General features: G+C 69.6%; 115 protein-coding genes and 1 tRNA gene (1 of these 116 running past the window's edge). 33 read left to right on the forward strand and 83 right to left on the reverse strand.

Going from position 1 to position 109832, the window contains the following annotated elements; translation table 11 throughout:
* On the forward strand, window positions 1-522 hold a 522-nt coding region (locus tag H7F53_RS03675), incomplete at its 5' end, for a hypothetical protein (protein WP_185678143.1).
* Between the two features lie 62 nt (window positions 523-584).
* Here H7F53_RS03675 and H7F53_RS03680 read toward each other — a convergent pair.
* Both H7F53_RS03680 and H7F53_RS03685 read right to left on the reverse strand, forming a co-directional pair.
* Window positions 585-3587, reverse strand: coding sequence for a M16 family metallopeptidase (locus H7F53_RS03680; RefSeq protein WP_185678144.1), 3003 nt, complete (start codon window positions 3585-3587; stop codon window positions 585-587).
* A 79-nt stretch (window positions 3588-3666) separates the two neighbouring features.
* Window positions 3667-4299, reverse strand: coding sequence for an FKBP-type peptidyl-prolyl cis-trans isomerase (locus H7F53_RS03685; protein ID WP_185678145.1), 633 nt, complete (start codon window positions 4297-4299; stop codon window positions 3667-3669).
* 205 nt (window positions 4300-4504) lie between these two features.
* Here H7F53_RS03685 and H7F53_RS03690 point away from each other — a divergent pair, with 205 nt between their 5' ends.
* The 6 genes from H7F53_RS03690 to H7F53_RS03715 all read left to right on the forward strand — a co-directional run bounded on the left by H7F53_RS03690 (window position 4505) and on the right by H7F53_RS03715 (window position 8286).
* A complete protein-coding gene (locus tag H7F53_RS03690; RefSeq protein WP_185678146.1) occupies window positions 4505-5086 on the forward strand; it encodes a NifU family protein in 582 nt (193 codons plus the stop codon).
* A gap of 8 nt (window positions 5087-5094) precedes the next feature.
* Window positions 5095-5721, forward strand: a complete 627-nt coding sequence (gene tsaB, locus H7F53_RS03695; RefSeq protein ID WP_185678147.1) for a tRNA (adenosine(37)-N6)-threonylcarbamoyltransferase complex dimerization subunit type 1 TsaB — start codon at window positions 5095-5097, stop codon at window positions 5719-5721.
* Window positions 5722-5726: 5 nt separating this feature from the next.
* A complete protein-coding gene (locus tag H7F53_RS03700) occupies window positions 5727-6206 on the forward strand; it encodes a GNAT family N-acetyltransferase (RefSeq protein WP_185678400.1) in 480 nt (159 codons plus the stop codon).
* 172 nt (window positions 6207-6378) lie between these two features.
* A complete protein-coding gene (locus H7F53_RS03705; RefSeq protein ID WP_185678148.1) occupies window positions 6379-6819 on the forward strand; it encodes a Ros/MucR family transcriptional regulator in 441 nt (146 codons plus the stop codon).
* Between the two features lie 145 nt (window positions 6820-6964).
* Complete coding sequence (locus tag H7F53_RS03710) at window positions 6965-7420, forward strand: transcriptional repressor (protein ID WP_185678149.1); 456 nt, start codon at window positions 6965-6967, stop codon at window positions 7418-7420.
* Entirely contained in the window at window positions 7420-8286 is an 867-nt protein-coding gene (locus tag H7F53_RS03715) for a lysophospholipid acyltransferase family protein (RefSeq protein ID WP_185678150.1), read from the forward strand. The genes H7F53_RS03710 and H7F53_RS03715 overlap by 1 nt, the downstream gene beginning before the upstream one ends.
* 2 nt (window positions 8287-8288) lie before the next feature.
* Here the strand turns inward: H7F53_RS03715 and queF are convergent, their stop codons facing one another.
* A complete protein-coding gene (gene queF / locus H7F53_RS03720) occupies window positions 8289-8747 on the reverse strand; it encodes a preQ(1) synthase (protein ID WP_185678151.1) in 459 nt (152 codons plus the stop codon).
* A 179-nt stretch (window positions 8748-8926) separates the two neighbouring features.
* On the opposite strand from queF, the gene sseA reads away from it, so the two are divergent.
* The 7 genes from sseA (at window position 8927) to H7F53_RS03755 (ending at window position 15417) form a co-directional block, all read left to right on the forward strand.
* On the forward strand, window positions 8927-9793 hold the full coding sequence (gene sseA / locus H7F53_RS03725; protein ID WP_185678152.1) for a 3-mercaptopyruvate sulfurtransferase: 867 nt from the start codon (window positions 8927-8929) through the stop codon (window positions 9791-9793).
* Between the two features lie 49 nt (window positions 9794-9842).
* A complete protein-coding gene (gene metC / locus H7F53_RS03730; protein WP_185678153.1) occupies window positions 9843-11081 on the forward strand; it encodes a cystathionine beta-lyase in 1239 nt (412 codons plus the stop codon).
* A 380-nt stretch (window positions 11082-11461) separates the two neighbouring features.
* Window positions 11462-12232, forward strand: a complete 771-nt coding sequence (gene cobA, locus H7F53_RS03735; protein ID WP_185678154.1) for a uroporphyrinogen-III C-methyltransferase — start codon at window positions 11462-11464, stop codon at window positions 12230-12232.
* An 18-nt stretch (window positions 12233-12250) separates the two neighbouring features.
* Window positions 12251-12547 carry a DUF2849 domain-containing protein gene (locus tag H7F53_RS03740; RefSeq protein WP_185678155.1) on the forward strand — a complete coding sequence of 99 codons (297 nt, stop codon included), beginning with the start codon at window positions 12251-12253 and terminating at the stop codon, window positions 12545-12547.
* A 2-nt stretch (window positions 12548-12549) separates the two neighbouring features.
* Window positions 12550-14190, forward strand: a complete 1641-nt coding sequence (locus H7F53_RS03745) for a nitrite/sulfite reductase (RefSeq protein ID WP_185678156.1) — start codon at window positions 12550-12552, stop codon at window positions 14188-14190.
* Complete coding sequence (locus tag H7F53_RS03750; protein WP_185678157.1) at window positions 14190-14624, forward strand: DUF934 domain-containing protein; 435 nt, start codon at window positions 14190-14192, stop codon at window positions 14622-14624. Before H7F53_RS03745 ends, H7F53_RS03750 begins: the two co-directional genes overlap by 1 nt.
* 4 nt (window positions 14625-14628) lie before the next feature.
* The gene (locus H7F53_RS03755; RefSeq protein ID WP_343061893.1) at window positions 14629-15417 is read left to right on the forward strand and encodes a phosphoadenylyl-sulfate reductase; all 789 of its coding nucleotides are present in this window, start codon (window positions 14629-14631) and stop codon (window positions 15415-15417) included.
* 176 nt (window positions 15418-15593) lie between these two features.
* Here H7F53_RS03755 and H7F53_RS03760 read toward each other — a convergent pair whose 3' ends face one another.
* The 28 genes from H7F53_RS03760 to H7F53_RS03895 form a co-directional block, all read right to left on the reverse strand.
* Entirely contained in the window at window positions 15594-16493 is a 900-nt protein-coding gene (locus H7F53_RS03760) for an NAD-dependent epimerase/dehydratase family protein (RefSeq protein WP_246438519.1), read from the reverse strand.
* Window positions 16494-16504: 11 nt separating this feature from the next.
* A complete protein-coding gene (gene proB, locus H7F53_RS03765) occupies window positions 16505-17635 on the reverse strand; it encodes a glutamate 5-kinase (protein ID WP_185678159.1) in 1131 nt (376 codons plus the stop codon).
* Between the two features lie 305 nt (window positions 17636-17940).
* The gene (gene obgE / locus H7F53_RS03770) at window positions 17941-18996 is read right to left on the reverse strand and encodes a GTPase ObgE (protein WP_185678160.1); all 1056 of its coding nucleotides are present in this window, start codon (window positions 18994-18996) and stop codon (window positions 17941-17943) included.
* A gap of 220 nt (window positions 18997-19216) precedes the next feature.
* Window positions 19217-19292, reverse strand: a tRNA-Ala gene (locus tag H7F53_RS03775).
* A gap of 116 nt (window positions 19293-19408) precedes the next feature.
* On the reverse strand, window positions 19409-20122 hold the full coding sequence (locus tag H7F53_RS03780; RefSeq protein WP_185678161.1) for a hypothetical protein: 714 nt from the start codon (window positions 20120-20122) through the stop codon (window positions 19409-19411).
* A gap of 146 nt (window positions 20123-20268) precedes the next feature.
* Entirely contained in the window at window positions 20269-21009 is a 741-nt protein-coding gene (locus H7F53_RS03785; protein ID WP_185678162.1) for a Bax inhibitor-1/YccA family protein, read from the reverse strand.
* A 179-nt stretch (window positions 21010-21188) separates the two neighbouring features.
* Window positions 21189-21989: a pyrroline-5-carboxylate reductase gene (proC, locus tag H7F53_RS03790; RefSeq protein ID WP_185678163.1), complete on the reverse strand. Its 801-nt coding sequence runs from the start codon at window positions 21987-21989 to the stop codon at window positions 21189-21191.
* 5 nt (window positions 21990-21994) lie between these two features.
* On the reverse strand, window positions 21995-22483 hold the full coding sequence (locus H7F53_RS03795) for a type III secretion system chaperone family protein (RefSeq protein WP_185678402.1): 489 nt from the start codon (window positions 22481-22483) through the stop codon (window positions 21995-21997).
* Window positions 22484-22670: 187 nt separating this feature from the next.
* Window positions 22671-24713, reverse strand: a complete 2043-nt coding sequence (locus H7F53_RS03800) for an SPOR domain-containing protein (protein WP_221773564.1) — start codon at window positions 24711-24713, stop codon at window positions 22671-22673.
* 152 nt (window positions 24714-24865) lie between these two features.
* Complete coding sequence (gene ftsZ, locus H7F53_RS03805) at window positions 24866-26413, reverse strand: cell division protein FtsZ (protein WP_185678164.1); 1548 nt, start codon at window positions 26411-26413, stop codon at window positions 24866-24868.
* Window positions 26414-26556: 143 nt separating this feature from the next.
* Window positions 26557-27837: a cell division protein FtsA gene (ftsA, locus tag H7F53_RS03810; protein WP_185678165.1), complete on the reverse strand. Its 1281-nt coding sequence runs from the start codon at window positions 27835-27837 to the stop codon at window positions 26557-26559.
* The gene (locus H7F53_RS03815; RefSeq protein WP_185678166.1) at window positions 27837-28847 is read right to left on the reverse strand and encodes a cell division protein FtsQ/DivIB; all 1011 of its coding nucleotides are present in this window, start codon (window positions 28845-28847) and stop codon (window positions 27837-27839) included. The genes ftsA and H7F53_RS03815 overlap by 1 nt, the downstream gene beginning before the upstream one ends.
* Window positions 28844-29812 carry a D-alanine--D-alanine ligase gene (locus H7F53_RS03820; RefSeq protein WP_185678167.1) on the reverse strand — a complete coding sequence of 323 codons (969 nt, stop codon included), beginning with the start codon at window positions 29810-29812 and terminating at the stop codon, window positions 28844-28846. The genes H7F53_RS03815 and H7F53_RS03820 overlap by 4 nt, the downstream gene beginning before the upstream one ends.
* A 139-nt stretch (window positions 29813-29951) precedes the next feature.
* Window positions 29952-30848, reverse strand: a complete 897-nt coding sequence (murB, locus tag H7F53_RS03825; protein ID WP_185678404.1) for a UDP-N-acetylmuramate dehydrogenase — start codon at window positions 30846-30848, stop codon at window positions 29952-29954.
* Entirely contained in the window at window positions 30842-31072 is a 231-nt protein-coding gene (locus tag H7F53_RS03830) for a hypothetical protein (protein WP_185678168.1), read from the reverse strand. The genes murB and H7F53_RS03830 overlap by 7 nt, the downstream gene beginning before the upstream one ends.
* Window positions 31069-32493 carry a UDP-N-acetylmuramate--L-alanine ligase gene (gene murC, locus H7F53_RS03835; protein WP_185678169.1) on the reverse strand — a complete coding sequence of 475 codons (1425 nt, stop codon included), beginning with the start codon at window positions 32491-32493 and terminating at the stop codon, window positions 31069-31071. The genes H7F53_RS03830 and murC overlap by 4 nt, the downstream gene beginning before the upstream one ends.
* 184 nt (window positions 32494-32677) lie before the next feature.
* Entirely contained in the window at window positions 32678-33847 is a 1170-nt protein-coding gene (gene murG / locus H7F53_RS03840; RefSeq protein WP_185678170.1) for an undecaprenyldiphospho-muramoylpentapeptide beta-N-acetylglucosaminyltransferase, read from the reverse strand.
* The gene (locus H7F53_RS03845; protein WP_379542781.1) at window positions 33844-35085 is read right to left on the reverse strand and encodes an FtsW/RodA/SpoVE family cell cycle protein; all 1242 of its coding nucleotides are present in this window, start codon (window positions 35083-35085) and stop codon (window positions 33844-33846) included. The genes murG and H7F53_RS03845 overlap by 4 nt, the downstream gene beginning before the upstream one ends.
* Entirely contained in the window at window positions 35082-36434 is a 1353-nt protein-coding gene (murD, locus tag H7F53_RS03850; RefSeq protein ID WP_185678171.1) for a UDP-N-acetylmuramoyl-L-alanine--D-glutamate ligase, read from the reverse strand. The genes H7F53_RS03845 and murD overlap by 4 nt, the downstream gene beginning before the upstream one ends.
* A gap of 13 nt (window positions 36435-36447) precedes the next feature.
* The gene (gene mraY, locus H7F53_RS03855) at window positions 36448-37518 is read right to left on the reverse strand and encodes a phospho-N-acetylmuramoyl-pentapeptide-transferase (RefSeq protein ID WP_185678172.1); all 1071 of its coding nucleotides are present in this window, start codon (window positions 37516-37518) and stop codon (window positions 36448-36450) included.
* A gap of 12 nt (window positions 37519-37530) precedes the next feature.
* Complete coding sequence (locus tag H7F53_RS03860) at window positions 37531-38997, reverse strand: UDP-N-acetylmuramoyl-tripeptide--D-alanyl-D-alanine ligase (RefSeq protein WP_185678173.1); 1467 nt, start codon at window positions 38995-38997, stop codon at window positions 37531-37533.
* Complete coding sequence (locus H7F53_RS03865) at window positions 38994-40445, reverse strand: UDP-N-acetylmuramoyl-L-alanyl-D-glutamate--2,6-diaminopimelate ligase (protein WP_185678174.1); 1452 nt, start codon at window positions 40443-40445, stop codon at window positions 38994-38996. Before H7F53_RS03865 ends, H7F53_RS03860 begins: the two co-directional genes overlap by 4 nt.
* On the reverse strand, window positions 40442-42172 hold the full coding sequence (locus H7F53_RS03870) for a peptidoglycan D,D-transpeptidase FtsI family protein (RefSeq protein WP_185678175.1): 1731 nt from the start codon (window positions 42170-42172) through the stop codon (window positions 40442-40444). The genes H7F53_RS03865 and H7F53_RS03870 overlap by 4 nt, the downstream gene beginning before the upstream one ends.
* Window positions 42169-42753, reverse strand: a complete 585-nt coding sequence (locus H7F53_RS03875; protein WP_185678176.1) for a hypothetical protein — start codon at window positions 42751-42753, stop codon at window positions 42169-42171. Before H7F53_RS03875 ends, H7F53_RS03870 begins: the two co-directional genes overlap by 4 nt.
* Complete coding sequence (gene rsmH, locus H7F53_RS03880) at window positions 42750-43700, reverse strand: 16S rRNA (cytosine(1402)-N(4))-methyltransferase RsmH (RefSeq protein WP_185678177.1); 951 nt, start codon at window positions 43698-43700, stop codon at window positions 42750-42752. The genes H7F53_RS03875 and rsmH overlap by 4 nt, the downstream gene beginning before the upstream one ends.
* Complete coding sequence (locus H7F53_RS03885; RefSeq protein ID WP_343061896.1) at window positions 43697-44197, reverse strand: division/cell wall cluster transcriptional repressor MraZ; 501 nt, start codon at window positions 44195-44197, stop codon at window positions 43697-43699. Before H7F53_RS03885 ends, rsmH begins: the two co-directional genes overlap by 4 nt.
* Window positions 44198-44598: 401 nt before the next feature.
* A complete protein-coding gene (locus tag H7F53_RS03890; protein ID WP_246438479.1) occupies window positions 44599-44934 on the reverse strand; it encodes a hypothetical protein in 336 nt (111 codons plus the stop codon).
* A gap of 54 nt (window positions 44935-44988) precedes the next feature.
* Window positions 44989-45993 carry a cysteine synthase A gene (locus tag H7F53_RS03895; protein WP_185678178.1) on the reverse strand — a complete coding sequence of 335 codons (1005 nt, stop codon included), beginning with the start codon at window positions 45991-45993 and terminating at the stop codon, window positions 44989-44991.
* Window positions 45994-46113: 120 nt separating this feature from the next.
* Here H7F53_RS03895 and H7F53_RS03900 point away from each other — a divergent pair, with 120 nt between their 5' ends.
* From H7F53_RS03900 to H7F53_RS03915, 4 genes are all read left to right on the forward strand, one after another.
* A complete protein-coding gene (locus H7F53_RS03900) occupies window positions 46114-46731 on the forward strand; it encodes a DNA-3-methyladenine glycosylase 2 family protein (RefSeq protein ID WP_185678179.1) in 618 nt (205 codons plus the stop codon).
* A gap of 521 nt (window positions 46732-47252) precedes the next feature.
* Window positions 47253-48431, forward strand: coding sequence for a formate-dependent phosphoribosylglycinamide formyltransferase (gene purT / locus H7F53_RS03905; protein WP_185678180.1), 1179 nt, complete (start codon window positions 47253-47255; stop codon window positions 48429-48431).
* 53 nt (window positions 48432-48484) lie between these two features.
* Window positions 48485-49063, forward strand: a complete 579-nt coding sequence (gene ccmA, locus H7F53_RS03910) for a heme ABC exporter ATP-binding protein CcmA (RefSeq protein ID WP_185678181.1) — start codon at window positions 48485-48487, stop codon at window positions 49061-49063.
* Window positions 49060-49722, forward strand: coding sequence for a heme exporter protein CcmB (locus tag H7F53_RS03915; protein WP_185678182.1), 663 nt, complete (start codon window positions 49060-49062; stop codon window positions 49720-49722). The genes ccmA and H7F53_RS03915 overlap by 4 nt, the downstream gene beginning before the upstream one ends.
* Window positions 49723-49765: 43 nt before the next feature.
* Here the strand turns inward: H7F53_RS03915 and map are convergent, their stop codons facing one another.
* Window positions 49766-50590: a type I methionyl aminopeptidase gene (gene map / locus H7F53_RS03920; RefSeq protein ID WP_185678183.1), complete on the reverse strand. Its 825-nt coding sequence runs from the start codon at window positions 50588-50590 to the stop codon at window positions 49766-49768.
* A gap of 106 nt (window positions 50591-50696) precedes the next feature.
* On the opposite strand from map, the gene H7F53_RS03925 reads away from it, so the two are divergent.
* The 7 genes from H7F53_RS03925 (at window position 50697) to H7F53_RS03955 (ending at window position 57284) form a co-directional block, all read left to right on the forward strand.
* Window positions 50697-52082: a leucyl aminopeptidase family protein gene (locus tag H7F53_RS03925; protein ID WP_185678184.1), complete on the forward strand. Its 1386-nt coding sequence runs from the start codon at window positions 50697-50699 to the stop codon at window positions 52080-52082.
* Between the two features lie 130 nt (window positions 52083-52212).
* The gene (locus tag H7F53_RS03930) at window positions 52213-52566 is read left to right on the forward strand and encodes an SH3 domain-containing protein (protein WP_185678185.1); all 354 of its coding nucleotides are present in this window, start codon (window positions 52213-52215) and stop codon (window positions 52564-52566) included.
* Window positions 52563-53486 carry an N-acetyl-gamma-glutamyl-phosphate reductase gene (gene argC, locus H7F53_RS03935; protein WP_185678186.1) on the forward strand — a complete coding sequence of 308 codons (924 nt, stop codon included), beginning with the start codon at window positions 52563-52565 and terminating at the stop codon, window positions 53484-53486. Before H7F53_RS03930 ends, argC begins: the two co-directional genes overlap by 4 nt.
* Before the next feature lie 269 nt (window positions 53487-53755).
* Complete coding sequence (locus H7F53_RS03940) at window positions 53756-54094, forward strand: P-II family nitrogen regulator (RefSeq protein WP_185678187.1); 339 nt, start codon at window positions 53756-53758, stop codon at window positions 54092-54094.
* Window positions 54095-54197: 103 nt separating this feature from the next.
* Window positions 54198-55607 carry a type I glutamate--ammonia ligase gene (gene glnA, locus H7F53_RS03945; RefSeq protein WP_185678188.1) on the forward strand — a complete coding sequence of 470 codons (1410 nt, stop codon included), beginning with the start codon at window positions 54198-54200 and terminating at the stop codon, window positions 55605-55607.
* 290 nt (window positions 55608-55897) lie between these two features.
* Complete coding sequence (locus H7F53_RS03950; protein WP_185678189.1) at window positions 55898-56650, forward strand: hypothetical protein; 753 nt, start codon at window positions 55898-55900, stop codon at window positions 56648-56650.
* Between the two features lie 133 nt (window positions 56651-56783).
* Entirely contained in the window at window positions 56784-57284 is a 501-nt protein-coding gene (locus H7F53_RS03955) for a CHAP domain-containing protein (RefSeq protein WP_185678190.1), read from the forward strand.
* A 19-nt stretch (window positions 57285-57303) separates the two neighbouring features.
* Here H7F53_RS03955 and H7F53_RS03960 read toward each other — a convergent pair whose 3' ends face one another.
* From H7F53_RS03960 to H7F53_RS03985, 6 genes are all read right to left on the reverse strand, one after another.
* Window positions 57304-59589 carry a putative bifunctional diguanylate cyclase/phosphodiesterase gene (locus tag H7F53_RS03960; protein ID WP_185678191.1) on the reverse strand — a complete coding sequence of 762 codons (2286 nt, stop codon included), beginning with the start codon at window positions 59587-59589 and terminating at the stop codon, window positions 57304-57306.
* Window positions 59590-59730: 141 nt separating this feature from the next.
* Window positions 59731-63933, reverse strand: a complete 4203-nt coding sequence (locus tag H7F53_RS03965; protein WP_185678192.1) for a translocation/assembly module TamB domain-containing protein — start codon at window positions 63931-63933, stop codon at window positions 59731-59733.
* A complete protein-coding gene (locus H7F53_RS03970; protein ID WP_185678193.1) occupies window positions 63933-66140 on the reverse strand; it encodes an autotransporter assembly complex protein TamA in 2208 nt (735 codons plus the stop codon). The genes H7F53_RS03965 and H7F53_RS03970 overlap by 1 nt, the downstream gene beginning before the upstream one ends.
* A gap of 19 nt (window positions 66141-66159) precedes the next feature.
* A complete protein-coding gene (locus H7F53_RS03975) occupies window positions 66160-66993 on the reverse strand; it encodes an arginyltransferase (RefSeq protein WP_185678194.1) in 834 nt (277 codons plus the stop codon).
* 187 nt (window positions 66994-67180) lie between these two features.
* Entirely contained in the window at window positions 67181-68434 is a 1254-nt protein-coding gene (locus H7F53_RS03980; protein WP_185678195.1) for a threonine ammonia-lyase, read from the reverse strand.
* 43 nt (window positions 68435-68477) lie between these two features.
* Window positions 68478-68855, reverse strand: coding sequence for a hypothetical protein (locus tag H7F53_RS03985; protein WP_185678196.1), 378 nt, complete (start codon window positions 68853-68855; stop codon window positions 68478-68480).
* Between the two features lie 161 nt (window positions 68856-69016).
* On the opposite strand from H7F53_RS03985, the gene H7F53_RS03990 reads away from it, so the two are divergent.
* The gene (locus H7F53_RS03990; protein ID WP_185678197.1) at window positions 69017-69916 is read left to right on the forward strand and encodes an NAD(P)-dependent oxidoreductase; all 900 of its coding nucleotides are present in this window, start codon (window positions 69017-69019) and stop codon (window positions 69914-69916) included.
* A gap of 89 nt (window positions 69917-70005) precedes the next feature.
* Window positions 70006-71703 carry an amidohydrolase gene (locus H7F53_RS03995; RefSeq protein WP_185678198.1) on the forward strand — a complete coding sequence of 566 codons (1698 nt, stop codon included), beginning with the start codon at window positions 70006-70008 and terminating at the stop codon, window positions 71701-71703.
* 77 nt (window positions 71704-71780) lie between these two features.
* Here H7F53_RS03995 and tatC read toward each other — a convergent pair whose 3' ends face one another.
* The 9 genes from tatC to H7F53_RS04040 all read right to left on the reverse strand — a co-directional run bounded on the left by tatC (window position 71781) and on the right by H7F53_RS04040 (window position 79155).
* Entirely contained in the window at window positions 71781-72608 is an 828-nt protein-coding gene (gene tatC / locus H7F53_RS04000; protein WP_185678199.1) for a twin-arginine translocase subunit TatC, read from the reverse strand.
* The gene (tatB, locus tag H7F53_RS04005) at window positions 72605-73033 is read right to left on the reverse strand and encodes a Sec-independent protein translocase protein TatB (RefSeq protein WP_185678200.1); all 429 of its coding nucleotides are present in this window, start codon (window positions 73031-73033) and stop codon (window positions 72605-72607) included. Before tatB ends, tatC begins: the two co-directional genes overlap by 4 nt.
* Before the next feature lie 21 nt (window positions 73034-73054).
* Window positions 73055-73288, reverse strand: coding sequence for a twin-arginine translocase TatA/TatE family subunit (locus H7F53_RS04010; RefSeq protein ID WP_379542782.1), 234 nt, complete (start codon window positions 73286-73288; stop codon window positions 73055-73057).
* Window positions 73289-73354: 66 nt separating this feature from the next.
* On the reverse strand, window positions 73355-73963 hold the full coding sequence (gene scpB / locus H7F53_RS04015) for an SMC-Scp complex subunit ScpB (RefSeq protein WP_185678202.1): 609 nt from the start codon (window positions 73961-73963) through the stop codon (window positions 73355-73357).
* Window positions 73960-74727 carry a segregation and condensation protein A gene (locus tag H7F53_RS04020; protein WP_185678203.1) on the reverse strand — a complete coding sequence of 256 codons (768 nt, stop codon included), beginning with the start codon at window positions 74725-74727 and terminating at the stop codon, window positions 73960-73962. The genes scpB and H7F53_RS04020 overlap by 4 nt, the downstream gene beginning before the upstream one ends.
* Entirely contained in the window at window positions 74727-75749 is a 1023-nt protein-coding gene (gene nagZ / locus H7F53_RS04025) for a beta-N-acetylhexosaminidase (protein ID WP_185678204.1), read from the reverse strand. The genes H7F53_RS04020 and nagZ overlap by 1 nt, the downstream gene beginning before the upstream one ends.
* A gap of 87 nt (window positions 75750-75836) precedes the next feature.
* Window positions 75837-76634: an SPOR domain-containing protein gene (locus H7F53_RS04030; RefSeq protein WP_185678205.1), complete on the reverse strand. Its 798-nt coding sequence runs from the start codon at window positions 76632-76634 to the stop codon at window positions 75837-75839.
* A 43-nt stretch (window positions 76635-76677) separates the two neighbouring features.
* Window positions 76678-78423, reverse strand: a complete 1746-nt coding sequence (argS, locus tag H7F53_RS04035; RefSeq protein ID WP_185678206.1) for an arginine--tRNA ligase — start codon at window positions 78421-78423, stop codon at window positions 76678-76680.
* A 66-nt stretch (window positions 78424-78489) separates the two neighbouring features.
* Window positions 78490-79155, reverse strand: a complete 666-nt coding sequence (locus H7F53_RS04040) for a hypothetical protein (protein ID WP_185678207.1) — start codon at window positions 79153-79155, stop codon at window positions 78490-78492.
* A 66-nt stretch (window positions 79156-79221) separates the two neighbouring features.
* Here H7F53_RS04040 and ispH point away from each other — a divergent pair, with 66 nt between their 5' ends.
* The 3 genes from ispH to rnhA are packed head-to-tail and all read left to right on the forward strand — an operon-like array spanning window position 79222 to window position 81644.
* The gene (ispH, locus tag H7F53_RS04045; RefSeq protein ID WP_185678208.1) at window positions 79222-80211 is read left to right on the forward strand and encodes a 4-hydroxy-3-methylbut-2-enyl diphosphate reductase; all 990 of its coding nucleotides are present in this window, start codon (window positions 79222-79224) and stop codon (window positions 80209-80211) included.
* 24 nt (window positions 80212-80235) lie between these two features.
* The gene (gene thrB, locus H7F53_RS04050) at window positions 80236-81207 is read left to right on the forward strand and encodes a homoserine kinase (RefSeq protein WP_185678209.1); all 972 of its coding nucleotides are present in this window, start codon (window positions 80236-80238) and stop codon (window positions 81205-81207) included.
* Entirely contained in the window at window positions 81204-81644 is a 441-nt protein-coding gene (gene rnhA, locus H7F53_RS04055; protein WP_185678210.1) for a ribonuclease HI, read from the forward strand. Before thrB ends, rnhA begins: the two co-directional genes overlap by 4 nt.
* 153 nt (window positions 81645-81797) lie before the next feature.
* Here rnhA and H7F53_RS04060 read toward each other — a convergent pair whose 3' ends face one another.
* Window positions 81798-82064 (reverse strand): hypothetical protein, encoded by a 267-nt coding sequence (locus H7F53_RS04060; RefSeq protein WP_185678211.1) that lies wholly within the window; start codon window positions 82062-82064, stop codon window positions 81798-81800.
* A gap of 416 nt (window positions 82065-82480) precedes the next feature.
* Between H7F53_RS04060 and H7F53_RS04065 the strand changes: the two genes are divergently transcribed.
* Window positions 82481-83236, forward strand: coding sequence for a sterol desaturase family protein (locus H7F53_RS04065; protein WP_185678212.1), 756 nt, complete (start codon window positions 82481-82483; stop codon window positions 83234-83236).
* Between the two features lie 347 nt (window positions 83237-83583).
* Here H7F53_RS04065 and H7F53_RS04070 read toward each other — a convergent pair whose 3' ends face one another.
* From H7F53_RS04070 to rplO, 8 genes are all read right to left on the reverse strand, one after another.
* Window positions 83584-85794 carry a prolyl oligopeptidase family serine peptidase gene (locus H7F53_RS04070; protein WP_185678213.1) on the reverse strand — a complete coding sequence of 737 codons (2211 nt, stop codon included), beginning with the start codon at window positions 85792-85794 and terminating at the stop codon, window positions 83584-83586.
* 187 nt (window positions 85795-85981) lie between these two features.
* On the reverse strand, window positions 85982-86401 hold the full coding sequence (gene rplQ, locus H7F53_RS04075) for a 50S ribosomal protein L17 (RefSeq protein WP_185678214.1): 420 nt from the start codon (window positions 86399-86401) through the stop codon (window positions 85982-85984).
* 179 nt (window positions 86402-86580) lie between these two features.
* The gene (locus H7F53_RS04080) at window positions 86581-87639 is read right to left on the reverse strand and encodes a DNA-directed RNA polymerase subunit alpha (RefSeq protein ID WP_185678215.1); all 1059 of its coding nucleotides are present in this window, start codon (window positions 87637-87639) and stop codon (window positions 86581-86583) included.
* Window positions 87640-87741: 102 nt separating this feature from the next.
* Window positions 87742-88131, reverse strand: a complete 390-nt coding sequence (rpsK, locus tag H7F53_RS04085; protein ID WP_007011846.1) for a 30S ribosomal protein S11 — start codon at window positions 88129-88131, stop codon at window positions 87742-87744.
* Window positions 88132-88194: 63 nt separating this feature from the next.
* Window positions 88195-88563, reverse strand: coding sequence for a 30S ribosomal protein S13 (rpsM, locus tag H7F53_RS04090; protein ID WP_185678216.1), 369 nt, complete (start codon window positions 88561-88563; stop codon window positions 88195-88197).
* 291 nt (window positions 88564-88854) lie between these two features.
* The gene (locus H7F53_RS04095; RefSeq protein ID WP_185678217.1) at window positions 88855-89502 is read right to left on the reverse strand and encodes an adenylate kinase; all 648 of its coding nucleotides are present in this window, start codon (window positions 89500-89502) and stop codon (window positions 88855-88857) included.
* Window positions 89503-89581: 79 nt separating this feature from the next.
* Entirely contained in the window at window positions 89582-90949 is a 1368-nt protein-coding gene (gene secY / locus H7F53_RS04100; protein ID WP_185678218.1) for a preprotein translocase subunit SecY, read from the reverse strand.
* 132 nt (window positions 90950-91081) lie between these two features.
* Entirely contained in the window at window positions 91082-91555 is a 474-nt protein-coding gene (gene rplO, locus H7F53_RS04105; RefSeq protein ID WP_185678219.1) for a 50S ribosomal protein L15, read from the reverse strand.
* A 115-nt stretch (window positions 91556-91670) separates the two neighbouring features.
* Between rplO and H7F53_RS04110 the strand changes: the two genes are divergently transcribed.
* Window positions 91671-93194, forward strand: coding sequence for a hypothetical protein (locus tag H7F53_RS04110; protein ID WP_343061899.1), 1524 nt, complete (start codon window positions 91671-91673; stop codon window positions 93192-93194).
* A gap of 185 nt (window positions 93195-93379) precedes the next feature.
* Here H7F53_RS04110 and H7F53_RS04115 read toward each other — a convergent pair whose 3' ends face one another.
* From H7F53_RS04115 to rpsL, 25 genes are all read right to left on the reverse strand, one after another.
* Entirely contained in the window at window positions 93380-93766 is a 387-nt protein-coding gene (locus tag H7F53_RS04115) for an Ig-like domain-containing domain (RefSeq protein WP_185678220.1), read from the reverse strand.
* 133 nt (window positions 93767-93899) lie between these two features.
* Entirely contained in the window at window positions 93900-94076 is a 177-nt protein-coding gene (gene rpmD / locus H7F53_RS04120; RefSeq protein WP_185678221.1) for a 50S ribosomal protein L30, read from the reverse strand.
* 5 nt (window positions 94077-94081) lie between these two features.
* Window positions 94082-94804 (reverse strand): 30S ribosomal protein S5, encoded by a 723-nt coding sequence (gene rpsE / locus H7F53_RS04125; RefSeq protein ID WP_185678222.1) that lies wholly within the window; start codon window positions 94802-94804, stop codon window positions 94082-94084.
* A 1-nt stretch (window position 94805) separates the two neighbouring features.
* Window positions 94806-95156 (reverse strand): 50S ribosomal protein L18, encoded by a 351-nt coding sequence (gene rplR, locus H7F53_RS04130; protein WP_185678223.1) that lies wholly within the window; start codon window positions 95154-95156, stop codon window positions 94806-94808.
* Window positions 95156-95689 carry a 50S ribosomal protein L6 gene (gene rplF, locus H7F53_RS04135; protein WP_185678224.1) on the reverse strand — a complete coding sequence of 178 codons (534 nt, stop codon included), beginning with the start codon at window positions 95687-95689 and terminating at the stop codon, window positions 95156-95158. The genes rplR and rplF overlap by 1 nt, the downstream gene beginning before the upstream one ends.
* Entirely contained in the window at window positions 95689-96084 is a 396-nt protein-coding gene (rpsH, locus tag H7F53_RS04140; RefSeq protein ID WP_185678225.1) for a 30S ribosomal protein S8, read from the reverse strand. Before rpsH ends, rplF begins: the two co-directional genes overlap by 1 nt.
* Before the next feature lie 10 nt (window positions 96085-96094).
* The gene (gene rpsN / locus H7F53_RS04145) at window positions 96095-96400 is read right to left on the reverse strand and encodes a 30S ribosomal protein S14 (RefSeq protein ID WP_185678226.1); all 306 of its coding nucleotides are present in this window, start codon (window positions 96398-96400) and stop codon (window positions 96095-96097) included.
* Window positions 96401-96445: 45 nt separating this feature from the next.
* Entirely contained in the window at window positions 96446-97024 is a 579-nt protein-coding gene (gene rplE, locus H7F53_RS04150) for a 50S ribosomal protein L5 (RefSeq protein WP_185678227.1), read from the reverse strand.
* On the reverse strand, window positions 97017-97334 hold the full coding sequence (gene rplX / locus H7F53_RS04155) for a 50S ribosomal protein L24 (RefSeq protein WP_185678228.1): 318 nt from the start codon (window positions 97332-97334) through the stop codon (window positions 97017-97019). The genes rplE and rplX overlap by 8 nt, the downstream gene beginning before the upstream one ends.
* Complete coding sequence (gene rplN / locus H7F53_RS04160) at window positions 97334-97702, reverse strand: 50S ribosomal protein L14 (RefSeq protein WP_185678229.1); 369 nt, start codon at window positions 97700-97702, stop codon at window positions 97334-97336. Before rplN ends, rplX begins: the two co-directional genes overlap by 1 nt.
* Before the next feature lie 61 nt (window positions 97703-97763).
* On the reverse strand, window positions 97764-98033 hold the full coding sequence (gene rpsQ / locus H7F53_RS04165) for a 30S ribosomal protein S17 (protein WP_185678230.1): 270 nt from the start codon (window positions 98031-98033) through the stop codon (window positions 97764-97766).
* A 10-nt stretch (window positions 98034-98043) separates the two neighbouring features.
* A complete protein-coding gene (gene rpmC, locus H7F53_RS04170; protein WP_185678231.1) occupies window positions 98044-98247 on the reverse strand; it encodes a 50S ribosomal protein L29 in 204 nt (67 codons plus the stop codon).
* Window positions 98247-98681, reverse strand: coding sequence for a 50S ribosomal protein L16 (gene rplP, locus H7F53_RS04175; protein WP_185678232.1), 435 nt, complete (start codon window positions 98679-98681; stop codon window positions 98247-98249). Before rplP ends, rpmC begins: the two co-directional genes overlap by 1 nt.
* Window positions 98682-98686: 5 nt before the next feature.
* Window positions 98687-99397: a 30S ribosomal protein S3 gene (gene rpsC / locus H7F53_RS04180; protein WP_185678233.1), complete on the reverse strand. Its 711-nt coding sequence runs from the start codon at window positions 99395-99397 to the stop codon at window positions 98687-98689.
* Window positions 99398-99400: 3 nt separating this feature from the next.
* On the reverse strand, window positions 99401-99778 hold the full coding sequence (gene rplV / locus H7F53_RS04185) for a 50S ribosomal protein L22 (RefSeq protein ID WP_185678234.1): 378 nt from the start codon (window positions 99776-99778) through the stop codon (window positions 99401-99403).
* On the reverse strand, window positions 99778-100056 hold the full coding sequence (gene rpsS / locus H7F53_RS04190; protein WP_185678235.1) for a 30S ribosomal protein S19: 279 nt from the start codon (window positions 100054-100056) through the stop codon (window positions 99778-99780). The genes rplV and rpsS overlap by 1 nt, the downstream gene beginning before the upstream one ends.
* A gap of 6 nt (window positions 100057-100062) precedes the next feature.
* A complete protein-coding gene (gene rplB / locus H7F53_RS04195; protein WP_185678236.1) occupies window positions 100063-100899 on the reverse strand; it encodes a 50S ribosomal protein L2 in 837 nt (278 codons plus the stop codon).
* Between the two features lie 13 nt (window positions 100900-100912).
* Window positions 100913-101218, reverse strand: coding sequence for a 50S ribosomal protein L23 (locus H7F53_RS04200; protein WP_185678237.1), 306 nt, complete (start codon window positions 101216-101218; stop codon window positions 100913-100915).
* On the reverse strand, window positions 101211-101831 hold the full coding sequence (gene rplD, locus H7F53_RS04205; protein ID WP_185678238.1) for a 50S ribosomal protein L4: 621 nt from the start codon (window positions 101829-101831) through the stop codon (window positions 101211-101213). The genes H7F53_RS04200 and rplD overlap by 8 nt, the downstream gene beginning before the upstream one ends.
* 3 nt (window positions 101832-101834) lie before the next feature.
* Window positions 101835-102590: a 50S ribosomal protein L3 gene (gene rplC / locus H7F53_RS04210; protein ID WP_185678239.1), complete on the reverse strand. Its 756-nt coding sequence runs from the start codon at window positions 102588-102590 to the stop codon at window positions 101835-101837.
* Window positions 102591-102854: 264 nt separating this feature from the next.
* Window positions 102855-103166 (reverse strand): 30S ribosomal protein S10, encoded by a 312-nt coding sequence (gene rpsJ / locus H7F53_RS04215; protein ID WP_011444906.1) that lies wholly within the window; start codon window positions 103164-103166, stop codon window positions 102855-102857.
* A gap of 208 nt (window positions 103167-103374) precedes the next feature.
* Complete coding sequence (gene tuf, locus H7F53_RS04220; protein WP_185678240.1) at window positions 103375-104565, reverse strand: elongation factor Tu; 1191 nt, start codon at window positions 104563-104565, stop codon at window positions 103375-103377.
* Window positions 104566-104658: 93 nt separating this feature from the next.
* On the reverse strand, window positions 104659-106731 hold the full coding sequence (gene fusA / locus H7F53_RS04225) for an elongation factor G (protein WP_185678241.1): 2073 nt from the start codon (window positions 106729-106731) through the stop codon (window positions 104659-104661).
* 114 nt (window positions 106732-106845) lie between these two features.
* Window positions 106846-107316 carry a 30S ribosomal protein S7 gene (rpsG, locus tag H7F53_RS04230; RefSeq protein WP_185678242.1) on the reverse strand — a complete coding sequence of 157 codons (471 nt, stop codon included), beginning with the start codon at window positions 107314-107316 and terminating at the stop codon, window positions 106846-106848.
* A 174-nt stretch (window positions 107317-107490) separates the two neighbouring features.
* Window positions 107491-107862: a 30S ribosomal protein S12 gene (rpsL, locus tag H7F53_RS04235; RefSeq protein WP_169492430.1), complete on the reverse strand. Its 372-nt coding sequence runs from the start codon at window positions 107860-107862 to the stop codon at window positions 107491-107493.
* A 429-nt stretch (window positions 107863-108291) separates the two neighbouring features.
* On the opposite strand from rpsL, the gene H7F53_RS04240 reads away from it, so the two are divergent.
* Entirely contained in the window at window positions 108292-108567 is a 276-nt protein-coding gene (locus H7F53_RS04240; RefSeq protein WP_246438481.1) for a hypothetical protein, read from the forward strand.
* 6 nt (window positions 108568-108573) lie between these two features.
* Here the strand turns inward: H7F53_RS04240 and H7F53_RS04245 are convergent, their stop codons facing one another.
* Window positions 108574-109395, reverse strand: coding sequence for a LysR family transcriptional regulator (locus H7F53_RS04245; protein WP_185678243.1), 822 nt, complete (start codon window positions 109393-109395; stop codon window positions 108574-108576).
* 87 nt (window positions 109396-109482) lie between these two features.
* Window positions 109483-109832 carry the 3' portion of a Co2+/Mg2+ efflux protein ApaG gene (apaG, locus tag H7F53_RS04250; protein WP_185678244.1) on the reverse strand. The gene runs 49 nt beyond the window's last position, so 350 of the gene's 399 nt are visible here — the last part of the coding sequence; its start codon lies off the right edge, out of view — the gene reads right to left on this strand; it ends in the stop codon at window positions 109483-109485.

The raw sequence follows: 109832 nt of genomic DNA on the forward strand, positions 1-109832 counted from the left end.
GCCACCGCGCTGGCCGGCTGCGCCGCGCCCGAGCCCCAGCGCGCCCGCTTCGTGGCCGCCCTGGCCGCGCAGGACAGCGCGACCGCGGCGCTCGAGGGCTGGTGCGCCGCCAACCGGCTGGCCATGCCCGCCACGGTCAGCGCGGCCGTGCTCGACCAGCCGCCACCGCCCGAGCCCGCCGACGCGCGCCGGCTGCTGGGGGTGAGCGCAGAGGCCGCGCTGGGCTATCGCCATGTCCGCCTCAGCTGCGGCGCCAAGGTCCTGTCGGTCGCGCGGAACTGGTACGTGCCCGCGCGCCTGACCCCGGAGATGAACGCCGCGCTCGCCACCAGCCGCGTGCCCTTCGGCAAGGTGGCCGCGCCGCTCGGCTTCCGCCGCGAGCGGCTCGACACGCTCCCGCGCCGCAGCCGGGACTGTCCGGCCGGGACGATCCTCGGCCACCGCGCCCTGCTGCGCCTGCCCGACGGCCGCCCGCTGGCCCTGCTGGTGGAATGCTACACCCGCGCCAACCTCAGGCGCTGAGGCGCTGAGGCGGGGGGCAGCGGGCCGGCCCCACCACCGTTTCAGCGCAACCGAGCCCGGCCCTAGCGCCCCGCCGCTGCCGCCGGACGCGCGGCCGGCACGATCTGCGCCCGCCAGCTGCGCTCGCGGCTGAGGAACTGCTTCGCCAGGCCCTGCATGATCGCCGGGGTGGTCACCGTATAGTCGGGCATGATCGTGCGGATCGCGGCGAAGCGGCTCGGATCGGTGGTCGCGCCTTCCAGCTGGTACATGAAGAAGGCACTGCTGGTCGCGGCTCGGGTGATCTGCTGCTTGAGCGGTTCGATCACCCGGGCCAGCTCATCGGCGGTCGGCGGGTTGGCGACGAGGTCGGCAGCGATCTCGTCGGCGGTCTGGAAGAACACCGGCACGTCGCGCGGCTGGAGCTGGGCGATCGCGGTGATCGCCCCACCGCTGTCGAGATCGAGTGGCCAAGACGAGAACACCTGCGGGGCATAGCTGGCCCCGAGCTTTTCGCGCATGCGGTCGAGCAGGCGGTTGGTGAACAGGTTGGTGAGGATCTCGAGCTGACGTGACACGCGGACCCCCGCCATGCCGCCCCCGGTCGGCCAGGCAACCAGCGCCGCAGCCTGGTTGGCATCGCCGTGATGGGTCAGCACGGCCGGCGCGCCCCCGCCCGGCGGCACCTGCGCCGCGGTCGAGGCCATGGCCTCGGCCGCCGGTGCGCGCGGCGCCAGCGCGCCGAAAGTGCGGGTCAGCGCCTCGACCGTGCTGTCGCGGTTGATATCGCCGAACACCTGCACCTCGATCGGGCCCGAGGCGAGCACCGGCTCCCACACCTTGCGGAACCCGGCCGGGCTGGCCGCCTCGATCTCGCCCGGCGTGGGCGTGCGGTAGCGCGGATCGCGGTTGTGCTGCAGCCACTTGAGATCGCGCTGGAGCACGCCCTGGGGCGAGGCCGCGAGGCCATCGTACTGGAGCCGGCTGGCGGCGCGGGCGCGCAGCACCGGCGCCTCGTCCCAGCGCGGCATCGCCAGCTTGGCGGCGAACAGGTAGAGCTGGTCGGCCAGGTCGGCCTGACGCGTGTCGGCGCTGAAGGTGAAGTCGGCGTCGTCGATCTTGAAGTCGAAGCCCATCTTGCGCCCGGTCGAGATGCGGTCGAGCTCCTCCTGCCCGAGGGTCGCCTCGCCCGAGCCGACCAGAGCCATCTGGCCGAGCTGGATGTAGGGGGCGTCGTCAGGCCCGAAGGCGCGGTAGCCCGCCCCGAAACGGACCTTGACCGTGACCCGGCCGGGTTCGTCGTTGCTCGGCCAGATCAGCGCCTTGACGCCGTTGGCCAGCTCGATCTGCTCGATCTGGCCGATCCCGGTCGGGACTGCCGCGGCCACCCGGCCCGGCGTGCCGATCGGGGGCAGCTGGTCGAACGAGATCGGCTTGTTGGCGAGGCGCGCCTTGCCATCGGCCACCACCGGCGCGGCCAGGGCCTGGCGCAGCAGCGCCGCAGTGCCATCGGCCGCGCGCGGAGTGACCAGCACGCCGCGCGTCACGGTTCCGGCAAACAGCTGGCGCGTGTGCTGCAGCACCGCTTGCGGCGTGATCAGCGGGACCGATTCGCGGAAGATGCGCAGGACCGCGTCAGGATTGGCCACGGTCTCACGGATGTCGACGGCCTGGACGATATCGTCAGCCAGCCGCGAGCCGGGCTGCAGCGCCTGCTGCTCCTGCGCACTGGCGAAGGCCACGTCGAGTTCGGCGACCTCGCGGGCGATCTCCTCGGCGGTCGGCGGGCTGGCCATGGCGTCGGCGATCACCGCGCGCACGTCCTTCACCGCCGCGCGCCAGTCCTCGCCCAGCGGGGTCACGCTGACAAAGGTCGCATCGGTCGAGCGCGAGACGTCCTGCTGGTTGACCTGGGCGACCAGAAAGCTGCCGCCGCCCCGCGCGCGCGCCTCGAGCCGGCGGTTGATCACGGCCTGGGCGATCTGGTCGATCATCAGGCCCTGGTTGTAGGCGACCGTATCGTTCACCGGCCGCCACGGGCGCAGCGTGGCCCAGGTGATGTTGCGCGGCAGGTCGGGCTCGACCAGCACCCGGGTCTGGCCGATCACGCTGCCCCCGCCGGGGGCCTTGACCGCGCCCGGGGGGGCAACCGGATCGCCGAAACTGGGCGCCGGCGTGTGCGGGCCCGGCGGGCTCCATCCGGCGAACCACTTCTGCACCAGCGCCTCGAGCTCGGCGGTGGGACGGTCCCCCGCCAGCACGACCACCGTGTTCTCGGGCCGGTACCAGCGGGCGTGGAACGCGCGGACAGTGGTCTGGTTGGCGGCGGTCAGGGTCGCCTCGGTGCCGATCGGCGAGCGGGTAGCCAGCGGCTGCCCGGCGTAGAGCACCTCGCGCAGGGCATCCTGCACGCGGGCGGCCGCGCCGCCGCGCTCGCGCTTTTCGGCCAGCACGATCGGCAGGTCGGTCTGGATGTTCTTGTCGCTCAGGGTCGGGGCGATGACCATGCCCGAGAGATACTTCATCGATTCGTCGAGCCCGGCCGGGGTGGCGTCGGGCAGGTCGATCGAGAAGGTCGTCCCGGTCGGCGTGGTCTCGGCATTGGTGTCGCTGCCGAACGAGGCGCCCAGCCGCTGCCAGGCGTGGATCGCCTCGCCCTCGCCCAGGTATTGCGACTGGCGGAACACCAGATGCTCGAGGAAGTGGGCATAGCCGCGCTCGTGCTCGCGCTCGAACAGCGAGCCGACGTCAACGCGGACGCGGATCGAGACCTGTCCCGGCGGGACGCCGTTGCTCCGCACCGCATAGCGCAGCCCGTTGGGCAGCTCGCCGAAGACCCATTCCTTGTCCTGCGGCACGTCGCTGCCACGGTACAGCCACGGACCGGGCGCCGGCTTGGCGGCAGGCGCGGCCGTGGGGCTGGTCGGAGCGGGTTTGGCCAGAGCGGGTTTGGCCGGAGCGGTCGCCGCCCGCGGAGCGGGCCGGGTGCGCGGGGCGGCCGCATCGGCCGGAGGCAGGACCAGCGCCAGGGCCAGCAACGGGAGAGTGAGAAGGGCGGTGCGGGCGGCGCGGGCAGACTGGCTCATCGCCCCCGGTATAGGGGGGCGATTGCTGAAGGACCAGTGAATAGGCCTGCCCGAACGCACAGGCCCGTGCCGGTCGGGATCAGGGTCGTGCGGCGCCCGGAGCCGGGGCCGGTGCCCCTGGCGCCGGGGCCGCGGCGGGCGGCGGCGGGGCGCCCGCGGCAGCACCCTGGCGCATCGCCTCGACCTCGGCCGCGGTGCGCGAATCGAGCAGTTCGACCTGGAACACCAGGCTGGCGTCGGCCGGGATCGGACCGGCACCCTCCTTGCCGTAGCCGAGCGCTGCGGGGATGCAGAAGCGCCAGACCGCGCCGCGCGCCATCAGCTGGAGACCCTCGCCGAAGCCGGGGATCACCCCGTCGACTTTCATCGGCGTGCGGGTGTTCTGGTCGAACACCTTTCCGTCGGCGGCCAGATAGCCGATGTAGTCGATCAGCACATAGTCGGTGGCGCCGGCCTTGGGCCCGGTGCCGGGGCGCAGCTCGGCATAGCCCAGCCCCGAGGGGGTGGCGCGATCACAGCTGCGCTGCGCCGCCGGGACGATCGGCTGGAGCGGCAACGGAATGATCGCCGCGGCGCCCGGGGCAAGCGGCGCGGCCGCCGGCTTCGCCGCGGCGGCCGGGGAAGATGCGGGGGCGGCGGGGGCGGCGGCCGACAGGCTGGCGGAGGCGCCGAGCAAGGCGATTGCGGCAAGGGCCGGGGCGGTCTTGGTCATCGGCGGGTGTCTCCGTGCAGCGACCGGCCGGTCGACCCCGGACGGCAGAACCGCGGCCTTAGGCGCGCACGGAACAGGCGGCAAGCCATCGCACCGTCCCTCTGCCGCCCCCGTCCTGCCGGGCCCGTCCAGCAGGCCTGTCCTGCTCCGCCTGTCCTGCTGGACCCTTGACCGCCGGCCAAGCGCGCCTACATCAACTGGGATCATGTACATCGAAACCGAACTCACGCCGAACCCGGCCACGCTCAAGTTCCTGCCCGGCCAGCCGGTGATGGCCGCGGGCACCCGCGAATTCACCACCCCGGAAGAGGCGGCCAGCTCGCCCCTGGCCGAGGCGCTGTTCGAACTGGGCGACGTGACCGGCGTGTTCTTCGGTCGCGATTTCGTCTCGGTCACCGCGGCGCCCGGGGCCAACTGGGCCGATCTCAAGCCGCAGGTCGTGGCGATCCTGCTCGATCACTTCGTCTCGGGCGCACCGCTGTTCGCCGGCGGCGATGCGGGCGGCATCGCGGTGCCCGCCGGGGCGGACGACGAGACCTTCGGCGACGATCCGGCCGACGCCGACGTGGTCGCCCAGATCAAGGACCTGCTGGAAACCCGGGTGCGCCCGGCGGTCGCCAACGATGGCGGCGACATCATCTACCGGGGCTTCCGCGAGGGGGTGGTCTACCTGACCATGCAGGGCGCCTGCGCCGGCTGCCCATCCTCCTCGGCCACGCTCAAGCACGGCATCGAATCCCTGCTCAAGCACTACGTGCCTGAGGTCAGCGAAGTTCGCGCGGCCTGACCCGCGCGGTGGCCGCAACGCTCGTCATCGACAGCGCGACCGAGGCCTGTTCGGTCGCGCTGCTGCGAAGCGGGCAGGTGATCGCGGGATCGTGGCACATGCTGGGGCGCGGCCATGCCGAGCAGCTGGTGCCTCTGATCGCAGCCCTGCCCGACCGCGGCCGCGCTCCGCGCATCGCCGTGGCCCGGGGGCCCGGCAGCTTCACCGGCCTGCGCGTCGGCCTGGCAGCGGCCCGGGCCCTGGCGCTCGCCTGGCAGGCCGAGCTGGTCGGCTATCCCACTCTCGCGCTGCTTGCCGCCCAGGCGCGGGCGACGCATGGCGCCGTGCCGGTTGGCGTGGCGATCACCGGCGGGCATGGCGAATGGTTCGTCCAGAGCTTCGCCGCTGATGGCCTGCCCGTCTCGGACCTCGCCGCCCTGCCCCCCGCCGCGGCGGCCGCGGCGCTCGGCTGCGCGCTGGTCACCGGCAGCCAGGCCGAGGCGCTGGTATCGCTGCGCGGACACGGTACGGCCTTGCCCGCCTGGCCGGACGCGCGCGCCTTCGCGCAGCTGCCCGAGGCCCTGGTGACGGCCGAAACCGCGCCGCTCTATGGCCGCGCACCCGATGCCCGCCTGCCCGGCACGGTCGCGGCATGACCGCGATGCTGGCCGAGGCCGACGACGTCGACCGGATCATGGCCGTGATGGCCTGCGCCTTCGATCCCGAATTCGGCGAGGCCTGGACCCGGCGGCAGGTGGAGGATGCCCTGATCCTGGGCAATTGCCATTACTTGCTGGCCGGCGTGGACGGCGTGACGACCGGGGCGATGCAACCGGCCGGCCCCACCGCGGGCTTCGCGCTCAGCCGCACCAGTTGCGATGAAGAAGAACTGCTGCTCTTCGCCGTGGCACCGGAGTACCGGGGCTGCGGCATCGGCGAAGGATTGCTGGCCGGATTTGCCGAAGCCGCACGGCATCGCGGCGCGGTGCGACTGTTGCTGGAAATGCGCCGGGGCAATCCGGCCGAATCACTCTATCGACGTCACGGCTTTGTTCCGGTCGGGGTCCGCAAGAATTATTACCGGACACTAAGTGGACCAAGGCTGGATGCGATCACTTTCGTCAGAACGATGGATGCTTGAACCAGTTTGAGTGCAAAAACCGGTCAAATTGCGCCATTTTGCAGCGCAGCATCACGTTTTTCATCTTGTATTCGAATAAACGCAGGTTCAGGAGAAACTATCTCCGAACTTGATCCTTTTCAGGCTGGCAGGCCGGAGCAAACATAAGGTCGTACACTTCAAGGATTTCACCATGGACAGTCCGCAAAGCGATATCAGTGAAACGCTGATCACTCTCACGTCCGACATCGTGGCTGCGCATGTCAGCAACAACAGCGTTTCGGTCGGTGATCTTCCGACGCTCATCAGCAATGTCTACAATGCTCTGTCCGGCCTGGGCCAGACCGCCCCGGTGGAGGAAACCCCGCCGGAACCGGCCGTGTCGATCCGCGCTTCGGTCAAGCCCGATCACATCGTCTGCCTGGAAGACGGCAAGAAGCTGAAGATGCTGAAGCGTCACCTGATGACGCACTACAACATGACCCCGGAACAGTATCGCGCGCGCTGGAACCTGCCCGCCGACTATCCGATGGTCGCGCCGGACTATGCGGAGAAGCGCCGCGAACTGGCGAAGAAGATCGGCCTCGGCCGCAAGCCCGGCGCCAAGCCGGCGCGCGGCCGCGCCAAGGCCTGACCGCGCGGGTCACCGCCCGCGCCGCACCTGTGGGTAGCGGCGCGCGGCGGCGGGCCGCGCCGGTTGCGAAAATGCCTCGTCCGGTGCATATCGGACGAGGCATTTTTCGTCGGGGCCCGCCCCGCACGATGGAAGTGGACCCAAGGTGCACCAACAGATCGATATCGAGGCGCTCTGCAACGAGCGCGGCTTGCGGATCACCGAGCAGCGCCGGGTGATCGCCCGCGTCCTCTCCGAGTCCGAAGACCACCCCGACGTGGACAAGCTCTATGAGCGCGCCTCGGCGCTGGACCCGGGCATCTCGATCGCGACGGTCTACCGCACGGTGCGCCTGTTCGAGGAAGCCGGCATCCTCGACCGACACGATTTCGGCGATGGCCGCGCCCGCTATGAGGCCGCCCCCGAGGCCCATCACGACCACATGATCGACGTCGAGACCGGCAAGGTGATCGAGTTCGTCGATCCCGAGCTTGAGGCCCTGCAGCGCCAGATCGCCGAGCGCCTCGGCTACCGCCTGGTCGATCACCGCATGGAACTCTACGGCGTGCGGCTCGATCGCGAAGGGGCTGCCACCCCGCCGCCGGGCCTGCGCCGGCGCTGATGCCGCCAGCCGGGCCGGTCAGCCCGCCGTCAGCCGCACCTCCGGCCTGGGAACTCACCGTGCCGGGCCGGCTGCGCATCGCGCTGCGCCTGACGCTGATCGTGCTGGCCCTGCTGGTCTGCGTGCCGCTGCACTACCTCTATCGCGCCTTCGCCTACGGCTCGCCGCTGCCCAAGCTGTTCCTCTACCTGACCACCCGCATCGTCGGCGCACGGCTGCGGGTGATCGGCACGCCGCTGCGGCGCGATGCCTTCGTGCTCGCCAACCACGTCTCGTGGATCGACATTCCCGCGCTCGCCGGCACCAGCGGCACGGCCTTCGTCGCCAAGGCCGAGGTGGCCGGCGTGCCGGTGATCGGCTGGCTGTGCCGGCTCAACCGCACGGTCTTCGTCCAGCGCGAGGCCCGGCTCAACGTCGCCGAGCAGATCAATGCCGTGCGCGAGGCGCTGGCCGACAACTGGTCGATCACGGTCTTTCCTGAGGGCACGACCACCGACGGCTGGTCACTGCTGCCGTTCAAGTCCTCGATCCTCAAGGCGCTCGATCCGGCGCCGGCCGGGATCCTGGTCCAGCCGGTCGTGATCGACTACGGCGCCGCCTCGGCCGAGATCGCCTGGGTCGGCGACGAGCCGGGGCTGACCAATGCCCTGCGGGTGCTGGCGCGGCGCGGCGGCTTCGACCTGGCGGTCCACTACCTCGATCCCTTCACCCCCGCCGAGGCGGGCGATCGCAAGGCGATCGCGGCCGAGGCGCGGCGGCGCATCGAGGCCCGGCTGGAGGCGCTGCGCGGGGGACCGCTCCGCCCCTTTGGCCTCCCGGTCGAGGCCGTGGGTTACAGCGCCAGGGTCGCGCCGACCGAGGGCTGACCTCAGCCCCGGCCGCGGTAGGAGGCGACGCCCTGGTCGGGCACCCACAGCCCCTCGGGCGCGGCGCCGCTCTGCCAGAACACGTCGATCGGAATGCCGCCGCGCGGATACCAGTAGCCGCCGATCCGCAGCCAGCGCGGGGCCATCTCGCTGAACAGGCGCTGGCCGATCCCCACGGTGACATCCTCGTGGAACCCGGCGTGATTGCGGAAGGCGCCGAGGAACAGCTTGAGCGACTTGGATTCGACGATCGTCGCGCCGGGGGCGTAGTCGATCACCAGATGGGCGAAATCGGGCTGGCCGGTGACCGGGCAGAGCGAGGTGAATTCGGGCGCGGCGAAGCGGATGCAATAGAGCGCGCCGGGGCGCGGATTGGGGACATAGTCCAGCACGGCCTCGCCGGGCGAGGCGGGCAGCGCGCTCTGGCGGCCAAGGTGCAGCGGTTGCGGAGATTCGGTCATGCCCGCGCCATGCCCGCGCCGCGCCGGAGGCACAAGCCGCCTCTGTGGTCAGGCGGGCTGCGGCGCGGGTGCAACAACCCAGTGCAATCGAACGCGAATTCGTTGCATTAGCCCTCGACGCCGCCGATCGGGACGCGTAGTCCTGTTCGCATTCGCAGCGCAGGAGGAGGGCGCGCGGGATGGAAAGCCTGGTTTCGACCGATTGGCTGGCCAACGAGATGGGCGCCAGCGACCTCAGGATCGTCGATGCGAGCAAGCACCTGCCCGAGGCGGGGCGCGATGCCGCGGCCGAATATGCCGCCGGCCATATCCCGGGCGCGGTGTTCCTCAACCTCGACGGGCTGGTCGACCAGACCGCCGCCATCGAGAACACGCTCCCCACCGCCGAGAAGTTCGCCAGCCGCATGCAGTCGCTCGGGCTGGGCGATGGCAGCCGGATCGTGCTCTACGACGATTCGGCGATCCGCACCGCGGCCCGCGCCTGGTTCATGCTGCGCATGTTCGGCGCCACCAACGTGGCCATCCTCGACGGGGGCATCGCCAAGTGGCGTGCCGAGGGCCGCGCGCTCGACACCGGCCAGCGCAACCTCCGGCACCGCCACTACACCCCCTGGCGCGACGCCGCGCAGGTGCGCGACAAGGCGCAGATGCTGGCCAATATCGCCAGCGAAGCCGAGCAGGTGATCGATGCCCGCGGCGCCGGGCGGTTCACCGGCGAGGTGCCGGAAACCCGGCCGGGCCTGGCCAGCGGCCACATTCCGGGATCGCTGAACGTCCCCTACACGGCGCTGTTCCAGGTCGACGGCACCTTCAAGGATCGCGCCAGCCTGCGCCGCGTGTTCCTTGACGCGGGGATCGACCTGTCGCGGCCGGTGGTGACCAGCTGCGGCAGCGGGGTCACCGCCTGCGTCGTGGCCTTCGCGCTCCACCTGATCGGCAAGGACGACGTGGCGCTCTACGATGGCAGCTGGACCGAGTGGGGCGCCGATCCGACCACCCCCAAGGCCCAGGGCCCGGCCACGCCCCGCTCGCGCGTCGGCGCCTAACGCCACCTGCCAGCTTGCCGCCACGGCGCGGGCTGGCTAGCACCCGGACATGGCCAAGACCCCGTCCCGTCCGCTCCATCCCGCCACCCGTCTGGTCACCGGAGGACGGCGGAGCGAGTGGACCGGAACCGCCGCGCAGCCCGGCGCCGTGGTCAACCCGCCGGTCTACCGTGCCAGCACCCACCTCTATCCCGATACCGCCGCGCTCAAGACCGGCCCCGCGAAAAACGAGGACGGCCGCTTCTACTATGGCCGCCGCGGCGCTCCCACCCAGTGGGCCCTGGCCGAGGCGCTGACCGAGATGGAACCCGGCGCGGCCGGGACCATGCTCTACCCCTCGGGCGTCGCTGCGATCTTCGGCGCGCTGCTGGCCGCGCTGCGGCCCGGCGACGTGCTGCTGATGACCGACAACGCCTATGAGCCCAGCCGCGCGCTCGGCCGGGCCTGGCTGCACGAATTCGGCGTCGAGACGCGCTGGTTCGACCCGCAGGATCCCGCCGCCTTCGCCGCGGCGCTGTGCCCGCGCAGCAAGGTCGTGCTGCTGGAAAGCCCGGGCAGCCTGACCATGGAGGTGCAGGATATCCCCGCGCTCGCCGAGGTTGCCCATGCGCAGGGACTCTGCGTGATTGTCGACAACACCTGGGCCGGCCCGCTCGGCTTTCCAGCGCTGACCATGGGCGCCGACATCACGGTGATGAGCCTGACCAAGCATGTCGGCGGCCATAGCGACCTGATGATGGGCAGTGCCGCCGCCGGACCGGAATGGTACGCAAAACTGCGCCGGATGGCCCAGCTCACCGGGCAGGTGGTCTCGCCCGACGATGCCGCGCTGGCGCTGCGCGGGCTGCGCACGATGGGGCTGCGGCTGCAGCAGGAAACGGCCGCCGCCCTGGCCCTCGCCGAATGGCTGGCCGGGCGCGACGAGGTGGCGCGGGTGCTCTGCCCGATGCTGCCGGGCTCGCCGGGCCATGCCCTGTGGCAGCGCGATTTCACCGGTGGCTGCGGGCTGTTCAGCGTGGTGCTGCGCGGCAAGGATGCCGCCGCGCGCAATGCCCTGATCGACGCGTTGGAGCTGTTCGGGATCGGCTATTCGTGGGGCGGGTTCGAAAGTCTGGTCACCCCGCTGGACCCCGCCGGCACCCGCAGCGCGACCCCCTGGCCCCTGCCCGACATGGACCCGGCCGACCGCTTCGGGGTGCGCCTGTCGATCGGGCTCGAGGCGGTGGAGGACCTCAAGGCCGATCTGGAGCGCGGACTGGCGGCCTGGCGGGGGGCGGAGGGAGCCTAAGTCCGGGCGACCCATTGCGTCCGAGGTCGGACTTGAAATCACGCTCTGGTTCCGCACCCAGGCCCGCTCAGGCTGAGCCTGTCGAAGCCCACGCGGGGCGGATGAGCGTGGTGTTCGCAGCCTTTCCACCACGAGGCACGGTCGCAGGAGTGTGGGGCCGCTGACAGCGCGTGGGCTTCGACAGGCTCAGCCTGAGCGGGGTTTGGGGATGTTCGATCTATTGCCATGCAGCCCAAGTCCGACCTCCGCCCCACCTTGCCCGGCCGTTTGGCCCTTCCCCACCCCGCCTGCTCACCAAGGCCCCCGCCCCAAGCTTTCCTTCACCCCCCGCAACCCATTCTCGCTGGCAAGTCAGTCCGTTCGCGACCATCTGCGCCCCCATGAGCGAAACTGCCCCCCGTGTCGGAAAGGTCTGGCTGGTCGGCGCCGGCCCCGGTGATCCCGACCTGCTGACGCTGCGCGCCGCGCGGCTGCTGATGAACGCGCGGGTGATCGTCCACGACGGGCTGGTCGAACCCGCGATCCTCGAACTGGCGCCCAAGGGTGCGCGGTTCGTCTCGGTGGCCAAGAGCCGGTCGCGCCACACGCTGCAGCAGGACGAGATCAATGCCCTGCTGGTGCGCGAGGCGCTGGCCGGGCATGAGGTGATCCGGCTGAAGGGCGGCGATCCCTTCGTGTTCGGCCGCGGCGGGGAAGAGGCCGAGGCCTGCCGGGCCGCCGGGGTGCCGGTGGACGTGGTCCCCGGGATCAGCGCCGCGATGGGCGCGGCCGCCGCAGCCCAGATCCCGCTGACCCATCGCGAGGCCGCGAGCATGGTGACCTTCGTGGCGGGCCAGTGCAAGGGGCTGACCGAGCAGGACTGGTCGGGACTGGCCGGCGCGGGCCGGACCCTGGTGATCTACATGGGCGTGGCCACGGCCGAACAGATCGCCGAGAAGCTGATGGCCGACGGGCTGGCGCCGGAAACCCCGGTGGCGGTGATCGAAAACGCCACGCGCCCGACCATGCGGGTGCTGCGCGGACCGGTCGCCGGCCTGGCCGACCTGGTCGAACGGCAGCGGGTGAAGAGCCCGGCGCTGATCGTGATCGGCGCGGTGACCGCGCGCGACGAAACCGAGCTGCGCGCCCTGGCGCTGGCGCATGCCCACTGAGGGGGTGGACAAGGACCGATGAAGATACTGACAGGCAATGATCTGAAGACCGGCGCAGTGACCTGGTGGACCGGCGAAGGCTGGTCGCTCCACGTGGCCGAGGCGGTCGACGTGGGGGACCAGGGCGACGCGATCGCCGCGCGCGAGAACGCCGCGCGGCGGGTGGTGTCGCCCTATGTGATCGATGGCGAGACCGCCGCCGATGGCCCCCGCCCCGCCCACATCAAGGAGCGCATCCGCGCGCTGGGCCCCACCGTGCGCCTCGACCTGTCTCTCAAGCCGGCTGATCCCGCCGCCGGAAACTGGGTGATCTGACCATGTACCAGTACGATTCCCATGACCAGGCCATGGTCGATGCCCGCGTCGCCGAGTTCCGCGACCAGGTCCGCCGCCGGCTCGACGGCAGCCTGGCCGAGGAGCAGTTCCGTCCGCTGCGGCTGATGAACGGGCTGTACCTCCAGCTGCACGCCTACATGCTGCGCGTGGCCGTGCCCTATGGCACGCTGAGCTCGGCGCAGATGACCATGCTGGGCGACATCGCCGACAAGTATGATCGCGGCTATGGCCACTTCACCACCCGGCAGAACATCCAGTACAACTGGATCAAGCTGGAAGAGGCCCCCGACATCCTGGCCGATCTCGCCAAGGTCGAGATGCATGCGATCCAGACCAGCGGAAACTGCATCCGCAACACCACCAGCGACCAGTACGCCGGCGCGATCGCCGACGAGGTGGTCGACCCGCGGCCCTATGCCGAGCTGATCCGCCAGTGGTCCACCTTCCACCCGGAATTCAGCTTCCTGCCGCGCAAGTTCAAGATGGCGGTGATCGCCAGCGAGACCGACCGCGCCGCGATGCGGCTGCACGACATCGGCATCCAGATCCTGCGCAACGACAAGGGCCAGCTGGGCGCGGCGTTCTATGTCGGGGGCGGCATGGGCCGGACGCCGATGATCGCGCCCTGCATCAACCCGTTCGTGCCGATCGACCAGATGATCACCTACTCGGAGGCCTGCCTGCGGGTCTACAACCGCTATGGCCGGCGCGACAACAAGTACAAGGCGCGGATCAAGATCCTGGTCCACGAGCTGGGCAAGGACGAATACACCCGCCAGGTCGAGGCGGAATTCGCCCATCTCCTGACCCAGGGGATCGAACCTCCGCTGGCCGAGCTCGAGCGGATCAAGGCGCAGTTCACCGATCCGGCCTTCGCCACCGGCCTGAGCGATGCGGTCGACCGCAGCGATCCCGATTTCGCGGTGTGGCTCGACAACAACGTGCAGGTCCACAAGCAGCCCGGCTATGCGATCGTCACGATCAGCCTCAAGCCGGTGGGCGGCATCCCGGGCGACGCCTCGGGCGACCAGATGCGGCTGATGGCGCAGCTGGCCCGGGCGTACAGCTTCGACGAGCTGCGCGTCACCCATGCCCAGAACATCGTCCTGCCGCACGTGCGCAAGGCCGATCTCTACACGGTCTGGCAGCAGCTCGAGGAGGCCGGCCTCGGCACGCCCAACCTCGACAAGATCGGCGACATCATCGCCTGCCCCGGGCTCGACTACTGCTCGCTCGCCAATGCCCGCTCGATCCCGGTGGCGCAGAAGATCAGCGAGCGCTTCGCCGGGCGCGAGCAGGAGATCGGTGAGCTCAAGCTCAAGATCTCGGGCTGCATCAATGCCTGCGGGCACCACCATGCCGGCCACATCGGCATCCTTGGAGTCGATCGCAAGGGGGTCGAAAACTACCAGCTGCTGCTCGGCGGCAGCGAAGGCGCCGACACCTCGCTGGGCACGATCACCGGCCCGGGCTTCAACGAGGAGGGCATCGTCGACGCGGTCGAGAAGGCCACTTCGGTCTATCTCGCCAACCGCCATGCCGGCGAGCGCTTCCTCGACACCTATCGCCGGATCGGCATGGCCCCGTTCAAGGACGCCATCTACGCAAAGGACGCCGTGTAATGGTCGAGACCCAGCTGCGCTTCCGCGATGACGAGCCGGCCGGCGATCCGGCGGTGACGGTCGATTCCTTCGGCGAGCAGACCAATGCCGCCGCCGTACGGATCGAGCCGGGCGACGATGCCCGCGTGCTGCTGCCGCATCTTGACCGGATCACGCTGGTCGAGGTGAACTTCCCGGTGTTCGGCGACGGCCGGGGCTATTCGGCGGCGCGGATCCTGCGCGAGGCAGGCTATGCCGGCGAGCTGCGGGCGGTGGGCGACGTGCTGATCGACCAGCTCGCCTTCCTGCGGCGCTGCGGCTTCGACAGCTTCGCCCCGGACCAGCCGCTGAACGCGGCCGACGCCGAAGCGGCGCTGGCGCGCTACCCCGAGGTCTATTCGCCCACGGTCGACGGCCGCGCGCCGATCTGGGCCAAGCGGCACGGGCTGGCCTGAGCGCGTGACCGCCCCGATCCGCAAGATCGACCTGCTCGACACCGGCCCCCGCTTCGGCGAGGCCGATGCCGCGCAGCTCAATGCCCGGTTCGACGGGGCGGCGGCGGGCGACTGGCTGGGGCAGGTGCTGCGCGAGGGGCTGGCCGGCCGGGCCGCGGTGGTCTCGAGCTTCGGCGCCGAGAGCGCGGTCCTGCTCCACCTGGTGGCGCAGATCGATCCCGGCACGGCCGTCCTGTTCCTCGATACCGGCAAGCATTTCGCCGAGACCCTGGCCTATCGCGACGCGCTGGTGGCGCGGCTGGGGCTGACCAACCTGCAGGTGCTCACCCCCGATCCGGAACGGCTGGCGGCGCGCGACGGCAACGGGCTGCGCTGGTCCTACGATCCCGACGGCTGCTGCGAGATCCGCAAGGTGGCCCCCCTTGCCCGTGCGCTGGCCGGGTTCGATGCCTCGATCACCGGGCGCAAGGCCTTTCAGGCGGCCACCCGCGCGAACTTGCCGCGGATCGAGCTCGACCGCTCGGACGCGCAGGGGCGGCTCAAGCTCAACCCGCTGATCGACTGGACCGCCCAGGACATCGCCGCCTATTTCGCCGCGCATGACCTGCCGCCGCACCCGCTGGTGGCCCAGGGCTATCCCTCGATCGGCTGCTCGCCCTGCACCAGCAAGGTCGCCCCCGGCGAGGATCCGCGCTCGGGCCGGTGGAAGGGCTGGGACAAGACCGAATGCGGCATCCACGTGCCCGGCGCCGACGAGGGCGAACTGCCGCCGGGGTTCGATCCGGTGTTCTGATCCGTTTCCGTCAGCTCCGGCTTGACGGGGATGTTCGCGCTGAGGCGCAGCGCGCTCGCTCCTTGCGGCGAAGCCGCATGGTTCGTGATGACTGCAGCCGGGCAATCCGGTGGTCAGGCCCGCTGCGCGGTATCCCGCGCGACCTCTCTGCGGCTGAAAACCCGGCGCGCCAGCCGCTAGAGCCAGCCCTGCGCGCGGTACCAGTCCGCCGTGGTGCACAGCCCCTGGCGGGTTTCGATCCGGGCGGTCCACAGGCGCTTGGGCGGGCGGGCGCGCTCGCGCACGACCCAGTCGGGATGGACCATGTAGCCGACCCGGTCCGCGGTGAGCTTGGCCTTGTCCTTGCGCAGCGCGACATCCAGCCGCGAGGCCAGCGCCAGCACCCGAGGTGCCAGGTGCAGCACCCAGGGGCGGCGCCCGACCGCCCAGCCGATCGCGCGGGCCATCTCGTAGTGGCTCCAGCCGCCCGGCCGGCCATCGTCCGGTTCGACGGTCTTGCGGACCACCGCGGCGAGCGGCGGAACCAGCGCCAGCAGCAGACGCGCCAGATCGTCGACATGGATCACCGAGGTGCGCCCCACCTTGGGCGGCATCGGCACGACGCGCCACTTCGCCGCCTTGAACATGTCGAGCGTCTCGCGGTCGCCCGGGCCATAGATCCAGGCGGGGCGGACGATGGTCCAGTCGAGCCCGCTGGCCTTGACCAGTTTTTCCGCCTTGGCCTTGGAGGCGCCATAGGCCGACAGCGCCGGCTCGCGCGCGGAGAGCGAGGACACGGCGATGAAGCGCCGCACGCCGCTCTGCTTGGCGGCCTCGACCATGCCCAGCGTCCCGGCCACGTTGCCCGCCTCGAACCCGGCGGGATCGGGCGCATTGACCACACCCGCCACATGGATCACCGCCTCGGTCCCGCGCACCAGCCGGGCCAGCGCCGCCGGGTCGGAGAGATCGCCGTGGATCCAGGTCAGGTTCGGCCGCGGCGGCTGTTCGCGCCGGGTCAGCGCGCGCACGGCATAGCCCTCGCTCAGCGCCCGCTCGAGCAGGGCCTGACCGACAAAGCCGGTCGCCCCCGTCATCGCGATCAGGGTCACAGCAGGACGAGCTGGTCGCGGTGGACCACGGCCGAGCGCGGGGCATAGCCGAGCAGCGCGGCCTGCGCGCTGGTGTGCGTGCCGATCAGGCGCGCGCATTCGGCGGCGTCGTATTCGGACAGGCCGTGGGCAAGGACCGCCCCGTCCGGGCCGGCAATCGCCACGGCATCGCCGCGGGCGAAGTCGCCGGCGACGGCCACGACCCCCTTGGCGAGCAGGCTGGCCCCGCCAGCCAGCGCCCGCGCCGCGCCGGCATCGACCGTCAGGCTGCCCTTGAGGCGCAGCCGCCCCCCCAGCCAGGCCTTGCGCGCGCCGGCCTTGCGGCGCGGCAGGAACAGCGTGCCGATCCCCTCGGTGACGACCCGCGCGACCGGCGCCGGGTGGGTGCCATTGCCGATCACCAGCGCGATCCCGGCACGCTCGGCGATCTCGGCGGCCTGGAGCTTCGAGGTCATCCCGCCCGAGCCCAGCCCCGAGGCCGAGCCCCCATCGGCCATCGCGCGGATGTCCGGGGTCACGCCATGCACCACTGGCAGGCGCACTGCAGCGGGATCGGCCGGGTTGCGATCGTAGAGCCCGTCGACATCGGACAGCAGCAGCACTGCGCTCGCCCGCGCCGCCTGCGCCACCCGCGCGGCGAGACGGTCGTTGTCGCCAAAGCGGATCTCCTCGGTGGCGACCGAATCGTTCTCGTTGATCACCGGCACCGCGCCGGCGTCGAGCAGGCGGCCCAGCGTCGCGGTGGCGTTGAGGTAGCGGCGGCGATCCTCGAGGTCCTCGAGCGTCAGCAGCAGCTGCGCCGCGGTCAGGCCGTGCGCGCCGAGCAGGTCGGCCCACAGCCCGGACAGCGCGATCTGCCCCACCGCGGCGGCGGCCTGGGCATCGGCCAGGCTGCCCCGCCCGCCCTTGTCGAGCCCCAGCGTGCGCGCGCCCAGCGCGATCGCACCCGAGCTGACCACGATCACGTCCTGCCCGCGCGCGCGCGCCGCGGCGAGTTCACCGACCAGACCTTCCATCCAGGCCCGGCGCGGACCGTCCGGCGCGACCAGCAGCGCCGAGCCGACCTTGACGACAAGGCGGGGGCAGCGGGCCGGATCGGCGAGGTCAGGGAGCGCGTTGATCTGCATCGGCCCCGGCGCTTAGCGGGTGCGGCGCGGCATGGCAAAGGGGGGTTGAGACGGGCGTTGGGAATTCCGGGTCGGTCGATGGCGGAATGCGTCCGCTGCGGCATCGACGCATCGGGTGCACGCCGTTGCGCCAACACCCCCTCCCCCGCTCAGCCTGAGCCTGTCGAAGGCCATGCGCGGCGGAGGGTCTTGGCGCCTGACGCCAGCGCGCAGGGCTGAGGCATCGCGTGGGCTTCGACCAGCTCAGCCTGAGCGGGCCTGGGTAGCAGGTCGGCGATTCGGCCGGACCGGCGCCGCCGCTCGCCTCAGATCGGCGACCAGGGCGTCTCGTCGGTCTCCTCGCGCTCACCGGCGGGACGTTCGGTCGCGGTTGCGGCTGGCAGGTAGGCGCTTACCGCATCGAGCAGCGCATCGATTCCCTTGCCGGTCGCGCCCGAAATCGGGAAGACCTCGGCGGCCCCGGCCGCGATCAGCTCGGCGCTGAACGCCCGGACCAGTTCGGCATCGACCAGATCGATCTTGTTCAGCGCGATCAGCCGCGGCTTGTCGTCGAGCCCGGCGCCATAGGCGGCGAGCTCTTCCTCGACGATCTCCATCGCCTCGACCGGATCGGTGCCCTGCACGTCGATCAGGTGAATCAGCACCCGGCAACGCTCGATATGGCCAAGGAAGCGGTCCCCCACCCCGGCACCATCGGCCGCGCCGGCGATCAGGCCCGGGATGTCGGCCAGCACGAACTCGCGGTCGCGGTGGCGCACCACGCCCAGCTGCGGGCGCAGCGTGGTGAAGGCATAGTCGCCCACCTTGGCCTTGGTGTTGGTGATCTGGTTGATGAAGGTCGACTTGCCGGCATTGGGCAGGCCGACCAGGCCGGTATCGGCCAGCAGCTTGAGCCGCAGCCAGACCCACAGCTCCTCACCGGGGATGCCCGGCTGGTGCTGGCGCGGGGCACGGTTGGTGCTGGTCTTGTAGCTGGCATTGCCGCGCCCGCCCATTCCGCCCTCGAGCAGCACCACGCGCTGCCCGGCTTCGGTCAGGTCGGCCAGAACGGTCTCGCGGTCCTCGTCCGAGATGATCTGCGTGCCCACCGGAACCCGGATCACCAGATCCTCGCCGGCCGCGCCGGTGCGGTTCTGGCCCTGCCCGTGGCCACCCCGGGGGGCCTTGAAATGCTGGGTGTAGCGGAAGTCGATCAGCGTGTTGAGCCCGGCCACCGCCTCGAACACGATATCGCCGCCCTTGCCGCCGTTGCCGCCGTTGGGCCCGCCATACTGCACGTACTTCTCGCGCCGGAACGCCACGGCTCCGGGACCACCGGAACCCGCGCGAATGTAGATCTTGGCCTGGTCTAGAAAATGCATGGGAGCGTCGTTAGCCGTTTGTGGTGCGAATGTCGCGCGTGGCCTTCGACAAGCTCAGGCTGAGCGGGGGTGGGACGAGCCAGTGCGCTGGAAACTGGCTCAGCCCGGAGCGAGAATGGTGCCGATCGAGAACCGGAGCGGAGCGGCCATCGAGGCCGTGAGCACCGGAAGCGCAGAGCGGTGCCGTTCGCAGCCCGGGATGGGGCAGTTTACAGTGCACTGGTGGAGCCGAGGGGGATCGAACCCCTGACCTCGTCATTGCGAACGACGCGCTCTCCCAGCTGAGCTACGGCCCCGTTCCAGTGCGAGTGCGAACCGGTGGACAAGCCCCCGGTACGCGGGAGCGGCCCCCTTAGCGAAGCGGGCCACGGAAGAAAAGGCCAAAGTTGCCCGGCCCGCCGGCCAGTACCGCCTACTGCGCGGCCGGCCCGGAGGTGCTGGCCGCGGCAGCCGAGGCCGTGGCGCCATACTTCGTGGTCCAGCCCGCCAGCTCGGTGCGATAGGCGTCGTAACGGCGGAAGAAATCGTCGAACACCACCTCGATCGCGGGCAGGCTGCGCTGGGCGAAGCCCTCCAGCTCGGCCGGCTTGATCAGCAAGGCGTCGCGGCTGACCGCCAGCACCGCGGTGCAGAAATCGGCCATCGTCGGCGGCAGGGCGAAGTGGTTGTAGACCTCGGTCATGTAGCGCTCGCGCGGGACGACGAAGCCGGACCCGTACTTGCCCTTGAACTCGGCATCGATCGTCTTGTTGGCCTTGGCCAGACCCTTGTCGTGGGCCTTCAGGAAGGCGCGATAGTTCGGCACGATCTCGGCATGATCGGCGGCCCGGCAGTTGAGCGCGGCGACGTTGTAGGCCGAGCGCAGGTTCCACACGGTCTGCGCCGGGGTGATGTTGCGATTGACGCTGTAGCGCAGTCCCGCGGCGTCGACCGGCGGGACCACCAGGTTGGGGGAAGCGCCGTTGGGCGGAGTCGGCCGCGGCGGGATGACCACGGCCACCGGAGGCGGCGGCGGAGGGGGCAGCGGCGCGGGCGGCGGGGCCTCGGGTCCGCAGCCGGCCAGCAGCAACAGCCCAACCAGCGTGGCGGCAGCAAGGCCGCGGCCCCGTGTGCGTTCGTGAATCATGTCCCCAACTCTTTCCTGCTCGTGCCGCGACAGCCGCGCTGCCGGGATCTCGGGTCAACGCTTATCCCGCGAACCGGCAAAATAAAATGCCCGGCGAGCGGGTTGCGCGCGCCGGGCAGTTCGGTTGGTCGTACGTACAGGTGCGATCAGCGGCGATCGCCGAGCAGCTGCAGCAGGAAGGTGAACATGTTGATGAAGTCGAGGTAGAGGCTCAGCGCCCCCATGACCGCTGCCTTGCCGGCGAAATCGGTCCCCGCGACATACTGGTACATGCCCTTGATCCGCTGGGTGTCATAGGCGGTCAGGCCGGCGAAGATCAGCACGCCGAGCAGCGAGATCGCCAGACCCAGACCCTGCGACGGCCAGATCATGTTGATGATCATCGCGGCCAGCAGGCCCCACACGCCCATGATCAGGAAGCTGCCGAAGCCCGACAGGTCCTTCTTGGTGGTGTAGCCGACCAGGCTCAGCCCGGCGAAACCCGCCGCGGTGGCGAAGAAGGTCGAGGCGATCGAGGGGCCGGTGTAGACGAAGAAGATCGACGACAGCGACAGGCCCATGGCCACGCTGAAGGCCCAGAACAGGCTCTTGATCGTGCTGGTGCTCATCCGGTTGAGACCGAAGTTCATTGCCAGCACGAAACCCAGCGGGGCCAGTGCGATCAGCCAGCGCAGCGGGGTCGCGAAAACCGCCGCGGCCGCGCCCGATGAGGCGAAGACCAGCGCGACGATGCCCGAGAGCAGCACGCCCGAGGCCATGTAGTTGTAGATCGACAGCATGTACCGGCGCAGACCCATGTCATAGGTCGCCGTCCGGTTCGCCGGGTTCAGGCTCGGGGACGCGCCGAAGCCCGTCCGGGTGGGCTGAGGGTCGTTCCAGTTTGCCATTGTCAGCTCTTGCTCCAAGTCAGGTCCGGAAGTGGACCGATGATGGGAATATCGCCCTTCACCCCTAACGATTCAAGAACAACCGGCGAAGCCATTTGTGACAAAATGTGTCGGAGCATCGCGGGCCGTGGTGGCGACCGCTAGGGATGCGCCGCGCAACAGCCGCGGCCAAGGTCGTCCTACCCCGCCGTCCGCGCTTCCTCGCTCATTTCCACGCTGCGATCGTGCGCGGCGCGCAGGGTGTCGGTCATCAGCGCAAGCAGCCGGTCCTCCGCATCGAGCACGTTCATGCCCGCGCGGGTGGTGCCGCCGGGGCTGGCAACGCGGTCGGCGAGGTTGCCGGGCGAATGCTCGGAGGCGGCGGCAAGTGCGGCGGCACCCTCCACCATCGCCAGTGCCAGCCGATCGGCCTGATCGCGCGGCAGGCCCAAGGCGGCCGCGCCGCCCGCCAGCGCATCGATGACACGGTAGACGAAGGCCGGGCCGGAGCCGGCGAGCGCGGTGACGAGATGCATCGTCTGTTCGTCGACCAGCCATTCGGCCTGGCCGAGCGGGGCCATCAGGCGATCGACCGCGGCGCGGTCGGCCGCGCTCACCTCGCCCACCAGTCCGATCGGCGACTTGCCCAGCGCCACAGCCAGATTGGGCATCACCCGAACAATGCCGCGGGCACGCGGGAAGCGCGCGCGCAGGGTCGCCAGCTCGACCCCGGCGAGGATCGAGAGCACCACCGTGCCCTCGCCTGCCAGCGGCTCGAGCCCCGGAGCGATCGCGGCGAACTGCTGCGGCTTGAAGCCCAGCAGCAGCATGTCGAACGGGGCCTCATCGGCGGGCGCGCTGCGCAGCAGGCGAACCCCGTCGGGCGCCGCGGCGAGCTGGGGATCGACCACCGTGAAGCTGGTCGCGGGCATCCCGCCGGCAAGCCAGCCAGCCAGCATCGCCCCGCCCATGTTGCCACAGCCCAGCTGGAGCAGGCGCATGCCGCTCAGGCCTCGCCCGCGGCGTCGACCAGCGCGCTGGCGAGGGCTTCGGCCGGGGTCTTGTCGCCCCACAGGATGAACTGGAAGGCGGGATAGAACCGGTCGCACTCGTCCACCGCGGCCTCGACCGCGGTCTGCGCCTGGGCGATCGAGAGCAGGCCCTCGTCGCCAAGCATCAGCGCATGGCGATACAGCAGGACCATGCCGTTCGACCACACGTCGAAGTGGCCCAGCCACATCTGCTCATTGACCAGCGCCAGCACCTCGAACATCGCGGCGCGCTTGTCCTCGGGCACGCGGATGTCCGGCAGGCACAGCAGCTGCAGCACGTGATCCTCGCGCCGCCAGATCCCGCGCACCTGGTACTTGGCCCAGGAGCCCTGGACCTCGCCGGTCAGCTCGTCGTCGCCCACGTACTCGTAGGGCCAGCCCCGGGCCTCGAAGAGCGAGGCCAGCATGTCGACAGGGGCAGCATCGTCGTCGTCGCGTTCCATGTCGTTCTGAACGGTCCTCACATCTACTCCTGTCGGCTCCCGGCGCGAGCGGTTCGGAACCGGGCCACGGATGGATGCTTCCACACGGCACTCAGCGACAATCCACCCTGGTCGCTTGCCTGCGCAAAACTCGACAAGCCTGTTTACAAGGTGTGGAAAAGCTGGGGGTTCCGCCGGAGCCGGCCGGTCACAGGTCGTCAACCACCTGCCCGGCCGGGCTGGTCCACTGGAAGGCGTCAAGACCGGCTTTTTTTACTTTGGAAAGAAAGGCTTGCGCCTGGGCCTCGGAGCCGAAGGGGCCGGTCAGCAGGCGGTTGGTGCGGCCCCAGTCGGAGGTCAGCCCGGACTTGCCGCGGAACAGGTCGGGGTGTTCGCGCACCAGCTCCTTCCAGGTGAAGGCGAGCGCCCCCGGGTTCCGCCCGGTGCCGACCTGCACCCAGATGCGGCTGGGATGGACCGGCTTGGGCGGCTCGACCGGCTTGGGCTTGGCCGCCGGCAGCTTGCGGACATCGACCGCGCCGGGCGCCGGAGCGACCGGACCCTGCGGCACCGCCAGATCGGCGAAGGCATCGGCCAGCGCGCGCCGGGCGGGCTGTGGCCGCGCCGCCGGAGCGGGCACCGACGCGGGCGCCGACGCGGGCGTCGAAGGAAGGGGTGTGGCATTCGCGGCCGCCGCGGGCGGCGCCACGGCCACGCGGGGACCTTCGCCCAGCGTGGTCGGCGGCGGCGCTGCCGGGACCGGGGCCGGGGCAGCGGTCACGACCGGCGCCGCCGGGACCGGGGCCGGCGTGGGAGCCTGGGTAGCCGGCGCCGACGCGACCGGAGCCGGCTCGGGCGGACGAGCGGGATCGAGTCGCGCAAGGTCGAAGCCGCCGCCAGCGGCGAGCACGGGGCGGGTGCCTGCCGCCGCAGGGGGCGCTGCCGGAGCGCGTGCGGCCGGTGCGGTTGCCGAGGGCACGGGCGCGGAGGGGGCCGGTGCGGTCGCGCGCGGCGGGGCAGCCGCGATGGTCACCGCCGGACGGCCCGACTGCACCACTTCGGTCGCGGGCGGTGGCGGGGTCCGCGCAGCCGGGATGGCCGGCGCGGCGGCCAGCGCCGGTGCAGGCCGCGCGGGGGACGGTGCGGCGGGAACCGGCGCGGCTGAAGCGGGCGTCACCGGTGCCAGTTCGCGCGCGCCCGACTGGGCCGGGGCCGGCTGCGACCGCGGCGCAGGCTGCACGACGGTTGCCACAGCCAGCGGCGGCGCGGGATCAACCTGCCGGGTGGGCATGGGTTCCGGCGGCGCACTGCGCGGAGTGGCGGCGGCCAGGCTGGGCGCCGGTTCGCTGCCGCGGCGGCGATCATCGCGGCGGTTGTCCTGACGGGTGCGGCCCAGCGGCTTGCCGGCCGGGACCATCGCCGTCTCGGCCACGGCCACGCGCTTGGGCGGGGCATAGAGCGCGACGCGGGGATCATCGCGGCCGATCTCGGCGGCCCGGGGAAAGCGGCCGAAATTGGCGGCGGCAGCCTGTTGCGCCGCCGTCAGCCGCGGCATGTAGCGCAGATAGGGGGCGATGCTCTGCGCCATCTCGTCAGGCATCGTCTGATCGGCGATCGCGATCGCCTCCTCGGGCTTCTGCAGAATCGCGAGGGCGAAGGCGCGGGTGCGCCACGCCGCCTTGTCCTGGCGCTGCAGCAGAGGGGCGAGGGTCAGCTCCATTCCCGCCCGGTCACCGGCGATCGCCTGGCTGAGCGCGAGCCGCCGCAGCGTCTCGTCCTCGGGCTGGGCAGCCAGGGCCTCGCGATAGTAGCGCTGGGCCGTGGCATTGTCGCCGACCAGATCGTAGGCGAGGCCGCGGTCCGACAGCAGCAGGGGATCGAGCGAGCCGGCCTTGTCGGCCTCGGCAAACAGCGGAATCGCATCGTAGGGGTTTTCGCTGCGCACCATGGCCCCGGCCAGCCCGGCCTTGACCCGCATGTTGTTGGGCGAAAGCTGGTCGGCGCGCGCGAAGAACCCGATCGCGGCATCGATGTCGCCCATGCCCAGCGCGGCCTTGCCCGCATCGATCAGCGCATCGAGGTCCTTGGGATCGCGACCCAGCCGGGCCAGCGCGGTATTCAGCGCCTGGCTGGCCGAGACCCGCGGAAGCGGCTGGACCACCGGCTGGGCCAGGCCCGGCACCACCGCCAGGAGGGCGGCGGCCCCGCCCAGCACCACGGCCAGGCGCCGCAGTCCACTGCCACGTTGCATCTGCACTTCCCACCGTCTCCGTGCGACCGGCATCGCCTGCTCTTTCAGGGCCATGTTCTGTCAGGCCATCAGCGGCGACAACCGATGGACGCTATGGCCTGAACCCGACTGGAATGGCCAGCCCCACAGGGGGCCGGCCCGCTCCGTTCGGCTTACTGGTTGTTCTGGCGGCCGAGAAAACGCGGGATCGAGATCGACTGGCCATCGCCAGGCTCTTCCGGCTCGTCCTCTTCCGTCGGGCGCGAGGACCCGCGGCTGAGGTTGGCCATGCGCTCGAACAGGGTGCTGCCCCCGCTCGACAGGCGTGGCGTGCGCTCCTCCGGATCGGAGACCAGCGGACGGCGGCGCTGCACCAGCGGCGAGGCCGGCTCCTCGTCGCCGGCGGCATGTTCGACGCCGAGCACCAGTTCGTCCGAACTGTCGTGCGGCGCGGCGAACGGGGGGGCGGGCTGGAAGGCGGCCGGCTCGACCGGTTCGGCCGGAACCGGATCGGCCACGCTGTCGAGCTGCAGCTCGAGCGGCTCGGCCGAGATCTGCTCGGGGGCAAGGTCCAGCGGCTCGTCCACCGCGGGCGCGGGCGCCGGGATCACCGGCTCGGCGGCCACCGGCTCGGGTGCGGGAGGCGGCGCGAAGGGGGCGGGAGCCGGTTCGGCCTGCAGTCCCGGGCGGGCGATCCCGCCACGGCCGCCGCCGAGCGAGAACCCGCCGCGGCTCAGCTCCTGCTGCTGCAGTTCGGTCTGCTCGATCCCGGTGGCCACCACCGAGACGCGGATCTTGCCCTGGAGATCGGGGTTGAAAGCCGAGCCCCAGATGATGTTGGCATTGGGATCGACCAGGTCGCGGATGTGGTTCGCGGCCTCGTCGACCTCGAGCAGCTTCATGTCGTCGCCGCCGATGATCGAGATGATGACGCCCTTGGCGCCCTGCATCGACACGCCGTCGAGCAGCGGGTTCGAGATCGCCTGCTCGGCCGCCTCGAGCGCGCGGTTGGCGCCCGAGCTTTCGCCGGTACCCATCATCGCCTTGCCCATCTCGCCCATGACCGAGCGGACGTCGGCGAAGTCGAGGTTGATCAGGCCGGGCATGACCATCAGGTCGGTGATCGAGCGGACGCCCTGCTGCAGCACCTCGTCGGCGAGCATGAAGGCTTCCTTGAACGTCGTTTCCGCCTTGGCGACCAGGAACAGGTTCTGGTTGGGGATGACGATCAGGGTGTCGACGTGCTTCTGCAGCTCCTCGATCCCGGCCTCGGCCGAGCGCATGCGCCGGGTGCCCTCGAACAGGAACGGCTTGGTCACCACCCCAACGGTCAGCACGCCCTTGTCGCGCGCGATCTTGGCGATGACCGGGGCGGCGCCGGTGCCGGTGCCGCCACCCATGCCGGCAGCAATGAACACCATGTGCACGCCGTCTAGCGCGCGCTCGATCTCGGCCAGGGTCTCTTCGGCCGCGGCGCGGCCCACTTCGGGGCGCGATCCGGCGCCAAGGCCCTGGGTGATGTCAGGCCCGAGCTGGATGCGGTGCTCGGCGATCGAATTGTTCAGCGCCTGGGCATCGGTATTGGCGACGATGAAGTCGACACCCTCGATCTGGGCCTCGATCATGTTCGCGATCGCGTTGCCACCGGCCCCGCCGACGCCAATCACGGTGATCCGCGGACGGAGTTCCTCGACAGCCGGCGGTCCGATATTGATGCTCATTGTGCTCTCCACGCAGGGCCTGTCAGACACAGGCTGCCGATCATTCGCCAATTACAGACAATTGCACGCTTCGAATCGGCCGTCCAAGGGGTTTGGCGGCGTTGTCCACAATCGCAAGGCCCCTCCCGACGGGGCTGCGACGGTCAGAAATACTCCACAACGGCGCGATAGATCCGGCCGAACAGTCCGGGCCATCCCGCCCCGCCCCCGACCGTTCCCGGCGGGCCGACCTGGCGGATGTCGACCGGCTCGCTGGCGGCGTGCAGGATCAGCCCGACCAGCGTGGCGAAGCCTGGCTTGGCGTGGGTCTCGGGCAGACCGCGCAGCGCCGGCGGACGCCCCACCCGCACCGGCTTGCCCAGCGCCGACTGGGCAAAATCGGCCAGCCCGACCAGTTCCGCGCCGCCTCCGGTGAAGACCACCTGTTGACCGCGCTGGCCGGTGAAGCCCAGCGCCTTCAACGCCCGGTTGATCTCCTCCATGATCCGCCCAAGCTGCGCGGTGATCACCGAAACCAGCTCGGCGCGGGGGATGCGCCCGGCATCGTCGGCATGGCGCGCTGGCGGTCCGGAGGGCTCCTCGCCCGGGCCGTGGACCGGGATCATCTCGCGATGGTCGGCCGGGCTGGCCAGGGCCGAGCCGTTGACGCACTTGAGCCGCTCGGCCTGGAAGCGGCGGATACCGAAGGCCGAGGCGATCGCATCGGTGATGTCGCCCGAACCGAGCGGGATCGAGGCCAGTCCGAGCAGCATCCCCCCGGCATGGACCGAGACATTGGTGACATCGCCGCCGAACTCGACCAGCGCCACCCCCAGGTCACGCTCCTCCGCGGTCAGACAGGCGTGGCCGGCGGCGATCGGCGAGCCGACCACCGCCTCGACCTTGAGATGCGCGTTCTGCACGGCCTCGGTAAGATTGCGCACCGGGGCACCCTCGGCCAGCATGATATGGATGTCCACGCCCAGCCGCTCGGCGTGGAGCCCGCGCGGATTGGCCACGCCGTGCGCGCCATCGAGCGTGTAATGGGTCGGCTGGGCATGGAGCACCAGGCGGCCGTCGGGCCGGATCACGTCACGCCCGGCCAACATCAGCTGGTCGATGTCGTCCTGTTCGATGCGCCGCCCGGCGACGTCGATCTCGACATGGGCAACCTGGCTGGCAAGCCCGGCCCCGGCGGTTCCGATCAGCACCGTATCGACATTGGTCTGGGCGATCTTCTCGGCGCGTTCGATCGCGTCGCGCACGGCATAGGTCGCCGCCGTCATGTCGGTGACGAAGCCGCGCTTCAGGCCCTGCGCCGCGCGATGCGCCGAGCCGAGCACGATCAGCTCGCCGCTGTCGGCGATCCCGGCGATCATCGCCGAGACGCGGAACGACCCCAGATTCACCGCGCCAATGACGCGTTCGATACGAGGACCGCTCATCAGGTGTTGTCCCGCGCCCCCTGCCGGCCCGGGGTCTCGCCGGGTGCCTCGCCGCTGGCGGCAGCCTCGGCGCGGTCGGCGGCGGCAGCGGCCTTGGCGGCGGCAGCAGCGGCAGCCGCGCGGGCCTCCTCTTCGGTTCGGCCAGGGACCCGGAAATAGATCCGGTCGGGCGCGCGCATGTCGAAGGCGGCGACCCGCCCGCCGAGCAGGCGGTTCACCCCGTCAAGCCGGGCGAAGGCGATCAGCGCGTTGGCCGAGGCCTTCTCGCCCTCGGGCAAGGCCAGCACCTGGCCGGTGCCGAACTTGAGGTTCCAGCGGCGGTTGCCGACCCATTCGGCCTCGGCCACCTGCGGCTTGAGCGCGGGAGCAGCCTCGAGCAGGGTGGCGAGATCGGCCACCCGGGTGCCGGCCCCCGGCCCGGAGATCACCAGGCGGCCGCGCGCCGCCGCAGCGGTGACCGGCTCCAGCTCGTGTCCGCCGGCGTCGATCAGCACCAGCCGGTCGGGCTTGCGCAGGACCGCGTGCGGCTTGCGCTCGACGATGTCGATCACCAGCGTATCGGGCAGCTGGCGCGAGACCCGCGCATCCTCGACCCACGACAGCTGCAGCAGCTCGGCACGCAGCCGTTCCAGATCGACCCGCGGCATGGCGGCATCCCGCTCGGCCAGGGCGCGTTCGTAGACCTTCAGCTCATTGAGGTGGTTGACCCCGCGCACATCGACCCGGTGCACCGCGAAACCGGCATCGGCGGCAATCGCGGCAAGCTTCTCGCCGGCCAGGGTGGGCACCCCGGCCATGGTGGCGACGCCCCAGGCCGCCGCCGCGGCCAGGGCCAGGATGGTGATCACGAAGATCCGGTGAAGCTGCTCGTCGGTGAACGGCAGCGCGTCCATCACCGCATCGAACAGCGAGCCGGTGCGGGCGCGCGCCGCCTTGACCTTGCGCGCCTGGCCCTGCCGCGCCGCGACCTTGCGCGCGCCCGCGGCCTTGCGGCGGATCGTCTGGCTCATGCCGGCACCTCGGCGCTGACGGGGGCCCCCGTTGCCGCGTCTGCGAGGGCCTCGGCCACGATCGTCTCGACCAGGTCTTCGTAGCTCATCCCGCAATGCCGCGCCTGTTCGGGCACGAGGCTGAGCGGGGTCATGCCCGGCTGGGTATTGACCTCGAGCAGGAACAGCCCTTCCACCCCGCGCTGGTCGTCCCAGCGGAAGTCCGACCGGCTGGTGCCCTTGCAGCCGAGCAGGCGGTGGGCGCGCAGCGCGATGTCCTTGCAGGCCTCGGCGATCTCGTCGGGGATCTCGGCGGGGCAGATGTGGTCGGTCATCCCGTCGGTGTACTTCGCGTCGAAATCGTAGAAGCCCGACTTCGGGCGCAGCTCGGTGACCATCAAGGCGCGGTCGCCGATCACCGCGGTGGTCAGCTCGAGCCCGCGGATGAACGGCTCGGCCAGCAGCCGGTCGAACTCCTGCCACGGCCCCCTGGCATTGCGGCTGATCGGCTGGCCCATGTTGCCATCGTCGGTGACGATCGCCACGCCGACCGACGAGCCCTCGTTGACCGGCTTGAGCACATAGGGGCGCGGCAGAGGGTCGCGCGCGTAGAGCTCGGCGCTGTCGACGATCCGCCCGCCCGGCATCGGGATGCCGTGGGGCACCAGCGCCTGCTTGGTCAGTTCCTTGTCGATCGCGATCACCGAGGTGGCCAGTCCCGAATGGGTGTAGGTCAGCCCCATCAGATCCATCAGCCCCTGCACGGTGCCGTCCTCACCCGGCGTGCCGTGCAGCGCGTTGAACACGACGTCGGGCGCCGCCTCGGCCAGCTTCAGCGCGACATCGCGGCCCATGTCGATCCGCGTCACCCGGTGCCCGCGCGCCTCGAGCGCCCTGGCCACGCCCTCGCCGCTCATCAGCGAGACCGGCCGTTCGGACGACCAGCCGCCCATCAGGACCGCGACATGAAGCTTGGGCAGGGTCATGCCATCCTCCCCGGCACGGCGAGGGGGACCAGCGAAGCTGGTGGAGGGGCACTGTCCTCCGCGCGCAAGGGGCTGTGCCCCTCCACCATGCTGCGCATGGTCCCCCTCCCCGTGCCGGGGAGGATTTGAATGCCCATCATCACTTCGTACCCACCCTCTGAATTTCCCACTCCAGCTCCACGCCCGACTGGTCCCTCACCCGCCGCCGCACCTCCTCGCCCAGCGCCTCGATCTCGGCGCTGGTCGCGTCGCCGGTGTTGATCAGGAAGTTGGTGTGCTTCTCGCTCACCTGCGCGCCGCCCAGGGTCAGCCCGCGGCAGCCGGCGCGGTCGACCAGTTCCCAGGCCTTGTGGCCGGGCGGATTCTTGAAGGTGGAGCCACCGGTCTTGCTGCGCAGCGGCTGGCTGGCCTCGCGGCTGGCGGAGATGCGGTCCATCTCGGCCTGGATCGCGGCCGGTTCGCCGGGGCGGCCGCGGAAGCGCGCGCCGATCACGATCGCGCCCTGCGGCAGTTCGGAATGGCGGTAGGTGTAGTGCAGATCGCCGACCGGCAAGGTCACCCGCTCGCCCGAGCGCAGGACCACATCGCAATCGACGAGGATGTCCTTGACCTCGCCGCCATAGGCGCCGCCGTTCATCCGGACGAAGCCGCCGACCGTGCCGGGGATCGAGCGGAGGAACTCGAGCCCGGCAATCCCGGCATCGCGCGCGGTCGAGGAGACGAGGATGCCGCTGGCGCCGCCGCCACAGTCGAGCGTGAGCGGATCGACCGCCGTGACCCTGGCAAAGGCCTTGCCCAGCCGCACCACCACGCCCGGCACCCCGCCATCGCGCACGATCAGGTTGGAGCCCAGCCCCAGCGCCATGACCGGCACGGCCGGATCGAGCCCGCGCAGAAAGGCGGACAGATCATCGGCGTCCTGCGGCTCGAACAGCCACTGCGCCGCACCGCCCGCCTTGAACCAGACGAGCGGGGCCAGGGGCGCTTCGGCGGTCAGCTTGCCGCGGACGGAGGGAAGGGAAACGGCGGTCAACATCGCCAGTGCTTGAGCCATTCGATCTGCGCGCGCGCCAGCGCCTCGGCCGCGTCGAGCGCCTGCTTGCCCGCCTCCTCGAGCCGGCGCCCGGCCTCCTCGGCCTTGCCCGGATCGAGCATCGCGGTGCCGGCGTCGACCATCGACCGGGTCACGTCGATCTGCGCCTTCTGCGCATCGACCAGCCATCGCATCCATTCCAGCGGGTTGGGGAACACGCCTGTCATGCAGCCTGCCTCCTCTCACGGATCGCATCGGCCAGGCCGGCCGCCCACTTGGTGATGTCGCCGGCGCCGAGGCACACGACCATATCACCTTCCTGCAGGGAATGCGCGAGATTGTCGGCGAGCGCCGCGGGCCCGTCGATGACATAGGCGGCGCGATGGCCACGCGCCTTGACCCCTTCGATCATCGCGGCGGAATCGATCCCCGCGATCGGCGCCTCGCCGGCCGGATAGACCGGGGCGGCATAGACCACGTCGGCATCGTTGAAGGCGCCCTGGAAATCCTCCAGATGATCGCGCAGGCGGGTGAAGCGGTGCGGCTGGACCACCGCGATGACCCGGCCGCGGGCGCCCTCGCGCGCGGCCGAGAGCACGGCGCGGATTTCCACCGGGTGGTGGCCGTAATCGTCGATCACCACGGCGCTGCCCGCGCCGAGCGCCACCTCGCCCACCTTGGTGAAGCGGCGCTTGACCCCGCCGAACTTGCCGAAGCCGGTGCGGATCAGCTCGTCCGAGACACCCATCTCCACCGCCACGGCCACCGCCGCCAGCGCGTTCTGGACATTGTGCCGGCCGGGCATCGGCAGCGCGATGTCCTCGATCCGGCGGAACGATCCGTCGCGCTGGCGCAGCACGGCGGTGAAGCGGTTGCCGCCCGGATAAGGCGTGACGCCCTCGCCGCGCACGTCGGCCTGGGCCGAGAAGCCGTAGGTGATGACCCGCCGGTCGCGCACCTTGGGGATGATCGCCTGAACCTCGGGATGATCGATGCACAGCACCGCCGCGCCGTAGAAGGGGACGTTCTCGATGAACTCGACGAAGCATTCCTTGACCCGGTCGAACGAGCCGTAGTGGTCGAGGTGCTCGGGATCGATGTTGGTGACCACCGCGATGGTGCCGTCAAGCCGGAGGAACGACCCGTCGCTCTCGTCGGCCTCCACCACCATCCATTCGGACGCCCCGAGCCGGGCGTTCGAGCCATAGGAGTTGATGATCCCGCCATTGATCACCGTGGGATCGACCCCGCCGGCATCGAGCAGGCAGGCGACCATCGAGGTGGTGGTGGTCTTGCCGTGGGTGCCGGCGACGGCCACGGTGTTCTTCAGGCGCATCAGCTCGGCCAGCATCTCGGCGCGGCGCACCACCGGGATGCGGTTCTCGAGCGCGGCCACGACCTCGGGATTGTCGCGCCTGACCGCGGTCGAGGTGACCACCACCGCGGCCTCGCCGATGTTCTCGGCGGCGTGGCCGATCATCACCTTGATCCCGCGCTGGCGCAGGCCCTCGACCACGTAGCCCTCGGCGATGTCCGAGCCTTGCACGGTATAGCCGAGGTTGTTCATCACCTCGGCGATGCCGGACATGCCGATCCCGCCGATCCCGACGAAGTGGATCGTCCCGATCTCGGTGCCAACGCCTTTCACTGGGGGAACTCCTGGGTTGTTGTGCGGCGTTGGCGCGTGGCCCCTTCGGCGAAGCTCAGGACATGCTTCGACAGGCTCAGGCTGAGCGGGTGTGGTGTGCGGTTCAGGGAAGCACACTTGCTCAGGCCCCAACCCCGCTCAGGCTGAGCCTGTCGAAGCCCACGCGCCGCCATCAGCCCCACAGTCACGCCAGCGCCTCCCGCCCGGAGGTCTCCGCCGCCGCGCCGCCCATCCGGATCACGTCCATCATCGGCGCTGCGCCGAAGCTCTCGACCAGGTCGGCCAGGTCGGTGGTGGCGTTGGGATAGCCGCAGTTCCACGCCGCATGCGCCGCGTTGCCCAGGCTGGGCGGATGCTGCGCCATGGCCTGGATCTGCTTGGCCAGCTCGACCGCGGTGAACTTCTCCTGGCGGATCGCCCGCGCGCCGCCCGCCTCGACCATCTCGCGGGTATTGGCGGCCTGGTGATCGTCGGTGGCGATCGGCAGCGGGATCAGGATCGCCGGGCGGCCCACCGCGGTCAGCTCGGCGATGGTCGAAGCGCCGGAGCGGCCGATGAACAGGTGGGCATCGGCGAGGCGCTCGGCCATGTCCTCGAAATAGGTGGCGAGCTCGGCGGGAATGCCATGGCTGGCATAGCGCTGGCGCACCGCGTCGAGATCCTCGGCGCGGCACTGCTGGATCACCTGGAGGCGGCTGCGCAGCGCCGGCTGGAGCATGGCGAGGCCATCGGGGACCACCTCGGACAGGACCCGCGCGCCCTGGCTCCCGCCGGTCACCAGCACGCGCAGCAGCCCGTCCTCGGTGAACGGCGGATAGGGCTGCTCGCGCAGCGCCAGCACGTCCTCACGCACCGGATTGCCGACCAGGTGGACCTTGCCCAGATGCTTGTCCTCGAGCCGCTCGACCACGCGATAGGCCGTGGCGATCGCGTTGACCCGGCTGGCGAGGAGGCGGTTGACCCGGCCAAGCACGGCGTTCTGCTCATGGATGATCGTGGGGATCTGCGCCGCCGTCGCCGCGATCACCGCGGGAAAGGCCGGATAGCCGCCGAAGCCGATCACCGCGCTGGGCTGGAAGCTTTCAAACAGGCGCAGCGCCATGCGCCGGCCTTCCAGGATCGCGCGTAGCCCGCGCAGCCAGCCCAGCGGGTTCTTGCCGCCCAGCCGCCCGGCCGGGATCACGTGGGCGGGGAGGAAATCGGGCTTGCCCGGGATCGCCGCGCCGCGGCTGTCGGTGACCAGCGCGACGTGGTGGCCGCGCCGGACCAGTTCGGCGGCGAGCGCGAAGGCCGGGATGAGGTGTCCACCGGTCCCCCCGGCCGCGAGGACATAGTGACGGCTGACAGCGGTCATCGGGGCAGGACTCCGGCATCGCGCAGGGTCAGACGCTCGCGCTGGATGAAGGGATTGCGGCGCGTGATCGCCAGCAGGAACCCGACCCCCAGGCACAGGGCGATGGTCGATGAGCCGCCGTAGGAGATCAGTGGCAGGGTCATCCCCTTCGACGGGAACAGCTGCAGGTTGACGAGGATGTTGATGAAGGCCTGCCCGCCGAGCTGGGCGGTCAGACCGGTCGCCGCGAGCACGGTGAACAGGTCTTCCTCATCCGTCAGGCGCAGCAGCACCCGCACCACCAGCGCCATGTAGAGCAGCACGATCAGGCCGCAGATCAACAGCCCGAACTCCTCGCCGATGACCGAGAAGATGTAGTCGGTGTGCGCTTCGGGCAGGGCCAGCTTGCGCGTGCCGAGCCACAGCCCGGAGCCGGTCCAGCCCCCGGCATTGAGCGTGCGCGAGGCGAGGTCGACCTGGTCGTAGGCCGTCCCGCCGCCGAGGAAGCTGTCGATCCGGTGCCGGGCGTTGTCGTAGAGGAAATAGGTGGCGATGACCCCGACGATGCCCAGGCCGATGACGATGGCGATGCGCTGCAGCGGCAAGCCCGACAGCAGGACCAGCACGAACCACACGCCCACGAACAGCACGGTCGAGCCGAAATCGGGCTGGAGCATGAGCAGCACGGCGACCAGCGCGGTCACCGCCCCGGTGATCAGCACCACCGGCAGCTTGGGATCGCGCAGCCGCCACGACAGCACCCAGGCCATGGCGATGGCATAGGCCGGCTTGAGGAATTCGGACGGCTGCAGCGAAACCCCGAGGTTGAGCCAGCGCTTGGCCCCGTTGACGTTGGTGCCGATCAGCGGGACCAGCATCAGCGCGAAGATCATCCCGAAGCCGAGCAGGATCCCGGCGCGCCGCGCGGTCTCGCGCGGGAGGGTCGAAGCGGCGAACATCGCCACCAGGCCGACCAGCTGCCAGCGCAGGTGGATCACGAAGAAGTGCAGGTCGTCCAGCCGGGTCGCGGCGGTCGACAGGCGCCGGGCGCTGGCCGGGGACGAGGCCGCCACGGCGGCGGCGCCGATCGCCATCAGCGAGAGCACCAGCATCAGCAGGACACGATCGATCTCGCGCCACCAGACCCCGAAGTCGTGGCGGCGGTTGCGGCGCCGGCGCAGCCCGATCACTCCGCCGGCGCGGGGGATGTAGGGCGTCTGCACGGGCGCGACGGACGAGGCCGATGCGGGCGGGGTCACGGCCGGGGCTCCCCTTCGAGCAGGGCGGCGACGATCTGGCGGAAGGCGTCGCCGCGCGCCTCATAGTCGCGGAACTGGTCGAACGAGGCGCAGGCCGGCGACAGCAGCACCACATCGCCCGGCACCGCGGCGGCGATGGCGTGGCGGATCGCCTCGGCCATCATCTCGGCCCGGTGCACCGGCATGTGCGGTTCGAGCAGCTCGGCGAAGCGCGGGCCGGCATCGCCGATGGTATAGGCCGCAGCGATGTGCCCGAACCACGGGGCGCATTCGTCCAGATCGTCACCCTTCGGCAGGCCGCCGAGGATCCAGTGGATGCGGCGGTGCTCGGGCGCCGCCGGGAGCGGCGGAAAGGCGGCCAGCGCCGGCGCGGCCGAGGCCGGGTTGGTCGCCTTGCTGTCGTTGATGAACAGGACCCCGCCAGACTCGGCAACCCGCTCCATGCGGTGCGGCAGGCCGCGGAACCCGGCCAGCCCGGCGCGCCACTGCGCCTCGGTCAGCCCCAGCGCGGTGACGATCGCCACCGCCGCGGCCGCGTTCTGCAGATTGTGCGGGCCCTGCAGCGCCGGCCACTCGCCCTGGAACGCGGCGATGTCGGCGCCATCGACCCGCTGCACCATGTCTTTGCCGCGGCGCAGCTCCTCGCGCAGCGCCACGTCGAGCGTCTCGGTATCGCTGATCCCGAAGACCGCGGGGTGGTCGGCGCCCTGCATCGCGAACAGCCGTGCCTTGGCTGCGGCATAGGCCGCGAAGGTGCCATAGCGATCGAGGTGATCGGGGGTGATGTTGAGCAACGCGGCCACATCGCAATCGAGACTGTGGGTCAGGTCGATCTGGTAGGACGACAGCTCGAGCACATAGACGCCGCCCTCGGGCAGCGGCGCCTCGCCGAGGATCGGCAGGCCGATGTTGCCGCCCATCAGGGTGGTTACCCCGGCGCTGTGGAGCAGGTGGTGGACCAGCGCGGTCGTGGTCGACTTGCCGTTGGTCCCGGTGATCCCGACCACGCGATGCGGCGGCAGGCTGGCGCGCGCCTGGGCGAACAGCTCGATGTCGCCGATCAGCGGCACGCCGTGGCGCAGCGCCGCGTCGCCGATCGGATGGCGGTTGATCGGCACGCCGGGGGACACCACGATCCCGTCAAAGCCGGTCAGGTCGGCCAGCACCGGATCGGCCAGTTCGACCCGGTCGCCGAAGGCATTGGCCAGGGTCTGGCGCGGCTCGTCGCGGCTGTCCCAGGCCATCACCCGTGCCCCGCTCGCCAGCAACGCCCGCACCACGGCCAGACCCGTACGGGCCAGCCCGAGCACCGCATAGCGCCGTCCGGCGAAGTGGGGCGAAGTGATCATCGCGCCGCCCGGGTCACCGCAGCTTCAAGGTCGAGAGACCGATGATCGCGAGGATGATCGAAACGATCCAGAAGCGGATCACCACGGTCGATTCCGCCCAGCCCAGCTTCTCGAAGTGGTGGTGGATCGGCGCCATCAGGAACACCCGCTTGCCGGTGCGCTTGTAGACGAACACCTGGATGATCACCGAGACGGCCTCCATCACGAACAGCCCGCCGACGATGGCCAGCACGATCTCGTGGTGGGCCGCCACGGCAATGGCGCCCAGCGCGCCGCCCAGCGCAAGGCTGCCGGTATCGCCCATGAACACCGCCGCGGGCGGGGCGTTGAACCAGAGGAACGCCAGACCCGCCCCCATGATCCCGGCGCAGAGGATCGCCAGTTCACCGGCGCGCGGCACATAGGGAATGCCGAGATAGTGGGCATAGTCGATGCGGCCGGCCAGGTAGGCGATGATCGCGAAGGTGCCCGCGGCGATGATCACCGGCATGATGGCCAGCCCGTCGAGCCCGTCGGTCAGGTTCACCGCATTGCCCGCGCCGACGATCACCACGGCGGCGAACACGTAGTACAGCGGGCCCAGCGGAATGTAGCGGCCCGACAGGAACGGGATATAGAGGTTGGTGCTGATCTGGCTGACGATGATCCAGGCGGCGACGCCGGCGACGGCAAATTCCATCATCAGCCGCACCCGCCCGGGCACGCCCTTGTGGCTGTACTTCGTCACCTTGTCGAAATCGTCCATGAAGCCGATCGCGCCGAACCCCACCGTAACCGCCAGGCAGGCCCAGACGAAGGGATTGGTCAGGTCCATCCACAGCAGCATCGAGACGACCAGCGCGATCAGGATCATCAGCCCGCCCATCGTCGGAGTGCCGCGCTTGGCGAGGTGGCTCTGCGGGCCATCATCGCGGATCGGCTGGCCCTTGCCCTGGCGCACGCGCAGCATGTTGATGAAGCGCGGACCGATGATCATGCCGATGACCAGGGCGGTGATCAGCGTGGCCCCGGCGCGAAAGGACTGGTAGCGGATAAGGTTCACGATGCCGGGGAAATGCATCCATTCGGCGATGAGGTAGAGCATCGGTGCGCGAACCTAACCTTGTTGTTGCGTGGTGAGCGCCTCGACGACCCGGCCCAGTCCCACCGAATTCGATCCCTTGACGAGGATGACGTCACCGTCCGCCACGCCCAGCGCCGCGAGGGCAGCCAGCGCCTCAGCAGCGTTCTGGCAATGGGCGAAGGGGATGGCTTTGCCAAGCGCGGCGCCGGCCGATTTCCCCAGTTCGTCGGCCAGCGCGGCCATTTCGGCGCCAACCAGGATGGCGTGGTCGACTCCTGCTGCGGCGAGCGGCGCGGCCAGCTCGGCATGGAACCGGGGGCCGTGTTCGCCCAGCTCCTTCATCGCCCCCAGCACGGCGATGCGGCGGCGCGCCGGGGCACTGCCGAGCTGGGCCAGGGTGGCCTCCATCGAGGCCGGGTTGGCGTTGTAGCTCTCATCGATCACCAGCGCGGTGCCGCCCGCCGCCGGCACGGTGTGCCGCGCGCCGCGGCCCTTGAGCCCCTCAAGCTCGGCCAGGGCCAGCCCGGCCGCGCCGAGATCGCCCCCGGCCGCGCGCACCGCGGCCATCACCGCCAGCGAATTGATCACCCAGTGCTCGCCCGGGCTGGCGACAGTGTAGCAGAGCCGGCGATCGCCCAGATCGGCCGTGACCAGCGAACCGCCACCCGGCGCCGCGACTGCATCGAGCAGCCGCACGTCGGCATGGTCGGCCCGTCCGAACGACACCACCTGCGCGCGGACCAGCAGCGCCGCCGCGCGCAGCCGCGGATAGTGCGGACTGTCCGCCGGGATGATCGCCACCCCGCCCGGCTCGAGCCCCCGGAAAATCTCGGCCTTGGCATCGGCGATCGCCTCAAGGCTGCCAAGGTTCTCGATGTGGGCGGGGGCGATCGCAGTGATCAGCGCCACGTGGGGCCGCACCTGCGCGGTCAGGGCGGCGATCTCGCCGGCATGGTTCATCCCCATCTCGAACACGCCGAAGCGGCTGCCAGCAGGGGTCCGGGCGAGGCTGAGCGGAACTCCGACGTGGTTGTTGTAGCTCTTGACCGAGCGATGGGCGCGGCCGTGGCAGGCGCGATCCAGCGCGGCGAACAGCGCCTCCTTGACCCCGGTCTTGCCCACCGAGCCGGTCACCCCGAGGACGCAGGCCTCGGGCGCCAGACGCGCGCGGGCCGCGGCCCCGAGCCGCTCGAGCGCGCGCGCGGTGTCGGCCACCAGCACGTGCGGCCAGGGCACCGGCCGATCGACCACGGCGGCGGCAGCGCCCTTGGCGAAGGCCGCCTCGAGAAAGCGGTGGCCATCGGTGCTTTCGCCCTTGAGCGCGAAGAACAGATCCCCTTCGCGCACGTCGCGGCTGTCGATCTCGACCCCCGAGACCTGGAACGCGCCGCTGGCCGTGCCGCCGGTCGCCGCGGCGATCTCCGCGGCGGACCACAGCGCGAGCGGATAGGCGTCGAACGGGTCGACCGGCCAGTCGATCAGGGCGGCATGGGCGTTCATGGCTGCGCGCACTCCCGGGCTACGGTTACGTCATCGAAGGGCAGGACCCGCATGGCCTCACCCCGTCCCACGATCTGTCCCTGTTCATGCCCCTTCCCGGCGATCAGGACGATATCGTCCCGGCCCGCCGCCGCCACGGCCGCGGCGATCGCTTCGCGCCGGCCGCCGATCTCCCGCGCGCCGGGCGCGCCGGCCAGCACCTGGGCACGGATCGCCGCCGGGTCCTCGCCGCGCGGATTATCATCGGTGACGATCGCGACGTCGGCCTGCGCGGCGACGACCCGGCCCATCTCGGGACGCTTGCCGGTATCGCGATCGCCGCCGGCGCCGAACACCACGATCAGGCGGCCGCGCACGTGGGGCCGCAGCGCGGCGATCGCCGCCTCCAGCCCGTCGGGGGTATGGGCATAGTCGACGTAGATCGGCGCCCCGGTGGCGGTGATCGCGGCCCGCTCAAGCCGGCCGCGCACCGGTTGCAACCGCGCCAGACCATCAAAAGTGCGCGCCGCATCGCCGCCGGTGGCCAGCACCAGCCCGGCGGCGACCAGCACGTTGGCAGCCTGGTAGGCGCCGATCAGCGGCAGCTCGACCTTGTGGGTCGTGCCTTGCCAGACGATCTGAAGAGTCTGGCCGAGGTGCCCGGGAACACGCGACAACAGACGCAGGTCCTCGCCCTGCTCGCCCACCGCAAGCACGCGCAGTCCGCGCGCCCGCGCCGCCGCCAGGGCTGGCTGCGACCACGCATCGTCGGCCCAGATCACGGCCGTGCCGTCGCCATCGACCACCTCGGCGAACAGGCGCATCTTGGCGGCGAAATAGGCCTCCATCGTGCCGTGGTAGTCGAGATGATCGCGGCTGAGGTTGGTGAAGGCCGCGGCCCGCACCCGCAGGCCCTCGTTGCGGTACTGCGACAGCCCATGGCTCGAGGCCTCGTAGGCGACATGGGTCACGCCCTCGCGGGCGAGGCCCGCCATGTTGGCGAGGAAGGTGACGATGTCCGGGGTGGTGAGCCCGGTCGAGACGCTCTCGTCAGGGGTGGTCACGCCCAGCGTGCCGATCGAGGCGGCCCGGTGCCCGGCCATGCGCCAGAGCTGCCGGGTCATTTCGACCGTCGAGGTCTTGCCATTGGTTCCGGTGACCGCGACGACGGTCTCGGGGACGGGGGTGAAGAACCCGGCGGCCAGCCGGGCGAAAGCCTGGCGGGGCTGCTGGGCGGCGATGTGGACCGCGCCGGCAACCTGCGCCTCGGGGCGGGCGACGATCGCCACGGCCCCGGCGGCGATCGCGGCCGGGATGAAGTCCTCACCGTTGACCGCGCTGCCCGGGAAAGCCCCGAACACTGTCCCGGGGGCGACCTTGCGGTGGTCGATGGCGAAACCGGTGACTTTCGCCTCCGCGCCTGCGGCCAGCGTGATCCCCGCCTGTGCAGCCAGGGCGCCGAGTTTCATTCGCCATCTCCGTTCGCGACCAGGGGTGACAGGTCGGAGATGTCGATATCACGGGTCGCGTCGGGCATCACCCCCAGCAGGGGCCCGATCCGCGGCACCACGCGGCCGACGATCGGCGCAGCGTTCCAGGCGGCGGTGCGCTGGCCCGAAGTGGCCTGGGTGCCCTGCGGCTCGTCCAGCATCGCGATCACCACGTAGCGCGGGCGGTCCATCGGGAAGGCGGCGGCGAAGGTGGCGATCAGCGAGGTCTTGCGATAGCCGCCGGCGCCAGGCTTTTCGGCCGACCCGGTCTTGCCGCCGACGCGATAGCCCACCGCATCGGCCTTCTTGCCGGTGCCATCGGCCACGATCATGCGCAGCAGTTGGCGCATGCGGGCGCTGGTGCTGGCCTTGAACACGCGGCGACCGGCGGGAATCTGCCCCGGAGCAAGGCGGCGCAGCGTGGCCGGACGCCAGATCCCGCCGTTGACCAGCGCGGCATAGGCCGAGGCGAGGTGCAGCGGGGTCACCGCAAGGCCGTGGCCATAAGACACGGTCATCGTCGTGATCCGCGCCCACTGCCCCTTTTCCCCGCGGGGCCACAGCGGGAAGCCCTTGGCCGGCAGTTCGATCTGCGGACGGGCGTTCATCCCCAGCGATTCCATCACCCGCTTGAGCCGCACGCCGCCAAGCTGATCGGCGACCTGGGCGGTGACGATGTTGGACGAGTGGATCAGCGCTTCGGGAATGTTGAGCGAAGCGCCGAAATTGTGGCTGTCATGGATCTCGAAGCCACCGATGTGCAGCGGGGCGCCCGAAGGATAGCGCCGCGACATGTCGGTCACCACACCGGCATCGATAGCCGCCGCGATCGAGATCGGCTTGAAGGTGGAGCCGAGCTCGTAGACCTGGTTCGAGACCCGGTTGAAGATGTTGCTGACGTTCTCCTGGTCGATCAGGTTGGGGTTGAACGAGGGCAGCGAGGCCAGCGCGACGATCTCGCCGCTGTCGACGTCAAGCACGATCCCGGCAGCGCCCTTGGCGGCCGACATCTGGATGCCGCGCATCAGCTCGTCCTCGAGCGCGCCCTGGACGCGGGTGTCGAGCGAGAGCATGGCCGGGGTGCCGCGGGTCGCCGGGTCGGTCAGCTGCTTGTCGTAGACCTGCTCCATGCCGACGTGCCCGCGGCCATCGGCCGACACATAGCCAAGGACATGCGCGGCCATCGAGCCTTGCGGGTAATAGCGCTCGTTCTCGCGCGGGAACTCCAGCGCGGGCTCGCCCAGCGCGTGGATGCGGTTGGCGTCCTCGGGCATGATCCGGCGGCGCAGATACTGCGGCTTGCCCGAGGCCAGCTTGGCGGTCAGCCTGGCCAGATCCTCATCGGGAAAGATCCGGAGCAGCGCAGCGGCCACCTCGGCCGGCGACTTGACCAGCGCCGGTCCATCGCCCAGCGCGCGCGGGTTGAACCACAGCGAATAGGCCGGAAATGCGCGCGCCAGCGGCACCCCGTTGCGATCGACGATCTCGCCGCGCGGCGCCTGGCCATCGCCTGCGGCGGCATGCTCCGAGCCATCGCCCGCCACGCCCAGCCAGGCGATCCGGCACAGCGAGACCACGCCGATGAAGGTGAACAGGGCGGCCACCAGGTAAACGCGCAGCTTGGCCACCAGCAGCGAGCGCTGGCGGACATTGACCAGCTGGACCCGGCCGCTCGCCAGGGCGGTGGAGGCCGTGATCGAGGTCATTCTTCGAGCGCCACGCGGGTGGTCTTGACCGCGGCCCGGCCGGGCTTCGCGGACTTTTCGACATGCGACAGCCGCTGGACCAGCCCGGCCGGCCCGGCGATCGGGGTGACCCGCGCGACCCGCTGCGGCCCCTCACCGCGGCGCGGCTCGGCGGCCGTGTCGCGCGGCGTCTCGGCCGCCATCGCCTTGCCGGTCAGCGGGTTGACCATGGCCGGGAAAGCGGACTCGTCGGCCGGCGCTTCGGCCGCCGCCACCCGGATCATGTCCGGCGCACCGGGCCCACGCGGCTTGCCCAGCGCGGCCAGATCACGCTCGGTCTCGAGGTACTGCCCGGCGGTGGGCGCCTGATAGCCGAACTCGACCGCATTGAGCGCGGTCAGCTGCTGCTGGTTGGCGCGGGTCTCGAACTCGGTCTCGAGCATGGTCTTCTCGGCGCGCAGCTGGACCAGGCGCCGCTCGGTCAGCCGCACCTGGCTTTTCACCGCATTGACCTTGAAGGTCAGGGCCAGGGTCAGCGCGAAGCACACGGCAAGGATCATGGCCCAGCCGATCGAACGGGCGCGGGAACGGGTCAGCCTCATGCGGCCCTCCTGGCAGGTGCAGCGGTACGGGTCGCCGCGCGCAGCGTGGCGGAACGGGAGCGGGGGTTGGCGGCAAGCTCGCGCTCGGACGGACGGATGCCCTTCGAGACGGCGGCGAAGGTCGGGGCGAAGGCGGCCTGGGTGGCGGGCATGTGCCGCGAGGCTCCGGCTACCGCACCGCTGGCCTCGCGCAGGAACTGCTTGACGATGCGGTCTTCCAGGCTGTGGAAGCTGACCACCGCGAGCCGCCCGCCCTCGCCCAGCAGGGTCTCGGCCGCGGCCAGCCCGGCGCGCAGCTCGTCCAGCTCGGCGTTGATGTGGATCCGGATCGCCTGGAACGAACGGGTCGCCGGGTCCTTCGGTGCCCCCGGCTTGTGGCCCAGCGCGCGGCGGACCACAGCGGCGAGTTCGCCGGTGGTGCTGAGCGGGCGCGCCGCCACGATCGCCCGCGCGACCCGGCGCGACTGGCGCTCCTCCCCATACTGGTAGAGCACGTCGGCGATCGTGCTCTCGGCCGCGGTGTTGAGGAAGTCGGCGGCGCTCTCGCCGGTCTGGCCCATCCGCATGTCGAGCGGACCATCGACCGCGAAGGCGAAGCCGCGCTCGGCCTGGTCGAGCTGCATCGAGGAGACCCCGATGTCCATCACCACCCCGTCGACGCGGGCGATGCCGAGGTCGGCCAGACTGGCGACCATCTCGGAGAAGCGGCGCGGATGGAGCACCAGGCGCGGCGGCTCGGCCTGGTCCGCGGCCCAGCGCTGCCCGGCGGCGATCGCGTCGGGATCGCGGTCGAAGGCGTGGACCGTCGCCCCGGTGGCGAGCAGGCGACGGGTGTAGCCCCCGGCGCCGAAGGTGGCGTCGACGATCACGTCGCCCGGCGCGGGGTGCAGCGCGGCCGCCACCTCGTCGAGCAACACGGGAATGTGGGGCACCCCGACCCCGCTCATCGACGGGCCTTCGCCAAGGCGTCTTCGGCCAGATCCTCGCAGGCCAGCTGGGCATGACGCCAGTCGGCGGGATCGAGCGTCATCAGCTCGTCGGGATTGAAGATCAGGAACTCGGGGCCGGCGCCCTGGAAGTAGAGCCGGTCGGCGATCCGCGCGCCCTTCACGAACCGGGCGGGGAGCACGAAGCGGCCGCTGTCATCGAACGGAACCTTGAGGAAACCGAACAGCTGCGAGGAGCGCAACTGGCGGTTGAACGGCTCGCCGCGGCGCAGCGCGTTCTCCTCTTCGCGGTCGAGCTGGAGGTCGAGTTCGGCCTCGCGGCTGAGACCGAAGGCCACGAGGCAGGTCAGCGTGGGGTGAAGCTGGAGGCACAGCTCCTTGCGGCCGTCGCCCGAATCCTTGAGCGCCTTGCGGAAGTCCGGCGGCAGCACGAAGCGGTCCTTCTCGCCCTTCAGCGAGAAGCCCTGCCCGTTGTACCTGACGCGCCTAGTCTCCACCAGCCCCTGCCCCCACCCAGGGTTGATCCGATTACCGGCATCAAAAGGAGCCGCACTCCGGCCTGCGCTGGGACGCAGCCGGTCGAGCCGCCCGCCGAAACGGGCTCCTTCCTGTCCGATGGACCATATCCATAACTCGCAAGTTCGGGGGTGGGAAGGTCTTTTTGCGGGAAAACGCGGGAAAAGGCGTCCGGTGCATTATGAATCAAGGTATTAAGGACCGAATTCCTTGTTTGGGCCGGCGCCATGGCGCACCCTGCCACTTGAGACTTATTTCATTTATTCAATAGCTTAATGGACCGCGGACATCTAGTTCCCGCAGTTTCCCCAGATCGCCCGGAGCGCAGGCGTACCCGCCCCGGCGACGCCGGGAGCGGGTGTTGCCGGACCTTTGCGGGGAATCAGCGGGCGGGAATCGCCGTGGGGGATTCGGCCGGCCGCGCCGCCTCGGGCGAGGGCACGACGCCGATGTCGGCAAGCGGATCGCTTTTGGACGCAGGACTGGCAGCGCTGCCGGCGGGCGCGGTGGCATCCGACAGGCGGGCGCGGTCCATGATGATGTTGGCGAGGCCCACCAGCATGAGCATCAGACACAGGCCGAGCAGGCCGACCTGCAGACGATGCAAAGCCTGCGCCCGCAGTTCACGCGCGCTGGGCGGCATGAACATCTGCGGACCCGTGCTGCCTGGCGACGACCCCTGGGGATCGTGCGGGAGGCTGTGGGGCTTGCTGGCCATCACTGCTGATTTAGTCTCAAGCGTGACGAACTGCAACCGATGATGGCGGCGGCGCTATGCGCCCTCGCGCGCCAGCCAGGGAAACACCGGCAGGCCCTTCGCGCGCAGCCAGTCGGGGTTGTAGAGGCTGGAGAGATAGCGGAAGCCGGTGTCGCACAGGATCGTCGCGATCCGGCTGCCCTTGCCCAGCTGGCGCCCGAGCGCGACCGCTCCGGCCACATTGATCCCCGAGGACAGGCCAAGGCAGAGCCCCTCCTCCTGCAGCAGCCGCGCCACCCATTCGATCCCTTCCTCGTCCGAGATGCGGAACTGGGTGTCGATGGGCGCGCCCTCGAGGTTGGCGGTGATCCGCCCCTGACCGATCCCCTCGGCCACCGAGTTGCCCTCGGCGCGCAGCTCGCCATGGGCAAAGTAATTGTAGAGTGCGGCGCCGTGCGGATCGGTCAGGGCGATGGTCACCCGGGGGTCGAAGGCCTTCAGCCCCATGCCCACCCCGGCCAGCGTGCCGCCGGTGCCCGCCGCGCAGGTGAACCCGTCGATCCGCCCTTCGAGCTGCTCCCACAGCTCGGGCGCGGTGCCTTCGATGTGCGCCTTGCGGTTGGCGGTATTGTCGAACTGGTTGGCCCAGACCGCGCCCTCGGTCTCGTCGGCGAGCCGGCGCGAGGTATGGACGAAGTGCCCGGGATTGGAGAACGGTGCGGCCGGAACCAGCACCAGCTCCGCACCCAGCGCGCGCAGCGTGTCCATTTTCTCGCGCGACTGGGTTTCGGGCATGACGATGATCGTGCGATAGCCGCGCGCATTGGCGACCAGCGCCAGGCCGATCCCGGTATTGCCCGCCGTGCCCTCGACGATCGTCCCGCCCGGCTGCAGCAGCCCGCGCTCCTCGGCGTCGCGCACGATCCACAGGGCGGCACGGTCCTTGACCGAGGCGCCGGGGTTGGCGAACTCGCACTTGCCCCAGATCTCGCACCCGGCGGCCTCGCTCGGGCCGCGCAGCAGGACGAGCGGCGTGTTGCCGATGAGATCGAGGGTCGAGGGCGCGGTGCGGTTGGTCATGCTGCGTGACCTAGGAGGCCCGGCGGCAAATCTCAATCCTCGGTTGCAGCGCCCCGGGTATCGCCCGCGCCCGCGCCGCCTTATGCTGGCCCCGCGAACGACCAGCACGGAGCACGACCAGTGGGATTGACGGCCGACCAATTGCGCAGCGGGCTCGACACGATCGCCACCGCCGAACCGCGGCTGGCGGCCGCTCTCACCCGCGCCGGCTACCCCGAGCCGCGGATCCGCTCACGCGGCTGGCAGACCATGCTGCGCACCATCGTCGGCCAGCAGGTCAGTGTCGCGGCGGCCGCCTCGATGTGGCGCAAGCTGGAAGGCGAGCTGGGCGAGACCTTCACCCCCGATGCGCTGCTGGCGCGCGATTTCGACGCGCTGCGCGCCTGCGGGCTGTCGCGCCAGAAGCAGTCTTACGCACGGAGCCTGTGCGAGCTGGTCAGCAGCGGTGCCCTGACCTTCGACGCCCTTCCCGCCGACGACGAGGCGGCGATCGCCGAGCTGACCCGGATCAAGGGCATCGGCAGGTGGTCGGCCGAGATCTACCTGCTCTTCGCCGAGGGCCGCCCCGATATCTGGCCAGCCGGTGACCTGGCCGTCCAGGCGGGACTGCACCGCATTCTGGGGCTGGACGCGCGCCCTTCCGAGAAGGACACGCGCCGGCTCGCCGAGGCCTGGCGGCCGCATCGCGGGGCGGCGGCGATCTTCACCTGGCACTGCTACAACAACCCGGCGCTGTAGGCCTGGTGGATGAATGGCTGGACCGGGTGGGGAGCGGACGCGGGTGGCTGGGGTGGACGGGGCTGTCGCTCACTGTCTGACCAGAGCCAAACCCAGCGTCATGCCAGCGCAGGCTGGCATCTTCCACGGCGAGGCGAGAGATCCCGGCCTTCGCCGGGATGACGGGTATCGGGCGCAAGCTGCCGAGCCCATGTCGGCCTGACCCTCCACCCCGTCATGCCAGCGCAGGCTGGCATCTTCCGCGGCGAGGCTGGAGATCCCAGCCTTCGCTGGGATGACGGATATTCGGCGCAACCCGCCGAGCCCATGTCGGCCTGACCCTCCACCCCGTCATGCCAGCGCAGGCTGGCATCTTCCGCGGCGAGGCTGGAGATCCCAGCCTTCGCTGGGATGACGGATATCGGACGCAAACCGCCATTCCCGTGTGTCCACCCGACCCTACCCCCCTGCGCCCCGTTGACCCGTTCCGCAAGGCACCCCATCGCTCCTCCGTTCGCATCCCGCGAATCGAGGGCATCCCCATGACCACTCCCGCCGGCTATATCGCCACGATCCTGCTGCTTGGCTCGGGCGAGCTGGGCCGCGAGTTCGTTATCGCGGCCAAGCGGCTCGGCGCGCGGGTGATCGCCTGCGACGCCTATGCCAATGCCCCGGCGATGCAGGTGGCCGACGCCTGCGAGGTCTTCTCGATGCTCGACGGCGCGGCCCTGGCCGAGGCGATCCGCAAACACCAGCCCGACTATGTCGTGCCCGAGGTCGAGGCGATCCGCACCGAGGTGCTGGCCGAGTTCGAGGCGGCCGGGACCAACGTGGTGCCCTCCGCCCGTGCCACGATCATGACGATGAACCGCGACCGCATCCGCGAAGTTGCCGCGGTCGAGCTGGGCCTGCGCACCTCGCGCTACCGCTATGCCGAGAGCCTGGCCGAGGTGGAGGAGGCCGTCAGCTTCACCGGCCTGCCCTGCGTGATCAAGCCGGTGATGAGCTCGTCGGGCAAGGGCCAGTCGACCGTGCGCGAGGCCGGGGCCGTCGCGGCCGCCTGGGACTATGCCGTGGCCAACATGCGGGGTGACCGCGCCCGGGTGATCGTCGAGGAATTCATCGCCTTCGATTACGAGATCACCCTGCTGACCGTGCGCAGCCGCGAAGGCATCACCTTCTGCCCGCCGATCGGCCACCGCCAGGAGCGCGGCGACTACCAGGAATCGTGGCAGCCCGCCGCCATGTCGGCGCAGGCCCTGGCCGATGCGCAGGACATGGCGCGCAAGGTGGTGGACGATCTGGGCGGCTATGGCCTCTTCGGGGTGGAGTTCTTCGTGCGCGGCGAGGAGGTGATCTTCTCCGAGCTCTCACCGCGCCCGCACGATACCGGCATGGTCACCCTGATCTCGCAAAACCTCAGCGAGTTCGACCTGCATGCTCGCGCCGTGCTGGGGCTGCCCGTACCCGAGGTGGAGCTGTATGGCCCGGCTGCCTCGGCAGTGATCCTGGCCGACCGCGACAGCGCCCGGTTCACCTTTGCCGGACTGGCCGAGGCGCTTGCCACGCCCGGCGGCGGGGTCGACCTCAGGATCTTCGCCAAGCCCACCACCCGGCCCTGGCGCCGCATGGGCGTAGCCCTGGCCCGCGCGGAGGACACCGACACGGCCCGGCGCATCGCGGCCGAGGCGGCCGGCAAGGTGCGGATCGCCTACGACTGAGCCGGCCGGGCGCGCCTTGGCAGTCCCGGACTGATCGCCTACAGCCGCCAGCGATGGAATCCTGCCGCCTTTCCGCCACCGAGCTGGCCTGCCGCCGCGGCGACCGGGTCCTGTTCCGCGGCCTGACCCTCGCGCTTGGCGGCGGCGAGGCCTGCCAGATCGCCGGGGCCAACGGGATCGGCAAGTCCAGCCTGATGCGGCTACTGGCCGGGCTGGGTGAGCCTTTCGCCGGAACGATCGCCCGCGACGGCGAGGTGGGCCTGATCGACGAACGTCCCGCGCTCGACCCGCACCTCCCGCTCGGCCGCGCCCTTGCCTTCTGGGAGCGCTTCGACGGGCGTGCGGCCGAGGCGGTCGGCCGGCTCGGGCTGGCCGCGCTGGCCGAGGTGCCGGTGCGGTTCCTGTCGACCGGGCAGAAGAAGCGCGCGGCGCTGGCGCGGCTGATCGCCCAGGCCGCGCCGATCTGGCTGCTCGACGAGCCGCTCAACGGGCTCGACACCGATGCGGTCGCGCTGGTCGAGACGATCGTGGCCGAGCATTGCGCAGCCGGCGGGCTGGCGGTGGTCGCCTCGCACCAGGCGATCGCCCTGCCCGGCGCGCAGCGGATCGCGCTGCGGGACTACGCCGCATGACCGGGCGGCGGCTGCTGGCCCTGCTGCGCCGCGATCTGGCGCTGCTGCTGCTGGGCGGACGGCGGGGCGGGGCCATGCTGCCGCTGCTGTTCTTCGTCGCCGTGGCCATGCTGTTCCCCTTCGCGGTCGGGCCGGACGCACCGCTCCTGGCGCGCACCGGCGGCGGAGTGATCTGGGTTGCGGCGCTGCTCGCGGCGATCCTCCCGCTCGACCGGCTGGTGGAACCCGATCTCGAGCTGGGCATGTTCGACCAGTGGGCCTTGCGCGGCCTGGCCGAGGAATGGGTGATCGCAATCCGGGTGGTGGCGCACTGGCTCAGCTTCGGCCCGCCGCTGATGCTCGCCGCCCTGCCCGCCTCGGCGCTGCTCGGGATCGCGGCCGAGACCCTGCGCACGGTCGAGCTCGGCCTGCTGGTGGGCACGCCGGGGCTGGCCGCAATCGGGGTGATGGTCGCCGCGCTCACGGCCGGACTGCGCGGCGGCGCGGCGCTGGCGGGCCTGCTGGTGGTCCCGCTGGCCGTGCCGCTGCTGGTGTTCGGCGCGGGCAGTCTGGCGCCGGGCGGTGAGACCGGGCTTGCGCTGACCGCGGCGGTCAGCCTGGTGCTGCTGGCGATTGCGCCCTTCGCCGGGGGGGCCGCAGTGCGGGCGGCACGCGGCTAGCGGGGGGTTAGCGGGGCGGACGGCGCGCGTTGGCCCCACCCCCTCAATACGGCGGCTTGTGCAATCCTGCCGGGCTGAGCGTGAAGATCTCGCAGCCGTCCTCGGTGATCCCGATCGAATGCTCGAACTGGGCCGACAGCGAACGGTCGCGGGTCACCGCGGTCCAGCCGTCGTCGAGCATCTTCACCCCCGCCTTGCCGAGGTTGATCATCGGCTCGATCGTGAAGAACATGCCCGGGCGCAGCTCGGGCCCGGTGCCGGCCCGCGCGGCGTGAACCACTTCCGGCGCATCATGGAACAGGCGGCCGAGGCCGTGCCCACAGAACTCGCGGACCACGCCGTAGCGATGCGCCTCGGCGTGCCGCTGGATCACCGCGCCGATATCGCCCAGCCGCTTCCCGGGCCGGGCCTGCTCGATCCCCAGCATCAGGCATTCGTAGGTCACGTCGATCAGCCGGCGCGCCTTCAGCGGCACGTCGCCGACCAGGTACATCCGGCTCGAATCGCCATGCCAGCCGTCGAGCAGCGGGGTGACGTCGATATTGATGATGTCGCCGTCGCGCAGCACCTTGTCGCCCGGAATGCCGTGGCAGATCACGTTGTTGAGCGAGGTGCAGCACGAATGGGCAAAGCCCCGGTAGCCCAGCGTCGCCGGCACGGCGCCGCCATCGAGCGTCATCTGGCGGACCAGATCGTCGATCTGCCCGGTGGTCACGCCCGGCTGGACGAAGGGCACCAGCGCGTCGAGGATCTCGGCCGCCAGCCGGCCGGCGCGGCGCATGCCGGCGAAGCCCTCGGGGCCATGGAGCTTGATCGTGCCGTCGCGCAGGACGGTGTCTTCAGCCGTGACGGTCTGGTACTGGTTCATCCGCGCCATGTAGCGCCGCCCGCCCGGTTTTGCGAGATGTTCGCGCGGGCGCGGGCACGATTTTCCGCTCGCATCGCCGCGCCCTCTGCGCCAAGACGGGCCCGGCATGACTGACAAGAACGCGCTGCTCCAGCCTGATCGCGGCCAGAAGGCCACGTCGTTGCACCTCGTGACCAAGGACGGCTTCGCCGAATGGTCGAAGCGGCTCAGCGCCGGCCAGCGCGCCGCGCTGGCGGCGCAGCGGTTTGAAGGCGCCGCCGGCGAGACCGCGATCGTCCCGGAGGGCGACGGCTGGTTTGCCCTGGGCGGTGTGGCCGACGCAGCCGACCTGACGAGCTGGTGCCTGGCCCGGCTGGCCGAGGTCCTTCCGGCCGGCACCTACCGCCTCGAAGACCCCGCGCCCGGCCGGGCGCTGCTCGGCTGGGTCACCGCACAGTACCGCTTCGACCGCTATCGCAGCGAACCCGCCGCCGAGGGGCCGCGCGTGCTGCTCACCCGCGAGGTCCGCGGAATCGAGGCCGCCCTGGCCGAGGCCGCGGCGGTCGAGCTGGTCCGTGACCTGGTCAACACCCCGGCCGAGGACATGGGCCCGGCCGAGCTCGAGGCGGCGGCCACCGCGCTGGCCCGGGCCCACCGGGCCGAGCTGCAGGTGACCAAGGGCGATCTGCTCGAGCGCGCTTTTCCGATGGTCCACATGGTCGGACGCGCGGCCGGGCGGGCCCATGCGCCGCGGATGATCGAGCTCGAATGGGGCGATCCGGCCCACCCCCGGGTGGCGGTGATCGGCAAGGGGGTGTGCTTCGATTCGGGCGGGCTCGACCTCAAGCCCAGTTCGGCCATGCTGCTGATGAAAAAGGACATGGGCGGCGCGGCGCATGCCCTCGCCCTCGCCCAGCTGATCATGCAGAGCGCGCTGCCGGTGCGGCTGCACCTGCTGATCCCGGCGGTGGAGAACGCCGTGGCGGGCAATGCCTTCCGCCCCGGCGACGTGCTGCGCAGCCGCGCCGGCCTGTCGGTCGAGATCGGCAACACCGATGCCGAGGGCCGGCTGGTGCTGGGCGACGCGCTGACCCGCGCGGGCGAGCTCAAGCCGGCGCTGGTGATCGACTTCGCCACCCTGACCGGCGCCGCGCGGGTCGCGCTGGGGCCCGACCTGCCGGCGCTGTTCGCCCGCCACGACGCCACCGCCGAGGCCCTGCTGGCCGCCGGGACGGCGTGCGACGATCCGTGCTGGCGGCTGCCGCTGTGGGGCGGCTACCGCGACTATCTCAAGTCCGACCTGGCCGATCTCAACAACTCGCCGAGCAACGGTTTCGCCGGGACCATCGCCGCTGCGCTGTTCCTCGACCGGTTCGTGCCCGAGGGGGTGGACTGGGCCCACTTCGACACCTTCGCCTGGCGCCCGGTGGCCAAGCCCGGCCGGCCCAAGGGCGGCGAGGCGCTCGGGCTGCGGGCGGCCTGGCTGATGCTGCAGCGGCGCTATGGCGGATGAGCACACGGCGCCGGGCGGCGCGGCTCCGTTCATGCTGCGCAACATCGGGACGGAGCCGGGCGTTGCCTTGCCTGTGCGCTCACGATTGTATAAGCGCGCCGCTTCGCATGCGAGAGGGGTCTCGGAAGGTTTGACCGATATTGCCGCCATCACCACGCCCGGGGTCAGCTTCGGCTTGGCCGGGCCGAGCGAGAAGCTCGACCCCGCGCACCTCCCGGTTCGCGGCGATCTGGCGCACATCCGACTCGCCGGCAAGGTTTTCGTGCCGCACTATGTCGTGCCGATGCCGCATCGTGTGAATGGCGCCGGAACCCAGGTGTTCAGCGCAGCGCGGACCGATGCCGAGGTGCTGGCCGACCTGCCCACCGGCACCCCCTTCCAGGTACTCGACCTCGCCGGCAGTTGGGCCTGGGGCCAGGTCGGCACCGACGAGGGTGGTGTGGTCGGCTATGTCCCCGCAGCGGCGCTCCACGCCGAGCCATGACCCGCTCCGTATTCATCGACGGCGCGGTCGGCACGACCGGGCTGGAGATCGCCGAGCGGCTGGCGAGCCGCCCCGAGTTCAGCCTGATCACCCTCCCCGAGGCGCGGCGCAAGGACGACGCCGCCCGGGCCGAGGCGCTCAACGCCGCAGATTTCGTCATCCTCTGCCTCCCCGACGACGCGGCCCGCGCAGCGGTGGCAATGATCGCCAATGACACCACCAGGGTGATCGACGCCTCCACCGCACACCGCATTGCGCCGGGCTGGACTTACGGCTTTCCCGAGGTGGTCGGCCGCGAGGCCATCGCCGCGGCGGCGCGGGTCGCCAACCCGGGCTGCTACCCCAGCGGCTTCATCGCCCTGCTCGCCCCGCTGGTCCGCTCCGGGCTGCTTCCGGCCGACTGGCCCTACACGGTCAACGCGGTCTCCGGCTATTCGGGCGGCGGCAAGGCCCTGATCGAGCGCTTCGAAGCCGATCCCGACATCGCCTTCCGCAGCTATGGCCTCGCGCTCGGGCACAAGCATATCGGCGAGATGCAGCGGCTGTGCGGGCTGGCCCATCCGCCCGTGTTCGCGCCGATGGTGATCCCCGCGCACCGCGGCATGGTCGTCGAGATCCCGCTGCCGCTTGCCGCCATGCCCGGCGCCGCGGCGCCGGACGCGCTGCGCGCGGCGCTGGCCGCGTTCTACGCCGACAGTCCGCTGGTGAGCGTCGCCGCTGCTCCGGTCGACGAACTGCTGCTACGGCGCTCGGCCGCGGCCTGGGATGGCATGGTCCTGCACGTGTTCGGCGCCGCGGACGGCAGCCAGGCGCGGCTGGTGGCGGTGCTCGACAACCTCGGCAAGGGGGCCAGCGGCGCGGCGGTACAGAACCTCAACCTGATGGCCGGCCTGCCGGCGACTGCCGGGCTCCACGCCTGACACTGCCTATTTTGCAGGCAGTGTCCGCACAATTTCTGGGCAGTCCAAGCCCGCCGTTTCCGGCAGGTCCTTTCGCGTCAACCGGCACGATCGACACGAATCTTACGAATCCGCTCTTTTCGATCCGCCGCCCTTGGCCTAGGCAGTCTGCACGGTCTCTGGCACGATTCTTGATACCAAGTCGGTCGAGACAAGGGACATCCGGTCCGGTCAGGACAGCTGCCGTGCGGCACGTCGGGAACCGGGCCCTGCGCAGGGGTCTACAAGACGTGAAAAAGATCGAAGCGATCATCAAGCCGTTCAAGCTCGACGAGGTGAAGGAGGCGCTGCACGAGATCGGCGTGTCCGGCATCACAGTGACCGAGGCCAAGGGTTTCGGCCGCCAGAAGGGTCACACCGAGCTGTACCGCGGCGCGGAATATGTCGTCGACTTCCTGCCCAAGGTGAAGCTGGAGGTAGTGGTGCCCGACGAGCTGGCCGAGCGCACTGTAGAGGCGATTGCCGCTGCGGCGCAGACCGGCCGGATCGGCGACGGCAAGATCTTCGTCATCCCGATCGAAAGCGCGCTGCGCATCCGTACGGGTGAACGGGACGACGCGGCGATCTGATCCGGCCGGATCGGGCCTCCGCGTCACAGGGGCAGTCAATCACAGGTTTCCCCTTGCCCGGCCCGCCCGGGCAATCGGAAAGAATGCAACAAAGGGATCACGAATGACCAAGGCTAGCGACATCCTCCAGCGCATCAAGGATGAGGAAATCCAGTGGGTTGATCTGCGCTTCACCGACCCCAAGGGCAAGTGGCAGCACCTCACCATGGTGGCCGGGATTCTCGGCGAGGGTGAGCTTGAGGACGGCCTGATGTTCGACGGTTCGTCGATCGAGGGCTGGAAGGCCATCAACGAGTCGGACATGATCCTCAAGCCCGACCTCGACTCGGTCTATGTCGATCCGTTCTCGGCCACGCCGATGCTGATCATCAACTGCGACATCGTCGAGCCGTCGACCGGTGACCTCTATGCCCGTGACCCGCGCTCGACCGCGAAGCGCGCCGAGGCCTATGTCAAGGCGACCGGGATCGGCGACACCGTCTACGTTGGCCCCGAAGCCGAATTCTTCGTGTTCGACGACGTCCGCTTCTACGACGGCTACAACGGCAACGGCTTCTCGATCGACGACATCGAGCTGCCGACCAACTCGAACAAGGAATACGAGGGCGGCAACCTCGCCCACCGTCCGCGCGCCAAGGGCGGCTACTTCCCGGTTGCCCCGGTCGACAGCCTCGTCGACATCCGTGGCGAGATGGTCTCGACCATGATCGAGATGGGCCTGCCCTGCGACAAGCACCACCATGAAGTCGCCTCGGCGCAGCACGAGCTGGGCCTGACCTTCGGCACCCTGGTGCAGACCGCCGACCGCATGCAGGTCTACAAGTACGTCGTGCATCAGGTCGCCCAGGCCTATGGCAAGACCGCCACGTTCATGCCGAAGCCGATCATGAAGGACAACGGCTCGGGCATGCACACCCACATCTCGATCTGGAAGGAAGGCAACCCGCTGTTCGCCGGCAACGGCTACGCTGGCCTGTCGGACATGTGCCTGTACTTCATCGGCGGCGTCATCAAGCACGCCAAGGCGCTGAACGCCTTCACCAACCCGACCACCAACAGCTACAAGCGCCTGGTGCCGGGCTATGAAGCCCCGGTGCTGCTCGCCTATTCGGCCCGCAACCGTTCGGCCTCGTGCCGCATCCCCTATGGCGCCGGCGCCAAGGCGAAGCGCGTGGAGTTCCGCTTCCCCGACGCGATGGCCAACCCCTATCTCGCCTATTCGGCGCTGCTGATGGCCGGCCTCGACGGGATCAAGAACAAGATCCACCCGGGCGAAGCCATGGACAAGAACCTCTACGATCTGCCCCCGGCCGAACTGGCCGAAGTGCCGACCGTCTGCGGTTCGCTGCGCGAGGCGCTGGAATCGCTCGAGGCCGATCACGACTTCCTGTTGGAAGGCGGCGTGTTCACCAAGGACCAGATCGAAGCCTACATCGAACTGAAGTGGCCGGAAGTGCTCCGCTGGGAGACCACCCCGTCGGCCGTCGAGTTCGACATGTACTACTCGGCCTGATCGCTTCGGATCTGGGAAACAGGAAAGGCGCTCCGGGCAACCGGGGCGCCTTTTGCTTTGCTCAGTCTGGATACCGGCCGCGGAAGGAGACGGTCCGCGCCCTGGAATCGGCGGTGCGCGGCGGGTCGCCGAGATAAAGACCTGATGGCCGCTGGATGGCCCTTGAACGGACTTAGGGACGCTTGAAATCGGCCCTTGCCCTACCAACTCAGGCGCGCGGCCAGTCCTGCGGGAGCCTGGTCGCCAGGATATCGGGTCGCCTCTCCTTAACCAGTTCACAGGACAGCCCCATGCGTTCAGACATCCGGTTCATCATCGGGCAGTTTGCGGCGTTCATCCTTCTGATCGTGGCCAGCCCGGTGATGGCACAGCAAACGATCATCAACGCGCCGAGCGTTGACCAGACCAAGCAGGGCCGGTTCTTCTTCCTGCACGAAAGCCAGCTGCGATCGTGGGATGACAACAGCTACTGGCTGACCACCAATTTCCTGACCTATGGCGTGACCGACCGGTTCGAGTTGGCCTTGACCACTTACAACATCGGCTCCCCGACCAAGCCCAACCAGGCCATTGCGCCCGGATGGAAAACCGCACAGCCAGTGTGGTCGCGACGTCTGCCGGAGTGGGAGATCAAGCTGGGTGCAGGCCAGATGATGCCGATCAACCTGCAGGGCCAGGGGGTCGGGCTCTGGAGCTTCGGCCAGGTCAGCTTTCGGCTCCCGCCCACCGGGACCCGGCTCACGGGGGGCGTGTCGCACGGACCGAACCAGCTGTTCGGCCGCGACACCACGCATTTTGTCGGCAGCATCGAACAACCCCTTGACGGCCTTGGCGCCCGGATCGGTGGAGCGTTGGGCGATGTGGTGGGCGACATGGCCATCGTCGGGGAATGGTTCGCCGGCAAGCACGAGTTCGGGGATTTCGTTCCGGGGCTCAACTGGCACAACGATGACGGCTGGGTGGTCATCATGGGCTACAAGTTCAGCAACAAGCCCGGGCGGAAGGATGATGGCATCATCTTCGAGATCGGGAAGACCTTCTGACCCGACCACAGGAGGTGGGGTCGGCAGACTTGTCCACACCCCAGAAGGACTCGGGACCAACCGTTTGCCGCGCCCGACGAACCGTCGCCGCGGCGGTTCCCGAATCCCTTCGCATCCGCAACAAGACCGATTCATGACGGGACGGTTTCTTGGTGCGGCCTGCGCGGCCCTGGTCTTGCTCGGCACGCCGGTGCAGGCACAGGCGCGGATTCAGTGCGTGACTTTCGCCCGCGCCCATTCGCTGGTCCAGCTGGCGGGCAACGCCCGTGACTGGTGGGCCCGCGCGCTTGGCCTGTACCAGCGCGGCCAGGCGCCGCAGCCCGGCTCGGTGCTGGCCTTCCGCGCCACCGGCAGCATGCCGATGGGTCACGTTGCCGTCGTCAGCAAGGTGATTGACGCCCGCCACGTGCTGCTCGACCACGCCAACTGGTCGCGTCCTGGCATGGTTGAGCGCGGCGTCATGGCGGTCGATGTCTCCGCGGCTGGCGACTGGAGCGCGGTGCGCGTCTGGCATTCGCCCTCGCGCACGCTCGGGCTGCGTGTGAGCCCGGCCTTCGGGTTCATCTACCCTGCCGCCGAAGCCGCGATGGCTACCGCGCGCACGGCCGGAGCCGCGCTCGGCCTCAAGCGCTAGGTTGCGGCTTGGCCAGCGGTCACACGGCCAGCCGGTAGGTCTGGACCCGGTCGGTCGCGAGCAGGCTGACCACCTGCTCGGGCGTCAGCGCCCGCCAATAGAGGAAACCCTGAACGTACTGGCAGCCGGCGGCATGGACCAGCTGCTGCTGAAGCAGCGTCTCGACCCCCTCGGCCACCACTTTCATCCGCAGCGTCCGGCCCAGCGCCACGATGGCGCGCAGGATCGACTGGGCATCGACATCGCTTTCGATCCCCTGGACGAAGCTGCGGTCGACCTTGATGCGGTCGAACTGGAAGGTGCGCAGGTAGGCGAGCGACGAATAGCCGGTCCCGAAATCGTCGAGCGCGATGCGGAAACCCATGTCCTGAAGCTCGCCGAGCAGGCCCAGCACCCGGTCGGACCGGTCGAGCAGGACGCCCTCGGTGATCTCGAAGGTGAACCGGCTGGGATCGACGCGTTCCTCGGCCAGCAGGCGCCGCAACGTGGCGATGAAGTCGCGTGCGACGATTTGCAGCGGCGAGAGGTTGATCGAGATCTCGGCCGTGCCGAAATCGTGGCTGTCGGCAAACACCCGGCGCAGGACCCAGTCGCCCAGTTCGGGCATCAGCCCGGCCTGTTCGGCCAGCGGCACGAAGGTCCCCGGACTGATTTCGCCGCGCTCGGGGTGGGTCCAGCGGACCAGGGCCTCGAAGCTGGCGATCGAGCCGTCGGCGAGGTTGACGATCGGCTGGTAGGCCATGGCGAGATGGTTGCAGGCAATCGCCCGGCGCAGCTCGGCTTCCATGTCGCGGCGCCAGCGGATCGTGGCGTCCATCTCGGCAGTGAAACGGCGATAGCGCGCGCGGCCCTTGGCCTTGGCCTCGAACAGCGCGATGTCGGCGTTGCGCAGCACGGTCTTGGCGTCGGGTGCCTGTTCGGGCGCCCACGACAGCCCGCACGAGGCGGTGACATTGACGGTCTGGCCGAACACGCGGAACGGCTCGGTGAACAGCTGCATCAGCGCGCGGCCAAGCTCGTCGGCGGTAGCCCGCCCGTCGCCCATGCGGACGACCACGAATTCGTCGCTGGCCAGCCGGCCGAGCACGTCGCCCGGGCGCAGGGTCTGGCGCAGGCGATCGACCACCTGGACCAGAATGTCGTCGCCGACGTGATGGCCGACGGTTTCGTTGATCGCCTTGAAGCGGTCGAGGTCGAAGAAGGCCAGCACCACCTGCTCACCATCGTCGCGGCGCTGGGCGAGCATGGAGGTGAGCCGCTGCATGACGTGGGTGCGGTTGGGCAGGCCGAGCAACGGATCGTGCAAGGCGTTGTGCTGGGCCCGCGCTTCGCTGGCGGCAAGCTCGCGCGAGACATGGATGGCCTCGCGGATGGCCAGCAGGCCGATTGCCAGGACCAGGCAATAGAACACCAGATAGCCGGCCAGCAGCGGGGTCGTGCGGGCCAGCAGCAGCGGACCGACGACGTGCGGTCGCCAGGTCAGCCAGGCCAGCTCGCGATGGGTGCTGTCGACCAGTGCCAGGCCATTGCGGGTCCGTCCGGACGGAGGGGCGGCGTCGAGCCGCAGGTCCTGGAGCAAGGTCGCCTCGCCGATCCGGGCGAGCAGCGCCGGATCAAGCTTGCGGATGGTCACCAGCAGGTTGGGCGCCTGTCGCAGCAGACGGTAATCATGGTCGGGGAGCAGCGCGATCACGGTCATCAGCGCCGGGTGGCCGTCGTGCTGGACGATGCGACCCTGCCAGCGGCGCAGCGGGCGGCCGTCGCCACCGAAGGCCCAGCGCAGCGCGCCGCTCTGGCGGTAGGTCCGCACCGGGCCGCTCAGCCCGGCGGGAGTATCGAGCAGAGGCACAACACGGCGAACCTCGGCGGCGAGCGCCTGGTAATGCGCGGCTGGTGCCGGGCGCCGCTGTGCCCAGGCGCGCAGGAGACGGCCGTCCGGGTCGACCAGATACATGGCGCTGGCATCGACGGTGTCGCCCAGAAACCCGCCGAGATTGGCATCGGCCCAGGCCGCGTCGATCGCCGGGCCCTGTCCGACCTTGCGCAGGCCCTCATCCCCGCTCAGCTGGATCGCCTGGGTTTCGAGCAGCCCGCGCAGGGTGACGTCGAGGTGGTTCTCGAGCAGCTGGCGTTCGCTGTCGCGAATGGCCTCGTCGGCGGTGCGGGTGGCATGTAGGAAGGCGCCGACCAGGGCCGCGGTGAACGTGGCCAGCGCAACGACGATGACCAGCACGGCGCGCCGCATGCCGACCTCCGCCCGCACCAGGCCGCGGAATTTCTGCGCTAACCGATCGACGATGAACATGCCCCGCCTATGGCCGGGCCCGGCCCAAGATCTGGTTAACCACGTGCTTACAAATCAGCGCAGAATCCCGGATGGCGGTGGGAGCCTTTGGCTAGGACCCGCACTCCGGACCTGTGGATTCCGATGGCCCTGCCGCGTGGCTCAATAGTCCTTGGAGACCTTGGCATCGACGCCCTGCCGGCCCAGGCTGGAGACGCTGGCCAGGAGCGAGAGCCAGCGGGTCACACGGAACTCCAGCTGGGTCGCGTTGTAGCCGCGCCCGTCGGTGACGATCTCGGCGTAGAAGCGCCGGCCGAGGTTCTTGCCGACCGCCACCGAAGTGCCGCGCCCGGTGGCCGTATCGGCCCCCATGATGCGCAACCGGTCAAGCCCGATCGCCGTGCGCAGCGAATTGATCGGGTCGAGCCCACCCCCGCCGCGCAGCGAGGCCAGCGCAGCGCCAATCTGCACCGCCTCGGGCGTCGACAGCTGGGTGATCGAGCTGCCGAACAGCAAGCGCGAAAGCAGTTCCTCCTCGGGCAGCGAGGGTACCGAGCTGAAGCGGATCTCGGGCTTCGCCGCCGTGCCTTGCACCGCCACGGTCGCGGTCAGATTGGTTACCTCGGCGGTCGCCGCGATGTCGAGCCGCGGATCGGGCGGGCTGTTGCCATCGAAGCGGATCACCCCCTTGGTCAGCTCGAAGCGCTTTCCGGCAAAGTCGTAACCGCCGCGCACGAGCAGCGCCTCACCGAAGATCGCCGGAGCCAGCGTCGTGCCGCGCAAGCGGATGGTGGCGCCCCACTCGCTGTCGAGGCCGAGCCCGCGCACGTCGATCCGGCCGTCCCCGCGGGCATCGATCAGATAGCGCCATGGCGCGGCGGGTGCACGCGTCGGGGCCACGTCGGCGCGCGGGTTGATCTCGCGGGTCCTGACCTGGGGCAGTTCGGCCGCGACCGAGGTGCGCCCCAGGTTCCAGCGCGCCGCAGCGATGGTGACGCGCCCGGCGATGGTCCCGCCCACCCCGTTTGACACGATCCGCAACGGACCGGTGACGGTTGCGGCCATGTCGTCGCGCGCGATCAGTTCGGCATCGCGCGCAGCCAGCTTCAGATCCAGCGCCGGGCCGTGGCCAACCCCGAGACCGGACAGGTCGACCATGCCGCTCCCGCTCAACCGCCCGCCGTTCCGGGTTGCTCCGGTGAAGGTGGCAAGCTGCAGGCGCGACCCGGCGAAGGTGCCCCGCGCGGTCACGTTGCGCACATCGGTACCGGTGAGCGCCGACTGGAGCCGCAGGCCGCTGCTGGCGAGCGAGCCGTTGATCACCGGATCGCGCAGGCTGCCGGTCACGTCGGCCGCGACATCGAGCGGACCATTGAGGTCGAAGGTCTCGAGCGCGGCGAGCCGCCACAGGGCATCGGCGGGGCCGGAATAGCGCAACTGGCCGAACAGGGTGCCGGCATTGAGCCGCTCGGCCAGGCTGCCCTCACCCGGGAGCCGGTCGATCCGGCCCTGTAGCCGCCCGCGCACGGCCCCGGCCTCGCGCACCACGGCACGGGTCTCCAGGCTGGTCTCGGCCAGCCGCGCGACCAGCGAGAGGTCGATCGGGCGCGAGGTCAGGACCAGTCCCGAGCGGGTCAATCCGCGCACCTCGAGCCGCGCCTCGGCAGTGGGCGCACCGCCAAGGTTGCGGCGCCAGGCGACCGTGCCCGAGGCCTTGCCGCCCAGCCCGAGATCGGCCGCGACGATGTCGATCAGCGCCAACGGCATGTCGGCCATGGCCAGGTCGAGCCGGGTCTCCTCGCCCAGCCGTCCCGAGGCGATCAGGCGGCCGCCGGCGAAGTCGATCTGGCTGGGGGCCAGTTCCCAACCATCGGTCGTGCGGGTCAGCACTGCCCGCCGCGGCATGGCGAGGCTTTGCCCGGCATAGTCGCCTTGCGCGAGCAGCCGGTACTGGTCGGGGCTGACGTCGGCGACAAGTTGCAGCTCGAAACGCCCGCCGCGTCGTCCCGACAGCGCGGCGTTGATCTGGCCGACGCCGTCCTTCAGCGCGGCATTGGCGGCAAGCCGGCCGATGAACAGGCTGCCCTGCTGCAGACCCTCGGCGAACACCGTGCCGCTCAGCGTGGAATGGCCATTGACCAGGGTGCCGGCGGCGCTGATCCGCGCCAGCGCAATGCCAATCGGCGTGGTGCCGCCGAAACGGGCGTTCTCGGCGGTGAGAGCCAGATTGAACCCCTGGCCGCCGTCACGGGGCGCCAGCCGCAATGTCCCGTCGAGACCGCCCCCGGCCAGGTCGAGCGCGCCGGTCACTCCGTCGGCGCCGAGTGTCATGGCGCCGGTCATCGCGGTCTGCCACACCGAAAACTGCTCAACCGCCACCCGCGTCGGCCCGCCCGGCGGGGAGAACAGGCCGAGCCGGCCCGCGAACGGCCCCAGCGCCGATTGTCCGGCGGTCTCTATGCGGAAGCCCTCGGCGATCGGGGCCAGCGCCACGCGCACGTCGCGCAAGCCAGCGGCCGGGAGCGGGTTGGCCAGCACCAGGACCGCGTGGGGGCCGTCCTTCTCCACTGCCGCCTCGAGCGTGAAGCGGCCATAGTCGCGGTGGCGCCCGGTGCCGGCCAGGGTGGTGACTCCGCCCGGCCGGTTGCGGCCGTTGAGCTGGACCGCCAGCTTGCTGCCATCGATGGTGAAGCGTTGGAGCAACAGCGGCTGCGCCCCGCCGATCCGCACCCCGCCGGCAAAGCGGATGCCGGTCCCGGCAAGCGTGGTGAGCGTGGCATTGCGCACCTGGGTCATTCGCCCGCGCACCCCGGCATCGACCAGCCACGGCTGCCGCCCGAAGCGGGCGTCGAGCCGCAGGTCGGCATTGGCGAGGCCGAGGTTCGCCAGGGCAACATCGCGCGCCGCGATCGGACCGGTCAGGCGATAGTCCCCGCGCCGGGTGTCTCCGTTGAGCTGAAGCGAGGCGCCCAGACCCGGCGCGCCGACGACAAGGTCTGTCGCCGAGAGCCGGGTACCGTCGAGCACGATGGTTCCGCGCGCGCGCCCGGTGGCCAGCCGCGGATCGACCAGCGCATTGCCCGTGACGATCCGCCCGGTGGTGAGATCCACGGGCAGGGTCCAGCGATTGTCGATGCGGGTCAGGCGCCCCTGTTGGACGATCCGGTCGGCCGAAAGCCCGCTCCATGCGATCCGCGTCGCAGTCAGGCGGTGCTGAACCACCAGATCGCGCAGTTCACCGTCAAGCGTCGCCTCGAGCCGGGCCGCCTCGATCCGGCTGCCGGGCCCCAGCAGCCCGGGATCGCGCGTGCGTGCGACGAGCTTGACCTGCCGCAGCGCGTTGCGGGCGAGATCCGCCGTACCGCGCAGGGTGACATCCACCCCGCGGCCCTGCGCGGCCAGATCGCCGGCCAGCACCGAATCGACCAGCGTGCCGGCACCGCGCAGCTGCACCGTATCTCCCGTCACCCGGGACAGTGCTGCAGGGACCCAGGCTCCAGGATGGAGCGACCCCGAAAAACTGTAGCGCCCCGCCCGATTGACCAGCGCGAGATCGGCCAGCGCCTTGTCGCCCTGCTTCGCCAGTGCCCGGCCCTGCCAGGCGGTGTAGCGGCCTGCACCGTGAACCTGCAGGGTCATGCCGTCGCGCGCGCCGACCAGCGCGGCCAGCACGCCGCCGCGCGGCGCGTTGTAGTCCAGCCGGGCCACGAAACGGTCGGCCTTGGGCTCGCTGTCGAGATAGGCGTGGAGCCGGTCCGAACCGCCCAGCTGCGCATCCGTCAGCAGGTAGGCGCGGCCTTGGCGGATGGTCGTCCGGGCGACCAGGTCGATCCGCCGCGGCGTGCCCATCACCCCCCGGCCCAGGGTCAGCCGGTCCAGCTCGAACCGATCGATACGGATATCGAAATCGGGCAGGATCGGTGCATCGGGATCGCCCGGGTTGAGCCGCGGGGCGCGGTGCAGCAGCCCACGGCGCAGGATCAGCTTGCGCACGTCCAGCCCGGCGCTGAACCAGCGCAGCGGGCGCCAGTCGAGCTCGATCTCGGGCACCTCGAGGAACAGGCCCTGCGGATCGGAGAAGCGCACGTCGCGCAGCGTTGCCGCACCCGTCAGCGTTCCGTCGATCCGCCCGACCTCAACCCGCATGCCGGAGGCCGGGGCATAGCGCGCGATGCGATCGACCACGAAGCGGTGCCCGATCGGGCTTTCCAGCACGACCAGCCCGATCGCCACCAGCCCGACCAGCGCCAGCAGCACCGCCAGCAGCCCGCTTTGCCAGCCGCGCCGCCGCCCGACAGGGTCCGGCGCGACGGGCAGCGGAGGAGGTGCCGCAAAGGCGGCGGCAGGTGGTTCGGCCCCGTCCATCAGAAGGCCTGGCCCAGTGCGACGCTCACGGTCACCCGGCTGTCCCCCGGACGCGGGTTGAGCGGCGTGCCGAGATCCAGTCGGATCGGCCCGAACCCGCTCTTGTAGCGCAGTCCCAACCCGGCGCCGTAGCGCAGCCCGGTGAGCGTCGGACGGATCGATTCGGCCACGGTCCCGGCATCGAGGAACGGCACCACCTCGACCGCGCCGTCGAGCAGCCCGGTGCCGATGCGCGCCTCGACGCTCAGCTCGACCAGTGAACGCCCGCCCGAGGGATCACCGGCATTGTTGCGCGGACCGATTTCCTGGAAGCCATAGCCGCGCACCGATCCGCCACCGCCGGCGTAGAACCGCCGCGACGGCGCGATATTGGCCAGCGGCGTGCCAGGGATGCTGCCCACCCGCCCGCGCGCGGCCAGTACCAGCCGGCTGCCCACGGCCTTGTAGCCTGACAGGTCGAACTGGATGCGGGCGTAATTGACGGTCGGACCGTTCTGCTGCTTCGAGATTTCCGGAGAGATGCGCAGTGCGCCGCGCCAGCCGCGGGTCGGATCGAGCAGGTTGTCCGAATAGTCGAGCGCGCCGCGCACGGGCAGTGCGGCGATAAAGAAGGTGTTGCGCGGCACCGACTGGCCGCCGACCGCGCTCTCGCGCTCCTGCGTCGCCAGGATCTCGACCCCGGCCGACCAGATCCACGGCTTCTGGAACAGCAGTGTGGTCAGCTTCTCGAAGCTGCCGGTGAAGGCCAGGGTCCGCGCGGTATAGGCGTCGCGCTGGACGGTATTGGCATAGACATCCAGCGTCAGGACCTGATCGCGGCCGTGCCAGTTGTTCCAGCGCACGGTCGTGCCGGCCAGCTGCTCGAGCGTACCCGCCACCCCGCGCAACCGCAGCATGCCCTCGGGCGGGAAGAAGTTACGGTGTTCCCAGCTGCCCTCGAGGCGGAAGCCGTTGCCGGTCTCGTAACCGACCAGCCCCGCGATGGTGCGCTGCGGGCCCGGCACCATCGCCACGTCCATCGCCACCTCGCCGGTCTGTCCCGGGGCTGCCGGGGCGCTCGATTCGCGCGGGGTGACCGTGACGCTGGCGACCAGACCGGTGGCGAGGATCGCGCGGCGCAAGTCCTCCTGGCGGGTGCGCTGATAGAGCTCCCCCGGCTTGAACCGCGCGATGTCGGCAATGTGCTGCGACGAGAGGAACCGCGGCTGCTGGCTGATCAGCGGCCCGAACCGATACTTGCCGCCAGGATCGACCGGCACGGTCAGATCGCCCTCGCGCCGCTTGTGATCAACCAGCAGGTCGGGCTCGCCGACCTTGGCAAAGGCGTAGCCTGTCTCGCCGAGCGCGGTGTCGAGCGCGCTGCGCTGCGCCACGATTCGGTCGTTGTCGAGCGGATCGCCGGAGGCGATGGCGAAGGTCTGGCGGAACCCGACGGCATCAGGCCCGGCCCGGTCGAGCTGGCCCAGCGCGATCGCCCCGAAGCGGAAGCGCGGCCCCGGCTCGACGTCGAAGCGCACCATCACGTCGGTCCCGACCTCGGCCGCGGTGAGATCGCCCTTGCCAACGGTCTGGGTGACCAGCGCGTCATAATAGCCGTAGATCCGCAGCAGCTGGGCGATCAGTTCGCGGTCGGCGCGGGCGCGGGCAGCGACCTGGGCGAAGGTCGCCTCCTTGTTGTCGTACTTGAGCAGTGTGGAGAGTGCCGAAAACCGGTCGATGAAAGTCGCCCGTTCGGGGAAGGTCTGCAGGCGCGGGGGAAACACCAGGGTCAGGTGCCCGGAAACCTTGATCTCCTCGCCCGAGGCGACCGTGCTCTCCGGCAGGGTGACGGCCGTTGTCCCCTCGGCCGCCAGATCCGGATCGGGCGGCAGCGCGGCGAGGACCGGGACCGGCTCGGTCGCGTCGGGCCAGGGCAGGGTCATGCCAGGCAGCTCGGCCAGCGGGGCGGTGGGATCGACCCGGCCCGCTGGCGTCTCGGCCACGGACGCATCGCCCGAGGCACCGGCCCAGGCTTCGGGATCGGCCACCGCATTATCGGGAATCAGCTCGCGCAGATCGGCATCGGGGGAGATCGTCCCTGGTAGCGCCGGGCTGTCCGGCGGGGGCGGCGACGTCGGAACCGGGACAGGCGATGCCGGAGCAGGCGCTGCCGCCTGTGCCCGCAGCGGGGCAGGCTGGCTGGCAGCCGCGCCGGCCGCCAGCAGCATCAGTCCGAAACGGCTCAGGCTAGCGGGGATCGGGGTAGGCAGCGGGAAACTTGGAGGCTTGCCCCGCACCGCCGCTCGCCGGGACGGCGACCACGGACTGGATGAGGTGGTCCTGCTCGGCATCGCTCAGTCGTTCCCAACCGTCGCGACCAAGCCGCTCGAGCGGCCGATAGCGGACCTTGTACTGCATCCGCTCCGAGCCCTGCACCCAATAGCCAAGATAGACATAGGGCAGACCGAGGCGGGCGGCGCGGCGGATGTGATCGAGAATGATGAAATTGCCAAGCCCTGCACGCGCCTCATGAGCGGGATCGTAGAAGCTGTAGATCATCGACAGGCCGTCGCCCTGGCGGTCGGTCAGGCAAGCTCCGACGAGGCGGCCCGGAGTGATCCCGTCGCCAGGCTCCCGGTACTCCATGACAAAACTCGTCACCGGGGTATGTTCCACCATGTCGGCGAAATCGACCTCGTCCATCTGCGCCATGCCGCCGTCGGGATGGCGCGTGCCGAGATAGCGGCGCAGCAGCTCGAACTGCTCGTTGGTCGCCCAGGGCTTGCACTCGGTCACCACCAGATCCTGGTTGCGCTTGAGATTGCGCCGCTGGGTGGCCGAGGGATTGAACTCGGTCGCCACGACGCGAACCGATACGCAGGCGCTGCAATCACCGCAGGACGGACGATAGGCCACGGTCTGGCTGCGGCGGAAGCCGATGCGGCTGAGCGCATCGTTGAGCGCATCGGCGTGGGGCCCCTTGAGCTCGGTGAAGACCTTGCGCTCCATTCGCCCGGCCAGATAGGGACAGGGCGCCGGGCTGGTGACGAAAAACCTGGGGAAACGGACAGGTGCGGTCACGGTGCCGGCAATCCTCGATCCACAAGCGACCCTAGCGAGGGGCGGGGCACACGAAGGGGTCGTGCGCTTCGATATGACTATGCTGCGAGGCGCGGCGCGAGGAAAGTGCTTTAACCAACTTTAACACGCCATCAGGGATGCCCCGGAGGGCAATCACCGGGAAAGCCCTGTCAACAGCGCGGCGGGGTCAGTTCACGTCGACCTGGCTCACATCGTAACCCTTGGCCCGCAGCGCGGCGACCAGCGCCTCGAGCTGCTCGCGGTCGCGCGCCTCGCACTCGATATCGGTGATCAGGCCCTTGGCCGGCAGGTGGGTGAAGATCCGCTGGTGCCAGATCTCGATGATGTTGATGTTGTGCGCGTTGAACTCCTCCATCACCTTGAACAGGGCCCCGGGGCGGTCCTGCAGGGTGAGCCGCAGCCGGGCCAGCCGGCCCGAGCGGGCGAGATCGCGCAGCAGCACGTTGGCGAGCAGACGGGTGTCGATGTTGCCACCCGTCAGGACAATGCCAACCTTGCGGCCGGCAAAGCGGTCGCGATTGGCAAGCACCGCGGCCAGCCCGGCAGCGCCGGCGCCCTCGACCACGGTCTTCTCGATCTGCAGCAGCAGCGCCAGCGCGCTTTCCATTTCGGATTCGCGCACCAGCAGGAAATCGTCGAGCAGCTCGGCCAGGATGCGGCTGGTGAACCGCCCCGGCTCCTGCACGGCGATGCCCTCGGCCAGGGTGTCGCCACCGAGCGGGTACTGCGTGCCCTTGAGCAGGTTGTACATCGAGGGGAACAGCTCGGCCTCGACCCCGATCAGGCCGATCCCGGGCTTGAGCCCGCGCGCCGCCGTGCTCATGCCGGTCGCCAGCCCGCCGCCACCGACCGGGATGACCAGCATGTCGAGCTCGGGCGCGTCCTCGAGCATTTCGAGCGCCACGGTGCCCTGCCCGGCGGCGACGGCCGGCTCGTCGAAGGGATGGACGAAGGCCAGCCCGAGCTCCTGTTCGAGCCGGCGGGCATGGGCATAGGCCTCGTCGAAGGTCTCGCCCTCGAGCACCACGGTGCCACCGACCGCCTCGGTCTGCATCACCTTCACGGTCGGTGTGGTGCGCGGCATGACGATCGTGACCGGCAGGCCCAGCCGGGTGCCGTGGTAGCTGAGGCCCTGGGCATGGTTGCCGGCCGAGGCCGCGATCACGCCGCGGCGGCGCTGGTCGTCGGTCAACTGGAGCAGCGCGTTGAGCGCGCCGCGTTCCTTGTAGGCGGCAGTGAACTGGAGGTTCTCGAACTTGAGCCAGATGTCGCACCCGGCAATGGCGCTCAGCGTGCGGCTGTGCAGCGTCGGCGTACGCACCACCTTGCCCGCAATCCGCGCGGCCGCGGCCTGGACATCGGCAAGCGTGAGCAGCGCCGAAGCGGGCGCCGTGGTGGCAAGGGGAACGGACGTGGCCATGACCTCGCGGCCCCTAAGATATTCCGGGCGCTTTGTCGAACCGCTATTGCGGCCGCGCGCCCCCGCCGCGGCGGGCGAACAGCGCGGCCAGCCCGGTCACGACCAGGATCGCCGCGGTGTCGGCGATCCAGTCGCGGATGTCGCAATCGCGCTGCAGCGCCGGGATCGACTGGACCACCTCGATCACCGCGCCGAGGAATGACAGCCGCTCGACCGTGCGCCAGCGCGGCGCCCGGGGCCAGCCGATGGCGGCCAGCGCGGCCAGGGTGGCGAAGGCGAGGATGTGATTGACCTTGTCGCCGAGCCGGTCGGTCGGCACCTGCGGCGGATGCGGCAGGCAGGCCATGACCACCGCAAAGGCCAGCGCGGCCCAGAACAGCAGGCGGGCGGGAAGCTCGAACCGGGTGGCGGCAGGGGTCATCGCCCTGCCCTTAGCGGCCCGCCCGGGCCGTTCCAAGCCGGCTTGTCCCTCCGCCCCGGACCGCGCGCGCACCGACGCCCCGACCGGCGCGCGGGAAATCGCGGCTCGCAGCGCATGCGAGGGCTGGCAGGGCGCGCAATTGCGGGTAAACAGTCGCGGCCATGAGCACACCACGCAATGTCAGTTTCATCGGTCTCGGCGTGATGGGCGGCCCCCTCGCCCGCCACCTCGGCGCGGCCGGCCATCGCCTGACCGTGTTCAACCGCTCGCCCGCGCGCCGCGACGCCTGGCTCGCGGCCAATCCCGGACTGGCGGTGCGCGTCGCCACCAGCCCCGCCGATGCCGCGGACGGGGCGGACGTGATCCTGACCTGCGTCGGCAACGATGATGACCTGTCGGACGTGGTGCTCGGCCCCAACGGGGTCTTCACCACGTTGCGCCGCGGCGGCCTGTTCATCGATCACACCACCGCCTCGGCGCGGATCGCCCGGCAGATCGCGGTCGAGGCGCGCGACAAGGAGATCCTCTGCGTCGATGCGCCGATGACCGGCAGCCAGATCGGCGCCGAGAAGGGCACCCTCACCCTGATGTGCGGCGGGCGGCCCGAGGCGATCGCCGCGGCCCAGCCGATCTTCGCCGCCTATACCCAGCGCGTTGTCCATATTGGCAAGTCCGGCTACGGTCAGCTCGCCAAGATGGTTAATCAGATCTGCATCGCCGGTATCGTCTCGGGCCTGTCCGAGGCGATGCGCTTCGCCCAGGCGAGCCGCCTCGATACCGACAAGGTCTACGAGGCGATTTCGGGCGGGGCCGCGCAATCGTGGCAGATGGACAACCGCTGGAAGACCATGGCCGCCGACGAGTTCGATTTCGGCTTCGCGGTCGACTGGATGCGCAAGGATCTGGGCCTGGCCATGGACGAGGGCCGCGCGCTGGGGGTATCGCTGCCGATCACCGCGCTGGTCAACCAGTTCTATGCCGAGGTCCAGGCCCTGGGCGGCGGCCGCGAGGACACGAGCGCGCTGGTGCGGCGCCTGCCGTTGCCGGGGCGGAAACGGTAGCTGCCGCCGGTCCATACCGGGGTCCCGGGCGGGGGCTGGCGCGGCGGACGCAACGGATCTCCGATGGAACAGGATTGTGTAGAACCCTCATGACCACGCTTGCGCTTCGCCCCGGCCGCCCCATCATCGCCGTCCTGCTGGCTTGCGCTGGCCTCGGGCTGTCGTCCCCGGCCGCGGCCGATACGCTGATCGACAATGTCGACGGCTTCACCCTGACCGAGGACGGCCGGATCGAGCGCCTCGACGGCCTGCTGATCGGCAGCGACGGCCGCGTGCTGCGCGTCCTCCACAAGGGCGACAAGCGGCCCGCCAGGGTCGACTATCTGCTCGACGGCAAGGGCCGCGTGCTGATGCCGGGGCTGATTGATGCCCACGTCCACGTGATGGAGGTGGGGCTCGGGGCGCTGACGCTTGACCTTTCCACCACCCGGACGCTGGCCGAAGCCCAGGCGCGGATCGCCGCCTATGCCGCGGCGCATCCCGATCACCCTTGGATCATCGGACGCGGCTGGAACCAGGAGGTCTGGGGGCTGGGCCGCTTCCCCACCGCGGCGGAGCTGGATGCCGTGGTCAAGGACCGCCCGGTCTGGCTGTCGCGCGCCGATGGCCATGCCGGCTGGGCCAACTCGGCCGCCCTCGCCGCCGCCGGAGTGACCGCGGCCACCAAGGCCCCGCCGGGCGGGCGGATCGAGCGCGCGGGCGCCACCCAGCAACCCGCCGGTGTGCTGGTCGATGCCGCGCAAGAGCTGGTCGGCCGGGTCGTCCCGCAGCCGCGCCCGGAGGATCGCGATCTGGCCTTCGCCAAGGCGCAGGAGCTGTTCCTGCGGCGCGGGTTGACCGGCGTGGCCGACATGGGCACCAGCATCGAGGACTGGCAGGCCTTCCGCCGCGCCGGGGATCTGGGCACGCTGCGGCTGCGCGTGATGGCCTATGCCGCAGGCACCGAGGCGATGACCCTGATCGCCGGGTCCCAGCCGACCCCTTGGCTCTATGACGACCGGCTGCGGCTGGGTGGGGTCAAGCTCTACATGGACGGCGCGCTCGGCTCGCGCGGGGCGCTGCTGAAGGCGCCCTATGCCGATGCTCCCGGGCAGAGCGGGCTGTCGCTGCTGGACGGGGTGCAGCTGCGCAACCTGATGAGCCGCGCCGCGATCGACAAGTTCCAGGTCGCGGTCCACGCCATCGGCGACAAGGCCAATGCTGACGTGCTCGACGCGATCGGCGAACTGTCCGAAACCTACAAGGGCGACCGGCGCTGGCGGATCGAGCATGCCCAGGTGATCGATCCGGTCGACATCCCGCGGCTGGCGCGGTTCGGCACGATTGCCTCGATGCAGCCGGTGCACCAGACCTCCGACCGGCTGATGGCCGAGGCGCGGCTCGGTCCTGGCCGCCTTGCCGGGGCCTATGCCTGGGCTTCGGTGCTCAAGGTCGGCGGACGGCTGGCCTTCGGCTCGGACGCGCCGGTCGAACTGCCCGACCCCTGGGCCGGCTGGGCCGCGGCCTTCACCCGCACCGACGAGAACGGCCAGCCCTATGGCGGCTGGCAGCCGCAGGAGCGCGTCACCCGCGAGCAGGCCCTGGCGGCCTACACCACCGACGCGGCCTTCGCCGGTTTCGCCGAGACGAAGTTCGGCCGCCTCGCCCCCGGCCTGCGCGCCGACTTCATCCTGATCGACCGCGACCCGTTGCTGGCGAGCGCCACCGAACTGCGCGCGACACGGGTGCTCGAGACCTGGGTCGGTGGGCAAAAGGTCTGGGCAGCAGCGAGCGCGACGACGCCCTGAGGGTCGGCCGGTTAACCCGAACGCGGCGGTCTGGCCCGGGGATCGTTACCGCGGGTCCGGCCTGACCCGGCTCGGGCTCAGCTGTCTGAACCGGTCGCCGCGGGCAGCCCCGGCTCCGCCGCCTGCTCATCCGCCTTCTCCTTGGCCTCGCGGCGTTCGGTGAACAGCATGAACAGCAGCGAGCCCTCGAACAGCAGCAGCAAAGGGATGGCCAGCATCAGCTGCGAGACCACGTCGGGCGGGGTGATCACCGCGGCCACGGCGGTGATCGCCACGATCACGTAGCGCCGCGCGGCGGTGAGCTGCTGGCGCGTGACGATCCCGGCGCGGTTGAGCAGCAGCAGCAGCACCGGCAGCAGGAAACTGATCCCGAAGGCGAGGATGAACTGCATCACCATCGACAGGTATTCGCCGATCGCCGGGGTGGCATCGAGCTTGAGCCCGCCGCGCATGCCCTGGAAGCCGATCATCCAGCGGAAGGCGGTGGGCATGACCACATAATAGGCCAGCGCCGCGCCGCCGGTGAACAGCACCGGGGTGGCGATCAGGAAGGGCAGGAAGGCCTTCTTCTCCCGCGCATAGAGCCCGGGGGCGATGAAGGCCCAGAGCTGGTTGGAGATGATCGGGAACGACACGAAGAAGGCGGCGAACAGGGCCACCTTCAGCTCGACGAAGAACGCCTCGTAGAGCTTGGTGTAGATCAGGTGGCCCTGCCCCGGCGGAAAGGCCGCGGTGAGCGGGCGGACGAGGAAGCCGAAGATGTCCTCAGCGAAATAGAGGCAGACCGCGAAGGTGATGGCCAGCGCGATGATGCAGCGGATCAGCCGGGTCCGCAGCTCGAGCAGGTGATCGAGCAGCGGCGCCTGCGTCTCGTCGATGTCGTCGATGCGGAAGGGCACGGTCATGCGCCTTCCCGCGCGGTCGGCTCGGCCGGGATGACGGCCGGCGCCGGCGCGGCGGAGGAAGCCGTGGCCACGCTGTCCTGCGCCGCCGCGCCCGGTTCGGCCGGGGCCGCCCAGTGCTCGATCGCCAGCGGCTGCCCCTCGGCGGCGGCGGCGGCGGCGGCCGCATCACCGTCGGGGTCGACCACCACGGTGGGATGCGCGGCCATGATCGCGGCGTTGCGCTCCTTCCACTCGCGCTCCATCTCCTCGAGCTCGGCCTCGCGCACCATGTTCTCGAAGCCCGACCGGAAAGCGTTGGACATGCGCCGCATCTTGGCCACCCACTTGCCCGCCACGCGCATCGCCCGCGGCAGATCCTTGGGGCCGATCACCACGATGGCGACGACCGCCGTGAGCAGCAGTTCATCGGCGCCGATATCGAACATGCGGGTGCGGCCGGCGTCGGATCAGCGCGGCAGCTGGTCGCTCGACTGCTGGGCCACCGGCTCGGCCGGCGCGGCGGCCGGCGGGATCTGGGCGGGCGGCGGCGCCGGACGAGCGCTGTCGTCATCGGCCATGCCCTGCTTGAAGCTCTTGATGCCCTTGCCGAAGTCACCCATCATCTCGGAGATCCGGCCGCGGCCGAAGAGCACGAGCACGACCAGCGCCACGATCAGCAGGTGGGGAAGCGAAAGACCCATCAAATCAACTCCTGAGACAACGGCGAAGCCTCTGCCAGACTCTCGCCCATAGGCCCCGTTATCCGGCTAATCTAGGGCGTTTTCCTGCGTATTGCCAGTGGCAGTGCCGTCGGGCCCGGTTTCCAGTGCCGCCAGCAGCGCGACATCGACCGGATCGAGCAGGCCTGCGGCCCGCAACTCGTCGATCCCCGGCAGGTCGCGGCGCGACTGCAGGCCGAAGTGCGAGAGGAAGGCGGGCGTCGTAGCATAGATCACCGGCCGCCCCGGCACCTCGCGCCGGCCCACCGCACGGACCCAACCGGCCTCGAGCAGAACGTCGAGCGTGCCCCGCGCGGTCTGCACCCCGCGAATCGATTCGATCTCGGCGCGGCTGACCGGCTCATGATAGGCGACGATCGCCAGCACCTCGGTGGCCGCGCGCGACAGGCGCCGCACCTCCTCGCGATCGCGCCGCAGGAGGTGGGCGAGATCGGGGGCGGTCTGGAAATGCCAGCGCTCGCCGCGCACGACCAGCTCGATGCCGCGCCCGGCATAGTGCTCTGCCAGCGCCGCCAGCGCCGGCTCGACCACGGCCCCGCCCAGATGCGCCGAAATCGCCGCCGCGGTCAGCGGTTCTGTCGCGGCGAACAGCGTGGCCTCGACCGCGCGGACCAGATCGTCGGGTGGCGCGTTCATCCCGGCACCCCGCGCAGGCGGAGCGGTCCGAACGGCTCGGCCTGGGCCAGCTCGGCCTTGCCCAGCCGGGCCAGCTCGAGCGCGGCGACGAAGCTCGAGGCGAGCGCCGAGCGGCGCAGCTGCGGATCGGGCTGGTCGGGCAGGAGGTCGCGCAGCTCGACCCAGTCTAGGCTGACCCCCAGCATCGCCGAGACCCGCGCCAGCGCGGTCTCGAGCGTCATCACCATGCGATCACGCACCATGTGCACCACCGGCGCCGTGCGCGCCTTCACCTGGCCATAGGCCTGGACCAGGTCGAACCAGTCACAGGTCCACTGCTGGTGCCGGTCGACCGCGAGGCCCTCAGGGTTTCCTCGAGGAAACACGTCGCGCCCCAAGCGGTCGCGCGCCAGCAGCCGCGCCGCCGCCTCGCGCATCGCCGCCAGCCGCTGCAGCCGCAGCTGCAGCCGCAGCGCCAGCTCCTCGGGGCTGGGCTCCTCCTGCGCTTCGCGCGGGAGCAGCAGCCCGCTCTTGAGATAGGCCAGCCAGGCAGCCATCACCAGATAGTCCGCCGCCAGCTCGAGCCGCAGGGCGCGCGCGCGTTCGATATGATCGAGATACTGGTCGACCAGCGCGAGGATCGAGATCCGCCGCAGGTCCACCTTCTGCCGCCGGGCGAGATCGAGCAGCAGGTCGAGCGGCCCTTCCCAGCCGTCGAGCGACAGGACCAGCGCGGCCTCGTCATCCGGCGGCGACCCGGGCGGCGAGTCGGCCGGCAGCGGCATCAGGCCGGGGTGCCGGCCAGCGCCAGCAGGCTGTTGCGCTGCGCCACCAGCGCCGCGCCGCGCGCCGGATCGGCGACCAGCGGACCGATCCCGGCCAGCGCGGCGGCGAGCCGGGCGGCGCTGTCCTCGCGCAGCACCGGACAGGCGCGGGCGATGCCGATCATGTCGTCCAGCCGGGCCCAGCAATTGAGCGCCACGTCGCAGCCCGCCGCCAGCGCGCGCGCGGCCCGCTCTGGCACGGGTCCCTGCAGCGCCGCCATGTCGAGATCGTCGGTCAGCAGCAACCCGCCAAAGCCGATCCGCCCGCGGATGATCTCGGCAATGATGCGGGGCGACAGCGTGGCCGGCCGCTCGGCGTCCCAGGCGGGAAACAGGATGTGCCCGGTCATGCCGATCGGCGCCCCGGCAAGGCTGCGGAACGGGGCCAGGTCGCGCTCCAGCGCGGCCGCGTCAGCGGTGACGGTGGGCAGCTCGTGGTGGCTGTCGGCCAGTGCGCGGCCATGCCCGGGCATGTGCTTGACCACCCCGACCACCCCGGCGCGGGCCAGCCCATCCAGGATCGCCCGGCCCAGCGCCGCCACCCGCAGCGGTTCGGCGCCCAGCGCGCGATCCCCGATCACGTCATGGGCCCCCGGTTCGCGCACGTCGAGCACCGGCCAGCAGTCCGACGAGATCCCCGCCTCGGCCAGCTCCAGCCCGAGCGCCTCGGCATTGCACCGCGCCGCCTCGATCGCGCTGGCTGGGGCCAGATCATAGAGCCGGTCGAACGCCTCGCCGGTCGGGAAGGCCGGCCAGACCGGCGGCTTCATCCGGGCCACCCGGCCGCCTTCCTGATCGATCGTCACCAGCAGGCGCTCACGCCCGTGGATCGCGCGCAGATCGTCGGTCAGCGCGCGCAGCTGGTCGCGGCTCTCGATGTTGCGGCCGAACAGGATGTAGCCCGCCGGGTCGGCGTCGGCGAAGAAGGCACGCTCGTCGGCGGTGAGCCGGGGGCCGGACAGGCCGAAGATCGCGGGAACCATGGCCCGGGAATCGCAGCAAAGCCCCGCGATCGCAAGATCGCAGGGCCCTGCCGGTGTGGATAGGCGGTCTGGCCGGGCCGGGCGGCCCTAGCGCTTGACCTGGCAGGCCACGCCCGCCGCCTTGAGGCTGCCGCACAGCGCATTGGCCGCGGCCAGATCAGCGGCCACCGCCTGCAGGCGATAGACCGTGCCGATATCGGCCGACCCCTCGAGCACGCGGTGCCGGAGCCCCTTGAGCACCTCGTGGCTGGTGCTCAGCCGCGACCAGCCGGCCTCGGCCGCCGCCTGCGAGGAATAGGCCCCGACCTGGACCCCGACGCCGCCACTGGCCGGCTCTGCCGCGGCCGCACCCTTGCCGGCAGCCGGGGAGGCGGGCGCCGCCGCCGCCGCCGCCGCCGGAGCGGCCGACGCCACCGGGGTTTCGGTGCCGCCCAGCTTGGCGGCGGGGTTCTTGCCCTCCGACACGGCAAAGGCGGAATCGCCGGTGCCGGCGAAGGTCTTGCCGCCCTTGTCGGCCGGCTCGCTCTTGTAGGGTTCGCTTGGCGCAGGGATCACCCCGCCCTCGGCGACCTGCGCCGGACCCGTGGAGCGGTGGTTGAGCATCCAGATGCCCCCGACCAGCAGCGCCAGCAGCGCCACCCCGAAGGCGACAAAGCGCGCGACCCGCGCGGTATCGATCGCGCCCTCCTCGTCCTCGTCATCGGCGGATTCGAGCCAGGGCAGCCGCTCGTCGTCATCCAACGCGAGCGCCGGTTGCGGCGCGCCCACGCCCAGCGCCTCGCCCACAGCGAAGGCGGTTTCGGGCGCATCGCCGATCCCATCCTGGCCGATCCCATCCTGGCCGATCCCACCCTGGTTGTCGGTCTGGTCGTTGTTGTCGTTCATCGAGCCCCCTGCCCTCTTCTGGCGACCGCACGCTGGCCTTGCGCTACAGCTCCTCGACCGCCTCGACGCCGAGTAGCGCCAAGCCGTTACGAACCAGTTGCCCGATTTGCGCAGCGAGGAAAAGCCTCGCGCCGGTCAGCGCGGCGTCCTCGGCCACGATGAAGCGCTTGTCGGGCCGGTCATTGCCGATGTTCCAGTAGGCATGGAACGCCGCGGCCAGATCGCCCAGGAAAAAGGCCACGCGGTGCGGCTCGCGCGCCACCGCCGCCGCCTCGACCAGCCGCGGGAACTGGGCCGCCAGCTTGACCAACGCCAGCTCCTCATCGCCCAGCCGGTCCAGCGCCGCGGCATCCGGCGCGAAGCCCTCGGCCGCCGCCTTGCGCAGGGTCGAGCAGATCCGCGCATGGGCATACTGGACGTAGAACACCGGGTTGTCCTTCGAGGCCTCGACCACCTTGGCGAAGTCGAAGTCCATCTGCGCCTCGGGCTTGCGGGTCAGCATGGTGAAGCGCACCACGTCCTTGCCGACCTCGCGCACCACGTCGGCCAGGGTGACGAAGGTTCCGGCGCGCTTCGACATCTTCACCGGCTCGCCATCGCGCAGCAACTGGACCATCTGCACCAGCTTGACCTCGAACGGCGTCGCCGTGCCCTTGGCCCCGGTCATCGCGGCGACCGCGGCCTTGATCCGCTTGACCGTCCCGGCATGGTCGGCGCCCCAAATGTCGACCAGCGCATCGGCGCCCTGGGCCTTCTGGAAGTGATAGGCGAGATCGGCGCCGAAATAGGTCCAGGTCCCGTCGGACTTACGGATCGGCCGGTCCTGATCGTCGCCGAAGCGGGTCGAGCGGAACAGCGGCAGGGCCACCGGCTCCCAGTCCTCCAGGGTCTTGCCCTTGGGCGCCTCGAGCACGCCGTCGTAGACCAGATCCTGCGCGCGCAGCCAGGCCTCGGCCTCGGCCGGCTTGCCCGCCGCCTGCAGCTCGGCCTCGGAGGAGAACAGGTCGTGGTGGATGCCAAGCAGGGCAAGATCGTCCTTGATCATCACCAGCATCGCGGCGACCGCGCGGGTGCGGAACAGGTCGAGCCATTCGCTTTCCGGCGCGGCGGCATAGCGATCGCCGAATTCGGCGGCCAGCGCCTGACCGACCGGGATCAGATAGTCGCCAGGATAGAGCCCCTCGGGGATCGCGCCCACGTCCTCGCCTAGCGCCTCGCGGTAGCGCACGTGGACCGAGCGGCCCAGCACCTGAACCTGCGCCCCGGCGTCGTTGACATAGTATTCGCGCACCACCCGGTGCCCGGCGAACTCGAGCAGGGCTGCCAGCGCATCGCCGACCACCGCGCCACGGCAGTGGCCCATGTGCATCGGCCCGGTCGGGTTGGCCGAGACATATTCGACGTTCACCGTGCTGCCCGCGCCGAGCGTCGAGCGGCCATAGTCTGGCCCCAGCGCGGCGATCGCGCGCAGCTCGGCCAGCCAGGCGGCGGTGTCGACACGCAGGTTGATGAAGCCCGGCCCGGCGATCTCGGCCGCGCTGACCAGCGGCAGCTTCGCCAGCTCGGCGACCAGCGCCTCGGCCAGCACGCGCGGGTTGGTGCCGGCCGGCTTGGCCAGGACCATCGCGGCATTGGTGGCCAGATCGCCATGCGCCGGATCGCGCGGCGGCTCGACCGCCACGGCGGCTCGGTTCAGCCCGGCGGGCAGGGTGCCAGCCCGTTCCAGCGCGTCGAGCGCAGCGGCGATGTGGCCGACGAAAGCGGCGTGAAGCGTGAGTTCAGCAGACATGGCACGGGCGGTTAGCCCGTTTGCGCCGGCTTGGGAACACCCACCGCGCCGCGCGCGGCGATTGCCTCAGCGGGTCGCGTTGTAAGCCAGCTGGCTCTGGTCGAGCTGGAACCCGACCAGCACCTCAAAGGTGGCGCGCGCCACGGCGGCGCGCACGTCGGGCTGGGCCAGCGGATCGATCGCCGCATCGGCATCGCCGGCCTTGCGCTTGCGGGTCAGGCGGTTGCGCACCTCGGGCGGGAGGGTGGCCTCGGCCCGGTCGACATAGGCGCTGCCGGTGCCATGGGCCTGGGCCCGGTCCTGCCCGTCGGCGAAGGTCAGGCTGATTGTGCCGAGCCGCTTGGCGATCACCGCCCGGCCACCGCGCAGCACGGTCACGAAGTAGGGCAGCTGCACGGTCCGCGCGCCGCGGGTGTCGGTGCGGCGGGCCAGCACGTCGAAGCCGACCTGGGTGAGCACCTTGTCGCCGGCGCCGGCATCGTTGCATGAAGGGCGCAGGTTGGTCAGCACCGCGGTCACGTCGATCGCGCCGGCGTCGGTCGCTCCGGGGGAGCGGAACAGCGTGATGTCGCCGGTATAGTCGGGCACGCCCACCGCCGGGCAGACACCGCGGACCGAGGCGATGCCAACGCCATCGTCCACCACGATATCGCCCTTGGTCTTGCACCCGGCCAGCGCAAGCAGGGCGCCGGCCAGGCCAGCCGCGGCGAAAAGACGGGTGCGAAAGGTCATCCTGCGGTCCTCGGTTTGAGCTTGCTGCCCTAGCGGCGCGCGCCGGGAAGCGCTAGGGGCGAGTACATGAACGCGCCATTTCCGGAATCGCCCAGTGCCGCAACCAGTCTCGCCCCCGCCGGCGAGACGCTCCGCCTGCTGATCGCGGCCCCGCGTGGCTTCTGCGCCGGGGTCGACCGGGCGATCGAGATCGTCGAGCGCGCACTCGCCCGCTACGGCGCGCCGGTCTATGTCCGCCATGAAATTGTGCATAACAGGTACGTGGTCGACGGGCTGCGCGCCAAGGGCGCGGTCTTCGTCGAGGAGCTCGACGAGGTGCCCGACGGCGCCCCGGTGATCTTCAGCGCGCATGGCGTGCCCAAGGCGGTCCCGGCCGAGGCGACCGCGCGCGGGCTCGACTGGCTCGATGCGACCTGCCCGCTGGTCAGCAAGGTCCACCGCCAGGCGGAACGCCAGATCGAGGCCGGCCGGCACATCCTGTTCATCGGCCACCGCGGCCACCCCGAGGTGATCGGCACGCTCGGCCAGGTGCCGGAGGGCTCGGTCACGCTGGTCGAGACCGAGGAGGACGTGGCCGGGCTCGATTTCCCCGCAGGGACCGCGCTGGCCTTCCTCACCCAGACCACGCTGTCGGTCGACGATACCGCCGGGATCATCGCCGCGCTCAAGGCCCGCTACCCCCAGATCAACGCGCCCCGCGCCGAGGACATCTGCTACGCCACGTCGAACCGCCAGGCGGCGGTCAAGGCGATCGCCAGCGATTGCGACATGGTGCTGGTGATCGGCGCGCCCAACAGCTCGAACTCGCTGCGCCTGGTCGAGGTCGCCCAGCGCTGCGGCGCGCGGGCCCAGCTGATCCAGCGCGCCGACGAGATCGATCCCGCCTGGCTGGCCGAGATCGGCACCCTCGGCCTGACTGCCGGTGCCTCCGCACCCGAGGAGCTGGTGCGCGAGGTGGTGGCGCGGATTGCCACGATCCGGCCGATCGAGGAGGAAACCGTCATCACCGCCGAGGAAAAGATGGTGTTCAAGCTGCCCCGCCAGCTGATCGACTGAGCGCCCCTCAGCAGGATTGTCCCCATGGCCGTCTACACCCACCTCGGCGCGGAACAGCTGGCCGCGCTGATCGCCGAATTCGATGTGGGCGCGCTGCGCAGCGCCAAGGGCATCGCCGAGGGCGTGCAGAACAGCAACTGGCTGATCGAGACCGCCGGCCGCGATGGCAGCGGCGCGCGCTTCATCTTGACCATGTACGAGGAGCGCACCGAGGTGCGCGAGCTGCCTTTCTTCCTGGGCCTGATGGACCACCTCTCGGCCCGCGGCTGCCCGGTGCCGGCCACGATCCACGACCGCGCCGGCGCCTCCTTCCGCCAGCTCGACGGCAAGGCCGTGGCCCTGATCGAGTTCCTCTCGGGCGTGTCGGTGAGCGAGCCCACGGTCGGCCAGGCCCGCGCGGTGGGTGAGGCGCTGGCGCGGCTGCACCTCGCCAGCCTCGACTTCCCGATGGTCCGCACCAACGATCTCGGCCCGGCCGGATGGCGCCGGCTGGTCGACGGCTGCGGCGCCGACGGGCTCGACCGGATCGACCCCGCGCTGGGCGCGCTGGTCACCCGCGAGCTCGACGACCTCGAGGCGCACTGGCCCGCGGACCTGCCCCGTTCGGTGATCCACGCCGATCTGTTCCCCGACAACGTGCTGATGCTGGGCGACCGGGTCTGCGGCCTGATCGACTTCTACTTCGCTTGCATCGACCTGACCGCCTACGATCTGGCGGTAACCCATGCCGCCTGGTGCTTCGACGCGACCGGCCGGCATTTTGCCCCGGAGCTGTCGGCCGCGCTGATCGGCGGCTACGAGACCGTCCGGCCCCTGTCAGCCGCCGAGCGGGCGGCCCTGCCGCTGCTGGCCCGCGGCGCGGCGATGCGCTTCCTCTCGAGCCGCGCCTACGACTGGCTGCACACCCCGGCCGATGCCTTCGTCACCCGCAAGGACCCGCTGGCCTTCGCCCGGCGGCTGACCTTCTACCGCGACCAGCCCGGCGTCTTCGCTTGAAGGCGGTCACGATTTTCACCGACGGGGCCTGCAAGGGCAATCCCGGCCCGGGCGGCTGGGGCGCGATCCTGCGGATGGGCGAACACGAGAAGGAGCTGTCCGGCGGCGCGCCCGAGACGACCAACAACCGCATGGAGCTGATGGGTGCGATCATGGCGCTGCGCGCGCTGCGCCAGCCCTGCCAGGTCACGCTCCACACCGACAGCAAGTATGTGATCGACGGAATCACCAGCTGGGTGTTCGGCTGGCAGCGCAATGGCTGGAAGAACGCGGCGAAGAAGCCGGTCGCCAATGCCGACCTGTGGCAGGACCTGATTGCCGCCGCGCGGCCGCACCAGATCGACTGGGTCTGGGTCAAGGGTCATGCCGGCCACGTCGACAACGAACGCGCCGACCGCCTCGCCAGCGCCGCGGCCGAGGCGGCGCGGACCGCCTAGGGCAGACGCCGATCGGGTGACCTCGGCTCGGCTGCTGCAGGTTTTTCTTCTTGCCGTGTTTGCCGGGTCAGCAGGCGCTTCCATCTGCTGCGATAACGCACCGGCAGCGCGGCGCCGGACGGCCTTGCCGCGAGGGGCGACACGCCGCGATGGTCACGGGGTCTGGACTGTCCGTATCAATACCAGGGCAAGGACCACTCCGTTCGCGCCGAAGAGCAGCCCGATGCCGAAGATCCGGCGGCGCGCCCAGTGGGCATCCGCGACCCGGGTGGGACGCGCCTGGCGCCGGATCCGATCGACAGACCAGGCCACCGCAAGCACCAGCAGCGCATAGGCGCCGTAGCGCGGCGCTGACCGACCGATCGTGCCGAAAAGATCGAGGCCGACGAGCGCCGTGGACAGCAGCAGGCCCATCAGCATGACCATTTCCGAGCCTCGCCAGAACAGAAGACGCCTGCCCTGAACAAAGCGAGGCCGAAGATCATGTCCATTGATCACACTTTTCCCCCCAGCATGATGCGACCCTTCTGTTATCTTCGATGTCACACCCATAGGCAATCTCTATCACAGCAATCAGCAGGCAATGATTTGGGTCTGTCCCTTCAAGGTTTGGTTTTACTTATCTCACGCTCAATCAATTGATTAAAATCAATTTGGAGAAATCTACTCTCCAGAACCGGTCCCATTCAACGTTGTCTGGACAACGCCGGGTCGGGATCGCCCGCCCTCATTTCAGGGCGGCAACTGACGCCCCACCTTGATCTGGGCCTCTGCCTCCACCCAGACGTGCAGCCGGGAACCGAACCTTAACCCGGCCCGCGCTAAGCCCCGGGACCATGTCGACGATCCTGTTCTTCGCCGCCACCGGGCTGGTCATGCTCGGCCTCACCCTGCTCGAGCGGAGGTTCAACCCCGGCCGCACCGACTGGTGGCGCAACCTCCAGGCCTGGGCGCTGCAGATGGGGGTCGGCATGCTGGCCATGCGAGTGTGGCCCGACTGGCACGGCGGGGCACTGATCGACCTGCGCACCATGCCGCTGTGGCTGGCCCTGCCGATCTTCGTGCTGGTGCGCGATTTCCTCGAGTTTCTCTACCACTATGCCTCGCACCGCATCCCGGCGCTGTGGGCGATGCACTCGCTCCACCACTCCGATCCCGAGATGACCGCGCTCACCACCAACCGCCATTTCTGGGGCGATCAGCTGGTCAAGGCGGTGACGATCTGGTCGGCCGCCTCGATGATCACCACCTCGACCTACACCCTGATGGTCAGCTATGCGGTGATGAGCCTCTACAACTACTTCATCCATGCCAACCTGCGGATCGATTTCGGCCGCTGGTCATGGGTGCTCAATGCGCCGGCCTATCACCGGCGCCACCATTCGCGGCTGCCCGAGCATTACGACACCAACTTCGCCGCGCTCTTCCCGATCTGGGACGTGCTGTTCCGCACCTATCGCCGGCCGGACGGGTGGCCGCCGTGCGGGCTCGACGAGGGCGCCCCGCAGTCGCTGGGCGATCTGGTCCGCTGGCCGCTGCGCTGGCTCCCGCAGCGCGCCCCGGCCACTCCGGCCGTGCCCAGCGAGGCCTAGCGCCTGTCCTGAAGAGGTTCACCCACCTCTTGTCCGTCTGCGTCGAGCGGCGTCGACAGTCATCGCACGGTGTTTCTCGACTTCGGCCTAAGGGGGCGAACGTTGGGCCCAAACGCGCTGAGGCAGCCCAAAACGCATTCGCAGACCCGCAAATTAGCCTACCCCCAAGGCCATCGTCGTCCCGGGCTTGACCCGGGAAAGGGCGGTTCTTCCCCAGCCATGGCCGCGCAAGCCCTGCCCCGGCTCAAGGCCGGGGCGACAATTAGAGGGTGGTCCGTGTTCTGTGCCGAGAGGACCTCCATGCCTGGTTCCAGGCGGAAACTGCCCCTCGAATTTGTCCACGCCACCTAAGGCGCTGCGGCGTCCGCGGGCACCTGCAGCCCGGTCCATTCGGCGAGGAAGGCGAGCACGTCGGCATTCTCCTCGATCGCCTTGTCGGTGGGCTTGCCCGACCCGTGCCCGGCGCGGGTCTCGATCCGGATCAGGTGCGGGCGCGGGCCGATCTCGGCGGCCTGCAGCGCGGCGGCATACTTGAAGCTGTGCCCCGGCACGACCCGGTCGTCGGTATCGGCCGTGGTCACCAGGATCGCAGGATAGTCGCGGCCTGGACGGATGTTGTGGTAGGGGGAATAGGCCCGCAGCACGCGGAAGTCCGGCTCGCGGTCGGGATAGCCGTAATCGTCGACCCAGTAGCGCCCGGCGGTGAAGCGGTCGAAGCGCAGCATGTCCATCACCCCAACCGCGGGATTGGCCGCGGCGAACAGGTCGGGGCGCTGGTTGACCACCGCGCCGACCAGCAGACCGCCGTTGGACCCGCCCTGGATCGCAAGCCGCCCCTTGGCGGTGATCCCCTCGGCGATCAGGAACTCGCCAGCGGCGATGAAGTCGTCGAAGCTGTTCTGCTTATTGCCGAGCCGGCCGGCATCGTGCCAGGCCTTGCCGTACTCTCCGCCGCCGCGGATGTTGGCGAGGGCAAAGGCGCCCCCCGCCTCGAGCCAGGCCATCCGCGAGGCGGCGAAGCCGGGTGTCAGCGACACGTCGAACCCGCCATAGCCGTAGAGCAGCGTCGGCACCGGCTTGCCCGCTGCGGCCACGGCGCGGCTGCGCACCAGGAACAGCGGCACGCGGGTGCCGTCTTTCGACGCGAAGAAGCGCTGTTCGACCAGGTAGCGCGCGGGATCGAAGGTCAGCGCCGGCTGGGCGAAGGGCTTGGCCTGGCCGGTCGCCATGTCCAGCCGGTAGATCGTCGCGGGGCGGTTGAAGCTGCTGAAGGTGTAGAACGTCTCGGCATCCCCGGGACGGCCGGTGAAGCCGCTTGCCGTCCCGATATCGTCGATCATCAGCTCCTGCGCGGGGCGACCGGCCAGATCGACCACCACGGCCCGGCTATTGGCGTCCTGCAGATAGTTGAGCACCAGCTTGCGACCGATGATGGTCGCCCGCTCGAGCTTGTTCGCCCCCTCGGGGACGACCTCGCGCCAGTCGGCCCCCGGGCGCTCGAGATCGAGCGAGACCAGGCGGTAGCGCGGCGCATCACGGTTGGTGACGAACCACACCCGGCTACCCAGCGCCTCGACCAGCTGCCAGTCGTGGTCCAGCCCGCCGACCAGCGCACGGGGCTGCCAGCGCTGCGGGCCGCGGCGGCGCAAGTCCACCACGTGGATCGCATGGCGCGCATCGGTGCCCGCCGACGAGGTGATCACCGCCCAGCGGCCGTTGGCCGTGACCTCGGCGACATGGCCCAGCTCGGGCCGGTCCGGCGTGGCATAGACCAGCTCGTCCGCTTCCTGGGGGGTGCCGATACGGTGGAACCACAAGGACTGGTTGTAGGACAGCTGCTGGAAGGCCTGACCCTTGGCCGGGGCCGGGAAGCGTGAATAGAGAAAGCCCTCGTTGCCCACCCAGGCCAGCGCGGTGAACTTGGCCCAGCGCACCGTGTCCGGCAGGGCCTGCCCGGTGCGCACGTCAAGCACCCGCAGCACCCGCCAGTCGCTGCCGCCATCCTGCACGCTGTAGAGCAGGAAGCGCCCATCGCCCGACGGCTTCCATGCGTCGAGCGCGGTCGCCCCGTCCTCGGCCCAGCGGTTGGGGTCGAGCAGCAGCCGCGGGGTGCCGTCAAGCCCCTGGCGCACCCACAGCTGCGGCTGGTTCTGCAGGCCGGCGTTGCGCAGGTAGAAGTAGCGCCGGCCTGCCTTCACCGGCAGGCCGAAGCGCTCGTAGTCGGTCAGCTCGCGGATCCGCCGCGCGAACCACCCGCGCGCCGGCAGCCGGGCCAGGTAATCGGAGGTGACCCTGTTCTGCCGCGCCACCCAGTCGGCCACGGCGGCATCGTTGCGCACGTCCGCCTCGAGCCAGCGATAGGGATCGGGCACGGCTTCGCCGAACCGGGTTTCGACCAGCGGATCGCGCCGGGTCTGCGGATAAGGCGCCACCAGCTGCGCGGCAACGCGCGGCGCGGCGGCCGGATCGGAACGGGTCATGGCATCTCCGGCCTGCGCCGGGTGCGGCACAAGCGACAACAGCAGCGCCGCCAGCGCGGCAGGGGGGCGAAACGGCATCCTCACGTGTCCGGGTTCAGACCTCTGTGGCCCTTTATGGGCGACGGGCCGGGCGCAAGGCAACAGCCCGCGCGCCCTACCAGTGCGCCATCGCCCCTTGAGGCAGGCCGCGGCGGGCGGCAACGCAAAAGGGCGGCCGCGTCGCCGCGACCGCCCTGTACGGATGGCTGGGCCGAGGCCCGAGCGATCAGGCCTCTTCGAGCTCGTCCTCGCTCAGCACCGGACCCGAATCCTGGCCCTTGGCCGCAACGTCGCGGTCAACCAGCTCGATCACCGCCAGCGGGGCGGCGTCCGAGGCGCGGATGCCGGCCTTGATGACGCGGCTGTAGCCGCCGTTGCGATCGGCGTAGCGCGCGGCCAGCACGTCGAACAGCTTCACCAGCTGGGCGTCGTCGAGCAGGCGGGCGTGGGCCAGACGACGGTTCGACAGGCCGCCACGCTTGGCCAGCGTGATCAGCTTCTCGACGTAGGGCCGCAGCTCCTTCGCCTTGGGCAGGGTGGTGGTGATCTGCTCGTGCTTGATCAGCGAGGCCGCCATGTTGCGCAGCATCGCGATGCGGTGCGACGAGGTGCGGTTCAGTTTGCGACCGCCAAGCTTGTGACGCATGGGTAATCTCCGTTCGTAAGGGGGCCGTGCAAGGTACCCCGGTCCTGGCTCGCGCTAAGGGGGCGGGCCGTTTCCCTTGGTCGTCGCCCCGGGCTTGCCCCGGGAGCGCGGGCCGGACCAAACCGACGCCGCGGCGAACTTGGACAGCAGTCCCGGGAGCAAGCCCGGGACCACGCCGATCAGCCCAGCAGCTCCTGTTCGAGCTTCTTGGCCATTTCCTCGATGTTCTCCGGCGGCCAGCCGGGGATGTCCATGCCCAGGCGCAGGCCCATCGACGAGAGCACTTCCTTGATCTCGTTGAGCGACTTGCGGCCAAAGTTCGGGGTGCGGAGCATCTCGGCCTCGGTCTTCTGGACCAGGTCGCCGATGTAGATGATGTTGTCGTTCTTGAGGCAGTTGGCCGAACGCACCGACAGCTCGAGCTCGTCCACCTTCTTGAGCAGGTAGCGGTTGAGCTGGTTGGTGTCACCCTCGTCGGCCGGAGCCGCCGAAACGCCGATCATCGGCGAGGCGCCGACCGGGGCGACGTCCTCGAAGTGGACGAACAGCGAGAGCTGGTCCTGCAGGATTCGCGCGGCATAGGCCACGGCATCCTCGGGGGTGACAGTGCCGTCGGTATCGACCGTCAGGCTGAGCTTGTCATAGTCAAGCTCCTGGCCGATGCGGGCATTGTCGACCTTGTAGCTGACCTGGCGGACCGGCGAGTAGAGCGAGTCGACCGGGATCAGCCCGATCGGCGCGTCGACCGGACGGTTCGACACGGCCGGGACGTAGCCCTTGCCGGTGTCGGCGGTCAGTTCCATGTTCAGCGTCGCGCCCTCGTCGAGGTGACAGATCACGAGATCCTTGTTCATGATCTCGATGTCGCCGGTCACCGCGATGTCACCCGCCTTGACCTCGGCCGGGCCAGTGGCGGAGAGCTGGAGCCGCTTCGGCCCCTCGCCCTGCATGCGGATCGCGATCTGCTTGACGTTGAGCACGATGTCGGTGACGTCCTCGCGGACGCCGGCCAGGCTCGAGAACTCGTGCAGCACGTTCTCGATCTTGATCGAGGTGATCGCGGCACCCTGCAGCGACGACAGCAGCACGCGCCGCAGCGCGTTGCCGAGCGTCAGGCCAAAGCCCCGCTCGAGCGGCTCGGCGACGAAGGTCGCACGGCGCTTGGGATCGGTCCCGGCCTTGATCTCGAGGGTGTTGGGCTTCTTCAGTTCCTGCCAGTTCTTGATATTGACAGTCATGGACTTCCCCTAGGGTATGTTCTGGCGGGAAAAGCCGCAGGCCCCTGAGGGACCGCGGCTTCTCGAAACTGCGGCGACCCGGGGGCCGCCGCGAAAGCACGATCAGACGCGGCGACGCTTGGACGGGCGCACGCCGTTGTGCGGGATCGGGGTCACGTCGCGGATCGAGGTGATGGTGAAGCCCACCGCCTGCAGCGCGCGCAGCGCGCTCTCGCGACCCGAACCCGGGCCCTTGACCTCGACCTCGAGGGTGCGGACGCCATGCTCGGCGGCCTTCTTGCCGGCATCGTCGGCGGCAACCTGGGCGGCATAGGGAGTCGACTTGCGGCTGCCCTTGAAGCCCATCATGCCGGCCGACGACCACGAGATGGCGTTGCCCTGGGCATCGGTGATGGTGACCATCGTATTGTTGAAGCTGGCATTCACGTGGGCGATGCCGCTGGTGATGTTCTTGCGCTCGCGGCGCTTAATGCGCTGGGGTTCGCGTGCCATGTGCTGAATTCCTGTCGAATAGCGGGAAAGAAGGGAAAAGCCGTGCCCGGGCGGGCGACGGGCTTACTTCTTCTTGCCGGCGATGGGCTTGGCCTTGCCCTTGCGGGTGCGGGCGTTGGTGTGGGTGCGCTGGCCGCGGACCGGCAGGCCCTTGCGGTGACGCAGGCCGCGGTAGCAGGCCAGGTCCATCAGACGCTTGATGTTCATCGCGGTGTTGCGACGAAGATCGCCCTCGACGGTGTATTCGGCGTCGATCGTCTCGCGGATGTGCAGGACTTCCTGGTCGGACAGGTCCTGGACGCGGCGGGTGTGATCGATCCCCAGCTTGTCGGCGATGTCCTTGGCGGACTTCGGACCGATCCCGTGGATGTAGGTGAGCGCGATGATCACGCGCTTGTTGGTGGGGATGTTGACCCCGGCAATACGAGCCACTTAATTCTCCATGCTCCACAGGGGCCGGCGATCCGCCAGGGGGCCGCCCCTATCTCAACGCGGTTTCACCGGATCAAAACGGCAAAAGCCCGGACGGTGTCGCACAAGCGGCGCTCACCTTCCGGACATCCGGTTCGATCGAGTGAAGGGCGCGCTTAGGCCGATTCGCGGCACGTGTCAACGCCGGGCGGAGGCCTGGTCAACCGGGCGTCCTAGGGAGCTTTCACGAGGGCCGGGACACTCCCGGATTAACCCTGATCGTCACCCGGCGAATCGCCGCCGCAAGAGGGATCAACCGGCGATGACCGCCTCGATTGCGGCGGTGACGGCGTCCATTTCGGCCATGCCGTCGACCCGGCTGACGATGCCGCGCGTTTCGTAGATCGGCAGGATCGGCGCGGTCTTGGCCCGGTACTCGGCCATGCGGGTGCGCACCGTGTCCTCGTTGTCGTCGGGCCGGCGCTTGAACTCGGTCCCGCCGCACTTGTCGCAGACCCCGGCCTGCCGCGGCTGCTCGAAGGTGTCGTGATAGCCCTTGCCGCAGCTCGCGCAGGTGAAGCGGCCGGTAATCCGCTCGACCAGCGCATCCTCGTTGACCTCGAGCTCGATCACGCGGTCAAGGTTGCGGCCACGGCTGGCCAGGATCGCGTCAAGCGCCTCGGCCTGGGGCGCGGTGCGGGGATAGCCGTCGAAAATCGCGCCCTGCCCGGGCTGCAGCGCATCCAGCTCTTCACCGATCAGCGCCGAAACGATCGCGTCGGAGACCAGCTCGCCACGCTCCATCACCGCCTTGGCCTCGAGACCCACCGGGGTCCCGGCCTTGACCGCAGCGCGCAGCATGTCGCCGGTGGACAGCTGCCGCATCCCGTGGCGCTCGACCAGACGCTGTGCCTGGGTGCCCTTCCCCGCTCCCGGCGGGCCCAGCAGGATGATGTTCACTTCGGCAGCTCCCCTGATTGTCGCGCCACCCTTGCCCGGGAGACCGCGGCCGGACAAGTCCGACTTTGGTCCCGCCCCCTCAGCGCATGCGGCCCTTCAGCTTGGCCTTCTTGATAAGGTCACCGTACTGATGCGCCAACAGGTGCGACTGGATCTGCGTGATCGTATCCACCGTTACGTTGACGACGATCAGCAGCGAGGTGCCGCCGGCGAAGAACAGGCTGACGCCGGTCTGGGCGATCACCCATTCGGGCACGACGCAGACCACGGTGATGTAGGCCGCGCCGATCACGGTGATCCGGGTCAGCACATAGTCAAGATAGGTCGCGGTGTTCTTGCCCGGACGGATGCCCGGGATGAAGCCGCCGTTCTTCTTGAGGTTCTCGGCCGTTTCCTCGGGGTTGAAGACCACCGCGGTGTAGAAGAACGAGAAGAAGATGATGCCCAGGGCATAAAGCAGCATGTAGACCGGCTTGCCGTGCGCCAGATACTGGTTCAGCCCGATCACGAAGGCGCCCAGCGTGGTATCGGCCGAGACCGAATTGCCGGCGAACTGGGTAATCGTCAGCGGCAGCAGCAGCAGCGAGCTGGCGAAGATCGGCGGGATCACGCCGGCGGTGTTGAGCTTGAGCGGCAGGTGGCTGCGATCGGCCTGCATCATGCCGCGCTGGGTCGCGCGCTTGGGATACTGGATCAGCAGCCGCCGGGTGGCGCGCTCGAAGAAGCAGATGCCGAGGATCAGGCCGACCAGCAGAGCGACCAGCCCGACGATGGTGAAGCCGCTGATCGAACCCGATCGGCCGCCCTCGAACAGGTTGGCGATGAAGGTCGGCATCTGGGCGACAATGCCGGCCATGATGATCAGCGAGGTGCCGTTGCCGATCCCGCGCGAGGTGATCTGCTCACCCAGCCAGAGCAGAAACATCGTCCCGCCGATCAGCGAGATCACCGCGCTGAGCCGGAACACCAGCCCGGGCATGACCACCGCCTGGAGGCCGCTCGAGGCGCCGTAGGCCTCGAGCCCCGAGGCGACGAACCAGCCCTGCACCGCGGTCAGCAGCACGGCGCCGTAGCGGGTGTACTGGTTGAGCCGCTTGCGGCCGCTTTCGCCTTCCTTCTTGAGGCTGGCGAGCGCGGGGTGAAGCGAGGCGGCAAGCTGCACCACGATCGAGGCGGTGATATAGGGCATCACGCCGAGCGCGATCAGGCTCATTCGCTGCAGACCACCACCCGAGAAGGTGTTGAACAGATCGAGGATGCCGCCCTGGGTCTTGCTGTAGAGCGTCTCGAGGATCAGCGGGTTGACCCCGGGCAGCGGCACGAAGCTGAGGAAGCGGAACACGATCAGCGCGCCGATCGTGAACCAGATCCGCGTCTTGAGCTCGGTCGCCTTGGAGAAGTTGGCGAGGCTCAGGTTGCTCGCGATGTTGTCGGCGCGTGATGCCATGTCAGCTAGGTGCCTTGCTGGGGCGCGGTGCCGCACCGATCCCTATCGGCGCCCGTCCTCCCCGGATTGGTTCAGGTCCATATAGGACGCGGGCGGGGATGCAAGAACCCCCGCCCGTCCAATTGTCCGCGATTACTCGGCGGTGGCGGCCGCCGGCACGGTGACCGAGCCGCCCGCGGCCTCGACCGCAGCCTTGGCCCCGGCCGAGACGCCGGCCACGGCGAAGTTGGCCTTGGCCGAGAAGGCGCCCTTGCCGAGCAGGCGCACGCCATGCTTGCCGCCACGGGCCAGGCCGGCGGCCTTGAGCGCGGCATGATCGATCGTCGCCTTGACGTCGAGCTTGCCGGCGTCGATCGCCTTCTGCACCAGGCCGAGGTTCACCTCAGCATAGTCCTTGCCGAACTTGTTGTTGAAGCCGCGCTTCGGGATGCGCATGTGAAGCGGCATCTGACCGCCTTCGAAACCGGCCACGGACACGCCCGAGCGCGCCTTGGCGCCCTTCTGGCCGCGCCCGGCGGTCTTGCCCTTGCCGGAGCCGATGCCACGGCCCACGCGCATGCGGCCCTTGCGGGCGCCATTGTTGTCACGGATGTCGTTCAGGTTCATGGGATGCACTCGCTTTCGCTTTGGTCGCGCTGATGGAAGCGGCGCCCTTAGGCGAGCCGGCGCGCAATGTCACCCCCTTTTCCGCCCCCTTCCCAGGGGGGGAAACCTTGCTACGGTGCAGCCAGGGGGTATCGCCGAGGTGCTGAAGTCTGCCGCGCCAGCGCGGAGCAACGATGGCTCGCCGTTCGACCGGCCCGCGCTGCAGCTGGTGGTACTGGCCGTGGCCGGGCTGGTCCTGCGCTGGAGCACCTTCGGCGATCCCAATCTGGCGGCGGACGAAGGCTTCTACCACGCGGTCGGCCTCGCCATGCATCATGGCGCCCTGCCCTATGTCGACGTGTGGGACCGCAAGCCGCTCGGCCTGTTCCTGATCTACTGGGCCATCGCCGGGATCACGCCCGACCCGCTCGCCTACCAGCTGGCCGCCTGGGCCTGCGCGGTCGCCACGGCCGCCGTGATCGGCGCGATCGCCCGGCGCTGGACCGGGCCGCAGGGGGCGCTGCTGGCCGGGCTGGTCTATCTCGTCTGGCTGACCCCGCTCTATGGCTTCGGTGGCCAGAGCCCGGTGTTCTACAACCTGCCGGTCGCCGCGGCGGCGCTGTTGCTGTGCCAGGGGCTTCCGCAGGTCGCGCGGGGCGAGCGGAGCGGCCGGGTGGCACTGGCCATGCTGCTGGCCGGCGCGGCGATCACGGTCAAGACCACGGTGCTGTTCGAGGCCCTGTTCTTCGGACTGGCGGCGCTGGCGGCAGCCTGGCGCTCGCGCCGGCCGGTGGCCTGGGTCGCGCTGCGGGGGCTTGGCTGGCTGGCGCTGGGCCTGGCGCCGACCGCGGCGATCGCGCTGGGCTATGCCGCGCTCGGCCACTGGCCGGAATACTGGCACGCGATGGTTGGCGCCAATCTCGCCAAGGGCACCGACTGGGGCGGCACCGCGATCCGCCTGATCCTGCTGTGGCGGCTGCTGCTGCCGCTGATCCTCGCCACCGCCGGGGGGCTGATGCTGCAAGGCCCGCGCGGGCGCGGCTTCGTCGAAGGGTGGCTGATCGCCGCGCTGTTCGGCCTGGCCGCGGTGCCCAACTTCTATCCGCACTATGCCCTGCCGCTGCTGGTGGTGCTGTGCCTCGCCGCGGCACCGCTGCTCGATCGGGGCTGGATCGGGCTGGTCGCGGCCGCCGCGATGATCGCGCTGGGCCTGCGCGCCGAGCCGCCGTTCCGCCCCGGCCAGGCGGACCGCTCGCGCGCCGCCTTCGCCGCGCTGAGCGCCGCGATCCGGGCCCACGACGGCGGCCGCCCCCTGCTGGTCTATGCCGGCCCGGCGCAACTTTACGGGATGACCGGCCATGCCTTCCCCACCCCGCTCGCCTTCGAGACCCATCTCAGCCAGCAGGCCGAACGCAACGTCAGCCATCTCGACACGGTGGCTGAACTGCGCCGGGTGCTGGCGGCGCGGCCGGGCGCCGTGGTGCTGCCGGTCCAGGTCCGCAACGGGCCAGCGATCCCTGAGACCTGGGCGCTGGTGAATACCTATGTGCGGCAGCACTGCCGCCCGGTGGCGCGGCGCCACGTCGAGGATTGGCTGCTGGCCGATGACCTGGTGGTCTGGGGGGATTGCCATGAGCCAACGGTCAGCGGCGCCCGCTGAGTCATTCGGACATGGGAGGTACTCGTGCCATTTGCGCTGGCATCACCGGCCGACCCTGACACGCTTCGAGCCAACCACCGCGCGTGGGCTTCGTCGAGCTCAGCCTGAGCGAAGTTGGGAGATTGCGAGGAACTGGACACGATCAAGGACCACACGAAACGAACCGGCCGCGCAATCGCCGCGCCTCACCTCGCCCTGAAGCGCGTTCGGCTGGGCTGAGCAGAGATGCCTTCGGCTGACTTGAAGTTCATGTAAGGCGGACGATTGAACCAGACTTCGTAGACGCGGCCCGCCACCGCGGTGCACCGCATGGTGTAGCTCGTTCTGTCCTGCGACAGACGGGCATTCGGTTGGCAATCGGGGAAGGTGGCCGGCGACACCCGCACGAACGAGTAGCTGCCCGCCAGCATGGGCCGATCGAACGTCACGGTAAGGTCGAACGGTCCCGATGGAATGGTGCTGCCGTCTGCCGGGCTGATCGAAACCACATGGGGCACGGCCAACGGCACTGCGGATGCTTCGCCTGCCTGAACCAGCAGCAAGCCCATGGCAGCGGCGGCGACAAGAACCATGATCACCCCCCCCGGCTTACGTCCGGCATGTCCTCCGGACGGGCCCGATCGAACCCACCAACGGCAGATGCCTGCAGCAAAACGGCCCCGGGATCGCTCCCGGGGCCGCCCTGTTCTAGCGCTGAAGCCGTGATCAGTCCACCACGGCCACCATGTGCGGGAGCTTGGCAATGGCACCGCGCACTTCGGCGGTGTCTTCCAGCTCGACGACCCGGTTCATCTTGCCGAGCCCGAGGCCGATCAGGATCTTCTTCTGGCTTTCGGGACGGCGGATCGGCGAGCCGATCTGCTTGATCTTGATAGTCGCCATGTCGCTTACTCCACGATGGCTTCGGCGGCGGCTTCCGCCTCGACCGCGCTGGCGCCGCCCCGACCGAGCAGGTCGGCGACCTTCTTGCCACGGCGCTGGGCGACCGACTTCGGCGAAGTCTGGTCGGTCAGCGCGTCGAACGTGGCGCGGATCATGTTGTAGGGGTTCGAGGTGCCGACCGACTTGGTCACCACGTCGGCCACGCCCAGGCTCTCGAAGACGGCGCGCATCGGACCGCCGGCGATGATCCCGGTCCCGGCCGGAGCCGAACGGACGTTGACCTTGCCGGCGCCGAAGTGGCCCTTGCCGTCATGGTGCAGCGTGCGGCCTTCCTTCAACGGAACGCGGATCATCTTCTTCTTGGCCGAGGCGGTCGCCTTGGTGATGGCTTCCGGCACTTCGCGCGCCTTGCCATGACCGAAGCCGACGCGGCCCTTGCCGTCGCCCACGACGACCAGCGCCGCGAAGCCGAAGCGCTTGCCGCCCTTCACCGTCTTGGAGACGCGGTTGATGTGGACGAGCTTCTCGATCAGCTCCTCGCCGCCCTCCTCGTCGCCGCCACGGCCGCGGTTGCGGTCGTTGCGGTCGCCACGGCCGCGGCCGCGGTCACCGCCGCCACGATCGTTGCCACGGCCACGGCCACGGCCGCGGGCCTCGCGGGCTTCACCCTCGGGGGCGCTGGCCTCGACGGCCACCACTTCGGTTTCCTGGTTGGTTTCGTCAGCCATCTTAGAACTCCAGCCCGCCTTCGCGCGCGGCATCGGCCAGCGCCTTGACGCGGCCATGGAAGAGGAAGCCGCCGCGATCGAACACGACGGCGGTCACGCCGGCTGCCTTGGCGGCTTCGGCCAGGGCCTTGCCCACCTCGGCAGCGGCAGCCACCGTCGCGCCCGGGCCCTTCGAGCCCTTGGTCAGCGACGAGGCGGCGACCAGCGTGCGGCCGGCGTTGTCGTCGATGATCTGCGCGTAGATGTGACGGCCGGAACGGTGCACCGACAGCCGCGGACGGCCACCGGCGCGCGCCTTCAGCGCGGTGCGGACGCGCCGGCGACGGCGCTCGAACAGGGAGAGCTTGGCCATTACTTCTTCTTCCCTTCCTTGCGGAAGATGTACTCGCCGCGGTACTTGATGCCCTTGCCCTTGTAGGGCTCGGGCTTGCGCCAGCGACGGATCTCGGCGGCAACCTGGCCGACCTTCTGCTTGTCGATGCCCGAAATCTCGACCGTGGTGTTGTCCGGGGTCTTGATCTCGATGCCCTCGGGCACGGCATAGTCCACGTCGTGGCTGTAGCCGAGCTGGAGCTTCAGGTTGCGGCCCTGGGCGTTGGCACGATAGCCCACGCCGGTGATCTCGAGCACCTTGGTGTAGCCCTCGGTCACCCCGGTCACCAGATTGGAGACCAGCGTGCGCTGCATGCCCCAGAAGGCCCGCGCCGCCTTGGTGTCGTTGGCCGGCTTCACCAGGATGGTGTCGCCGTCGAGGGTGTAGCTGATCTCGTCACGCAGGGTGAGGGTCAGCGTGCCCTTGGGGCCCTTCACGGTCAGGACGCCGTCCGCGATCGCGGCGCTGACGCCGCCCGGGATGGCAACCGGCTTCTTGCCGATGCGGCTCATCAGAACACCTCCGCGAGCACTTCGCCGCCGACGTTCTGGGCGCGGGCCTCGGCATCCGAGAGCACGCCCTTGGGCGTCGAGACGATGGTGATGCCAAGGCCGTTGCGCACCACCGGGAGTTCCTTCGAACCCGAGTAGACGCGGCGGCCCGGCTTGGAGACGCGAGCGACGTGCTTGATCGCCGGCTCGCCTTCGAAATACTTCAGCTCGATGCGCAGCTGCGGGTGGGCGCCGGTGGCGTCCTCCGAATAGCCGCGGATGTAGCCTTCGCGCTGCAGCACCTCGAGCACGCGGGCGCGCAGCTTCGAGGCCGGCGAGAGGACCGAGTCCTTCTTCGCCTGCTGGCCGTTGCGGATGCGGGTGAGCATATCACCCAGGGGATCGGTCAATGCCATCGCCGTTTCCTTACCAGCTCGACTTCGTGACGCCCGGGATCATGCCCTTGTTGGCAAGGTCCCGCAGCTCGACACGGCAAAGGCCGAACTTGCGATAGTAGCCGCGCGGGCGGCCGGTGGTGTTGCAGCGGTTGCGCACCCGGGTCGGGTTCGCGTTGCGCGGCAGTTCGGCCAGCTTGAGGCGGGCGATCAGGCGCTCGGTTTCGTCGAGCGACTGGTCGTTGGCCTGGGCCTTGAGCGCGGCATACTTGGCTGCATACTTCTCAACGAGCTTCTTGCGCCGCTCGTTCTTGTTGATCGAACTCAGTTTCGCCATGGACTTAAGCTCTTTCCTTAAATCTCGGGAGGGCAGCGAGGGGCCTTAGGCCGCCTGCTTCTGCTCGGCTTCCTGCGGGAACGGGAAACCGAACAGGCGAAGCAGCTCACGTGCCTCGTCGTCGGTCTTGGCGGTGGTGGTGACGATGATGTCCATGCCGCGCACCTTCTCGATCTGGTCGTAGCTGATCTCCGGGAAGATGATCTGCTCCTTGAGACCCATCGCGTAGTTGCCGCGACCGTCGAACGACTTGGGGTTCAGGCCACGGAAGTCGCGGATGCGGGGCATCGCCACGGTCACCAGGCGGTCGAGGAACTCGTACATGCGCTCGCGCCGCAGGGTCACCTTGCAGCCGATCGGCATGCCTTCACGCAGCTTGAACTGCGCGATCGACTTCTTCGCCTTAGTGATCACCGGCTTCTGGCCGGCGATGAGCTCCATTTCCGCCGCGGCGGTCTGGACCTTCTTCTTGTCCTGGCTCGCCTCGCCCACGCCCATGTTGAGCGTGATCTTCTCGAGCCGCGGGATCTCCAGCGCGTTCTTGTAGCCGAACTTGGCCTGCATCGCCTTGGCGATCTCGGCGTCGTACTTCGTCTTCAGACGCGGCGTGTACTTGTCAGCCATCGATGGTCTCCCCGGACTTCACGGCCACGCGGACCTTCTTGCCGTCGCGCTCCTCGAAGCGGACGCGGGTCGGCTTGCCGTCCTTGTCGGCCACGGCCACCTTCGAGATCGCCATCGGCGCCTCGCGGCGATCGATCCCGCCCTGCGGGTTCGACTGGGTCGGCTTGCGGTGACGGGCGATCATGTTCACGCCCGCGACGACAACCTTGCCATCCTTGGGGAGGACCTGGAGGACGGTGCCGGTGCGGCCCTTGTCCTTGCCAGAGCGGACGACGACGCTGTCGCCCTTCTTGATCTTGGCGGCAGCCATCACAGCACCTCCGGCGCGAGCGAGATGATCTTCATGAAGCCGCGCGCACGCAGTTCGCGGACCACCGGTCCAAAGATACGGGTGCCGATCGGCTCCTCGTTCTTGCCGACCAGCACGGCCGCGTTGCTGTCGAAGCGGATCACCGAGCCATCGGCCCGGCGCACGTCCTTCTTGGTGCGGACGATCACGGCGCGGTGCACGTCGCCCTTCTTGACGCGGGCCCGCGGCTGCGCCTCCTTGATCGACACCACGATGATGTCGCCAACGCCGGCAGTCCGACGCTTCGACCCGCCCAGCACCTTGATGCACTGGACGCGCTTGGCGCCGCTGTTGTCCGCGACGTCGAGATTGGATTGCATCTGGATCATGGATCCGGTTCCTTCTCAATGGCTTGCCGGAACCAGTCCGGCAGTTCCAAAATCGCTGTTCTTAGACTTCGGCTTCCAGCGCCGCGGCCTTGCCCGCCTGGACCCGCTCGATCACCTTCCAGGTCTTCAACTTGGAATAGGGTGCGGTTTCCTCGATGCGAACGACCTCACCGGTGTGGAAGGCGTTGTCCTCGTCGTGGGCGTGATACTTCTTCGAGCGACGGATGATCTTCCCGTAGAGCGGGTGCTTCACCTTGCGCTCGACCTTCACGACCACGGTCTTGTCGGTCTTGTCGGAGACGATGGTCCCGATGAGAATACGCTTGGGCATCGTTGGCTCCTTACGCCTTGGCCGACTGAGAGCGCTCAGTCTGCAGCGTCTTGATGCGGGCGATGTCGCGGCGCACTTCCTTGATGCGCGCCGGACGCTCGAGCTGGTTGGTCGCAGCCTGGAAGCGGAGGTTGAACGCCTCCTTCTTCAGATCGGCGAGGTCAGCCGTCAGCTGGTCGTCGGTCTTGGCGCGCAGATCGCTGATCTTGGCCATTATTCGCCTCCGAGATGCGAGGTGTCGCCCAGGCGGGCCACGACCTTGGTCTTGATGGGCAGCTTCATCGCGGCACGGCTGAACGCCTCGGCGGCCAGCGGACCGGCGACGCCGTCGAGCTCGAACAGGATGCGACCCGGCTTCACGCGGGCAGCCCAGTATTCGATCGAGCCCTTGCCCTTGCCCTGACGGACTTCAGCCGGCTTCTTGGTCACCGGCACGTCCGGGAAGACGCGGATCCACAGGCGCCCCTGGCGCTTGATGTGGCGGGTGATCGCGCGGCGGGCCGCCTCGATCTGGCGGGCGGTGATCCGCTCAGGCTCAAGGGCCTTCAGCCCGTAGGAGCCGAAGTTGAGGTCCGAGCCACCCTTGGCGAGGCCATGGATGCGGCCCTTGAAGGCCTTGCGGAACTTGGTCTTTTTCGGTTGCAGCATGGCTCTTAGTTCCTGCGATCATCGCGCGCCGGGCGCACGCCCGAGGTCTGCGATTCCAGCATCAGACGGTCCTGCGCCATCGGATCGTGGCCCAGGATCTCGCCCTTGAAGACCCAGACCTTGATCCCGATCACGCCATAGGTCGTGTGGGCCTCGGCCTCGGCATAATCGATGTTCGCGCGCAGCGTGTGCAGCGGCACGCGCCCCTCGCGGTACTGCTCGACGCGGGCAATCTCGGCGCCGCCGAGACGGCCACCGCAGACCACCTTGATGCCTTCGGCGCCGAGCCGCATGGCCGACTGCATCGCGCGCTTCATCGCACGGCGGAAGGCGATGCGGCGGATCAGCTGGTCGGCGATGCCCTGGGCAACGAGCTTGGCGTCGATCTCGGGCTTGCGGATCTCGACGATGTTCAGCTTGACGTCGCTGGCGGTCATCTTCGACAGCTGCGACCGCAGCTTCTCGATGTCGGCGCCCTTCTTGCCGATGATGACACCCGGACGGGCGGCATAGATCGACACGCGGCACAGCTTGGCGGGACGCTCGATCACCACCTTCGAGATCGCTGCCTGCGGCAGGGTCGCGATGATGAACTTGCGGATCTTGAGATCCTCGGCCAGCAGCTTGCCGTAGCTCTTGCCCTCGGCGTACCAGCGGCTGTCCCAGGTCCGGTTGATCTGGAGGCGCAGGCCGATCGGGTTGCTCTTGTGACCCATGGTTCAGGCCTCCTCGACTTCACGAACCACGATCCGCAGCCGCGAGAACGGCTTGAGGATGCGGGTCGACTTGCCACGGCCACGGGTGTGGAACCGCTTCATGGTGATCGACTTCCCAACGCTCGCCTCGGCCACCACCAGGGCGTCGACGTCGAGGTTGTGGTTGTTCTCGGCATTGGCGATCGCCGAAGCGAGCACCTTGCGCGCGTCAACGGCCATCGCCTTCTTCGAGAACGACAGGATGTTGAGCGCCTCTTCGGCCTTCTTGCCGCGGATCAGGCCGGCGACCAGGTTGAGCTTCTGGGCCGAGCCGCGGATCTGCGTGCCGACCGAGAGCGCTTCCTTGTCACCAACGCGACGGGGGGACTTTTCCTTGCCCATTAGCGCTTGCCCTTCTTGTCAGCGGCGTGGCCGGGGAACGTGCGCGTCGGCGCGAATTCACCAAGCTTGTGGCCGACCATCTCTTCCGAGACGGACACGGGGATGAACTTGTGGCCGTTGTAGACGTTGAACGTCAGACCGACGAACTGCGGAAGAATGGTCGAGCGACGCGACCAGGTCTTGATCGGGCCGGCGCGCGAGCCAGCTTCCTGACCGACTTCGGCTTTCTTCAGCAGGTGCAGGTCGACGAACGGACCCTTCCAGACGGAACGTGCCATGGTCGCTTACCTCTTCTTCTTCGCATGGCGCGACCGGATGATCATGCCATCGGTGCGCTTGTTGTGGCGGGTCCGGGCGCCCTTGGTCGGCTTGCCCCACGGGGTGACCGGATGACGGCCACCCGAGGTCCGGCCTTCACCACCGCCGTGCGGGTGGTCGACCGGGTTCTTGGCGACGCCGCGCGTCAGCGGACGCTTGCCGAGCCAGCGGTTGCGGCCAGCCTTGGCCAGGTTCTGGTTGCCGTTGTCGGGGTTCGAGACCGCGCCCACGGTGCCCATGCAGTCCCCGCGCAGGTAGCGCTGCTCGCCCGAGTTCAGGCGGACGATGACCATGCCGCGGTCGCGGCCGACGAGCTGGACGTAGGTCCCGGCGGAACGGGCGATCTGCCCGCCCTTGCCCGGCTTCATCTCGACGTTGTGGATGATCGTGCCGACCGGCATCTGCGCCAGCAGCATCGCGTTGCCCGGCTTGACGTCGGTCTTCTCGCCGGCGACCACCTGGTCACCCACGGCCAGACGCTGCGGCGCGAGGATGTAGGCCTGCTCGCCGTCCTCGTACTTGACCAGCGCGATGAACGCGGTGCGGTTGGGATCGTACTCGAGCCGCTCGACGGTGGCCGGCATGTCCCACTTGCGACGCTTGAAGTCGATGAAGCGGTACTTCTGCTTGTGGCCGCCGGCGATGCCGCGCGACGTGACATGACCCTTGTTGTTGCGGCCACCGGTCTTGCGCTTGCCTTCGGTCAGCGCCTTGACGGGCTTGCCCTTCCACAGGGACGACTTGTCGACCAGGACAAGGCCGCGACGGGCCGGGCTGGTCGGGTTGTAGCTCTTGAGTGCCATGGTGCTGTGCGCCTCAGATACCGCTGGTGACGTCGATCGACTGGCCGGCAGCCAGGGTCACGACAGCCTTCTTCACGTCCGAACGCTTGTAGGGCTTGCCCTTCCAGCGCTTGGTCTTGCCCTTCTGGGTCAGGGTGTTCACGCCGACGACCTTCACGTCGAACAGCGCTTCGACCGCCGCCTTGATCTCCGGCTTGGTCGCCTTGTCGGCCACCTTGAAGACCACGGCATTGTGCTCCGAGAGCAGCGTCGACTTCTCGGTGATGTGGGGAGCCACGATCACGTCGTAGTGACGCACGTCGATTGCGTCCTTAGCCATTGAAACGCGCCTCCAGCTTTTCGACAGCAGCGCGCGTCAGCACCAGCGTGTCATGCTTCAGGATGTCGTAGACATTGGCGCCGACGGCCGGGAGCACGTTGATGCCGATGAGGTTGCGGGCGGCCTTGGCGAAGTTGTCGTTCACCGCGTCGCCGTCGATCACCAGCACCTTCTTGCCGAAGCCCGCCTTGGCGAGCGTGGCGGCCAGCGTCTTGGTCTTGCCGTCGGTGTCGAGACCGCTCAGCACGACCAGGCCGTTCTGGGCCTTGGCCGACAGCGCCATCTTGAGACCGAGCGCACGGACCTTCTTGTTCAGCGAGATGTTGAACTCGCGGACGCGGGGACCGTGGGCCTTGCCGCCGCCGATGAAGATCGGGGCCGCGCGGTCGCCGTGACGGGCGGTACCACCACCCTTCTGGCGGCCGAACTTCTTGCCGGTGCGGGCAACGTCCGAACGCTCGCGCGCCTTGCGGGCCACGCCGCGACGGTTTTCCAGCTGCCAGGTGACGACGCGGTGGAGGATGTCGGCGCGCGGTTCGAGACCGAACACGGCATCCGACAGCTCGACGTCGCCCGCGGCGCTACCGTCCAGATTGAGGACCTGAACCTTCACGACTTAGCCCTCCTGGCCTTCGGTCGACTCGACAGCCGGCGCTTCGGCCGGGGTGTCGGCCGGAGCCGCATCGTTGTTGTTGGCGACCTGCTTCAGGCCGGCGGGATAAGGCGCTTCGGCATGGCGCGAGACCTTGACCGCATCGCGGACGAGCAGCCAGGCATTCTTCGAGCCGGGCACCGAGCCCTTGACGAAGATCAGCCCGCGCTCGTCGTCGGTGCGGACGACCTCGAGGTTCTGCTGGGTGCGCTGACGGTCGCCCATGTGGCCGGCCATCTTCTTGTTCTTGAACACGCGGCCCGGATCCTGGCGGTTGCCGGTCGAACCGTGGGCACGGTGCGAGATCGAAACGCCGTGGGTGGCGCGCATACCGCCAAAGCCCCAGCGCTTCATCGCGCCGGCAAAGCCCTTGCCCTGGGTCTGGCCGGTGATGTCGACCAGCTGGCCCGCGACGAAGTGCGAGGCGGCAATGGTCGAACCGACCTCGAGCAGCGCATCGTCGGCGACGCGGAACTCGGCGACCTCGGCCTTCAGCGGCACTTCCGCCTTGGCGAAGTGCTCACGCTGCGGCTTGGCGACGTTCTTCTGCTTGGCCGTGCCGGCACCGAGCTGGACCGCGACGTAGCCGTCACGATCGGCGGTGCGGACCGAAACCACCTGGCAGTCCTCCAGCGACAGGACGGTCACCGGCACATGCCGCCCGTCTTCGTGGAAAAGGCGGGTCATCCCCACCTTCTTAGCGATCACGCCGGTACGCATGATCCGTTCTCCTCACAGAGGCCCATGGGGACCATCCCCAGGGGCGTGTTCGGCCCTATGTGTGAAGCGCGCCCCGTCCGGGCCGAGTGCCACCATTTGCCGCGAGGCTCGCGGTGGCGAGACGGGGGACGCTGCCCGGCCCGTGCGATCCCTGGAGATCAGGCCGGAGGTATCCCTATGTCCGTGCGGGGAGACCCCGCAAAGCCTGGCCGAAGCCAGGAGAGATGTGAACCCGAGGGTTCGAAACTTTCGTCGGTCAGTCTCTTAGGCGAGCTTGATCTCGACGTTCACGCCGGCAGCCAGGTCGAGCTTCATCAGCGCGTCGACGGTGGCGGCGTTGGGCTGCACGATGTCGAGCAGCCGCTTGTAGGTGCGGACTTCGAACTGCTCACGCGACTTCTTGTCGATGTGCGGCCCGCGGTTGACGCAGAACTTTTCGATCCGCGTCGGGAGCGGAATGGGGCCCCGGATGAGCGCGCCGGTGCGGCGGGCGGTGTCCGCGATTTCGCCGGTCGCCTGATCGAGCACGCGATGGTCGAACGCCTTGAGGCGAATGCGGATATTCTGAGCTTCCATGTCCACTACCACTGAGAAAGAGCGGCGGCGCCAACACGCCGTCGTCCTGAACTTGTTTCAGGACCCATTCCGCCTTGGGAGCCGCAGCTCGTTAGGGAGGGATGGATGCTGAAACGAGTTCAGCATGACGATCGCCTTAGCGTCGCTGATTGAACCAAAAAACCGACCGGCGGGAAGAGCGAATCTCCCCGCCGGTGCGCGGCCTATATTACTTGGTGATCTTGCTGACAACCCCCGAACCGACGGTCCGGCCACCTTCGCGAATGGCGAAGCGGAGACCCTCGTCCATGGCGATCGGCGCGATCAGCTTGACCGACAGCGTGACGTTGTCGCCCGGCATCACCATCTCGGTGCCCTCGGGGAGAACGACCTCACCGGTGACGTCGGTGGTGCGGAAGTAGAACTGCGGACGGTAGTTGGCGAAGAACGGCGTGTGACGGCCACCTTCGTCCTTCGACAGCACGTAGACCTCGGCCGAGAACTCGGTGTGCGGCTTGACCGAACCGGGCTTGCACAGCACCTGGCCGCGCTCGACGTCTTCACGCTTGATGCCGCGCACCAGCGCGCCGATGTTGTCGCCGGCTTCACCCTGGTCGAGCAGCTTGCGGAACATTTCGACGCCGGTCACGGTGGTCTTCTGGGTGTCCTTCAGACCGACGATCTCGACTTCCTCGCCAACCTTGACGATGCCGGTCTCGACGCGGCCGGTCACGACGGTGCCGCGACCCGAGATCGAGAACACGTCTTCCACGGGCATCAGGAACGGCTTGTCGGTCGGACGCGGCGGCTGCGGGATGTAGCTGTCGACAGCGGCCATCAGCTCGTTGATCGAGTTCTTGCCGATCTCGTCGTTGCGGCCTTCCAGCGCGGCCAGGGCCGAACCCTTGACGATCGGAATATCGTCGCCCGGGAAGTCGTACGACGACAGCAGCTCGCGCACTTCCAGCTCGACCAGCTCGAGGATTTCCTCGTCGTCGACCTGGTCAACCTTGTTCATGTAGACGACCAGGGCCGGCACGCCGACCTGGCGGGCGAGCAGGATGTGCTCGCGGGTCTGCGGCATCGGGCCGTCAGCGGCGTTCACGACCAGGATCGCGCCGTCCATCTGGGCGGCACCGGTGATCATGTTCTTCACGTAGTCGGCGTGACCCGGGCAGTCGACGTGCGCGTAGTGACGGTTGGCGGTCTCGTACTCGACGTGGGCGGTCGAGATGGTGATGCCGCGCTCGCGCTCCTCGGGAGCCTTGTCGATGTTGGCGTAGTCGGTGAAGGTCGCGCCGCCGGTTTCGGCGAGGACCTTGGTGATCGCGGCGGTCAGCGTGGTCTTGCCGTGGTCGACGTGACCGATGGTGCCGATGTTGCAGTGCGGCTTGGTCCGCTCAAACTTAGCCTTAGCCATTGTTCAAACCTTCTTCTCGTATGTGTGCAGATTGCTGCGGGAAAAGGACGGCACCCGCTGAATCAGGCGCCGCCCCTAATGGCATCCGTGTTCTTATGCAAGCTTCGCCTTGAGCTCGGTCGCGACGTTCGCCGGGACCTCGTCGTAGTGATCGAAGAACATGGAGTAGTTCGCGCGGCCCTGGGTGAACGAGCGCAGCTGGTTCACGTAGCCGAACATGTTGGCGAGCGGGACCATGGCGGTGACGGCCTGGGCATTGCCCCGGGTGTCGGTGCCCTGGATCTGGCCGCGCCGCGAGTTGATGTCGCCGATCACGTCGCCGAGATATTCCTCGGGGGTGATCACCTCGACCTTCATGATCGGCTCGAGCAGCTTGATCCCCGACTTCTGGGCCGCTTCGCGCATGGCGCCGCGGGCACAGATTTCGAAGGCCAGCGCCGACGAGTCGACGTCGTGATAGGCACCGTCGTAGAGCAGCACCTCGAAGTCGATGATCGGGAAGCCGATCAGCGAGCCGGTCGCGGCGGTTTCACGGAAGCCCTTCTCGATCGCGGGGATGTATTCCTTCGGAATGTTGCCGCCCTTGATCTCGTCCTTGAAGACGAAGCCCGAACCGCGCTCGCCCGGGGTGACCTTGACCTTCACGCGGCCGAACTGGCCGGTGCCACCCGACTGCTTCTTGTGGGTGTGATCGAGGTCGACCGGCTTGGCCAGATACTCGCGGTAGGCCACCTGCGGCGCACCGACGTTGGCTTCCACCTTGAACTCGCGGCGCATGCGGTCGACGAGGATCTCGAGGTGAAGCTCGCCCATGCCCTTGATGATGGTCTGGCCGGATTCGTGGTCGGTCGAGACGCGGAACGAGGGATCCTCGGCCGAAAGACGGTTGAGCGCGATGCCCATCTTCTCCTGGTCGGCCTTGGTCTTCGGCTCCACCGAGAGCTCGATCACCGGCTCGGGGAATTCCATCCGCTCCAGAATGATCGGCTGCTTCTCGGCGCACAGCGTATCGCCGGTGGTGGTCTCCTTCAGACCGGCCAGGGCCACGATGTCGCCGGCATAGGCGGTCTCGATGTCCTCGCGGTTGTTGGAGTGCATCAGCAGCATGCGGCCGACCTTCTCCTTCTTGTTCTTCACCGAGTTCAGGTAGCTGCCCTTGACGAGCGTGCCCGAATAGATGCGGGTGAAGGTCAGCGAGCCGACGAAGGGATCGTTCATGATCTTGAACGCCAGGGCCGAGAACGGCGCGTCGTCCGCGGTGGCGCGGCTGTCGGGCTCGTCGGTGTCGGGGTTGACGCCCTGCACGTCGGGAATGTCGAGCGGCGAGGGCAGATAGTCGACCACGGCATCAAGCAGCGGCTGCACGCCCTTGTTCTTGAACGCCGAACCGCAGATCACCGGGACGAACGACTGGTTCAGCGTGCCCTTGCGGATCAGCGCCTTCAGCGTCGCGACGTCGGGCTCATTGCCCTCGAGGTAGGCTTCCATCGCCTCGTCGTCCTGCTCGACCGCCAGCTCGATCAGCTGCGAGCGGTAGAGCGAGGCCTCGTCGGCGAGGTCGGCCGGGATCTCTTCGTAGACGAACTCGGCGCCCAGCGATTCATCCTTCCAGATGATCGCGCGCTGCTCGACCAGGTCGACCAGGCCCTTGAAATCGCTTTCCGCGCCGATCGGCAGGTAGAGCACCGCCGGGGTCGCGCCGAGGCGGTCGATGATCGTCTGCACGCAGTACTTGAAGTTGGCGCCGGTGCGGTCGAGCTTGTTGATGAAGCACATCCGCGGAACCTTGTACTTGTCCGCCTGGCGCCACACGGTCTCCGACTGCGGCTCCACGCCGGCCACGCCGTCGAACGCCGCCACCGCGCCGTCGAGCACGCGCAGCGAACGCTCGACCTCGATGGTGAAGTCGACGTGTCCGGGGGTGTCGATGATGTTCAGGCGGTGATCGTTCCAGAAGCACGTGGTGGCAGCCGAGGTGATCGTGATGCCACGCTCCTGCTCCTGCTCCATCCAGTCCATCGTCGCGGCGCCGTCGTGGACTTCGCCGATCTTGTAGGACTTGCCGGTGTAGTAGAGGATGCGCTCGGTCGTGGTGGTCTTGCCGGCGTCGATGTGGGCCATGATGCCGAAGTTGCGATAGCGCTCGAGCGGATGGCTGCGGGCCATGGGAGGTTCCTTAGCGGTTCGGGGAGGAAGCGGTCTGGGGCCGCCCCGCCCATATGGTTACCAATGTGACCGTTTGAAGACGGGGCCGGTGCAGAACCGGCCCCTCCCCTCAGATTACCAGCGGTAGTGGCTGAACGCGCGGTTGGCGTCGGCCATGCGGTGGGTGTCTTCCCGCTTCTTCACCGCGTTGCCGCGGTTATTGGCGGCGTCGAGCAGCTCGCCCGAGAGGCGCGCGGCCATCGTGGTCTCCGAGCGGTTGCGCGCGGCGGTGATCAGCCAGCGGATCGCCAGGGCCTGGGCGCGCTCGGGGCGCACTTCCACGGGGACCTGGTAGGTCGCACCGCCGACGCGGCGGCTGCGGACCTCGATCTGCGGCTTCACGTTGTTCAGCGCATCGTGGAACAGCTGCAGCGGATCGGCCTTGGCGCGGGTCTGCATGGTGTCGAGCGCACCGTAGACGATGCTTTCGGCAACCGACTTCTTACCGTCGAGCATGAGGTTGTTCATGAACTTCGACAGGACCTGATCCCCGAACTTCGGATCCGGCAGGATTTCCCGCTTCTCGGGACGACGACGACGTGACATCGCAAATTCCTTGTTTCTGAGCCCCCTCCCCCTCTCTTTCCGTCACCCTGAACTTGTTTCAGGGTCCATAGAGAGGCCGGGCGGCGAGCTAGAGTAAATCCACTTCAACCTGGGCCTGCGGCGCCATGGATCCTGAAACAAGTTCAGGATGACCTGACGCCTTTGGCTGTCAGGTCACTTCGGACGCTTGGCGCCGTACTTCGAGCGCGACTGCTTGCGGTCCTTGACGCCCTGGGTGTCGAGCACGCCGCGCAGCACGTGGTAGCGCACGCCCGGAAGGTCGCGCACACGGCCACCGCGGATCAGCACCACCGAGTGCTCCTGCAGGTTGTGGCCCTCGCCGGGGATGTACGAGATGACCTCGCGGCTGTTGGTCAGACGGATCTTGGCGACCTTGCGAAGCGCCGAGTTCGGCTTCTTCGGGGTGGTCGTGTAGACGCGGGTGCAGACGCCGCGCTTCTGCGGGTTCTGCTCCATCGCCGGGACCTTGGACTTGGCCTTCTGCGGCTCGCGACCCTTGCGGATCAGCTGGTTGATCGTGGGCATGAAGTGCTCTTCACCTGTGTTGTGGCAACCGGGCCGCAGGTGAAGGCTTGCCTCACGACCACGGTCGGGACTGCCGCGCGGGCGGTCCGGGACCGGGATCAGTGAGCCGAAACGCTCCACCCGGGGCGATCGGCCACCGGGTTACTTTGACGGGTTACGCGGACCAGGTCCGCACGCACCGGCAATGTTCAGCTCTCGCACGGACGGCAGACCGCCCGCGGAAGTGCGCGCCCTTACGGACAAACCTGCCGCCGGTCAAGCGCCGGGAGCAGCCGGCCTCCAGCAGCGCGGCGCTCGGCACGGCTGACCGCTCGGTCCGTCGCACGCGCGGCGCCGCTCCTCGCAGCGCGGCGCCGGCGCACTAGGCAGCGGATACCGGAGCGGGCACGGTGGCTGGCCGGGGGCTTTTCCGGATGGAGCAAGCTGACAATGACCAATTGGATTGCAACCCGCCTGACCATGACCGGCGCGATGGCCGCGCTGGTGCTGGCCGCGGCCGGACCGGCCGAGGCCCGGGCCTGCAAGCGCCTCAACAAGACCGAGGGCGCGGTGATCGGCACCGTGGCCGGCGGCGTACTGGGCAAGGTGGTGGCCGGCGGCACCGGCGGTGTCCTGCTGGGCGCGGCGGCTGGCGGCGTGGCCGGGCACGAGATCGCGCGGACCAAGTACAACCGCAACTGCCGGAGCAGCAGCCGCCGCCGCTGAGCGCGCTCAGCCGGTCAGCGCAGCGACCAGCGCCTTGACCTTCTTCTGGCGCCACTGCGGCAGCGGGGCGACCAGCCAGTACCCGCGGCGGGCCTCCTCGGGCTCGCCGCGCAGCAGCCCCGTGGCCGCGGGCACGGCCTCGACCAGCAGATGCGGCACCCGCGCCCGCCCCAGCCCGCTGAGCGCGGCCGAGAGCGCCTGTCCGGCATCGGCGACATGGACCGGCGGCTCGCCTGCTGTCTCGGGCGCGCCATCAGGGGCGGCATTGCCATCGGCCTGGGCGGCGTCAGGATGGGAATCGCCCGGCCAGGCGATCCACGGGCCATCGCCCACCACCTGCATCAGCGCCGGGGCCAGCGGCACGCCTTCGAGATCACCCGGCCCTTCGGCCCAGCGCACGGCAAGGTCGAGATTGGCCTCGGTGAAATCGGCGGTTTCGCTATCGACGATCACGTAGCGCACCTCGGGATGGGCCGCGCGATAGGCGGCCAGTCGTGGCGCCAGCCACGCGGCGAACACGTCGCGCGGGGCGGCGATGGTGAAGACATGGCTGGCCTGCCCGGCCTGCATCGCCCGCACCGCATCCTCGAAATGGAGGAAGCCGGTGCGCAGCGGCTCGAGCCCGGCGGCGGCCTCGTCGGTCAGCTCGAGCCCCTTCGAGGTGCGGCGGAACAGGACCACGCCGAGCAGGTCCTCGAGCGCGCGGATCTGTTGACCGACCGCTGCCGGGGTGACGGCCAGTTCATCGGCCGCGCGGGTGAACGAGAGATGCCGCGCGGCGGCATCGAACACGCGCAGGGCGTTCAGCGGCAGGTGCGTGCGCTTCATGGCCCGGCTCTAGCCAGCCTCCGCGCCGGGAGCAATGGTCCGGCGCCCGGCTGGGCGCCCGCCCCGACCCCCGGTCGGGCCCATGGGCTAGCCGGCGGTGGCCGGCGCGGCGAGCGGGAAATGCGGGATCGCGGCCTCGAACAGCGAACCGTCGCCGCGCTGGAAGGTGTAGAAACCCTCCATCGAGCCATGCGGCGTGGCCAGGGGGCAGCCCGAGACATAGTCATGGCTGCCACCGGGGCGGATCACCGGCTGCTCGCCAACCACACCCTCGCCCTCGACCACGGCCACGTCGCCATTGCCGTCAGTGATGCGCCAGTGGCGGGTGAGCAGCTGGACCGGCTGGTCCGATTCGTTCTCGATCCGGATGTGATAGACCCAGAACCACTTGCCAGCTTCGATGCGCGACTGTTCGGGCAGGAAACTCACGGCGACAC

Source organism: Novosphingobium piscinae (assembly GCF_014230355.1).
Lineage (GTDB): Bacteria > Pseudomonadota > Alphaproteobacteria > Sphingomonadales > Sphingomonadaceae > Novosphingobium > Novosphingobium piscinae.

Bases quoted from the DNA above. Each gene is read 5' to 3' on its own strand.
- H7F53_RS03680 (WP_185678144.1), bottom strand. From the start codon at position 3,587: ATGAGCCAGTCTGCCCGCGCCGCCCGCACCGCCCTTCTCACTCTCCCG.
- H7F53_RS03685 (WP_185678145.1), bottom strand. From the start codon at position 4,299: ATGACCAAGACCGCCCCGGCCCTTGCCGCAATCGCCTTGCTCGGCGCC.
- H7F53_RS03690 (WP_185678146.1), top strand. From the start codon at position 4,505: ATGTACATCGAAACCGAACTCACGCCGAACCCGGCCACGCTCAAGTTC.
- H7F53_RS03700 (WP_185678400.1), top strand. From the start codon at position 5,727: ATGCTGGCCGAGGCCGACGACGTCGACCGGATCATGGCCGTGATGGCC.
- H7F53_RS03705 (WP_185678148.1), top strand. From the start codon at position 6,379: ATGGACAGTCCGCAAAGCGATATCAGTGAAACGCTGATCACTCTCACG.
- H7F53_RS03715 (WP_185678150.1), top strand. From the start codon at position 7,420: ATGCCGCCAGCCGGGCCGGTCAGCCCGCCGTCAGCCGCACCTCCGGCC.
- queF (WP_185678151.1), bottom strand. From the start codon at position 8,747: ATGACCGAATCTCCGCAACCGCTGCACCTTGGCCGCCAGAGCGCGCTG.
- sseA (WP_185678152.1), top strand. From the start codon at position 8,927: ATGGAAAGCCTGGTTTCGACCGATTGGCTGGCCAACGAGATGGGCGCC.
- metC (WP_185678153.1), top strand. From the start codon at position 9,843: ATGGCCAAGACCCCGTCCCGTCCGCTCCATCCCGCCACCCGTCTGGTC.
- cobA (WP_185678154.1), top strand. From the start codon at position 11,462: ATGAGCGAAACTGCCCCCCGTGTCGGAAAGGTCTGGCTGGTCGGCGCC.
- H7F53_RS03740 (WP_185678155.1), top strand. From the start codon at position 12,251: ATGAAGATACTGACAGGCAATGATCTGAAGACCGGCGCAGTGACCTGG.
- H7F53_RS03745 (WP_185678156.1), top strand. From the start codon at position 12,550: ATGTACCAGTACGATTCCCATGACCAGGCCATGGTCGATGCCCGCGTC.
- H7F53_RS03750 (WP_185678157.1), top strand. From the start codon at position 14,190: ATGGTCGAGACCCAGCTGCGCTTCCGCGATGACGAGCCGGCCGGCGAT.
- H7F53_RS03760 (WP_246438519.1), bottom strand. From the start codon at position 16,493: ATGACGGGGGCGACCGGCTTTGTCGGTCAGGCCCTGCTCGAGCGGGCG.
- proB (WP_185678159.1), bottom strand. From the start codon at position 17,635: ATGCAGATCAACGCGCTCCCTGACCTCGCCGATCCGGCCCGCTGCCCC.
- obgE (WP_185678160.1), bottom strand. From the start codon at position 18,996: ATGCATTTTCTAGACCAGGCCAAGATCTACATTCGCGCGGGTTCCGGT.
- H7F53_RS03780 (WP_185678161.1), bottom strand. From the start codon at position 20,122: ATGATTCACGAACGCACACGGGGCCGCGGCCTTGCTGCCGCCACGCTG.
- H7F53_RS03785 (WP_185678162.1), bottom strand. From the start codon at position 21,009: ATGGCAAACTGGAACGACCCTCAGCCCACCCGGACGGGCTTCGGCGCG.
- proC (WP_185678163.1), bottom strand. From the start codon at position 21,989: ATGCGCCTGCTCCAGCTGGGCTGTGGCAACATGGGCGGGGCGATGCTG.
- H7F53_RS03795 (WP_185678402.1), bottom strand. From the start codon at position 22,483: ATGGAACGCGACGACGACGATGCTGCCCCTGTCGACATGCTGGCCTCG.
- H7F53_RS03800 (WP_221773564.1), bottom strand. From the start codon at position 24,713: ATGCAACGTGGCAGTGGACTGCGGCGCCTGGCCGTGGTGCTGGGCGGG.
- ftsZ (WP_185678164.1), bottom strand. From the start codon at position 26,413: ATGAGCATCAATATCGGACCGCCGGCTGTCGAGGAACTCCGTCCGCGG.
- ftsA (WP_185678165.1), bottom strand. From the start codon at position 27,837: ATGAGCGGTCCTCGTATCGAACGCGTCATTGGCGCGGTGAATCTGGGG.
- H7F53_RS03815 (WP_185678166.1), bottom strand. From the start codon at position 28,847: ATGAGCCAGACGATCCGCCGCAAGGCCGCGGGCGCGCGCAAGGTCGCG.
- H7F53_RS03820 (WP_185678167.1), bottom strand. From the start codon at position 29,812: ATGACCCTGCCCAAGCTTCATGTCGCGGTCCTGATGGGCGGCTGGTCG.
- murB (WP_185678404.1), bottom strand. From the start codon at position 30,848: ATGTTGACCGCCGTTTCCCTTCCCTCCGTCCGCGGCAAGCTGACCGCC.
- H7F53_RS03830 (WP_185678168.1), bottom strand. From the start codon at position 31,072: ATGACAGGCGTGTTCCCCAACCCGCTGGAATGGATGCGATGGCTGGTC.
- murG (WP_185678170.1), bottom strand. From the start codon at position 33,847: ATGACCGCTGTCAGCCGTCACTATGTCCTCGCGGCCGGGGGGACCGGT.
- murD (WP_185678171.1), bottom strand. From the start codon at position 36,434: ATGATCACTTCGCCCCACTTCGCCGGACGGCGCTATGCGGTGCTCGGG.
- mraY (WP_185678172.1), bottom strand. From the start codon at position 37,518: ATGCTCTACCTCATCGCCGAATGGATGCATTTCCCCGGCATCGTGAAC.
- H7F53_RS03860 (WP_185678173.1), bottom strand. From the start codon at position 38,997: ATGAACGCCCATGCCGCCCTGATCGACTGGCCGGTCGACCCGTTCGAC.
- H7F53_RS03865 (WP_185678174.1), bottom strand. From the start codon at position 40,445: ATGAAACTCGGCGCCCTGGCTGCACAGGCGGGGATCACGCTGGCCGCA.
- H7F53_RS03870 (WP_185678175.1), bottom strand. From the start codon at position 42,172: ATGACCTCGATCACGGCCTCCACCGCCCTGGCGAGCGGCCGGGTCCAG.
- H7F53_RS03875 (WP_185678176.1), bottom strand. From the start codon at position 42,753: ATGAGGCTGACCCGTTCCCGCGCCCGTTCGATCGGCTGGGCCATGATC.
- rsmH (WP_185678177.1), bottom strand. From the start codon at position 43,700: ATGAGCGGGGTCGGGGTGCCCCACATTCCCGTGTTGCTCGACGAGGTG.
- H7F53_RS03890 (WP_246438479.1), bottom strand. From the start codon at position 44,934: ATGGCCAGCAAGCCCCACAGCCTCCCGCACGATCCCCAGGGGTCGTCG.
- H7F53_RS03895 (WP_185678178.1), bottom strand. From the start codon at position 45,993: ATGACCAACCGCACCGCGCCCTCGACCCTCGATCTCATCGGCAACACG.
- purT (WP_185678180.1), top strand. From the start codon at position 47,253: ATGACCACTCCCGCCGGCTATATCGCCACGATCCTGCTGCTTGGCTCG.
- ccmA (WP_185678181.1), top strand. From the start codon at position 48,485: ATGGAATCCTGCCGCCTTTCCGCCACCGAGCTGGCCTGCCGCCGCGGC.
- H7F53_RS03915 (WP_185678182.1), top strand. From the start codon at position 49,060: ATGACCGGGCGGCGGCTGCTGGCCCTGCTGCGCCGCGATCTGGCGCTG.
- map (WP_185678183.1), bottom strand. From the start codon at position 50,590: ATGAACCAGTACCAGACCGTCACGGCTGAAGACACCGTCCTGCGCGAC.
- H7F53_RS03925 (WP_185678184.1), top strand. From the start codon at position 50,697: ATGACTGACAAGAACGCGCTGCTCCAGCCTGATCGCGGCCAGAAGGCC.
- argC (WP_185678186.1), top strand. From the start codon at position 52,563: ATGACCCGCTCCGTATTCATCGACGGCGCGGTCGGCACGACCGGGCTG.
- glnA (WP_185678188.1), top strand. From the start codon at position 54,198: ATGACCAAGGCTAGCGACATCCTCCAGCGCATCAAGGATGAGGAAATC.
- H7F53_RS03950 (WP_185678189.1), top strand. From the start codon at position 55,898: ATGCGTTCAGACATCCGGTTCATCATCGGGCAGTTTGCGGCGTTCATC.
- H7F53_RS03955 (WP_185678190.1), top strand. From the start codon at position 56,784: ATGACGGGACGGTTTCTTGGTGCGGCCTGCGCGGCCCTGGTCTTGCTC.
- H7F53_RS03960 (WP_185678191.1), bottom strand. From the start codon at position 59,589: ATGTTCATCGTCGATCGGTTAGCGCAGAAATTCCGCGGCCTGGTGCGG.
- H7F53_RS03965 (WP_185678192.1), bottom strand. From the start codon at position 63,933: ATGGACGGGGCCGAACCACCTGCCGCCGCCTTTGCGGCACCTCCTCCG.
- H7F53_RS03970 (WP_185678193.1), bottom strand. From the start codon at position 66,140: ATGCTGCTGGCGGCCGGCGCGGCTGCCAGCCAGCCTGCCCCGCTGCGG.
- H7F53_RS03980 (WP_185678195.1), bottom strand. From the start codon at position 68,434: ATGGCCACGTCCGTTCCCCTTGCCACCACGGCGCCCGCTTCGGCGCTG.
- H7F53_RS03985 (WP_185678196.1), bottom strand. From the start codon at position 68,855: ATGACCCCTGCCGCCACCCGGTTCGAGCTTCCCGCCCGCCTGCTGTTC.
- H7F53_RS03990 (WP_185678197.1), top strand. From the start codon at position 69,017: ATGAGCACACCACGCAATGTCAGTTTCATCGGTCTCGGCGTGATGGGC.
- H7F53_RS03995 (WP_185678198.1), top strand. From the start codon at position 70,006: ATGACCACGCTTGCGCTTCGCCCCGGCCGCCCCATCATCGCCGTCCTG.
- tatC (WP_185678199.1), bottom strand. From the start codon at position 72,608: ATGACCGTGCCCTTCCGCATCGACGACATCGACGAGACGCAGGCGCCG.
- tatB (WP_185678200.1), bottom strand. From the start codon at position 73,033: ATGTTCGATATCGGCGCCGATGAACTGCTGCTCACGGCGGTCGTCGCC.
- H7F53_RS04010 (WP_379542782.1), bottom strand. From the start codon at position 73,288: ATGGGTCTTTCGCTTCCCCACCTGCTGATCGTGGCGCTGGTCGTGCTC.
- scpB (WP_185678202.1), bottom strand. From the start codon at position 73,963: ATGAACGCGCCACCCGACGATCTGGTCCGCGCGGTCGAGGCCACGCTG.
- H7F53_RS04020 (WP_185678203.1), bottom strand. From the start codon at position 74,727: ATGCCGCTGCCGGCCGACTCGCCGCCCGGGTCGCCGCCGGATGACGAG.
- nagZ (WP_185678204.1), bottom strand. From the start codon at position 75,749: ATGGTTCCCGCGATCTTCGGCCTGTCCGGCCCCCGGCTCACCGCCGAC.
- H7F53_RS04030 (WP_185678205.1), bottom strand. From the start codon at position 76,634: ATGAACGACAACAACGACCAGACCGACAACCAGGGTGGGATCGGCCAG.
- argS (WP_185678206.1), bottom strand. From the start codon at position 78,423: ATGTCTGCTGAACTCACGCTTCACGCCGCTTTCGTCGGCCACATCGCC.
- H7F53_RS04040 (WP_185678207.1), bottom strand. From the start codon at position 79,155: ATGACCTTTCGCACCCGTCTTTTCGCCGCGGCTGGCCTGGCCGGCGCC.
- ispH (WP_185678208.1), top strand. From the start codon at position 79,222: ATGAACGCGCCATTTCCGGAATCGCCCAGTGCCGCAACCAGTCTCGCC.
- thrB (WP_185678209.1), top strand. From the start codon at position 80,236: ATGGCCGTCTACACCCACCTCGGCGCGGAACAGCTGGCCGCGCTGATC.
- H7F53_RS04060 (WP_185678211.1), bottom strand. From the start codon at position 82,064: ATGCTGATGGGCCTGCTGCTGTCCACGGCGCTCGTCGGCCTCGATCTT.
- H7F53_RS04065 (WP_185678212.1), top strand. From the start codon at position 82,481: ATGTCGACGATCCTGTTCTTCGCCGCCACCGGGCTGGTCATGCTCGGC.
- H7F53_RS04070 (WP_185678213.1), bottom strand. From the start codon at position 85,794: ATGCCGTTTCGCCCCCCTGCCGCGCTGGCGGCGCTGCTGTTGTCGCTT.
- rplQ (WP_185678214.1), bottom strand. From the start codon at position 86,401: ATGCGTCACAAGCTTGGCGGTCGCAAACTGAACCGCACCTCGTCGCAC.
- H7F53_RS04080 (WP_185678215.1), bottom strand. From the start codon at position 87,639: ATGACTGTCAATATCAAGAACTGGCAGGAACTGAAGAAGCCCAACACC.
- rpsK (WP_007011846.1), bottom strand. From the start codon at position 88,131: ATGGCACGCGAACCCCAGCGCATTAAGCGCCGCGAGCGCAAGAACATC.
- secY (WP_185678218.1), bottom strand. From the start codon at position 90,949: ATGGCATCACGCGCCGACAACATCGCGAGCAACCTGAGCCTCGCCAAC.
- rplO (WP_185678219.1), bottom strand. From the start codon at position 91,555: ATGAACCTGAACGACATCCGTGACAACAATGGCGCCCGCAAGGGCCGC.
- H7F53_RS04115 (WP_185678220.1), bottom strand. From the start codon at position 93,766: ATGGTTCTTGTCGCCGCCGCTGCCATGGGCTTGCTGCTGGTTCAGGCA.
- rpmD (WP_185678221.1), bottom strand. From the start codon at position 94,076: ATGGCGACTATCAAGATCAAGCAGATCGGCTCGCCGATCCGCCGTCCC.
- rpsE (WP_185678222.1), bottom strand. From the start codon at position 94,804: ATGGCTGACGAAACCAACCAGGAAACCGAAGTGGTGGCCGTCGAGGCC.
- rplR (WP_185678223.1), bottom strand. From the start codon at position 95,156: ATGGCCAAGCTCTCCCTGTTCGAGCGCCGTCGCCGGCGCGTCCGCACC.
- rplF (WP_185678224.1), bottom strand. From the start codon at position 95,689: ATGAGCCGCATCGGCAAGAAGCCGGTTGCCATCCCGGGCGGCGTCAGC.
- rpsH (WP_185678225.1), bottom strand. From the start codon at position 96,084: ATGGCATTGACCGATCCCCTGGGTGATATGCTCACCCGCATCCGCAAC.
- rpsN (WP_185678226.1), bottom strand. From the start codon at position 96,400: ATGGCGAAACTGAGTTCGATCAACAAGAACGAGCGGCGCAAGAAGCTC.
- rplE (WP_185678227.1), bottom strand. From the start codon at position 97,024: ATGGCTGACAAGTACACGCCGCGTCTGAAGACGAAGTACGACGCCGAG.
- rplX (WP_185678228.1), bottom strand. From the start codon at position 97,334: ATGGCTGCCGCCAAGATCAAGAAGGGCGACAGCGTCGTCGTCCGCTCT.
- rplN (WP_185678229.1), bottom strand. From the start codon at position 97,702: ATGATCCAGATGCAATCCAATCTCGACGTCGCGGACAACAGCGGCGCC.
- rpsQ (WP_185678230.1), bottom strand. From the start codon at position 98,033: ATGCCCAAGCGTATTCTCATCGGGACCATCGTCTCCGACAAGACCGAC.
- rpmC (WP_185678231.1), bottom strand. From the start codon at position 98,247: ATGGCCAAGATCAGCGATCTGCGCGCCAAGACCGACGACCAGCTGACG.
- rplP (WP_185678232.1), bottom strand. From the start codon at position 98,681: ATGCTGCAACCGAAAAAGACCAAGTTCCGCAAGGCCTTCAAGGGCCGC.
- rpsC (WP_185678233.1), bottom strand. From the start codon at position 99,397: ATGGGTCACAAGAGCAACCCGATCGGCCTGCGCCTCCAGATCAACCGG.
- rplV (WP_185678234.1), bottom strand. From the start codon at position 99,778: ATGGGCAAGGAAAAGTCCCCCCGTCGCGTTGGTGACAAGGAAGCGCTC.
- rpsS (WP_185678235.1), bottom strand. From the start codon at position 100,056: ATGGCACGTTCCGTCTGGAAGGGTCCGTTCGTCGACCTGCACCTGCTG.
- rplB (WP_185678236.1), bottom strand. From the start codon at position 100,899: ATGGCACTCAAGAGCTACAACCCGACCAGCCCGGCCCGTCGCGGCCTT.
- H7F53_RS04200 (WP_185678237.1), bottom strand. From the start codon at position 101,218: ATGGCTAAGGACGCAATCGACGTGCGTCACTACGACGTGATCGTGGCT.
- rplC (WP_185678239.1), bottom strand. From the start codon at position 102,590: ATGCGTACCGGCGTGATCGCTAAGAAGGTGGGGATGACCCGCCTTTTC.
- rpsJ (WP_011444906.1), bottom strand. From the start codon at position 103,166: ATGGAAGCTCAGAATATCCGCATTCGCCTCAAGGCGTTCGACCATCGC.
- tuf (WP_185678240.1), bottom strand. From the start codon at position 104,565: ATGGCTAAGGCTAAGTTTGAGCGGACCAAGCCGCACTGCAACATCGGC.
- fusA (WP_185678241.1), bottom strand. From the start codon at position 106,731: ATGGCCCGCAGCCATCCGCTCGAGCGCTATCGCAACTTCGGCATCATG.
- rpsG (WP_185678242.1), bottom strand. From the start codon at position 107,316: ATGTCACGTCGTCGTCGTCCCGAGAAGCGGGAAATCCTGCCGGATCCG.
- rpsL (WP_169492430.1), bottom strand. From the start codon at position 107,862: ATGCCCACGATCAACCAGCTGATCCGCAAGGGTCGCGAGCCGCAGAAG.
- H7F53_RS04240 (WP_246438481.1), top strand. From the start codon at position 108,292: ATGACCAATTGGATTGCAACCCGCCTGACCATGACCGGCGCGATGGCC.
- H7F53_RS04245 (WP_185678243.1), bottom strand. From the start codon at position 109,395: ATGAAGCGCACGCACCTGCCGCTGAACGCCCTGCGCGTGTTCGATGCC.